This is a genomic window from Sphingobium boeckii (genome assembly GCF_014199215.1).
Classification (GTDB): domain Bacteria; phylum Pseudomonadota; class Alphaproteobacteria; order Sphingomonadales; family Sphingomonadaceae; genus Sphingobium_A; species Sphingobium_A boeckii.
In genome coordinates this window covers 1-114,156 of the sequence record NZ_JACIJC010000003.1, presented here as the reverse complement: position 1 = coordinate 114,156, position 114,156 = coordinate 1, and the positions used below count along the sequence as shown (strand labels likewise).

The following is a 114,156-nucleotide window of genomic DNA, read 5'->3' as shown; positions in this document are numbered from 1 at the left end:
ATGTGGCGGGCTATGCGATCGCGCCATCGGGCGACCGGATCGCGATCTGGGCCGATCGCAACCTTGGCTGCCAGGATTTCGAATGCTCCAGCGTGCGGCTGGGCAATATCGCGATCGGAAGCGGGCGGACCTATGATCAATTGTTCGTGCGTCATTGGGACGAATGGGAAAAGCCCAACGAACGCTCGCGCCTCTATGTATTTCCGCTCGAAGACGGCAAGGCGGCGGGCAGCGGCACCTCGGTGGTCGGCGCACTGGTGGGCGATACGCCGTCCAAGCCCTTTGGCGGGGCGGAAGAGATCGCCTGGGCACGCGATGGCAAGACGATCTTCTTCACGCTGCGCGAAGCCGGGCGGATCGAATCCACCTCCACCAATCTCGATATCTTCGCCAGCCCGGCCGATGGCAGCGCGCCGCCGGTCAATCTGACCGACGCGAACGATGCGACCGATACGATGCCCATCGTCTCGCCCGATGGCCGATGGCTGGCCTATGCCGCGATGAAGCGGCCGGGCTATGAGGCGGACCGTCTGGTGGTGCAGCTTCGCAATATCGCGAGCGGCGAGACGCGCGCGCTGACCGAGGGCTGGGATCGCTCGGTGGCGTCGATGGTCTGGGCGCAGGACGGCAAAAGCCTGATCGTGACCGCGGACGATACGCTGGATCATCCGGCCTTCCGGGTCGATGTGGCGAGCGGCAAGGTCACGCGGCTGACCAAGGATGGCTATGCGGGCAATCTCGTCCCGCTGCGCGACGGCGGCGCGGTGCTGACGATGAACAGCATCCAGGCACCCGATGATTTCTACCGGATGGACAAGACGGGCAAGCTCGCCCGGCTGACTGCGGTCAACGCCGCGGCGCTGGCGGAGATTGATCCGGTGACGATCGACCGCTTCAGCTTCGTCGGCGCGCAAGGCGACACAGTCTGGGGCCAGATCGTGAAGACCAAGGGGCAAACTGGCAAATTGCCGGTGGCGTTCCTCGTCCATGGCGGACCGCAGGGATCATTCAACAATAGCTGGTCCTATCGCTGGAACCCCAAAGTGTTCGCAGCCCCCGGCTATGCCGCGGTGAGCGTCGATTTCCACGGATCCACCGGCTATGGTCAGGCCTTTACCGATGCGATCAACAAGGATTGGGGCGGCAAGCCGCTCGAGGATCTGAAGCTCGGCCTGGCCGCCGCCGGCGCGAAGGATGCGCAGGTGGACATCACCAATGCCTGCGCGCTCGGTGGCTCCTATGGCGGCTATATGATGAACTGGATTGAGGGCAATTGGCCCGATGCGTTCAAGTGCATCGTCCAGCATGACGGCGTGTTCGATGCGCGCGCCATGGCCTATGAAACCGAGGAACTCTGGTTCGACGAATGGGAACATGGCGGGCCTTATTTCGAAAATCCGGAAGAATATGAGAAATGGAACCCGGTCAATCACGTGACCGCGTGGAAGACCCCCATGCTGGTGATCCACGGCGCGAACGATTTCCGCATTCCCGATACGCAGGGGCTGGCCGCGTTCACCGCGCTGCAACGCCGCGGAATCCCGTCGCGGCTGCTGCATTTTCCCGACGAGAATCACTGGGTGCTGAAACCCAGAAACTCGATGCAATGGTATCATGAGGTGTTCGCCTGGCTGGGGCAGTGGACGGGGAAGGACTAAACGTCCTGCTGTCATCCCCGCGAAAGCGGGGATCCCGCTTCCTCTCCGAATCGGAGCAATCGGGGACTTCCTTTCCAGCGTCCGATTTCCTATCTTAAAACTGAAGAGGTGAGCATGACCAAAGTCGTCCTGGCCAAGATTGAACACAATGCGCCGGATGCTGCCAAGGCGCAGACGGTGCGCGACTCCCGTGGCAAGGCGCATCGGGTGCGTGTGGTCGATGTGAATAGCGACCGTTTCGGGGATGATCTTCTCTCGGTCTTCCGCGCCAATGTATCGCGCGCGCGCAAACAGAATAGGCAGCTTCCGGTCGCTGCTGAATAGTGGCGAAGCCGTTCGACCGGCCGACGTTGTGGATCTTCTGCGGACCCAATGGCTGCGGCAAGAGCACCGTCTATTCCGATGCCTTCCTGCATGATTTCGACGGCTCGATCTGGATCATCAATCCTGATCTGCTGACCGCCGAGATACGGAATCATGACGGGATTTCGCAACAGGCGGCCAATCTGGCGGCCGTGGAGCGGATCGAGCTGTGGCTCCATGCCTCGCTGAAAGTGCGCCGGAGTATCGGCGTCGAAACCGTTCTATCCACCGGGAAATATCGCGCCCTGGTCGAAGCGGCGCAGGCGCAGGGCTTTGCGATACGCCTTGTTTAGTGATCGTGCGCGATACCGCGCTTCAACTGGAGCGGATCGCTTTTCGGGTGGCCAAGGGCGGTCATGATGTGCCGACGGATAAGGTGATTGCTCGGCGCGCGCGATCGCTGGCACAACTGCCCTGGTTTCTCGATCATGCCGATCTGGCCGATATTTTCGACAATAGCGGTGCCCGGCCAAAGCATATTGGGCGCAAGCTGGCGGACGGCACGGTGATCATCGATCCTTCCGCGCCGAAGGATTTGATCGCATCATTGTCCGCCGGGGCCGACTGACCGGCTTTCCCCCAGGCGCTGCGCTTGCTAAGCGCCGCTCATCATGACTGAACTTGCAAAGACTTTCGATCCCGCCGCGATAGAGTCGCGCTGGGCCGCCTATTGGGAAGAGAAGGGGCTGTTTCGCCCCGATCGGCCCGGTGCCGCGCCCTTCACGATCGTCAATCCGCCGCCCAACGTCACGGGCGCGCTGCATATCGGCCATGCGCTGGACAATACGCTGCAGGACATTCTGGTTCGACATGCGCGGTTGCAGGGCAAGGATGCCTTGTGGGTGGTCGGCACCGATCATGCGGGCATCGCGACGCAGATGGTGGTCGAGCGGCAGATGAATGCGGCGGGCCAGAAGCGCACCGATCTCACGCGCGAGGAATTCGTGTCCAAGGTCTGGGCATGGAAGGAAGAAAGCGGGGGTGAGATCACCCAGCAGCTCCGTCGCCTCGGCTGCTCGATGGACTGGAAAAACGAGCGCTTCACGATGGATCCGGGCTTTTCCAAGGCCGTCCTCAAGGTGTTCGTGGACCTGCACAAGCAGGGTCTGATCTACCGCGACAAGCGGCTGGTGAATTGGGATCCGGGCCTTGGCACTGCGATTTCGGATCTCGAGGTGGAAACGCGCGAGATTAAAGGGAGTTTCTGGCATCTGCGCTATCCGCTGGAAGATGGCAGCGGGTTCATCCAGGTGGCGACCACGCGGCCGGAGACGATGCTGGCCGATATGGCGGTGGCGGTGAATGCCAGCGACGAACGCTATGCGGCGCTGGTCGGCAAGAATGTGCGGCTGCCAATCACCGGGCGACTGATCCCGATCATCACCGACGACCATGCCGATCCCGAATTGGGGTCGGGCGCGGTGAAGATCACGCCGGGGCATGATTTCAACGATTTCGAGGTCGGCCGCCGCGCCGGGATCGAGGCGCGTGACATGCTCAACATGCTGGATGGCAAGGCGAATGTCACCCAGACCAGCGACGGCCTGATCCCCGAGGCGTTTCTCGGCATGGAGCGGTTTGCGGCGCGCAAGGCGGTGGTCCAGCAATTGAAGGACGCGGGTTTCCTCGTGCCGCATGTCGACAAGGACGGCGAAGAACACGACGCCGAGCCGCGCACGATCCAGACGCCTTATGGCGATCGTTCGGGCGTGGTGATCGAGCCGTGGCTGACCGATCAATGGTATGTCGATGCGGAGACGTTGGCCAAGCCCGCGATCGACGCGGTCCGCTCCGGCGCGACGAAGATCGTGCCCAAGAGCTGGGAAAAGACCTATTTCAACTGGATGGAGAATATCCAGCCGTGGTGCGTGTCACGGCAATTGTGGTGGGGACATCGGATTCCCGCTTGGTTCGGGCCGGAATTGCGCGACGGAAAGCTAATAATTGAAATTTCGCGCCAGCAAACTGGCCGAAACAACAAAGATGTACAATTTTCCGGCACTAAGGTTTTTGTTGCGGAAACCGAGGAAGAGGCCGTCAGCTTGGCCCAACAATATTATGGTCCGGATGAAAAAGTCATCATCGGGAATACTGCGGCGGTTATTCCACAGCAGACCGAAGATGGCTTGCCAAATTACCAAGCTATTTCGATCGCGCGCGACCCCGACGTGCTCGACACCTGGTTCTCCTCCGCGCTGTGGCCGTTCGCGACGATGGGCTGGCCGGAAGACGAACACACCACGCCGTTTGTCCCGAGCGACGTCGAGGGACGTGGGGACACGACCAGCGGTGTCTCGACTGCGCTCGACACGAACGGGGCGGGGGAGGTGCCGTCGGTATCGGGCAAATCGCTCCTCGGCGGCCGTTATCCCAATGATGTGCTGATTTCCGGCTTCGATATCCTGTTTTTCTGGGATGCGCGGATGATGATGCAGGGTTTGCACTTCATGAAGGATGTGCCGTTCAAGACGCTGTATCTCCACGGTCTTGTCCGCGCCGGGGACGGGGCGAAGATGTCCAAGTCCAAGGGCAATGTCGTCAATCCTTTGGGCCTGATCGATCAATATGGTGCCGATGCTTTGCGCTTTTTCATGGCGGCGATGGAAAGCCAGGGGCGGGACATCAAGATGGATGAGCGCCGGATCGAGGGCTATCGCAATTTCGCGACCAAGCTGTGGAATGCCGCGCGCTTCTGCCAGTCCAACGGGATCGGTGCGTCTACCACGCTGGAGCCGCCGGCGGCGGACCTCGCGGTGAATCGCTGGGTGATCGCCGAGACGGTCAAGACGGTGCAGACGCTCGATCTCGCACTGGCCGATCTGCGCTTCGACGAGGCGGCGAACACGCTGTATCACTTCGTCTGGAGCCGCTTTTGCGACTGGTATCTGGAGCTGATCAAGCCCGTGATCCAGGGCGAGGGCGGCGTGCCTGCAACCGGCGATGCGGCGGACGAAACCCGCGCTGTCGCTGGCTGGGTGCTCGATCAGATCCTCGTGATGCTCCATCCGTTCATGCCCTTCATCACGGAGGAATTGTGGACCGAAATGGGTGCACGCGAGAGCGAGTTGATCGTCGCGAAATGGCCGATGGCCGATGCGCGGGCGCTTGATCCGGCAGCCGCGCAGGAGATTGACTGGCTGATCCGTGTGGTCAGCGAAATCCGCGCGGCGCGGACCGAATTGAATATGTCACCTGCAACCAAATTGAACCTCATCGTCCGCGATGCGGCGGCGGAGACGCAAGATCGGATCGCGCGCAACACCAGCGCCCTGAACCGTCTGGCGCGATTGAGCACGATCGAAATCGTCAGCAGCCATGATGGCGGGGCGGCGGCTCAGGTCGTGGTCGATGAAGCGACCTTCGTCCTGCCGCTGGATGGCGTGATCGATCTCGACGCCGAACGCGCGCGCCTAACCAAGGGCATAGAGGCTGCGGCCAAGGAACGCGATGCGCTCGCCGGTCGACTGAACAATCCAAGCTTCGTCGAGCGCGCCAAGCCCGAGGCGGTGGAGAAGGCGCGGGCGGATCATGCGGACAAGGCGGCCGAGGCGGAGCGGCTCCAGGCGGCTCTGTCGCGATTGGGGTGATCGTCCCCTCGGCCTTGTTGGCCATGATCCCTTGGGCAAGGGACGAAATCATCCCTCCCCGGCCCGGGGAGGTGGCAGCCGCAGGCTGACGGAGGGGCAGTCGCCGCGCTGAACTCTGAGAATATGGCGCATTGGCACTGCCCCTCCACCGCAAGCGGTCTCCCTCCCCCAAGGGGGAGGAATGCGACAGTGCAGCTTGTTGCTAGGCGGACCAGTGGATGCTGAAACGCGTTCAGCATGACGGCTGTGCATGTGTGATGATCGCGATCCTGCGGTCTTTCTTTCGTGCGGGCGAAAGCGAGAAGAGCCACCCCCAGCCCCTCCACGAAGGCGTGGAGGGGAGTCAGAAGAAAGCGGCAGCTTGACCGGGGTGTGGACACAAACGGCGTCACCCCCTTCCCTTCGATGGCGGGGTGAGTAAAGAAAGCCATGGCCAGCGCAGCAGACACCAAATCCGGTCCCAGGGATCTCACCACCGGGCCGATCAGCCGCACCTTGCTGGTGTTTGCGCTGCCGACGCTCGGCTCCAACATCCTCCAGTCGCTCAATGGCTCGATCAACACGATCTGGGTGGGGCGCTTTCTGGGCGAGGGGGCGCTGGCGGCCACGTCCAACGCCAATCTCGTCATGTTCCTGATGTTTTCGGGCGTGTTCGGTTTCGGCATGGCGGCCACGATCATGATCGGGCAGAGCATGGGCCGCCGCGATGTGGACGGGGTCCGCCGCGCCCTGGGCAGCGCGATCGGCCTGTTCGTGCTGATGTCCGCCGTGATCGCGACGCTGGGCTGGATCTTCGCGCCCGCGCTGCTCCGGCTGCTGGCGACGCCGGCAGACGCCTTTCCGCTGGCTCTGGCCTATCTGCGCGTGATCTTCCTCAGTATGCCGCCTTCCTTCCTCATGGTGTTGCTCACCATGGGGCTGCGCGGCACGGGGGATTCCATGTCGCCCTTCTGGGCCATGCTGCTGACGGTGGTGCTCGATTCGGCGCTCAATCCGGTGTTCATCCTCGGGCTTGGACCCGCGCCGCAAATGGGGATCGCCGGATCGGCCATGGCCACGCTGATCGCCAATGTCGTCAGCCTGATCGCGCTGGTCGTCTATATCTATCGCCGCGATCTGCTGGTGCGGCTGCGCGGCGCTGAATGGGGCTATCTGTGGCCCGATCCCGCGCTCATCCGCGTGATCCTCAGCAAGGGTCTGCCGATGGGCCTGCAGATGATCGTGATGTCCGCCTCGGCGCTGGTGCTGATCGGGCTGGTCAACCGTCAGGGCGTGGTGACCACCGCGGCTTATGGCGTCACCTCGCAGATATGGACCTATATCCAGATGCCCGCGCTCGCGGTGGGCGCGGCGGTGAGCGCCATGGCGGCGCAGAATATCGGCGCCGGTCGCTGGGATCGGGTGGACCGGATCGCGCGGGCCGGGGTGATCCTCAATCTGGTGATCACCGGCGCGATGGTGGTGCTGATCACGCTGATCGACCGGCAGGTGCTGGGGCTGTTCCTCTCGTCGGCAAGCCCGGCGATCCCCATCGCGCAGCATATCCATATCGTCGTGAGCTGGAGCTTCACATTGTTCGGCGTGGCGCTCGTGCTGTCCGCCATGATGCGCGCCAATGGCATCGTGATCGCGCCGCTGGTGATCCTGTTCATCTCTTCTTTTCCGGTGCGGATCGGCTTTGCCCTGCTCGGCCTGCCGCATCTGGGCGCGGACGCAATCTGGTGGAGTTTCCCCGCCGGCTCGATCGCCTCGATGATCCTGACCTGGGCCTATTACCGGCGCGGGACATGGCGCGAGGCCAAATTGATGGTGCAGCCGAGCGCGGACGAATGCCTGGAGAGCGTAAGCGCCGAAACCGAGCCAGCCGGGCGGATGACGCCGACGGGGTGAAGTCACTCTCAGGCACCGGTTGTCCCGAGCCCTTCGACTGCCTGCAAGGCAGGCGCTCAGGATAAACTTCGGCAAGGCCGCCCTTCGACCGCCTGCAAGGCAGGTGGTCAGGATAAACTTCGACAAGGCCGAAGTCGAGGGACGTTGGGCTTGGTCCAACGTCCCTCGACTTCGCTCGGGACGAACGGGCTTGGGGGCAGTTCTCTTGGGGGGCGAAGTTACGGCCCGGGTGCCGCCACCTCGATCACGCCGGCTGAAATCTTCGCGGTCACCGGGGTTTTCGCCAGCACCTCGCCGTCGATCGAGATGGCAAGCGGCGGTTCGGTGGTCACGCGCAGGCTCTTGCCGCTGAAGCTCTCCACCGTCCCGTGCCGCGCCTCCAGACGGAAGAAGCTGGCGAACCAGTTCCACACCAGACGCCGCTTGAAATGGCCGGTGACCGCCTGAACGACGATCTCGCCGCTATCCACCGTGGCACCGTCCACCAATTCGGTGCCGCCATGATAGGGGCCGTTGGAGATGCGCACCTCCACCACCTTCAGCCGCGTTTCGTTTTCGCCTTCGCCCACGATCAGCGTGAAGGGCTTGAAGCGCATGAATTTCCACGTCGCCCAGATCAGATAGCCGAAGCGGCCGAGCCAGGCCTTCAGAGTGTGCGGCACGGTTTCAGCGATCAGCGGGGAAATGCCGATCGCGGCGCAATTGGCGAAATAATCGCCATCGATCATGCCCAGATCGATCCGGCGATAATGGCCGTCCGCAATCACCTGCATCGCGCCGGGCAGATCGAGCGGGATGCCCAATGTGCGCGCAAAGCTGTTCGCGGTACCCAGCGGGAGCACGCCGAGCGCCACCTTCTCGCCCACCAGCATATCGACCAGGCCGCTCATCGTGCCATCGCCGCCGCCCAAGATCACCAGATCGGGCTTGTCCTCCAGCGCGCGCTTTACCGTGGTTTCCAACATGCTGGGCTTGCGCACCGCATGGGCTTTCACCGGGAAGGGCAGGGTCTTGGACAGCGCCCGCGCCTGTTTGAACAGCTTGCGCCCGCGGCGCGATTGGGCGTTGACGATCAGCGCGGCGGATTGGATGGTTCTCATCTGCGCTCAAACGCACGGAAACCGTTTCGGGCGCAATATCATTTCCGGCACTTGCGCGTTTTCGGGCATTGGCCGAAAGCGGCTTCATCATGACCGCTTCATTCCCCGCGCTTCGCCTTCGTCGCACCCGTTCCGCCCCGTGGAGCCGCGCGCTTCATGCAGAGACGCTGCTGACCCCGGCCGATCTGATATGGCCCCTGTTCATCAGCGAAGGGAAGGGTGTGGAAGAGCCGATCGCCAGCCTGCCCGGCGTCTCGCGCTGGTCGGTGGATGGCATCGTGGCGCGCGCGAAGGAAGCGCGCGATCTGGGGATTACCTGCATCGCGCTCTTCCCCAATACCCCACCCGCCTTGCGCACCGAGCGGGGGGAAGAGGCGCTCAATCCCGATAACCTCATGTGCCGCGCGATCCGCGCGCTGAAGGATCATGTGCCGGAGGTGGGCGTGCTCACCGATGTGGCGCTCGATCCCTATACCGCGCATGGGCATGACGGGCTGGTGGACGATGCCGGTTATGTGGTGAACGATACGACGTCGGACTTGCTCGTGGCGCAGGCGCTCAACCAGGCGCAGGCGGGGGCGGACATCATCGCGCCGTCGGACATGATGGACGGCCGCGTCGGCGCGATCCGGGCCGCGCTGGAAGGCGATGGCCATGTGAACGTGCAGATCATGGCCTATGCCGCCAAATATGCCTCGGCCTTTTATGGCCCGTTCCGCGATGCGGTGGGGTCTCGCGGGCTGCTGAAGGGCGACAAGAAGACCTATCAGATGGACTATGCCAATGCCGAGGAAGCGCTGCGCGAAGTCGCCGCCGATCTGTCGGAGGGGGCGGACAGCGTGATGGTGAAGCCGGGCCTGCCCTATCTCGATATCGTCCGCCGGGTGAAGGAACGGTTCGAAGTCCCGGTGTTCGCTTATCAGGTGTCGGGCGAATATGCGATGATCGAGGCGGCCGCCGCGGCGGGAGCGGGGGACCGCGATGCGCTGGTGCTGGAAACGCTGATGGCGTTCAAGCGGGCGGGCTGCACGGGTGTGCTCACCTATCATGCGGTCCACGCGGCGCGGTTGCTCCATGGCTGATTTTTCGATCATCCCGTTCAATGGAAAGACGCCGCGGATCGATCCCAGCGCCTTTATCGCGCCGGGGTGCCGGATCATCGGCGATGTGGAGATCGGGCCTGAGGCGAGCATCTGGTATAATTGCGTGCTGCGCGGCGATGTGAATTTCATCCGCGTCGGCGCGCGCACCAATATTCAGGATGGCAGCGTGATCCATTGCGATTCCGGCCATGGCACAGGCGGCGGCTATCCCACGATCATCGGCGATGACGTGTTGATCGGCCATCTGGCGATGGTGCATGGCACCTTGCTGAAAGACCGCAGCTTCGTCGGCCTCGGCGCGATCACGATGGACGGCACGGTGATCGAATCGGGCGGCATGATCGCGGCGGGCGGGATGCTCACGCCGGGCAAGACGATCGGCGCGAACGAACTCTGGACCGGGCGGCCCGCCAAATTGATGCGTGTGCTGACCGACGAACAGGTCGCGGGAAACATGATGGGCGTGGAAGGCTATCGTATCCTCGCCAGGGCGCACAAGGCAGAGAATGCGGCGCGCCTAGGCTAACGCAGTCTTAACCATAAGTGCTTAGGCCGTCGTCCATCTTGGGGGACGAATGGCAATGGCGACGATGGCGCAACCACTGGGCGCGATGCGAAACTGGCACGGGCCGGCCTTCGTACTGACCATATTGACCGGCTCATTCCTGCTCTTCCTGGTCCAGCCGATGATCGCGCGCATGGCCCTGCCGCGTCTTGGCGGCGCGCCTGCAGTGTGGAACAGCGCGATGCTGGTGTATCAGGCGCTGCTGCTGGGTGGCTATGCCTATGCCCATGCGATCAGTCGGCTCGCGCCGCGCCGGCAGGTCTTCATCCATCTCGCCCTGTTTGGCCTGGCTTCATTCTGGCTGCCGATCGGCCTAATCGCGGGCGATCCGCCCGCCGATGCGGCGCCGCTGATCTGGGTGCCGTGGCTGCTCGTGCTTTCGATCGGGCCATTGTTCTTCGTGGTGGCGGCGCAAGCACCGCTCATGCAACGCTGGTACAGCCTGTCCAGCGGCGGACGGGATCCCTATGCGCTTTATGCCGCGTCCAATCTGGGCAGCTTCGGCGGCCTGATCGCTTATCCATTGCTGGTCGAACCGCGAATGCCGATCCTGGCGCAAAGCGCACTCTGGACCGGGGGCTATGTCGTGCTGGCGTTGCTGGTGGCCACATGCGCGTTTCTGCTGCCGCGTCAGGGCATAGCCGAAGCACCGGTGGCGCAAGCCCCGGCCATCAGTCTGCCGCGCTTGCTTCAACTCCACTGGATCCTGTTGGCCGCCGTGCCCTCCGGCCTGATGCTGTCGACGACAACCTATCTCACCACCGATATCGTGGCGATGCCGCTTTTGTGGGTGATCCCGCTGGGATTGTATCTGCTCAGTTTCAGCGCCGCCTTTGCAGTCAATCGCACCATGGCCGACGCTGTGACAAAGGCGGCACCGGTATCGATCCTCCTGCTGGGCGGCTTTGCCCTGATCGGGGATCAGGATCAGCCGATCTTCCGTGCGGGATTAAGTGTGCTGCTGCTGCTGGTTGTCTCGATCGCGCTGCACACGAAAATGTATCGCCTGCGCCCCGAAGCAGAGCATCTCACGAATTTCTATCTCTTCATGTCGATCGGCGGCGTCATCGGCGGGCTTTTCGCGGCGCTCATCGCGCCCATGGCGTTCGACTGGACCTATGAACATCCGCTGATGATCATGGCCGCGGCTTTGCTGGTTCCCCATGCGATGGCCTTCGCGCCTTTGCGTCGATTGTGGGGGACGGGGCAGCGTGCCCGGATCATGACGCTGACCGTAGCGCTTTTCGTGCTGCTTCTGTTCGTTCAGGCGGTTTCCCTCGCCCTTCCGCGCGCGTTATGCGGCGCACTCATCCTCGCATTGGGCGTGCTGAGCCTTGGCCGCGCCATCCCGTTGACGATCGCGCTCACCGGATTGTTGCTTACTTTCGGGGGGTGGGAATCGATCGCGGCATCGCTCACGGACAATGCGCGCACCCGGAGCTATTTCGGCATCTATACCATCGTCACTGACAAGAATGCGCAGGCCCGCAAACTGGTGCATGGCACGACCGTGCATGGCATCCAGATATTGAAGCCCGGTCGCGAGACTGAACCCACCAGCTATTACGTCCGAAAATCGGGCGTCGGGCGCGTCATGGCGGCGCTGGATGCCCATGCAAGGGTCGGCATCGTCGGATTGGGAGCGGGCACACTGGCCTGTTACCGCAAACCGGGACAATCGTGGCGTTTTTACGAGATCGACCCGGCGGTTGCGCATATCGCGCGCGATTCGGGGCAGTTCAGCCTGCTGGCGCGTTGCGCACCAGGCGTTCCGATCGATATCGGCGATGCGCGACTGACCTTGCGCGATGCGCAACCGGCGAGCCTCGATTTTCTGGCGCTCGATGCCTTTTCTTCCGATTCGGTTCCGATGCATCTGCTGACCCGCGAAGCATTCGATATTTATGGCCGCACGCTCGCACCCAAGGGAATGCTCCTCGTGCACATTTCAAACCGCTATCTGGAGCTCGAGCCGGTCGTCGCAGCAGCGGCCGCGGCGGGCGGATGGCATGGTGCGATCATGCTCTATGACATCGGCAAGGATAAGAGCGCGGCGCCCTATGCTTCCAGTTCGCTCTGGGTTGCCTTGTCCCGGGATGCTGGCACTGTTGCCGGATTGAACGATATGAGGGGCGATCCGTCCGGGTCGTGGCGTCCGTTGCAGCAAAGGCCGGGCTTCACCGCCTGGACCGATGATTTCTCCAGCATCCTGCCTCTATTGAGGGGCTGGGCGCAATAGTTCAGGGTTGGCGAAGCGCTGACTGCAAGGACAAAAGCTTGGCGGCCTGCCGATCGTAAAGCGTCTGGACTTCGCTGTGCGCGGCTTCGGTTTCGATGAGCCCGCCGGCCTTGGCGTCGGTCACGGCCTTTCCCGCAATCTCGATATAGAGCGAATCGAGCGTGGCCATGGCCGTGGCCGTCGGTGTGCGGGCTGCGTCGAGCACGGAAAGTTGCTGTTGCGCCGTGATCCAGGCCTCTCCGCTCACTGCACCACCGCGCGCGGCGGCAATCGCGCGCTCGGCAGCCGGCAGTGCCGCCGTAAACGCAGCATCACCACCACGCGCCTGGTTCAGCAGCGATTCGAGCTGCCGGCTGACAGCGGCGTCTGCAGGGGCAGGCGGCGGCAGGGGGGTGGATTTGGGCTCCTCGCCGCGCTGCTCGATCGCGCGGGGGGCGAGCGAGGGGTAATTCGAGGCGGTTCTCGCACAGGCCGAAGCAGCGAAAAGGCAGAGCAGAGCGGCGGCAGCGGGAATTTTCATGAAATCGCTCTAGGCGTGGTTGAAAATCACCGCAACGGGGTTGCGTGCTCCGTTCGATCCATCTATGCGCAGCCCTCCAATGCGCCCGTAGCTCAGCTGGATAGAGCATCAGACTACGAATCTGAGGGCCGGGCGTTCGAATCGCTCCGGGCGCACCATTACCCCTCCTCACGCGCATCGCGGCCATCGGCCGGGTGCATCAGGGCGTCAGCGGCGGCTGCCACAATTCGATCGCAAGGCCTTCGGGATCGTGGATTCGTGCGAAGCGGCCGGTGAGCGGATCATCCCATTCGGGCTTGGTGATCACCGCGATGCCCGCGGCTTCCAGACTGGCGATCAGACCATCGAGATCGCTCACGCGGAGGTTGATCATGAAGGCCTTGTCCGCGGCGAAATAATCGCTGTCTTGCCTGAAGGGGGTAAAGACGGTGGGGCCGCCCTGAGCCATCCACAGCCATTCATTGGGCTGGGCCTGCGGATCGGAGACGCAGCCCGCGCCGACGCCCAAATGGTCGCGATACCAGCGCGTGAGCGCATCGGGATCGCGCGCGCGGAAAAACAGGCCACCCATTCCCAAGACCGGCATGAAGATCCTCCCATGATCTGCGCCTCTCGCAACGCAGATATAGCAGATTGCGCGCGGGAGCGCACATCCCCTTGCCCCGCCTCCCGGAATTTGGCATGGGCCTGCTTCCGCGCGAGCGCGGGCGCTTAGCTCAGTTGGTAGAGCATCTCGTTTACACCGAGAGGGTCGGCGGTTCGAGCCCGTCAGCGCCCACCATCGGCCTTCGGCTCAGGCCAGAAAGGCCCGGATCCGTTCGATCACCAATTCCATCGCGGGCTCATGTGAACGCAGGATATGATTGTCCGTATCCAGCGTGACGAGCGATGCGCCGCGGATCGACGCGGCGAGTTCCATTGCCTGATCGATCCCGATGCGCTGATCGCCGCGCGCGTGCAGCACCAGAGTGGGCACATCGAGCGCGGTCAGCCGGTGGCGCACGTCGATATCACCGAACAGATCGAGGAAGGCCGCCGCGTTGGCGGGGGAGACCGTGCGGCGCTGGAAATCGTTGAACCAGTCCAACTCCGCGGGCGTGGCGGAGGGGGTGAAGCTCTGCGAGAAGATCTGGCGATAGGCGGGGGAATCCTTGCCCCAGCCATGTTTGACCAGCGTGATGATCGCCTCGCGCTCGGCGGCGTCGCCCGCGTCCAGGCGGTGCCGCCAGCCGGTGCTGTAGCCGCCCAGGAGGATGAGATGGGAGACGCGGTGGGGATGGCGCGCGGCATATTCGATCGAGACCGCACATCCCTGAGACAGGCCGAACAGCGGGAAGCGCTCGAGCCCGAGCGCGTCGACCACCGTTTCCAGATCGGTGACCAGCGATTCGAAGGTGAGCGGTCCGATCTCCCAATCCGAAAGGCCATTGCCGCGCTCGTCATAGCGGACCAGCCGGAAATGCTCGGATAGCCCCTCCACCATGCGGCCCCACAGCGGGCTGCCCCAATCCAGCTCGAGATGATTGAGCCAGTTGGCGGTCTTGACCAGCATCGGCCCTGCGCCCGTGACGGAATAAGCGATGCGCACGCCATCGGGCGCGCGGCAATAATGCACGTCCTGATGCTTTGGCGGCGGAGAGGGGGCGGGATCGGTCGCGTCGACCAGGCCGTCGCGCGCGGCGGACAGGCGCAGGCGGACCGCCTCAGGCTGCGCCGGATCCACCGCGGCGGTGGCCAGCCATGCGGCGCGACGGTGATCGAGCGCCATGCGCTCGGCCCGCAGCCACAGCGCATAATCATCGAGACCCGAGAGATCGAGGCCGGGCAGCGGGGCTTCCAGCGCGCGCGCAGCGTCGAGCCGCGCGATTGTGAAACCCGCGGCGTGGAGCGCGACGCGTTCGCGGTCCGCCACCAGCAATGCTGAATCGGGGCCGAGCATCGTGCGGATCTTGGTAAGCGACCAGCGCAGCGCCGCGCGCGGATCATCGGGCAGATCGAAGAATAATTCGCACAGCCGATCGCGGCGCACGGCTTTGCCATGCAGCAGGAGATAGACGAACAAAGCGCGGGTCTTGCGCGAGGCAGGCAGCGCGAGCGGCGCGCCGGCGCGGACCAGCGCCAGTTCGCCGAACACCTCCACCTCTATCGTGTCACCGACGCGCTCCATGGCGGCCTGCTCCCTTGCGTGATCGGCATGGTTTCAACGCCTGCGTAACAAATTTCAACGCTGGTTCAAACGCTGCGCCCAACGCGCCGGGATCAGGACGGCCTCCAGCAAACACAGGAGCGGAGCGATGTTGAAACATTTGAGCAGCCGGAGCGAGGTGCTGGCCAGTTGGGCGGTGCTGATGAGCGTGTGGATATTGATCCCGCAGATCGTGCTGATCTGAGCGGGCGGAACGGGTTTTCAAACAAGAAGAGGATTTCAGAGATGTGCAATAGCATGACGATCGATGCGCCGCAGGCGGACGCCCTGACTCCGGCCGAAACGGCGTTCACAGGAAAGCTGATCGAGATGATCAATCATGGCGCGACGGGGCTGATGCTTTCCGTGGGGCATCGCACCGGGCTGTTCGAGGCAATGCGCGACGGGCGCGGCATGACGAGCGAGCAACTGGCGCATCGCGCCGGGCTGAATGAACGCTATGTGCGCGAATGGCTGGGCGCGATGACCACGGCGGGCATCGTATCGTTCGACCGGGATGCCAGACTCTATACGCTGCCCGAGGCGCACAGACCGTTTTTGGGGCGCGGGGCGGCCAAGGGTTCGATGTCCAGCATGTTCCAGTTTCTCGCAGTGCTCGGCGGAGTGGAAAGCCGGATCGTGGAATGCTTCCACAAGGGCGGTGGGGTTTCCTATGCGGAATTTGAACGGTTTCACGAGTGCATGGCCGAGGAGAGCGAACAGACCGTGGTGGTGGCGCTGGACGATGCGATCCTGCCGCTGGCACCGGGGCTGATTGCGCGGCTTGAGGCGGGGATCGCCGTGGCGGATATCGGCTGCGGGATCGGCAAGGCGATGAACCATCTGGCCGCGCGCTTTCCCAACAGCCATTTCACCGGATTCGACCTGTGCGAGGAGACCATCCTGCTGGCGCAGCTCGATGCGCGCGAACAGGGGCTGGAGAATGTGCGCTTCGCGGCAGTGGACGCCACGGGGCTGGCGGGCGACGCGCAGTTCGATCTGATCTTCACCTTCGACGCGGTGCATGATCAGGCCGAGCCGGCCGCGGTGCTGGCGCATATCCGGCGGCTGCTGAAGCCCGGCGGCGTCTATCTGATGCAGGATATCGACGCCGCGAGCGATGTGGCGGACAATATGGACAATCTGCTGGCACCCTTCACCTATACGATTTCCTGTATGCACTGCATGACCGTATCGCTGGCGCAGGGCGGGCAGGGTCTGGGCGCGGCCTGGGGCGAGCAACTCGCGCTGGCGATGCTCAAGGGCGCTGGCTTTGCCGATGTGACGACGCACCGGCTGCCGCACGATATCCAGAATCTCTATTATGTGTGTCGGTAATGTACGTCACTCATCGTCATGCTGAACTTGTTTCAGCATCCATTGGTCCGTCCGGCCCATGTTCGTGACTTTGGAATGGACCCTGAAACAAGTTCAGGGTGACGGTTGCTTTGCGACTCAAAGCCCCCGCACGAGCCGCACGGCCATGGCGATCCAGGGGGGATCGGCGATGACATGCTGGCGCGCGCCGGATTCGAGCGGGAGGAGATGGAGCTTGCCGCCTTCGGACGCCGGCGCTTCACGGCCGATGAGGCGGCCGAAGACGAAACGGCCGGCGGGGCGGGGGATGAGCACGTCGCGATTGAGCGCGAGGCCAAAGGCTCCGGGCGCGAGCTTGCGGCACCAGATTTCGTCTCCGGCGCGGTAATCGCCCGTGCCGGTCTCGACGAGGATCGCGACCAGATCGGGCGCGGCGAGCGGCGGGGTGACGACCTGTTCATGGCGCGGCGCGTGCGGGCCTTCCGCCCCGAGGATCGCGGCCACCGGAAGATCGGCGCGATCCGGCAATTTCACCAGATCGGCGGCGGTGACGCCCAGCGCATCGGCGATGCGATTGAGCCAGCCGACCGACACGGTGCGCGTGCCGGTTTCGAGCCGTCCGATGGTCTGCGCGGTGGTCGGTGGTCGGCAGAGTGCGGCGACATCGGCCAGCGTAAGCTTCTTCGCGCGGCGCACCTCGCGGATTGCGGTGATCATCTTTGCCCCCAAAGCGTTCGTGTAACCGATACGGTTTGTTTCTTTCCTACAATATTGCCTTCGTGGCAAGAGGGGGCGATTCGGACGCGGAGGTTGCTATGCAGGAATTGATCGAATGCGGCTTTGAAGATGGCGTGATCGTGCCGCGGCGGCGCGGCCGCAGCGTGACGGTCAACATGGCTGAATCGCCCTTGTCATGGCTGCGCGCGCGGGGGATGGTTTCGGCGCGGCAATATGAAGCGGGGGAGCGACTGCGCGCGGATTACGAGATGGCGTCGCTCGGCCCGCGGGTGACGATGGGCTGGAATGCGGCACCCGTGGCGAAGGGCCGGCGCGGTGCGCCCGATGCGATCGATCCCACGCTGGCGCAGATTGCGGCGAAGCGGCGGTTCGACGCGGCGGCGGGTGCGGCGGGGCCGGGGCTGAACGATGTGCTGTGGCGGGTGGTGTGCGCGGGTGAGGGGCTGGCCCATGCGGAAAAGGCGCTGGGATGGCCGGTGCGCGCGGGGAAATTGGTGCTCGGTTTGGCGCTGGACCGGCTGGCGGATCATTATGGGCTGGGGTGATCCCAGGCACCGTTTGGGCTGAGGGCTATTGGGATTTGGCCGATTTATCCTGGGCGGGTGGCTCCTCACACGACCGGGGCGGCGTGGGTGCGCGGGGCGTTCGCGTCTTCACACCCGCGGCCTGCAGCATTTCGGCCAGTTCGGGATCGGCGACGTAGCGCGCGAAGGGGTGGGGATGCTCTTTGCGCAGGCAATAAGGAAAGAGCGGCCAGCGCTGGGCGAGCGCCAGGCCCAATGCGGGTCTGAAACCGAAATCGGTGGGGTTGAGCGCCTTGGAGGGCAGGAAATATTTGCCCAGCACCGGATCACCGGGATTGAGGGTGTAGCGGATCTCGACAAGGCCTGGCGGCACGGGGCGGAGATTCTTGCACTCTTGCGGGGCGAGACCGTCATCGGGGAGATCGGCATAGCCGGGCATTCGGAAATCCACGCAGCCGATCGCGCCGGCCATGAAGATCAGCCGGTAGCGATTGCGATGATCGGGCAAGGGCGGGGGGTTGAGGAAGCCGGGATTGCCCGCCACGCCATCATCGGGATCGAAATCCAGCGCCTCTATGCCTCGCATGAAACCCGCATCCTGGGGCAGATCAGCGAGCGCGGCGAGGACGACTGCGGCACCGCGGCTGTGCGAGATGAGGTGCACGTCCTTATCCTTCACGCGGGCGAGGATGCGACGGAGACCGCGCGCGCCCGCGACCTTGCTATAGGCGGCGGCATCGAACCAGAAGCGTGCCGGGGCGATGCTCATGCTGGTCTTGGGCGGATTGGTGACCAGACCATCCCAATAGAATTCCACGATCCCGTCCCCGGCCCGCGGCGCGATCGTCTGGCGGATCACGCGATAGGCGTCGCGCGCCTCCTCCTCGTCATTGTTGATGCCATGGACCAGAATGAAGAGGCGCTTGCGCCCGGCCATGAAGCGTTCGAGTTCGTCGAGCTGACGCGCTTCATCGGATTTGATCAGGGCGTAGAGCGCGGGCTTCGGCTTTGCCGGATCGAGACTTTCGGCGAGCAGCGATCCGGCGTGCCATTTCTTGTGCGGCGGGGTGAAGGCGCGATCCCAGCGGCTGGGATAGAAGGTGCCGTTGCTATCGGTGAACACGCGGCGCACCTCGGCCACCGGGCTGGCGGTGAAGCTGTGCGTATAGGGGAAATTATGCCGATAGGCGCAGCCGCCCGTCAGCAGGAGCAATGCTGCAAACCCCAAGCGGACCCAGTGCATCTAGGGGTTGGCTCCCATGTCGATTTTGGCTTCGGTTTCGGCCGCGGCTTCGGCGGGCTTCATGAACTTGCCATAGGCCCAGCCGATTGCGATCAGCGCGAGGCCAAGACCAAGGAAGGAGAGGATGCGCAAAATGCCCTCCAGCGCGGCGGCGTCGACGAGAAACACCTTCAATGTGACCGCGGTGAGCAAGCCGAGGCCGGCCAGGCGGATGCCCCGCGTGCCGGTCATCAGGCCGCGTGCCAGCCAGAGCAGGGCGAGGCCGAGCAGGATGGCGGAATAGAGATAATTTTCTCCGGTGTGGATCGTGAAACCGTTGATCAGCGTGCCGTGGGTCAATTGGCGGACCGCGCCGAGGGTGGCGAGGATCACGAGCAGGAGCGCCGCGCCATGGGCGAGCTTTGCGATCTGGGCGCGCGCGATGTGCGGCACCGACAGGCGCAGCCAGAGCGCGGCGAGACCGGTGTGGATCACGGCGAGGTTGAGGATCGGGAGGCTGCCCACCTGCTGCGCGATCAGAAGCGGCGACAGGAACAGCAGATCGAACCAGAGGAAGCGGAAGAGGGCGAGGCCGATCAGCACATAGCCTGCCGGTTTCAATCGGGGGATCCGGGCGAGCGCGGCCCAGCCTGCGGCGAACAGCGCCTGGGTGATCAGCGCGCGTTCGAGCAGGCCCAGGCTGAGGAATTGCGCGTTGGTGGCGATGGCGAGCGGCTGCTTGGCGAGCGCATAGAGCATGGCGGTGAGCGCGACGCCGGTGGCCAGCAGGATCGGCGGGCGGGCGCGGGGATCGATCAGCGCCGGGCGCATCCAGAAGAGACCAGCCAGGATCGCAGCCGGGGCACCGGCCTCGCGCAGCAGCGTGAAGATCGGTGGGATGAACGGATAGGGGACCGTCTCCCCGATGAGCGAGCGCAGCAGAAGAGCGGCCATGGGGGCGAGCGCGGGCAGCATGGCGATAAAGGCGGCGATGATCGAGGCGAGCGCGCCATTCTTCGGGAGCAGGCGGGGTGCGGCGGGCGCGGCGCAGGCAGTGGCGATCAGCGCGAGCGCGATCGCGTGCCAGGGCGCGGGGATGATCGCGAGCGGCACGCTGATCGCGAGCAGCCAGGCGGCCCAGTGAATGAAGGGCTGCGCATGGCGGCCGCGCAGGCACCATGCGGCGAGCCCGAGGAATATTGCCGGGAGCAGCCCGAATTGCAGGACGATCTTGATCGCAGGGATTGCGCCGCCGCCGAAGACGGACTCGGCATAAGCGGTGGCGCGCAGGCCGTAATAGCCAAGCACCGCAAGGGGCGTGGGGATGAGCGCGGCGCGCGCGGTCCAGCGGTCTCCGGTGGTGCGCGACCAGGCGGCGAGCGCGGCGGCGGAGGCGAGCAGGACGGCGGCGAACCAGTCCGGCGCGGCGACCTGCGCGATCGCGATGATCGCGAGCAAAGCGGCGGTGGCCGCGCTGGTGGCGAGGCCGAGAATGGCTGTGAGGTTGATGGGAAATGTTGAAGTGCCCACCCCCAGCCCCTCCCGGGAGGCCGGGAGGGGAGTTTGATCGAGCGCTTCTCCCCCCTTCCCGCTCTTGCGGGAGGGGCTGGGGGTGGGCACTTCTTCTAGCTCTCCGACATCCGCCATATCGCGATAGCGCCAGCTCAGCGACGCGCACGCCGCCGCTGCCAGTGCGGCCAGAATGAAGCGCACCCCATCGCCGGGCAGGTCCGTCCCGAGCGCATAGGTCAGGATGAGCGGCGTGGCGGTCGCACCTAGCGCGATGGCGGTCCATTGGCGCTGATCGGGCCGGCGGCGCGCGAGCGTATGGCCGGCCACGCCGAACAGCAGGGTGAAGCCGAGTGCGGCCAGCGGGGCGTTGGCCGGGTCGGCGTTTAGGAAAGCGATGACGAGCAGCACCAGCATCAGGCAAAGCGCGGCACCCGCGCCGGGGGTTAGTCTGGGATCGCGCCAGGCCAGGAACAGGGCCGCGGCGGCGAGCAGGCCGTAAAGCCCCCAGGCGAGCGGGCTGAACTGAAGCTGGGGCGCGAGCAGGACGAGCTGGATCAGCCCGACGACGAGCGGCGCGAGCCGGACGGGGGTGCGCTGCGTGCCCGCCTTGGGCAGCGCCAGCGTGGCGGCGAAGGCCAGCACGATGACGAACAGGCCAAGCCATTGCAGCTCTTCGGGGGCCGCCAGGGCCATCAGCACCAAGGGCCAGGCCAGGCCGCCGCCGGTGGCCGCGAGCGCGAGCCACATCCAGCCGCGATGGATGGCGAGCGCGAACAGCCCCGCGGTGAACAAGGCGAGATAGACGAGCAGGGGCGCGATGCTGTGTGGATCGATCCCGGTGACGAAGGGCGCGAGGAAGCCGCCGAGCAGCCCCATGATCGCGGTGGGCGGGCCATGGCGGAGCGAGAGGCCGAGTGCGGCGAGCGTGATCGCGATCATCGCGACAAAGGCTGATCCCGCGCCGACGAGGCCGTAAAGCTCGGCCGCCATATAGAGCGTGCCATAAAGGCTGGCGATGCCTGCGCCGGCCAATGCCTGGGCGACGCGGGGATCGTCCCGCGTGGCGTTCAGGCGGCGCGTGACTTCGCTGCCGGCAAGCAAGGCAAGGCCGAACAATGCGCCGATGATGGAGCGGACGCCGGGGCCGAGCAGGCCACTTTCGATGGAGAAGCGCACGAGGAAGAAGGCCGAGAGGATCAGCGCGACGCCGCCGATCCAGATCGGGAGCTTGCCGCCGATGAGATTTTCGAGGCCGCCGGATTGGGATCTGGCCGGCCTGATCGGGGCGGGCTCTTCTGCGGGGAGCGGGATTTCAGATACGGGTTCAGGCGGCGGCGCGGTGATCGTCTCCACCGAAGGTGCGGCGATATGCGCCGCGCGGCGGACGATACGCGCGGGCGTGACGACGGGGAGCGCTGAATCGGCGATCGTTACGGCTGGCGATTCGGGAATGGGCAATACGGCGACATCGGCATCATCGCGCGCGGCCAATTGCCGTTCAAGCAGGGTTACCCGCGCGGCGAGGCGCAACAGCATGACGAAAAGGGCGATGACGGCGATCGTCAGGAGGAACATGCGCGGGTCCGTCTGGTTGGCGGGCCGGGCGACCATGACATGGCCGCGCGACAATGTCGCCCCTTGGCTAGCGGGCGGCGTTGGGCGCGGCGGCGCGCCTGACCGCGCGGGCGAAGGCCAGACCGCGATCGGGCGCCAGTTCGAAAAAGAGCTGCGGCTCGATCAGTTCAAGCTCCATCAGGAGATAGCCGCCCGCGCCATCGGCCACCAGATCGACCCGGGCATAGAGCGGCGGCGCGCCGATCAGCGCGAGCACGGACTGCGCAGCGGCCAGCGCGGCGGGCGGCGCTTCTGTGGCGACATTGCGGCCGCCATATTGGATCTGGACGCGAAAATCACCGGACTGCGGCACTTTGAGCACGGCATGGCTGAACGCGCCGCCGAAATAGAAAAGCGAATATTCGCCCTCGCTTGAGATGGCGGGGAGCATGGGCTGGATCAGCGTGGGGCCGCCGAGCGCGCTTTCTGGCAAGGGATTGCCCGGTTGGACCGGAATCACGCCATGCGCGCCCGCCGAGATGGTTGGCTTGGCGATGAGCGCGATATCGCCGAAAACCGCGCGGGCCTCATCCAGCAACGCCGGTGTTGCGGCTTCTGCAAAAACCGAGGGCACGACGGGCGCGCCGCGATCCGCGAAATCGAGCAGATAGGTCTTTTCGCCATTCCAGCGCAGCATGGCGGGGGGATTGGCCATGCGAATATTGGCGGCTTCCCAATCATCCAGCTTTGCACGCCACAGCGCGGGCGCGTCATGATAGCCCCAGACGAGCAAGGGCAGGACGAGATCGTAACGCGCGAGATCCGCCCCGGATGTCCATGGCACGAAATCCGGCACGATCCCGTCCAGCGCCAGAGCGGCGGTGAGGATTCCGCGCTGGATCGGCAGCATCGGCGCATAAGCGGTATGGTCGGGATCGGGGACGAGAATGGCGATCTTGGGCATCGCGCGGGAATAGGGGCTGGATGGGCGGGGTGGCAAGGGCTCGCCACTCTTCTGTCATCCTCGCGAACGCGGGGATCCCGCTTTTATGTGAAGCATCCGAAGAAGAAGCGGGATCCCCGCGTTCACGGGGATGACGGGAGGAAAGAGCGGCGCTAGGCTGTGGCAGAATAGGACATGAGGGGCTGCGTGATGATGATACTCTATGGCAATTCGATATCGCCTTATGTGCGCAAGGTCTTGGCCTATGGCGCTGAAAAGGGGCTGGAATTCGATCTGCGCATGGCGGGCATGGGCGTGGGCGACGCGGACTTCGTGGAGGCCAGCCCGTTTCGCAAGATGCCGGGTTTCCGCGACGTGGGCGGTGGCGAGGATGGCGGGGATTTCACCATCTGCGATTCCACCGCGATCATCGCCTATCTGGAGGCCAAATATCCCGAACCCAATCTGATCCCGAAAAGCCCGGCAGCCCATGCGCGGACGATCTGGTATGAGGAATTCGGCGACACCATTTTGATGGGAACGGGGCGCAAGATGTTCTTCAACCGGCTGGTCTCGCCGCGCTTCCTGAAAATACCGGGCAATCTGGAAGAGGCGGATCTGGCGGAGCGCGACGAATTGCCGCCAATCCTGGACTATCTGGAAAGCGTGATCCCGGACTCCGGATTTCTGGTGGAGGACCGGCTGACCCTGGCCGATCTGGCGGTGGCCAGCCCGTTTGCCAATCTGGGGCATATCAACGTCACCGTGGACCCCGCCACCTATCCACGCACCGCGGCCTATGTCGACGCCATCCTCGCCCGGCCGAGCTTCGCCCATATCGTGGCGGGGGAGCGGGCGTTTCTGGCGCGGTGATCTCGAGACGGGATATTCTGGCGGGGAGCGCGATTTCGGCGGCGCTGTTTGCCGGGCGTGCTGGCGCGGCGGTGCCGGTTCCTGTGGATGCGGCGTCGGCGCATGGGTTCATCCTGTCGCTGGGCTATGCCGGGACGGTCCGTCCCTTGGCCAATACGCATAATGACGGCGCGCTGATCGCGGCGCGGCTGGGGGCGCTGCAATTCGGGACGGTGGATCATCTGCGCGATCCCGACGAGACGGTGTTCACCCAGCGGCTGCAGGCGTTCATGGAGCGGGTGAAGCCCGGCGATCTGGCGTTCCTTTATTATGCCGGGCATGGCGTTCAGATCCGCGGCGTCAACTATCTGCTGATGGAGAACGGGCGGACCTTCATCTCCATGCAATCGCTGATCGAGACCCTGCGCGGCGCGACGGATACGATCGTATTGCTGCTCGACGCCTGCCGCACCGCGCTGGACGGCGCGATCCCCGCGCGCGAGGGGCGCGGGCTGAGCGTGGTGAGCGCGACCGAAGCGGAATTGCTGCTAATGCCGAAGGGGGACGGGCGTGATGAACTGGGGTTCGAGCTGAAGGCGATCGCGGGGGGCGCGCCGGCGCGGCGGATCGGATCGTTCGAATTGCGCGGCACAGGGATCAAGATCGTGTTCGCCACCGACCCCCAGAATGTGGCGGCGGACGCGGCCGAATTGGGCGACCGCAACAGCCCGTTCGCCTTCGCCATCGCGCGACGGCTGGGGGAGCGGCGGAGCCTGGACGATGTGATCTCGCTGGCGACCGGTGACGTTGTGACCGCAACCGGCGGCGCGCAATCGCCCTGGGCGCAAGGCTCGATCGGCCGCCCGATCTTCCTGGCGGGGCCACCGCTCAACAGGAACCCGGCGAAGGTGCCGTTTCAGGTGCCGGGGTGATTTCAGCCCTCTCCCGCGGAAAGCGGGAAAGGGCTTAGAAGGTGGAGGCGCTCGTTCTGTCCTAGAACCGCATCGACATGTTCAGTTCCGGGGCGATGGCGAAGATGGGGTAGGCACCCTTGGTCTGGACATAGAAGACATAGCCGCGGCCGCGGGTGCCGATGGTGAGGCGGTCGGTAAGGAAATAATTATAGCCGAGCGCGATGTCTCCGATATAGCCGATCCCCTGTGTGTCACGCTGCGAGACGCGCGTGACGCCGGCGAATGTGGCGGTCTCGTCTTCCTTATAGTGGCCGAGACCTAGGCCGAAGCTGAATTGCGCGGAGACCGCGTGGCGGCTTTGTGCGCCCAGGCGGCTGGCGAGGCGCAGGCCGATCTCCGCAGCGTCAATCGAGAAATCATAATCATTATCCTCGACATCCGCGCCGCCATCGATCAGCGTTTCGCGCGCCTTGGCGGAAAAACGATGATAGCCGCCGATGATGGTGACGTTGGTTTCGGATGGGGTATATTCGGCGAGCAATGCCAGTTCGCGACGGTTGCCGCGATAAGCGTAACGCGCGCGGCGGGCGCTGTCATCAAAGACATAGGTGCCATTGCCCTTGCCATAAAGATAGGTGGCGGTGACGCCGAAGCGGCCATCGGGATTGCGCAGGCTGACCGAAGCGCCCGCGCTGATCAGCGTTTCGAGACCATCCGCATCGGCATCGGGCAGAAAGAAGACATTCTGGACGCGGGGCGTGACTGTGACGCTCCATTTTGGCGGCACCTCCTCGGCTTCATCCTGCGCGATGGCGGGCGCGACGGCGTTCAGCGCCAGCACGCCAGCCAGAATGAAGCGATATCCCATCATGGCAGCCCCCCACCCAACGGCGTGATCGCCGTCTCCGCGCAAGCATGGCATCAGCGTCGAGCTTGCACAATATCAATTGTCGGGTGATGGAAATGGTATTCTATAACCAAATAGGAGATTTATATTGACATCGTGACGCTCATATGGCAAAGATTTGGACGCTGAAGAATTGCGAGTCGGGGGCTTCGGGCTCTCATCGATGACGGGATAAGGGCCGGAGCGGTGATGCCGCTTTCCGGCCCTTATGCTGTGTGGAGTATGCGGGATGGGCAAGCGCGGGGATGGATGGACCAGGGCGAAAGAGGATCTGTTCTTTGCGCTGCTGGCGGAGACCTGCAACGTGAGCGCGGCGCTGCGGGGCGCGGAGATGAGTTCTGGCTCGGCCTATCGGCGGCGCTTGAAATGCGCGGCGTTTCGCGCGCGCTGGGCCGAGGCGGTGCGCGAGGGGTATGCGGTGTTCGAAGATTTCCAGCTTGCCGATTATGGCAACAGGATCCCCTCGCTGACGTTCGAGATCGAGGCGGATGACGGGGCGGTGACATTGAGTGCGATCGCTTCAGCGCTGAGCGATGGTACCGTGTCCGGCGGCACGCTGGCGCTGGGCGGTTATGCGGCGTCGGGCGACAGCGTGCGCGGGGCGATCGAGGCGCTGGCGGACGCGGCGGGTCTTTCCCTGGCCGATGACGGGCTTGCGTTGATGCTGACCAATCGTGGCGCGGCGGAGGCAAGCGTTCCACGCGGCGACTGGCTGCCGGACGCAGAGAGCGAGCGGGGGGCCGCGCTGACGATCCCCGACGCGCTGGCGCTGGCTTATTATGAACCGGCGCGTGACTATCAGGCCGGGCTGCAACGCGCGACGCGGGGCGGGGCCGGGCGCAAGACCGAACGAGTCGAATTGCCCGTGGCGATCCGACCGGGGCAGGCCAAGGCGATGGCCGAGGCGAAACTGGCGCGGGATTGGGCGGCGCGCGAGCGGCGGCGGATCGGGTTGTCCTGGCGCTGGATGACGATGCGGCCGGGCGCGGTGATCACGCTGGAGGGCGAGGCCGGTCTGTGGCGGATTGCCGAATGGGCGCTGGAGGGCATGGCGGTGAAACTCTCGCTGGTCCGCGTGCGTGGCGGGAGCGACGGCGCGATGCCTGAGGCCGAGCCGGGCCGCGGGGTGGGTTCGCTCGATGCGCCGCATGGGCCGACGATCCTGCATCTGCTCGATCTGCCTGATCCGGGCGAGCCCCCTGCGACGGCGCCGCGGCTTTATGCGGCGGCGGCGGGCGCAAGCGCCGGCTGGCGGCGCGCGGCCATGGCGCTGAGCCTGGACGAGGGGGCGAGCTGGAGCGCGATCGGCAATAGCGCGCCGGCGGCGGTGATCGGCACGGCGATGGGCGCGCTGCAGCATGGCTCTCCCCATCTTTTCGATGATATCGGCGCGGTGGACATTGCGCTGGCGCATGACGGCATGACGCTGGCGGAGGCCGATGACGCGCGGCTGATCGCCGGAGCCAATCTGGCGCTGCTGGGGGACGAGCTGATCCAGTTCGGCCGGGCGGAGCCGCTGGGCGAGGCGCGTTATCGGCTGTCGCGGCTGCTGCGCGGACGGCGCGGGACGGAAACTGCGATGAGCAGTCATATGTCGGGCGAGCGCTTCGTGCTGATCGAGGCAGACGCGCTGGTGCCGATCGATTTCCCGCCGTCCAGCCTGGGCGGCGTCGCGCGGCTGATGGCGACGGGGCTCGGCGACGGCGCGCCCGTCATCGCCATGACGACGGGGATCGGCGCATCGGTGCGACCGCCATCACCCGTGGGCGTGACGATTGCGCCGCATCCAGACGGCGGCTTTGCTTTGGGGTGGACGCGGCGCAGCCGGCAGGGCTGGCGCTGGGTGGACGGGGTCGATGCCCCGATCGGCGAGGAGCGGGAGGCCTATGCGCTTCGGATCGTGACCGGCCATGGCACAATCCGAATCGCCGAAACCGGTGCGCCGGGCTTTCACTATGATGCGGCGATGATCGCGGAGGATGGCGGCACCGGGGATTCGATTGCGCTATCCATCACGCAGACGGGCGCGCTGGCCGTGTCCCTGCCTGCGAACGCGACATTTTCACTGATCTGAGGAGATGAGCATGGCTGTAACGCCGAGATTGCGCCTTCCGATGCTGGCCGCCGGGCAGGCGCAAAAGGAGATCGTCCACAATGAGGCGCTCGCGCTGGCGGAGATGCTGATCCAGCCGTGCGCGCAATCGCTGGGCGAGAATGATCCGCCGGCTGCGCCCGAGCCGGGGCGGAACTGGATCGTGGGCGATGTGCCAACGGGTGTGTGGATTGGACACGCTCATGCCATTGCCGGCTGGAGCGAGGGCGGATGGCGCTTTGTCGAGCCGGTGGAGGGAGCGCATTTCTTTATCGCGGGCGATGGGCGGTGGGCGCGCTTTCGCGATGGCGGCTGGGAAGCGGGCATGATCGACGGGGCCGTGGTCAGGATCGATGGAATTCAGGTGGTGGGGGCGCAGGAAGCGCCGATTTCCGCGCCATCGGGCGGGGTTACGATCGATTCAGAAGCGCGTGCGGCGATCGCCGCTCTGCTGGTGGCGATGCGCACGCACGGATTAATTTCGACCTGACAACCATTTTTTGGGAACTATCTCCTTACTGCGCGGTTTGGGCGGCATACTCGGTGATTTGCGGGTGCGACTTTTTAGCCACACATGGCCGAATTGTTCGCTTGCGCGGAGTGAATCCATTGAGTAGTGAGACAATTGCTGTCCTGTTGTGACAAATGAGAAAGGGGAATACTATGCGGAAGCTTGCCATCACCTTGGCACTCGCCTCCACCGCCATCGCCTCGCCTGCACTGGCGAAAGATGGAGCCTGGTACATCGGCGTAGAAGGCGGCGCGATGCTGGTCGAAGATTTCGACCTGGACATCAGCACTGCAACCACCACCGGATCCGGCACCGTCGATAGCGATTATGGCTATGATTTCGATGGCATCATCGGTTACGACTTCGGTGGTTTCCGCGCTGAAGCTGAAGTGGGCTACAAGAGCGCTGCTGTTGACGGTTATTCGTCGACGGTCGGCACGCCTTTCGGTCCGCTGCCTTCGACGGCAGTCGCTGGCAATTATGACTATGCTGGCGGCAAGACCACGGCGCTGAGCTTCATGATCAACGGTCTGCTCGATTTCGGCGACGATGATGGCCTTCAGGGTTTCATCGGCGGCGGTGCCGGTGTGGCCCGCGTCAAGGCGGACGATTACGCCCTGACGACCACGGGTGGCTTCCTGAACGATTCCGACACCGGTTTCGCCTGGCAGGCTCTGGCGGGCATTCGTGCGCCGCTGACCGACAACATCGATGTCGGCCTGAAGTATCGCTTTTTCAACGCACCGAATGTCGACCTGGTCGACCGTATCGGTCGCGATGTGGAAACGCGCTTCCGTTCGCACAGCATCCTCGGCAGCCTGATCTTCAACTTCGGCGCGCCTGAGCCCGTCGAAGAAGTCGTCGCGCCGCCGCCGCCGGTTTACACGCCGCCGCCCGCACCCGTCGTTCAGCCTCCGGTTGAGCCCGTCGTTCAGTGCGAGCCCGGACCGTATATCGTGTTCTTCGACTGGGATAAGTCGAACATCACGCCGGAAGCTGCTGGTACGCTTGATGCTGCCGTCACCGAATATGGCGATTGCGGCCAGGCCAAGGTCATGATCGCAGGTCACGCCGACCGTTCGGGTTCCGACAAGTATAACGTCGGTCTCTCGCAGCGTCGTAACAAGGCGGTCCAGGATTATCTGGTCAGCAAGAGCATCCCTGCGAGCGTTATCGCTGCCGAAGCATTCGGCGAGAGCGTTCCCAAGGTTCCTACCGCAGACGGCGTGCGCGAAGCGCAGAACCGTCGCGTGGAAATCACTTACGGTCCCGGTTCGGGCATGTAAGTGGCGGATGGTCCGCAAGGACCATCGCTTATGAACAAAAGGGAGGCCGGAGCAATCCGGCCTCTTTTTTTGTGCCATGATCCTGCCCGATCAGCGCTTCGTCTGATCGATATTTTAAGAATTTTCGCATAGTCGTGATTGGCTTGGAGCGGATCAGGGTTTAACTGGTTGCACTGCAGCATAACGAGGGCATTTATGAAAATCACGATGATCGGCGCGGGCTATGTGGGCCTCGTGTCAGGCGCCTGTTTTTCGGATTTCGGTCATGTCGTCACCTGCGTGGACAAGGATCCCGCGAAGATCACCGCGCTCGAAAATGGCAAGATGCCAATCTTCGAACCCGGGCTGGAAGCCTTGGTCGCCAAGAATGTCGCGGCGGGCCGCCTGTCTTTCACCACTGAATTAGCGTCCGCCGTCGCCGGCGCTGACGCGATCTTCATCGCCGTGGGCACCCCTTCGCGCCGGGGCGATGGTCATGCCGATCTGACCTATGTCTATGCCGCGACCCGAGAGATCGCCGCCTCGATTTCCGGACCCGTGGTGATCGTGACCAAATCGACGGTGCCGGTGGGCACGGGCGACCGCGTGGAGGATATCATCCGGGAGCTTTGCCCCGATATCCGCATCGAAGTGGTGTCCAATCCGGAATTTCTGCGCGAAGGCGCCGCGATCGGCGATTTCAAGCGGCCCGACCGGATCGTGGTCGGTACTGAGGATGAATGGGCGCAGGGCGTGATGCGTGACATCTATCGTCCGCTCTTCCTGAATGAAGCGCCCGTGGTGTTCACCAGTCGCCGCACATCGGAGCTGATCAAATATGCAGCGAATGCGTTTCTCGCGACCAAGATCACTTTCATCAATGAAATTGCCGACCTCTGCGAAGCCGTGGGTGCCAATGTGCAGGACGTCTCGCGCGGGATCGGGCTCGATAACCGCATCGGATCCAAATTCCTTCATGCCGGCCCCGGCTATGGCGGTTCCTGCTTTCCAAAGGATACGCTGGCGCTGTTGAAGACGGCGGAAGATTTCAACACGCCAATGCGGATCGTGGAAGCCGTCACCCAAGTGAATGACAGCCGCAAACGCGCGATGGGGCGCAAGATCATCCAGGCGCTGGGCGACGACCATCGCGGCAAGACCGTTGCTTTGCTGGGCCTGACCTTCAAGCCGAATACGGACGATATGCGCGATGCGCCGTCTCTGGCGATCATCCAGAGCCTGAAGGATGCGGGAATCCAGATCCGGGCGTTCGATCCCGAGGGCATGGAAATTGCCGGACCTCTGATGGAAGGCGTCACATTCGCGACCGATGCCTATGATGCGGCGCAGGGCGCGGACGCCGTAGCGCTGGTGACCGAATGGGACGTGTTTCGCGCGCTCGATCTGCCGCGGCTGGCGGCAGGCATGAATGCGCCGGTGATGGTGGATTTGCGCAATATCTATTCGGCGCAGGAAGCGGGCCGGGCCGGCTTTACCTACACCTCCGTGGGGCGCGGCACACTGCCAAGCTGACGGCCGGATCGTATTCGGGTGTCTTCGGAGGCGGGCGCTGATGCGATGCGCATCGGTGTCGATTCGGAAATCGGGCAGCTGCCCCTGCGGGCGCGGGGGTCCGCTACCCGAATCTCAAAACCATATCGTATTGCCGAAAACCTGCCGCGTCACAGCTAAAAAAATGGCGACCCGAAGGCCGCCATTTCTCTATAGCTTGATCCGTGAGATCAGGGGCTAGCAGGTTCGTCATCGCTATCCGTAGCGATGATGATGCCGCCAACCACGGCTGCTGCTGCGAGCAGAGCCAGGATCAGGCTGCCGCCAGCCAATTCGCTGCGATCTTCGACGGTCGCACCGGTGCGAGCCGAAGCCTGTGCCAGCACAGGCGCGCTGGCCATGCTGAGGGCGGCTGCAGCCACCATTGAAATCTTTGCAAAACTCATAAAACTCGCTCCCTGATGATAGGCGCTTCTACATTAACGCATTTTCTATGACGAACTCCCAGCGTGATGACAACCCATAAACACGCCGTGCCGCAACATTTTTTACCAACAAATCGTTAAAATGCCACCCTTTGGCGATGAACGGATAGTTAGTTTCAACTCGAACCCAAGGGCTCATCTTCTTTATAGCAGTATTTCCATAGATCGACACGGAATCGCAACATGAAATCGCATGGGGGCAAACCCTGATTTGCCGGCTCTAGGACATTTGGTTGCGCGAGCGGCCGACAAGGCATATCTGGGGCTGTTCACACGGTTCGCCTCGCACGCAGCGGCGATCCGGAAATCATTGCGTTGAAGAAATGATGATTGCCAATCTGTTCAGGTTCAAGAAAAAGGCGGCTGCGCCTTCCGCTGCGACACCGGATGATCAACGCATTTATGCCATTGGCGACATCCACGGCCGGCTCGATCTGTTCGACGCCCTGCTGCAGCAGATCGACGAGGATCTGAAATCGCGGCCACGCAAGAAGACCTCGATCATTTTGCTGGGTGATCTGATCGACCGCGGACCGGAGTCGCGTGGCGTGGTGGAACGCGCGATGGCGTTGAAATGCGGATCGTCCAGCATCCGCTTTCTCAAGGGCAATCATGAGGAGGTGTTCCTGCGTGCGCTAAAGGGCGACAGCCAGGTCATGCGCTTCCTCATCCGCATCGGCGGGAAATCCACGGTGATGAGCTATGGCGTCTCCGAAGAGGAGTATAATGCGCTGGATTATGAGGATCTGACCGCATTGCTGATGGCGCGCGTGCCGCAATCGCATGTGGATTTCCTCGAATCCTTCGACGACATGATCGAAATGGGCGATTATGTGTTTGTTCATGCCGGGATCAGGCCCGATGTGGAACTGGATGCGCAGACGTCCAGTGACATGCGGTGGATTCGCGACGAATTTCTGGATTGTCAGGACAGTTTCGGGAAGATGATCGTGCACGGGCACACGATCACGGAGGATATCGAATATCGCTCCAACCGGATCGGGATCGATACCGGTGCCTACGCCAGCGGCAAGCTGACCGCGATCGGGCTTGAAGGCACGGACGTCTGGTCTTTGCAGACGGGCTGAAGACCCCCTCTACCGCTTTGGGCGGGCGGGGCGACTTCCTTTTGGATCAGCCCCGAAACAAGGCCACCCCCGGCCCCTCCAAGAAGGCTTGGAGGGGGGCAGATCAAACCGCGATCTTCAGTGGCGTGAGCGCCTCTGCGCGTTTTGGCTGGTCGGGCCAGATTCCGCGGGTGTCATAGACCCATTTGTCTGCGCGCTCGTCTACCGGCACCGATTTGAAGACGTCGTGATCGACCAGAACGATGAAGATCGCGCAACGCTCGATCGCGCTGTCGATATCGAGCAGGGTGGCACCCGTGCCGTTGAAATCGGCGGGCAAGGCGCGTGCGTGCGGCTCCACGATATGCACGCGCCTGCCATGACGCGCGGCAAGGGCGCTGGCGACCTTCACGGCCGGACTCTCCCGAAAATCATCGATATTGGCTTTGAAGGCGAGGCCGAGACAGGCGATGTCGGCTTGGGGATGCCGGTCGATCAGCGCGCACGCCCTGGCGATGACATGATCGGTCTTGCCGTCATTCACATCGCGCGCGGTGCGGATGAGGGGTGTGTTCTCCGGATCACCATGGACGATGAACCAAGGATCGACCGCGATGCAATGGCCGCCGACGCCGGGGCCGGGCTGAAGTATCTTCACGCGCGGGTGGCGATTGGCAAGGCGGATCACCTCCCATACATCGAGATCCATCGTATCAGAGACAATTGAAAGCTCGTTGGCGAAGGCGATGTTGACGTCACGATAGGCGTTTTCGGTGAGCTTCACCATTTCGGCGGTCCGCGCGTTGGTGGTGACGCATTCGCCGCGCACGAAGCGGCGATAGAAAGTGAGCGCCTTGCGCGCGCAGCGCGGCGTGATGCCGCCGATGCAGCGATCATTGTTGATCAGCTCGACGAGGATGCGACCGGGCAGGACGCGTTCGGGGCAATAGGCGATCGCGATATCGGCCGCGTCGCCGGTCTTGCCGGGGACGCGCAGATCGGGGCGGAGCCGGGCGAGAAGGTCGCGAACCTTTTCCGTGGTGCCAACAGGCGAGGTGGATTCGAGGATCACGGTGTCGCCCGCCTTGAGCACCGCGGCGATGGTGGCGGCCGCCTGCAGCACATAGCCGATATCGGGCGCATGATCGGCATCGAAGGGGGTGGGTACGGCGATGACGAACACGTCAGCCGGCTCGATCTGGGTGGAGGCGCGCAACGTGCCGCGGGCGACGACGCCCTGCACCAGGCCGTCGAGATCGACCTCCTCGATATGCACGCGGCCCGACGCCACAGTCTCCACCACACTTTCGCTGACATCGACACCCAGCACGGCGCAGCCCGAACGCGCGATGACGGCCGCGGTGGGCAGGCCGATATAGCCGAGCCCGAGAATGACGACTTTAGGCGTTTGCCCCGAGAGCATCGGCGACGATCCTTGCTATGCGCTGGCTGCTTTTTCCGTCCCCAAAGGGATTATGGGCGCGCGCCATCGCGGTGTAGGCGGCAGCATCGTCGAGCAGCGTAAAGATTTCGGAAACGATGCGGTCTTCGGATGTGCCGATGAGCTTTGCCGTGCCCGCGATCACGCCCTCGGGGCGCTCGGTGGTCTCGCGCATGACGAGCACCGGCTTGCCGAGCGCAGGGGCTTCCTCCTGCACGCCGCCGCTGTCCGTGAGTGCGATATGGCACAATCCCAGCAGGCGGACGAAATGGGGATAGTCGAGCGGATCGATCATGGCGACATTGGCGCGGTCCGCCAGCAGCCCGTCCATCGCCGCGCGAACATGCGGATTGGGATGGACCGGAAAGACGATCGCCACATCCGGACGCGCGGCGATCCGGGCCACGGCGCGAGCGATATTGGCCATGCCGTCGCCGAAATTCTCGCGCCGGTGCGTGGTGACGGCGATGATGCGCTTGCCGGCGAAGCGCCCGGCAATTTCATCGAGACCGGCGGCGAGCGCCGGTTCCGCTTCGATCTTGGCCAGTGTCGCGTGGAGCGCGTCGATCACGGTGTTCCCCGTGATATGCACCGTCCCTGCGGCGACATTCTCCTTCAGCAACGCATCGGCTGAAATCTGTGTGGGCGCGAAGCTCTGATCGGCGATGGCGGCGACGATCTTGCGGTTCACCTCTTCGGGCCAGGGATGATAGATGTCATGGCTGCGCAGGCCCGCCTCGACATGGCTGACCGGAATTTGCCGGTAATAGGCGGCGAGCGCGCCGATCATGGCGGTGGCGGTGTCCCCCTGCACGATCACGCGATCGGGCTTTTCCGCATCGTAGATCGCGCCCAGGCCGGTAAGCAGCCGCGCGCTGAGCGCATCCAGCGACTGCCCCGCCTGCATCAGATCGAGATCCACATCGGGGACAATGCCGCTGATCGCCAGCACCTGATCGAGCAGTCCGCGATGCTGCGCGGTGACGCAGACACGCGTCTCCACGCCGGGGATCGCGCGCAGCGCGTGCACCACCGGAAACAGCTTGATCGCCTCCGGCCGCGTGCCGAACACGACGATCACCTTGGGTTTGGACCCGCTCATGGAGAGCGGCTTTAGCGATCGGAATTTAAGAAGCGTCTAACGATGAGCTTGCTCATGAATTGACGTTACGCCGGGCAGGCGGTCGAAAAGCGCGATCCCTCTGGATGAGCGGATTGCGTATCAAATGCCGTGATAATTCCGGAACCACGCCACAAACCTCGGTAGTCCCTCGTCGATCGTTGTAGTGGGTGCATAGCCCAGATCGCGTTCGATCGCGCTGATGTCGGCGAAGGTGTCCTTCACGTCGCCGGGCTGGATCGGTTCGGGGCGGATATCCGCTTTCCTGCCGCAAGCCTGCTCGATCACCGCGATGAAGCGCGGCAATTCCTCCGAGCGGTTGTTGCCGATATTGTAGAGCCGGTGCGGTGCCTTGCTGCCACCGGCCTTCACGGCGCCATCGTCGGGCGGGGGATTGTCGAGGCAGGCGATGATGCCGCTCACGATATCGTCCACATAAGTGAAATCGCGGCGCATATCGCCATGGTTGAACATCTGGATCGGCTCGCCCGCCAGGATCTTGCGCGTGAAGATCCAGGGGGCCATGTCCGGCCGGCCCCAGGGGCCATAGACCGTGAAGAAGCGCAGGCCGGTCATCGGGATGCGATAGAGATGCGCGTAGGTTTCGCTCATCAATTCATCGGATTTCTTGGTGGCGGCGTAGAGCGAGACGGGGTGATCCACCCGGTCGTCGACCGAAAAGGGCAATTTCTCATTCTGGCCATAGACCGAGGAGGATGAGGCATAGACGAAATGTCGCGTGGCGCGGTGGCGCGCGATCTCCATCATGTTGAGATGGCCGACCAGGTTGGACTGGATATAGGCGCGCGGATTTTCAAGCGAATAGCGCACGCCGGGCTGCGCGCCGAGATGGACAATGGCCTCAAAATCCAAGCCCGAAAGCGTGTGTTCAAGCGCTTCGTGATCCGCGAAATCGAGTTGCTCGAAGCGAAACTGTCCGCTGGGCTGCGCCTGCAGATCCGCGATGCGATCGCGCTTCAACTGCGGATCATAATAATCGTTGATCGAATCGATTCCGATCACGCTTTCGCCCCGCGCCATCAGCCGTTTGATCACATGATAGCCGATAAATCCGGCAGCGCCGGTGACGAGCGTCGGCATGGCAAGGCATCTCCCTTTGCGGAGAGGGCGGGCTAAACGCGGAGCGCGCAGGATGCAATGATTCTGCGTCTTGCATCGCAGGTGGAACCTTGTAGCGGCTTGAGGGCTTATCAGGACTATCCATCAATCCAGCCAAGGGGTTTATCCATGCAGCGTCTCCGTCTTTTCCAGGGTGCAGCGATCGCCAGCCTGGCCCTGCTCGGCGCGTGCGCCGGTTCCGCCGACATGGATGACAGCGCCGACGCGCCCGCCGCCGCGGCGACGGCGCGTGCTTCGCTTTACAGCCCATCGGGCATCGCGATGGGGAATGCGATGATCGTGGAGATGGCCGGCGGGCTGCGGCTCACGGTGAACGGCATGGCGCTGCCCCAGGGCGGGCATGGCACGCATATCCACACCACCGGCAAATGCGACGCGCCTGATTTCACGACTGCGGGCGGCCATTGGAACCCCGCCGCCAAGCAGCATGGGCTGAACAATCCCATGGGTCCCCATGCGGGCGATCTGCCCAATATGATCATCGGCACCGATGGCGCGGGATCGATCACGATCAACCTGCCGGGCGCGACGATGGCCGGCCTGCTCGATGCGGATGGCGCGGCGCTGGTGGTGCACGCGCAGCCCGATGACAATCACACCGATCCCTCGGGCAATAGCGGCGGGCGGATTGCCTGCGGGGTGTTTGCGGCGGGGTGATTTCACCCCGTCAACGTCACCCTGAACTCGTTTCAGGGTCCATTTTGAAGTCACGACCATATTGCGGGCGGACGAATGGATGCTGAAACAAGTTCAGCATGACGGTTTGTTAGGGGGGTGGAACTAGCCCAACTCCCCTGCTTCCGTTGCCCGTTCCGCCACGCTGGCCTCCAGCGCGGGGAGATTGCGGCTGGCGCGGTAAAACAGCGTCAGCGTCACGGGCAGGACGAACAGCACGGACAGCATGGCAAAGCGCAGGTCGCCGCTGGCGTCGCTGATCAGGCCGACCATATAGGGGCCAAGGCCAAGGCCGATGATATTCACGCCGAGGAAGAACACCGCAGTGGCCGCGCCGCGCATCCGCGGCAGCACGAGATCCTGGCAACTGGCGGCGACGGGCGCGAGCCACATGATCTGCAGGAAATTGGACGCGCCGAGCAGCGCATAGAACAGCGTGAGATTGCTGGTATGGAATTGGCACCAGACGATGATGCCGCTCAGGACCAGCGCGACCATGACCATGCGCAGGCGGCCGGCGGGATGGAAGATCTTCGCCTTGTCCGCCACCCAGCCACCGAAGATCGTGCCGAGGCCGCCCGAGACGGCCAGCACCCAGCCCAAAGCATAGCCCGCCTCCGGGCCGACGCCGAACGTCTGGCTGGCATAGAGGAAGAGGAAGGGCGACAGGCCGTAACTGGCATAAGAGCAGAGGCCGCCGCCGATCGAGAGCATCGCGAAGGTGCGATTGCCGATCAGCGCTGCGGCCGGCCGATCGCGCACGCGGATCGATTGCAGCCAGGAAAAGCTGCAATAGCCGCCAATCGCAATCGCGATCCACTGCACGACATTGGTGGTGATGACGAAGCCGCCGATGGTTGCGATCGGCAGGCGTTTGGCGGGGGCGAGCAGGCTGTTGGTCCACAGCGTCGCCAGCGCGGCGAACAGGATGACCGCGGCGAACATCGCGAGATTGGCGATCAGCGGTTTCCTGCTGGCGTGGCGCGCCAGCGTCATCATGCTGAACGGGGGGAACATGGTGCCAAATTCCTGCGCCACGGCGCGGAACGGGCGCGGATCGACGGGGCTGGCATGGCCGTCGATCGCGCCGCGCACGGGTTCGCGCACCGTGAAGCGCATCAGCAGCGCGAGGATCAGGCCGGGGATGCCGAAGGCCAGGAAGGTCGCCTGCCAGCCGGCCAGCCCGAAGGGGGCGGTGGCGGCGGTATAATGCGTATCCCAATAGGCGATCACCGCGCCGCCGAAGATGAGCGATGCGCCGACGCCGATGTAGATCCCGCTGGAATAGAAAGCGAGCGCGGTGGCGCGCATCTGTTTGGGGAAATAATCCTGGATCAGCGAATAGGCCGCAGGCGAGGCGCTCGCCTCGCCGATGCCGACGCCCACGCGCGCTGCGCCCAATTGCGCGAAATTGGCGGTGAAGCCGCTCACCGCGGTCATGGCCGACCAGAATCCGAGGCCGAGCGAAATCGTCTTCACCCGGTGCCAGCCATCGGCCAGCTTGGCGAGCGGAATGCCGAACAATGCGTAGAAAAGCGCGAAGGCCGTGCCGAACAACAGCCCGAGCTGCGCGTCCGTGAGGCCCAGATCGGCCTTGAGCGATGGGGCGAGAATGGTGATGATCTGGCGATCGAGGAAATTGAACGCATAGATGACCATGAGCAGGCCGAGCACGTAATAACGATAGATGCGGCCTGTCATCCCCTGCCTCTCCCGATGGCATTTTATTTTCGGTGAAGCTGGCAGGATGCCGGGGAAAGGCAAGGGGGGAATTGGTTTTCAATCAAGCTGAACCAGAAGGTCATCCCGGATTTGATCCGCGGTCTTTTCGCGCAGCACTTTCCTGACCGGCGCTGCGGCGCAATGGATCCCGGATCAAGTCCGGGATGACGGCGCGTTGAGATCGTTCGTTTCACCCGAGCGCATAACGCTCCACCAATTCATACCTTGCCCCCTCACCCCCCAGCGTGCTTTCGAACAGGCCGAAATGGGTGACCGGGAACGGCGCGCTGGAGAGGCCGCCATGCGATGCGGCGAAGGCCTCGATCCCGCCGCCCGTGCGGCCGAAGCGGGCAAGCGTGATATGCGGCAGATAGGCGCGGGTTTCAGGCGCGATGCCGATGCGGACCAGCGCCTGATCGATGCGGTTATGCAGCGCCGTCAAAGCATCATGCGGGGTAACGCCGGCCCAGAGCGCATCGCGCCGGCCCTTGCGATCGAATTCACCGATCCCTGACAGCGCGATATCGAAGGATGGCTGATGCACGCTGCCAAGCGCCGCCGCGCTGTCTGCGGCAAGGTGCCGATCGACTTCGCCGATGAAGCGCAAGGTGAGATGAAGTTGATCGTCATCCTGCCAGCGCGCACCCGCAATCCCGCCCATGAGGCCGAGAAGTTGCGCGCGAATGGCCGCGGGCGGGCGGATGGCGATGAAGAGCCTGTGCATAGCAATGATTTGTTACAAAAGAGGGGCGCGGGATTATGTCCGGTTTTCCTTGAAAACGCCGCGGTTTCAACCGATATTGCGCTTATCCGGTTTTTCGCCGGGCAAAGGAGTGAATTTACAATGGCTGATTGGTCTGATCCTCGGGCGACCGCCGCACGCTATGGCGCGCAGGCAGGCACGCAGGATGCCGCGTTCGACGCCGGGCTGCGGTCCTACATGCTGTCCGTCTACAACTATATGGCGTCTGGCGTGCTGCTCACCGGCATCGTCGCGATGCTGTTTTCGCGCGGCGGGATCGAATCCCCCGCTGCCACTATCCTCATGGCGGGCGGCCCGCTCGCCTGGCTCATCATGCTCGCCCCGCTGGGCTTCGTGATGGTGCTAAGCTTTGGCATCAACAAGCTCTCGACCGGTGCCGCACAGGCGCTGTTCTGGGCGTTTGCAGTGGTGATGGGCCTCTCCATGTCCACCATCTTCCTGCGCTTCACGGGCGCTTCGATCGCGACGACCTTCTTCGCGACGACCGCGGCCTATGTCGGTCTGAGCCTCTATGGCTACACCACGAAAAAGGATCTGAGCGGCTTCGGCACGTTCCTGATCATGGGCGTGGTCGGCCTGCTGGTGGCTTCGGTGCTGAACATCTTCCTGCAGTCTTCGGGTCTGAACTTCGCGATCAGCGCGATCGGCGTGCTGCTGTTCGCGGGTCTGACGGCCTATGACACGCAGCGGATCAAGAGCATGTATGCCTATGTTGCGGGCACGGACATGATGGGCAAGACCGTGATCATGGGCGCGCTGTCGCTCTATCTCGACTTCGTCAACATGTTCACTTTCCTGCTGAACTTCATGGGCAGCCGCGAATAGTTTTTCGCGAAAGCGCTGACATAGAAAAACCCGGCGGAGCGATCCGCCGGGTTTTTTATTTGTTTGTGCCAGGGACACGATGTGTCTCCCCCCCAAGTCTTCTTGGAGGGGAGACAGAAGCTCATCCCTCCTGCTTGGGCATCAGTCCGTTGTCGATTTCCTTGCCGCGCAGATAGGCGGGGCGTTCGCAGATGCCGGCCCAATAGGATTCGAACGCCGGACGCTTCTCGATCGAGCCGAAGGCCAGACCCCAGCCGATCTGCGAGCCGACATAGACGTCCGCGGCGCTGAACCGGTTGCCCGCGATGTAGGTCTTGCCAGACACCGCAGCCTCCAGCCCGTCCATCGCGGCCTCGAAGCTGCCATAGCCCGCCATCATCGTCTTGTCGGCGGGCACGGTGAAGCCGAGAGATTTGTTCGTCACCGCCTGCTCCAGCGGGCCGGCCGCGAAGAACAGCCAACGATAATAATCCGCGCGATGCGCCGGATCGGGCGCGAGACCGGCTTGTGGAAAGGCATCGGCGAGATAGGCGCAGATCGCCGCACATTCGGTCACCACGGCGTTGCCATGCTTGATCGCGGGCACCTTGCCCATCGGGTTGATCGCCAGATAGTCCGGCGCCTTCATCGTCGTGCCGTAATCGAGGATCACGGTTTCATACGGCGCGCCGGTTTCCTCCAGCATCCAGCGGGCGATCTGCCCGCGTGACATGGGATTGGTGTAAAAGGTCAGGGTTTCGGTCATGGCATCCTCTTTTCTGTTTCATCCTTTTTCTGTCATTCCCGCGAAGGCGGGAATCCCGCTTCTTCTTTCTTCGAGTGTTTCATGGAAAAGCGGGATCCCCGCGTTCGCGAGGATGACGGGAAGGGTAGGACCGGGTTACTTCAGATACTTCCTGAAATGCGCGATCGTGCGGCTCCAGGCGAGGTTGGCGGCGGCTTTGTTGTAGCGTTCCACCGATGTGTCGTTGTTGAACGCGTGCTGCGTGCCTGGATAGAAATAGGCCTCCACCGGCACGTTCGCGGCTTTGAGCGCATCGATCCAGGGCTGCGCGGTCTTGTTCACGCGATCGTCGGTTTCGGCGAATTGGAGCAGCATCGCCGCCTTCACCTTCGCGGCTTGCGCGGGATCGGGGGCAGGGCCGTAATAGGGCACGGCGGCGGCGAGCGCGCTGCCGGCGCTGACCGCGATATTCTCCGTCATCGCGCCGCCCCAGCAAAAGCCGGTAACGCCCACCTTGCCATTGGTGCGCGTATCGCCCTTCAGCCAGGTCACGGTCGCCGCGCCGTCGGCAATGGACTCCGCCAGCACGAGCGCCCCGATCATCGTGCGCGCCTTGTCTTCATCGGTGGGCGTGCCGCCGGCAGGGGAGAGGAAATCGGGCGCCACCGCGATGAAGCCTTCCAGCGCCATGCGGCGCGTGACATCGCGAATGTGTTCGGTCAGGCCGCGATTTTCGTGGATGACGATCACCGCGGGCAGTTTGCCCTTCGCGCCCGCGGGGCTGGCCCAATAGCCCTTCATCGTCCGGCCACCCGCCACCGGCCATTCGATGTCCTGCGCCTTGAGTCTGGCGTCATCGGCAGGGACGATCGCGGCGGCGGCGGGATTGCCGGCGATCGCCATCAGCAGCGCATTGGCGGCCGTGGCCGACCCCGCCAGCTTCGTGAGATCGGCCATGAACGCGCGGCGATCCATGCCGATATGCGTAAAATGATCGTAGAGCGCGATCGCCTTCTGGCGAAGATTTTGGTCGGTCATCTTCTCTCTCCCTCAATCCGCAGCAGCGGGCTTGGATTTATATCTATCGAACCAGGCCAGGATCGCCGAAGCCTTTGCGGCGGATTGGGACGGGCGTGCGGCGATCCCGCCATGACTGGCGCCGGTGATCTTCACGAGCATCGTCGGCACGCCGCGGAGTTGCAAGGCGCTGTAATATTGCTCCGCCTCGCTGACGGGCGTGCGATAATCCTCGCTGCCTACGACGACGAGCGTCGGCGTCTTCACATTGCCGACGAGCGAGAGCGGCGATCGGTTCCAATAGGCCATGGGATCCTCCCACGGCATCTTGCCAAACCAATATTTGGCGAAGAAGGGCGTGTTGTCCGCGGTCAGCGTGAAGCTGGTCCAGTCGATCACCGGCTTTTGTGTGGCCGCGGCCTTGAACCGGTCATTCTTGCCGACGATCCAGGCGGTCAACACGCCGCCGCCCGATCCGCCGGTGACGAACAGATTGTCCGGATCGGCCACGCCCGAGGCGATGGCGGAATCCACTGCGGCCATCAGATCACCATAATCGTCGCCTGGATATTTATGATGGATCTGATTGGCGAAATCCGCGCCATAAGAGGTGGAGCCGCGTGGATTGGTATAAAGCACGGCGTAGCCCGATGCGGCATAAAGCTGCGCATCAGTCGAGAAACTGGGGCCATAAGCGGTGTGCGGGCCGCCATGGATCTCCAGGATCAGCGGTACGCGCTTGCCCTTGGCATAGTTTGGCGGGGTGACAAGCCAGGCGGGAATAGTGCGGCCATCGGGCGCGGTGACGCTGAGCGTGCGGACGGCACCGAGCGCCTTGCCGCTCAAGGCTTCGTCATTGAGGCGGGTAAGCTGGCGCTGCTTGCCGCCGCTCCAGACCGAGATATCGGCCGGGCGCGCGGTCGTGCCGGTGGTGATGGCCAGCGTGCCATTTTTCGAGACGCTAAAATCGCCGCCGCTATAGGGGCGATCAAGACCGCTGCCCGAGAGGCCGGTGGCGAGCGTCGTCATCCGGCCGTCGAGCGTCACGCGCGCGACGCGGTTCATGCCTTCATCGTCATAGAGCGCGTAAAGCGATTTGCCGTCGGCGGCCCATTCCACCTTGTCGACGCTGCGATCAAGGCTCTTGGTGAGCGAGCGGATGTTCGATCCATCGCGGTTCATCACGTAAAGCTGCGCATTTTCATAGCCGCGCAATTGATCGTCGAAACCCAGATAGGCGATGGTGCGGCCATCCGGCGAGATGACGGGCGCGGCATCGGGGCCGTTGCGCGATGTGAGCGCCGCAATCGCACCGGTGCGCACGTCGAGCGTGTAGATTTCGCTATTGACCGGTTCGCGCTCCCAATTGGTCGTGCGGACCGCGCTGAACAGTATGCTGTTGCCGTCCGGCGTCCAGGCGAGCGGGCCGCCATCATGGAACGGGCCGTAGCTCAATTGCCGCGGCGCGCCGCCATCGGCCGAGACCATGAAGATGTGATCGAAGCCGGGCTTCACATAACCGCCGCCGTCGGCGCGATAGACCACTTTGTCGATCACCTCGAGCGCGGGTGCCCAATTCGCGCCTTCGGGCTTGGCGGGTGCCTTGCCCAGCTTCGCGCCTTCATCGGGCACATTGAGGACATAAGCGATGCGCGTGCCATCGGGGGACCAGGCGATGCTGCTCGGGCTATCGGGCAGGCCGGTGACCTTGGCGGTCGCGCCGCTCTCCATCCAGCGCACGAACAATTGAGGCGCGCCGCCTTCCGCCGACGATACATAGGCCAGGCGCTTGCCATCCGGAGACCATCGTGGCTGGCTGTGCGCGCCGGGGCCGGCGACGAGCGGGGTCTGTGCGCCCGATTTGGGATCCACCAGCCAGATCGTGGGACGCGCGCGATCGGTCATCACATCGTTCGAGCGGCGGACATAGGCGATGCGGCTGCCATCCGGGCTGATCTGCGGATCGCTGGCGACCTCCAGATTGAACAGATCCTCGCCCTGCAGGATCGGGTTCGGCCCGGCGGCGGGCGCTGCGAGCGCGGGAAGCGGCGATGCGGCCAAGAGCAGTGAACAAGTAAAGGCACGGCGCGGCATCGGCAGTCTCCGGGAATAGTGTGATGATGCGCAGAATGAGGGTTTTCTAGCCAAGCGCAAGGGGGTGAACCGCCGCATTTTCTTCGCAGATGCGGCAAAACACTTGTCAGCGCGGGACGTGTGCGGGATAGTTGCGGGAACACCGGAAACACGCGCGGGGGGAAAACGGCATGTCATGGCGTTCGAATGCACAATCGGCTCTGGCCACCGTCTTATTGGGGCTGAGCGCGTGCGGATCGGGCGGTGCCGGGGATGATGACGCTTCCAACGCGCAGCCCATCGCGCATCCCAAGACAGTGTTCATCGGCTTGCCCAATGGCGCGACCATCTCGGTGGAGCCGGGTTCGGCGGGGGAGCAGATCGCGACCTATCTCGCGTCGACCGATCCAGCGCCGCGCAGCTTCCAGATCGGCGGCGACCAATATGCCGACTGGTCGGTGACGACGCGCCCCGCCATCCGCGCTCTGGTGCCCAGCATGGTGGCACTGCTCAAATCCTATCCGGACGTGAAGCTCAAGATCATCGGGCATACCGATAATGTCGGCGGGGTCGCGGAGAATCTGAAGCTGTCGCAGGACCGTGCCGAGACGGCGAAGCAGGCGCTGGTGGAAGCCGGGATCAGCGCGGGGCGGATCCAGGCCGAGGGCAAGGGCTTGAGCCAGCCGATCGGCGATAACGGAACCGCGGAAGGCCGCGCGAAGAACCGGCGGATCGAGCTGGTGGTGGTGGAGAAATAGGGGCGTCGAAGCTGCGTTGTAAAATTCTCTCGATTGGATATAGTTTTGCCCATGACTGAGCTTTCTCCGATTGTTTCAGAGTTCGAAACCACAGAGCAAGCTGACGCTTATGACCGTTGGTTGCGCGAAAAAGTGGCCGCTTCTCTGGCCGATACCAGTCCGGTGATACCGCATGATGCAGCGATGGCGCGCGTTCGTGCCATCATCGAAAAGAGGCGTGATGCTACGTCTCGTCTGGCGTGATCGGGCTCTTGCGGATTTAGAAGCCGCGATCTCTTATATATCTGACAGAAATATCGCTGCAGCCGAGCGTTTGCAGATGTTGATCGAGCATTGTGCGGAAGGATTGCCAGCACACCCATTTTTATACCGACCGGGCAGGGTGGAAGGCACGCGCGAGGCCGTGGTGCACCCCAATTACATTGTCATCTATCGCGTCACGACCGAGGCAATCGAAATTACCTCGGTCGTACATGCAAGGCGGCAATACCCTTAATTCACTTCGCCTGCTCTGGCTCCGCTTTCGTCTTGCCACCCTTTTTGGGCTTCTTCGGTGCCGCCGCCGTCACCTCGAAGGCGAGCGCATCGTCTTTCAGATGGACGCGCACCTCGCCGCCATGGACGAGCTTGCCGAACAGCAGTTCCTCCGCCAGCGGCTGCTTGATCTTCTCCTGGATGAGGCGGCCCATCGGGCGCGCGCCATAGAGCTTGTCATAGCCGCGATTGGTGAGCCAGGTCTTGGCATCGTCATCCAGCGTGATGTGAACATTGCGGTCGGCGAGCTGGAGCTCGAGCTGGAGCACGAATTTCTCCACGACGCGCGACACCACTTCGGTCGGCAGATAGCCGAACGGGACGATCGCATCGAGACGGTTGCGGAATTCCGGCGTGAACATCCGCTTCACAGCCTCTTCGCTGGCATCCTCGCGGCTGATATTGCCGAAGCCGATGCCCTCGCTCGCCATGTCCGACGCGCCCGCATTGGTGGTCATGATGAGGACCACATTGCGGAAATCGACAGTCTTGCCGTGATGATCGGTCAAGCGACCATTATCCATCACCTGCAGCAGGATGCCGAATAGATCGGGATGCGCCTTTTCGATTTCGTCTAGCAGCAGCACGCAATGCGGCTGCTGATCGATCGCATCGGTGAGCAGCCCGCCCTGATCATAGCCGACATAGCCCGGCGGCGCACCGATCAGGCGCGAGACGCTGTGACGCTCCATATATTCGGACATGTCGAAGCGCTGGAGCGGGATGCCCATGATCGACGCCAATTGGCGCGCAACCTCGGTCTTGCCAACGCCGGTGGGGCCGGAGAAGAGATAATTGCCGATCGGCTTGTCCGGATCGCGCAAGCCTGCACGGCTGAGCTTGATCGCGGAGGAGAGCTTCTCGATCGCATCATTCTGGCCAAAGACCACGCGCTTGAGATCGGTCTCCAGGCTGGCGAGCGTGGCCTTGTCGTCGGTGGATACCGATTTGGGCGGGATGCGCGCCATGGTGGCAACCACGGCCTCGATCTCCTTGGGCGTGATCGTCTTCTTGCGCTTGGAGGGGATCACCAGCATCTGCATTGCGCCGACCTCATCGATCACGTCGATCGCCTTGTCCGGCAATTTGCGATCGTTGATGTAGCGCGAGCTGAGTTCCACCGCCGCCTTGATCGCGTCGGGCGTGTATTTCACATTGTGATGCGCCTCGAACGCCGAACGCAGACCGGTGAGGATCTTGATCGTATCCTCCACAGTGGGCTCGTTGACATCGATCTTCTGGAAGCGCCGCAGCAGTGCGCGGTCCTTCTCGAAGTGATTGCGGAACTCCTTGTAGGTGGTGGAGCCGATGCAGCGGATCGTGCCCCCCGACAATGCGGGCTTGAGCAGATTGGACGCATCCATCGCGCCGCCGCTGGTGGCACCAGCGCCGATCACCGTATGGATCTCATCGATGAACAGGATCGCGTGCGGCAGCTTTTCAAGCTCGTTCACGACCTGCTTCAAGCGCTCCTCGAAATCGCCGCGATAGCGCGTGCCGGCGAGCAAAGCGCCCATGTCGAGCGAATAGATCACCGCAGGCAGCAGCACTTCGGGCACATCGCCCTCGACGATCTTGCGCGCCAGTCCTTCGGCGATCGCGGTCTTGCCCACGCCGGGATCGCCCACATAGAGCGGGTTGTTCTTCGAGCGGCGGCAGAGGATCTGCACGGTGCGATCGACTTCGGGACCGCGGCCGATCAGCGGATCAACCTTGCCGGCCTTGGCCTTTTCATTGAGATCGACGCAGAATTGCTTGAGCGCGCTTTCGCCCTTCTGCTTGTTATTGCCTTCGGGCTTTTGCGTCTTTTCCTCTTCCGCCCCCTTCACTTCGCGGGGTTCCGGGGAGGCGACACCCTTGCCGACGCCGTGGCTGATGAAGCTGACGGCATCGAGACGGCTCATATCCTGCTGCTGGAGGAAATAGACGGCATAGCTTTCGCGCTCGGAAAAGAGCGCGACCAGCACATTGGCACCGGTCACTTCGTCGCGGCCCGAAGACTGGACGTGGAGGATGGCGCGCTGGACGACACGCTGGAAGCCGCTGGTGGGCGAGGGATCGGTATCGGCCTCCACCTTCAACGCCTCGAGTTCGTTATCGAGATAGGTCTTCACCGCATCCTTCAATTCGCCAATGTCCACGCCGCAGGCAGCCATCACCTGGCTGGCATGGTCATCGTCGATCAGCGCGAGCAGCAGATGCTCCAGCGTCGCATATTCATGACGACGGCTGGAGGCGGCCTCGAGCGCCTTGTGCAGTGTTTTTTCCAGTGCGTTGGCAAAGGACGGCATGTTCTTTTACTCCAGAGGGGCGGTGGGGAATGCCCGCCCCGATTGACCCTATGTCGGTAGTCTTGAGCCATTCATCAAGAACGGCTCGACGGCACCGGACTTAAAAGCGTCATTTGCGCCATCCGGTGCGCCCGCCGTCATCGCTTGAACAGCGAGTCGGCGCTGGCGCGGTGGCTGACCGCGGTTGAAATCTTGGCTTTGGCGCGGGCGATCTCGGCGTGCAGCGCATCGATCCGCGCCCGCAATTCCTCGACGGAAAAGGGATCCAGATCCTGCTTCACCAGCAAAGCAAGCGGATCGCCGGGCCGTCCGGGAAAAAGATCGTCCACATCCATGAGGGAAATGTTGACCGAATGGACGCGGCTGTCAATAAACCCGGCGACTGACGCGACAATCGGGGGATGAATGTCTGCGATGCCGAAAATGATGCCAGAGACGATGACGGCGATTGACCCGGAGCAGCCCGGCGGACCGGAGGTTTTGCAGCCCGTATCGCGCGCCGTGCCGCAGCCCGCGGCGGGCGAGGTGCTGATCCGCGTGGCGGCCGCGGGGGTGAATCGCCCCGATGTGCTGCAGCGGCGCGGGCTCTATCCCCCGCCGCCGGGTGCGCCGTCGATCCTGGGCCTTGAAGTGGCGGGCAAGATCGTGGCGCTGGGCGAAGGCGTGAGCGCGGATATGATCAACCAGCCCGTATGTGCGCTGATCGCGGGCGGCGGCTATGCGGAATATGCGGTGGCGCCCGTGGGCCAGTGTCTGCCGGTGCCGCCTGCGCTCAGCATGATCGAGGCTGCGGCGCTGCCCGAAACGCTGTTCACCGTGTGGACCAATCTGTTCGAGCGCGCCTATGCGGTGGAGGGCGACACCGTGCTGGTGCATGGCGGCACCAGCGGCATTGGCACGATGGCGATCACGCTGGGCAAACTCTTCGGCCTGACGATGATCGTGACCTGCGGATCGGATGAAAAATGCGCGCAGGCCAAGGGGTTGGGCGCGGATCATGCGATTAATTACAAGACGGCCGATTTCGTTGATGCGGTCAAGGAGATCACCGGTGGCAAGGGTTGCCAGGCGGTGATCGACATGGTGGGCGGCGATTATGTGCCGCGCAATCTGAAATGCCTGGCCGAGGATGGCCGCCATGTCTCGATCGCGACGCAGGGGGGAGTGTCGGCCGAGATCAATATCGGGCTGGTGATGGTCAAACGGCTGACGCTGACGGGATCGACGCTGCGCGCCCGGCCGGTGGCGTTCAAGACATTGGTGGCCGACGAGATTGCCCGCAGCGTCTGGCCATTGGCGGGCGAGGGCAGATTGAAGCCCGTGATCGACATGACCTTCCCGCTGGCAGAGGCCGCCAAGGCCCATGCGCGGATGGAGGCGGGGGATCACATGGGCAAGATCGTGCTGGTGATCGGGGATTAGCGATGCGCTGGAGGGGGATGATATTGGCGCTCGCGCTGGCGATGCCCGTCACGGCATGGACCGAAACGCGGCGTTCGGCCATGTCCAACACGCCCGAAGTGGTGCTGGTGGCCGAACTGCCCGATGATCCGCGGTTCGAGGCCTATGGCGCGGATGGCCGGTCGGTCGCGCTCGATCTCGGCTGGTCCTATCGCGAATTCAGCGCTTTCTGGATGCCCTTTGCGGCGTGGAAGGAAGCCGGCTTCGTCTTTTACGCGCGGACGCCCGAAGGCGATCTCCATATCGCCCCCGCCACGCGCCGCGAACTGGCCTCGATCAAGGCGCTGACCGGCAGGAATTATGAGACGGAATACCGTTTTCCCTATTGGCGCCATTATTGGGGCTGGATTTCGGTCGCGGTTCTGCTCGGCTACGTCCTCTGGCTCCGCCGCCGGGAAAAGGCACGCCGGGATGCCGACGGGATGATGTGATCGTGAACGGGGAGTTTAATCTTGGATCTCAACGAAAAGCTGATCCTTCATGAGGATTCCGTGTCGGGCAATTGCTACAAGATTCGGCTGACCGCGGCGCTGCTGGGGCGGCGGATGGAATTGATCGCTTATGACATCCTGAAGGGCGAAACGCGGACGCCGGAGTTTCTGGCGACGATCAATCCGCTCGGTCGGATTCCGGTGCTTCAGGTGGGACAGCGTTTTCTGCCTGAAAGCAACGCCGCCTGCTTCTATCTGGCGGATGGATCGCCGCTGATCCCCGCGGAGCGTTTCGCGCGTGCAGACATGCTGCGCTGGATGTTTTTCGAGCAATATCATCACGAGCCCAATGTGGCGACTTTGCGCTTCTGGCTGGAATTCGTCGGCGTGGATTCGCTGAGCGAAATGCAGCGCAACCAGATTCCGGGCAAAAGGATCGCGGGGGAGGCGGCGCTGCAGCAGATGGACGATCATCTGGCGCTGCGAAACTGGTTCGTGGGCGAAAGCGTCACGCTCGCGGACATCAGCCTGTTTGCCTATACGCATGTGGCCGAGGGCGGCGGCTTTGCCCTGTCCGATTATCCGCATGTGCAGGCGTGGATCGCGCGGATGCGGGCGCTGCCGAAATTCGTGGCGATGGCGGGCTGATCCCCGTTCATCCTGCGCACGCGGAGATACAGCTTCTTCTTTCTGAGGCTTCACGGAAAAGCGGGATCCCCGCATTCGCGAGGATGACGGGAGGGATCGGTGGTGTCACCGTTCCGTCATCGCCTGGTGATTCTAACTGTCACACAAAATCGCGATTGATCCTGGGCAAGGCCATTGTCCGGGGGAAAATTGATGGACGCGATCACCCGCTTTGCAAAGGAGGCCGAGATCTTCGGCTTTCATGCTTCCGAACCGCAGATACCAGAGGCGCAATCCCGCCGGCGGCGCTTTCGCACGATCTGGATTTCGGACATTCATCTGGGCACGCGCGGCTGCAATGCCGACATGCTGATCGATTTCCTCGACAGCACCGATAGCGAGACGCTGTATCTGGTGGGCGACATCATCGACGGCTGGCGGCTGCGCAAGCGCTTCTACTGGCCCGCCTCGCACAATGATATCGTGTGGCGCATCCTGAAACGAGCCAAGCGCGGCACGCGGATCATCTACATTCCGGGCAATCATGACGAGATGCTGCGCCCCTATGCCGGGCTGCATTTCGGCGGCGTGGAGATCCAGCGCAACGCGATCCACGAGACGGCGGACGGTCGCCGTCTGCTCGTGATGCACGGCGACGAATTCGACGCGATCATGCTCGCGCACCGCTGGCTCGCCCATGTGGGCGACGCGGCTTATGAGACGCTGATGCGGCTCAATTATGTGGTCAACAAGGTCCGCACCTGGATGAAGCTGCCTTATTGGTCGCTGTCGAAACACGCCAAGCACAAGGTGAAGAATGCCGTGGCCTTCATCTCCCAATTCGAGGAGATCGTGGCGCATGAAGCGGGCCAGCGCGGCGTGGACGGCGTGGTCTGCGGGCATATCCACAATGCCGAGATGCGCGATGTGGCGGGCGTGGAATATTATAATGACGGCGATTGGGTTGAAGGCTGCACCGCCTTGGTCGAGCATTTCGACGGGCGGATGGAAGTGCTCCACTGGGCCGACGAGATCGCCGTGCGCAACGCCGGAGATATCGCGCGGATCGCGGCGTGAATTTTCACCCCGTTCATCCCGAGCGAAGTCGAGGGGCTCCGCCGAGCGAAGCCGAGGTCCCGGTTCTCGGCTGCGCTCGAACTAGTCCCTCGACTTCGTTCGGGATGAACGGTGAGGGGGCGGTTGCCATGCGCATGAGGAGTGTCTCCCCATGAAAATCTGCATCGTCACCGACGCCTGGGCGCCGCAGGTGAATGGTGTGGTGCGCACGCTCCACGCCGTGCGCGCGGAGCTGGAAGGGCAGGGGCATGAGGTGAAGGTGATCTCGCCCGATCTGTTCCTCTCCGTGCCATGCCCCACCTATCCCGAAATCCGGCTGGCGATGGCGCGCACCGCCACGGTCGGCTCGATGATCGCCGATTTCGCGCCCGATGCGATCCATCTGGCGACCGAAGGGCCGCTGTGCATCGCCGCGCGGCGCTGGTGCCTGGTGCGCGCCTTTCCCTTTACCACCGCCTATCACACGCAATTTCCCGATTATGCCGCCAAGCGCACGGGGATGCCGGCCGAATGGTTCTGGCGCTATATCCGCTGGTTTCACGGGCCGGCGCGCGCCGTTCTGGCCTCCACGCCCTCGATCCGCGAGACGCTGCAGGCGCAGGGCATCACCCGGCTGAAACATTGGGGGCGCGGCGTCGATCTGGCCTGTTTCAGCGCGGACGCGCCGCCGCCCGCCGCTTATGCCGGGCTGGCACGGCCGATCCAGCTCTATGTGGGCCGGATCGCGATCGAGAAGAATATCGCGGCGTTTCTGGAGACTGATGAACCCGGCACCAAGGTGATCGTAGGCGATGGCCCGGCGCGCGCCGTTCTGGAGGCGCGCTATCCCGATGCGGTGTTTCTGGGATCGCTTTCGGGACGGGCGCTGGCGGGTGCCTATGCGAGGGCGGATGTATTCGTCTTTCCCAGCCGGACCGATACGTTCGGGCTGGTGATGATCGAGGCGCTGGCGTGCGGCACGCCGGTGGCGGCGTATCCGGTGACCGGCCCGGTGGATATATTGACGCCGGAAACGGGCTGCATGGCGGAGGATCTGGGCGCTGCGATCCGCGGCGCGCTGACGCGGGAACCTGCCGCCTGCGCCGCGCACGGCCGCGCTTTCACCTGGGCCGAGAGCGCGCGGCAGTTCCTCGAGGCGCTGGCCCCGGTGCACGATCGGGCGCTGCTCAGCGCCGCCTGACCAAAGGAACCTTGCCCTGAAGGGCGTTCGGCATTAGATCGGGTCCATCATTCCGGCCGCTCCGCAAGGGGCGGCCCTTATTTTATCCGGAGAATTCCCCGTGGCCCAGCCGCTCATGCCCCATGCGACCGCTTCCTGGCTGGTCGACAACACCGCGCTCAGCTTTGAGCAGATCGCCGACTTTTGCGGCCTGCACATCCTGGAAATCCAGGCGATCGCCGATGATACCGCGGCGACCAAGCTTACCGGGCGCGATCCCGTCCGCGCGCATGAGCTGACGCTGGAAGAGATTGAAAAGGGCCAGGACGACGCGGACTATCGTCTGGTGATGCTGAAAGGCCCCGAGCAGGTGCGCCGCACCAAGGGGCCGCGCTACACGCCGGTCTCCAAGCGGCAGGACAAGCCCGACGGCATCGCCTGGATCATCCGCAACCATCCCGAAATCTCCGATGGGGCGATCGGCAAGCTGATCGGCACCACGCGCACCACGATCCAGGCGATCCGCGAGCGCAGCCATTGGAACATCGCCAACATCGTGCCCAAGGATCCCGTGACTTTGGGCCTTTGCTCGCAGCGCGAACTGGATGCCCTGGTGGTGAAGGCCGCCAAGAAGGCCGGCATCGAAGCCCCGACCGACGTTCGTTTCGACGGTGATCGCGCGGCGCTGATCGAAGAACTGCGCGCCGAACGCACCGCCAATGCGCTGGCCGCCGAAGCCGCGCTGAACGAGGATGAAGCGCCCGCCGCGCCGGTCGAGCATACGCGTGACTCGCTCTTCAAGAGCTGACGAGATAACGCCCCTCCACGCCTTCGTGGAGGGGTTGGGGGTGGCTTCTTTTGCCCTTCAATGAGAAAGAAGCGCCACCCCCGGCCCCTCCAGCAAGGGCTGGAGGGGAGAAGAAGGGCGTTGGATATCTCCAAAAATTCCGACATCACGCCCGATGCCTCGCTGACGCAGGACGATAGTTTCGTCGCGACCAGCCATAAGGGGCTGACCTATCCGCTGGGAGCATTCGCGCCCGCGCCGGGGACTTTGCACCGGCTGGCCGATGGCGTGCGCTGGGCGCGGATCGAGATGCCCGGCGCGCTGGCCCATATCAATTGCTGGGTGCTGGACGACGCCGGCGGGGTCACCATCTGTGATACGGGCCTGAATCTCCCCGAATGCCGCGGCAATTGGGACGCCATTTTCGCCGGCGAACTGGCGGATGTGCCGGTCACCCGCATTATCGGCACGCATCTCCACCCCGATCATATCGGCCTGGCCGGCTGGCTGGCGCACCGCTTCGATGCGCCGGTGTGGATGACCCGCGGTGAATGGCTGACGATCCGGATGCTGTGGGCCGATGCGCGTGACGCCGTACCCGATGACGTGATTGCCTTCCGCCGCGCGGCAGGCTGGAACGGCGCGCAGATCGCGGCGGGCAATGAGGAAGGCTGGAGCCGCATCCGCGATATCATCACGCCTTTGCCCATGGGATATCGGCGGATGCAGGATGGCGACGTGCTGGATCTGGGCGCGCATCGCTGGCGCGTGGTGACCGGATCTGGGCACAGCCCGGAACATGCCTGCCTGATCAACGAGGCAGCGGGCGTGATGATCGCCGGTGATCAGGTGTTGCCGCGGATCAGCTCCAACGTGTCACTCGGCGTCACCGAACCGGAGGCCGATCCTTTGGGCGACTGGCTGGCCTCGATCGAAAAATTGCTGCTATTGCCGGATGATCTGCTGGTGCTGCCCGCGCATGGCCAGCCCTTTCGCGGGCTTCACGCGCGGCTCAAGTCGCTCAGGGACGAACATCATGCCAGCTTGGACAAATTGGCGTCCTTTGCAGTTGAGCCCAAGCGCGCGGTCGATTGCTTCGGGCGGCTGTTCCGCCGTGCGATCGATCAATCTATTCTCGGCATGGCGACCGGCGAGGCGCTGGCGCATCTTCGGCATCTGGAAGTGACAGGCCGGGTGGGCCGCGAAGTCCGCGACGGCGTGTGGTGGTATAAAGCGCATTGACGGGGCACGCCCTTTGCTTACATTCGAGTCAGTGAGCGAAGAGAGCATCTGGACCCGGCATTATAACCATCCTTGCCCATGGGATCAGCGCTTTGCGCCGCTGTCCCTGCCCGATATGCTCGAAGCCAGCGCCGCGCGCGATCCGAATGCGGTGCTGATCGATTTTCTGGGGCGGCATTATTCCTATGGCGAAACGCTGGACGGCGTGAACCGCGTCGCCTGCGGGCTCAAGGCGCTGGGGATCGCGCGCGGAGACCGGATCGGCCTCTTCCTCCCCAATGTGCCGCACTATGTCGCGGCTTATTATGGCGCGCTGAAGCTGGGCGCGACGGTCGTCAATTTCTCGCCGCTCTACACCGTGGACGAACTGGCGCATCAGGTGGCGGATTCGGGCACCAAATTGCTCTTCACGCTGTCAGCCACGGCCTTGCTGCCCACCGCGCTCAAGGTGCTGGAGGCCAGCAGCCTGGAACGGATCGTGGTCGGATCGGTCGCGGGCGCACTGCCCGTGGGCAAATCGCTCCTCTATCGCATGTTCAAGGGCAAGGAGGTCGCCGCGCGGCCGGATGATCCGCGGATCACCAGCTTTTCCGCGCTGATCGCCAACGATGGCCGCTGCGCCGCCGCGCCGATCGATCCGCTAAACGATGTGGCGCTGATCCAATATACCGGCGGCACCACGGGCACGCCCAAGGGCGCGATGCTGACGCACCAGAATCTCACCGCCAATGCCCGCCAGATCGACATGATCGATCCGCATCATGACGCGCCGGACCGCATCCTCGCGGTGTTGCCCTTCTTCCATGTGTTCGCCAACACCTGCGTGCTCAATCGCACGGTGCATCGCGGCGGCATGATCGCGATGCTGCCGCGCTTCGATGCGACGCAGGCGCTGGCGACGATCGGCCGCGTGAAGGCGACGGCTTTGCCCGGCGTGCCCACGATGTATCAGGCTTTGCTCGATCATCCGCAGATCGGCAAAACCGATTTTTCCAGCCTGCGCGTGTGCATTTCGGGCGGCGCGCCTTTGCCTGCCGAGGTGAAGGCGAAATTCGAGGCGGTGACGGGATCCAAGGTGGTGGAAGGCTATGGCCTCACCGAGAGCGCGGGCGTGGTCAGCACCAATCCCTATGAGGGGCTGAACAAGAGCGGCACGATCGGCCAGCCCATTCCGGGCACGCGCGTCAAGCTGGCGGATCGCGAGGATCCCACGCGCCCGCCGCCACCCGGCGAACCCGGCGAGATATTGTTCGCGGGGCCACAGGTGATGAAGGGCTATTGGCAGCGGCCCGATGCGGACGCGAAGGTGTTTGTGGGCGAGTGGCTGCGCACCGGCGATGTCGGCGTGATCGACGAAGATGGCTATATCCGCATCGTCGATCGGCTGAAGGACATGATCGCGGTCGGCGGGTTCAAGGTGTTTCCCAGCCAGATCGAAGCGGTGCTTTATCGTAATCCGGCGGTGAAGGAGGCGCTCGTGATCGGCGTGCCCGATGTCTATCACGGCGAAATGCCCAAGGCGTTCGTGACGCTCAATCCGGAGGTCGAGGCCGTGGATGGCGAGGCGCTGAAGGCCTGGCTCAATCCGCAGGTTGGCAAGCATGAGCGTGTCATCGCGGTGGAGGTGCGGCTGAATCTGCCCAAGACGCTGGTGGGGAAATTGAGCCGCAAGGAATTGGTGGCGGAGGAGCGGGCGAAGGCGGGCGGCTAATCGTGCGTCAGAGTAGCGGCGGCCACAGGCGCATCGCATGGATCACTGTCAATATCCATACGCTGTCATCGTCGATTTGATAGACGAGTCGATAGCTCCGATGCGGATTCAGTTCGCGCGTTCCTGGGATTTCGCCTGGATGGCCAAGCAGGGGATAATCCGCCAGTCGGGCCACTGCTTCGCTGAAAAGGCAATCGATCCGATCCGCCGCGTCGGGATTGCGCTCGTAAAGATAATTCCAGATATCGGCACGATCCTGGCGAGCGCCGGGCGTCCAGATGATTTTCATTCGGTCACGGCGGATTGCGAACGCTTTGCAGCGAACTCAGCCTCGATGTCCTCGTTGCTATAGCCATGCCCGGCACGCATCGAAACGCGCGCAGCTTGCACCTTTTTCTGCAGAAATGCGCTATGTTCCCGCTTCTCACGCTGACGCTCAACGAATTCCCGCATGAGTTCGCGAACAACTTGGGAGGCGGGGCGATGCAGCGCCTTCGTCTCGGCGATGAAATCCGCGCGAAGATCGGATTCGAGCTTCATGGTGAAAACAGCTTCCTTTGGCATAAGGTCTCCATCAATAATGACAACGTATATACGTTGTCATTACCTTGTGGCAATTGAAGAAATTCTAAATCAGGCAAAGTCGATATCAGGGGGCGGTGCAGCGCATCAATCCCCACCTTCGCTTGACCCGCGCGCGCTGCGCGGTCAAAACGCCAGCTTCATGGCTGACCAACCCGATTTCTCCACCCTTTCGTTCGAAGACGCGCTCAAGCGGCTGGAAACGATCGTCTCGCGGCTGGAAAGCGGCGAGGCGTCGCTCGACGACTCGATCACGCTCTATTCGGAGGGCGATCTGCTGCGCAAGCAATGCGAGACCCGTCTCGCCGATGCGCAGGCGCGGATCGAGAAGATCAGCCTGGGCGCGGATGGCCGCCCCGCGGGCGTGACCGCCTTCGATGCGGGCTGATAACGACGTGGCGGGGGCGTCACTGATCCTGAAACCGGCGCTTGACCGGATTTCGACCGAGATCGACCGGCAGTTCGATCTGCTGCTGAAGGTGCCAAAGGATCCGCGCGGGCCGCTGTATGAGGCGATGCGCCATGCCGCGATCGGCGGGGGCAAGAGGCTCCGGCCTTTGCTGACGGTGGCGACTGCCGAGCTCTTCAACGTGGACCGTGATCGCGCGCTGCGCGTGGCGACGGCGATCGAGTGCATCCATGTCTATTCGCTGATCCATGACGATCTGCCCGCCATGGACGATGACGATCTGCGCCGCGGCAAGCCCACGGTGCACAAGGCCTTTGACGAGGCGACCGCGATCCTCGCGGGGGATTCGCTCCATGCCATGGCGTTCGAGATATTGGCGGACGAGGCGACCAGCCCCGATCCGTTCGTGCGCGCCGAACTGATGCTGGAACTGGCACGGGCCAGCGGCCCCAGCGGCATGGCGGGCGGGCAGATGATGGATCTGGCCGCGGAACATCATGTGTTCGATCTGCCCACCGTGACGCGTCTGCAGCAATTGAAGACCGGTGCGCTCATCGCCGTCAGCGTGGAGGCGGGCGCGATCCTGGGCCGGATTCAGCCCGAGGGTCGTACTGCGCTGCGCGGCTATGCGCGCGATATCGGCCTGGCCTTCCAGATCGCCGACGACATTATCGACGAGGAAGGCGATGAGGTGCTGGCCGGCAAGGCGCTGCACAAGGATGCGAAAGCCGGCAAGGCCACTTTCGTCTCGTTGCTGGGCATCGAGCGTGCGCGCGATCAGGCCGCGGCGCTGGTGGAGCAGGCGGTCTCGCATCTCCATGGCTATGGCCGCGAGGCCGATGTGCTGCGTGCCGTGGCGCGCTATGTGATCGAAAGGGACCGGTAATGGGCAGGATCGGCGTCTATCCGGGGACATTCGATCCGGTGACTTTGGGGCATATGGATATCATCCGCCGCGGCGCGAAGCTGGTGGATCAATTGGTGATCGGCGTGACCACCAATCCGTCCAAATCGCCGATGTTCACGGTGGAAGAGCGGCTGGCGATGGTTCAGCGCGAGGTGGATTCGATCGGCGGCAATATCAGCGTGGTCTCGTTCGATCTGCTGCTGATGGATTTCGCCGAGCGTGAACATGCGTCGGTCATCATCCGCGGCCTGCGCGCGGTGGCGGATTTCGAATATGAATATCAGATGGCGGGGATGAACCAGCAGTTGAACGACCGGATCGAGACGGCCTTCCTGATGGCGGATGTCTCGCTCCAGCCGATCGCCTCCAAGCTGGTGAAGGAAATTGCGCTTTACGGCGGCAATATTTCGCGCTTCGTGCCGCCCGCCGTGGAGATCGAAGTCAAGGCGCGGGTCGAGCAGATCGGGCGCAAGGGAAGCTGATCGTTCAGCCGCCGCTCAGCAAAAGAGCTTATGCGGCACATAGATATTTTTGGATCAAGGACATGCGGGTGATCAAGCAAGTGAAGTTCATATGCGCGGCGGTGACCGGGCTCCTGATGGCCGGGGCGGCCGCGGCGCAGACGCCTGTGCCTGCGCCCGAGCCGGTGGACCCGAGCGACCCCGCCGGGATGAAGCTGCCCGCGCCCTCCAAGCCGATCGCCGAGGATCAGGAAAATCTGCTCAACCTCGATCTGTCGACCGGTGGGCGCGTCACCATCCAGCTTCGCCCCGATGTTGCGCCGCTGCACATCGCGCGGATCAAGACTCTGGTGCGCGAAGGCTTTTACAATGGCGTGACTTTCCACCGCGTGATCGATGGCTTCATGGCGCAGACGGGCGATCCCAAGGGCACGGGCGAGGGCGGTTCGAACCTGCCGGATCTGACCCAGGAGTTTAATCTGCTGCCGCATTTGCGCGGTGCGGTCTCCATGGCGCGGACCAACGATCCCAATTCCGCCAACAGCCAGTTTTTCATCATGTTCATGCCGCGCCCCTCGCTCGACCGGAAATATACCGTGTTCGGCCGCGTGGTTTCGGGGATGCAGTTTGTCGATGCGATTGAGCGCGGTGAACCGCCCGCCACGCCTTCGAAGGTCGTGAAGGCCTGGCTGCAGACCGATGGCGAGAATGCGGCATTGCTGCCCGCTGCGCCGCCCCCGCCGGTCGCAGTGCCCGTTGTGGAAGCCACGCCGGTTCCCGCCCCGGAGACCGCGACGCCGCAATAATGCGTGTCGATCTGTTCGATTTCGCGCTGCCGCCCGAGCGGATCGCGCTGCGCCCCGTCAGCCCGCGGGACAGCGCGCGGATGCTGGTGGCTGACGGATCGGGGTTGAGCGACCGGATCGTGCGCGATCTGCCTGCCATGCTGCGCGCGGGCGACATGCTGGTGTTCAACGATACGCGCGTGATCCCGGCCCAGCTCGAGGGACGGCGCGGCGATGCGAAGATCGGCGCGACGCTGCACAAGCGCGAGGGGCTGCGGCAATGGCGCGCCTTCATCCGCAATGCCAAGCGACTGAAGGATGGCGATAGCGTGGATTTCGGGCAGGGCGTGAGCGCTATCGCGCGGGACCGTGCGGTGGATGGCAGCTTTATCCTCGATTTCGCGGGCGAAGAGCCGGTGGAGGTGTTGCTGGAGCGCGCGGGCACGATGCCGCTGCCGCCCTATATCGCAGGCAAGCGTCCGACCGATGCGCGCGACCACGAAGATTATCAGACCATGTTCGCGCGGGAAAAAGGTGCTGTCGCCGCACCCACCGCCGCGCTGCATTTCACGCCGGCGTTGATGGCCGGGCTCGCGGCGGCAGGCGTCGAGACGGCGACGCTGACGCTGCATGTGGGGGCCGGCACGTTCCTGCCGGTGAAGGCGGACGATACCGACGATCACGCCATGCACGCCGAATGGGGCCGGATTGACGCCGATACGGCCGCACGGCTGAATGCGGTGCGCGCACGCGGCGGGCGGCTGATCGCGGTGGGAACCACCTCGCTCCGCCTGATCGAAAGTGCGGCGGGCGAGGATCATGTGGTGCGGCCGTTCGAGGGCGACACCGCGATCTTCATCACGCCAGGCTATAAATTTCGCGCGATCGACGGTCTGATGACGAATTTCCATCTCCCCAAATCCACCCTGTTCATGCTGGTGAGCGCGCTGATGGGGCGGGAGCGGATGCAGGCGGTCTATGCCCATGCGATCGCCGACGACTATCGCTTTTATTCCTATGGTGACGCGAGCCTGTTGCTGCCCTGAGAGGATTTTCGATGCGCAAGACCCTGATCTTCGCGAGCCTCATCGCCCTTGGCGCGCCCGCGATCGCCAAGAAGCCGCCCGTGCCGATGCTCAGCCAGGCGACGATTTCCGCCAGCCCCGTCTCCCAGATGATCGCGGGCTTCGATAGCGATGGCGACGCCGTGGTGAGCCAGGTGGAGTTCGACGCGGGTGTAGCGCGCAGTTTCGTCGATGGCGACGAGAATAAGGACGGCCGCATCACGCTGATCGAGCTTAGCCGTTGGGCTGCGAAATGGCTTGGCAATGCGGGCGCGCTGCCGGGCCAATATGATTTCGACCGCGATCTGGACGATGCGGTATCCAGGGCGGAATATGAGGCGGAATTCGCCAAGCGATTGGCCGGATTCGATATGAATAAGGACGGCGCACTGGCCCGCAGCGAGTTGATCTCGTTCAAGCCACAACCCCCGATCCCGATGCCGCCGGGCATGGGAATGCCGGGTGAGGCACCGCCAAAGCCGCCGCGTTAGTATCCACTCCCCTCCCGGAAGCCCGGGAGGGGAGAGAGCAACATGACAGCGCCCCGCCGCCCCGCTATAGGCGCGCGACCATGACAGAGCGTTTCACATTCTCCATCGCCGCGACCGACGGCAAGGCCCGCACGGGTGCCATCCGGATGCAGCGCGGCGAGATCCGTACCCCGGCGTTCATGCCCGTGGGCACCGCCGCCACGGTGAAGGCGATGAAGCCCGCCGATGTGCGGGCTGGCGGGGCGGATATTATTCTCGGCAACACCTATCATCTGATGCTGCGTCCGGGCGCGGAGCGGATGGCGAAGCTGGGCGGGTTGCATGGCTTCATGGGATGGGACCGGCCGATCCTGACCGATAGCGGCGGCTATCAGGTGATGAGCCTATCCGATCTGGCGAAGGTGACCGAAGAGGGTGTGAGCTTCAGGAGCCATCTGGACGGATCCAAGCACATGATCTCGCCCGAGCGATCGATGGAGATCCAGCGGCTGCTGGGTTCGGACATTGTGATGGCGTTCGACGAACTGGTGAAAACCACGTCTTCGCGCGATGATCAGGCGCGGGCGATGGAGCGCTCGATGCGCTGGGCGCGGCGCTCGCGCGAAGGGTTCGATGCGGGCGGCGATCATGCCGCGCGCGCGGCACTGTTCGGCATACAGCAGGGCGCGCTCGACGAATCGCTGCGCAAGGCTTCGGCGGATGCGCTGATCGATATTGGCTTCGACGGTTATGCGGTGGGCGGTCTCGCGGTGGGCGAGGGGCAGGAAGCGATGTTCGCCTGCCTCGATTATGCGCCGGGGCAATTGCCGGTGGACAAGCCGCGCTATTTGATGGGCGTCGGCAAGCCGACCGATATCGTGGGCGCTGTGGAGCGCGGGATCGACATGTTCGATTGCGTGCTGCCCACGCGCAGCGGGCGGACCGGCCAGGCCTTTACCTGGGATGGCCCGATCAACATCCGCAATGCGAAATTCGCAGAGGATCTGACCCCGCTCGATCCCGAGTCACCCACGGCATCCTGGTCGAAAGCCTATCTGCACCATCTGGTCCGCTCGGGCGAAATCCTGGGCGCGATGCTGATGACCGAACATAATCTGTGGTTTTACCAGCACCTGATGCACAATCTCCGCACCGCGATTGCGGAGGGGCGGCTGACGGCGTGGGCCGATGGGTTCAGGGTGCGTTATGGGGCGGCGCGCGCGGATTGAAGGGGCGTTGACTCGCCCGCGAGACTGATGGCGATCAGAAATGTGAGGATCATCATGGGATAGATGAAAAAGGCGATGCCATCGATCATCGAATAGAATAGCAGTGTGTTGATCGCCAAAAAGGCCGGAACGATGTGACTGCCTTGAGATTTTGCAGTGGCGAGGAGTTTCAGCCAGAGCGGAATGGCAAGAACGGCCACAAGCCCAAATCCGATGGCGCCCCATTGAAGCAATATTTGCAAAATCGCGTCATGGGGATGATGAAACATCGAATTCGCACCCGGAACCACCAAGATGAACTGACTCTCGCCCACGCCGAACCACGGGTGCTGAAAAAAGGTCTCGATCGATGATTTCCACAAGGCGAGCCGCCCGCTAGAGATGTCCGCACCCTCGACCGTCGCTGACGAAAAGATGCGAAAAACGCCGTAATTTCCATCCGGTGGAAGGTGGATAAGCGACAGCACCGCCCCAAGCACCAAGCCGAGACATAATGCAGTTAAAAATCGAGCGGTTCTAAGCTCTGGGAGCAGAACGGCCGTCAAGCCACAGGCTGCGATGAGAGCAATGACTGGTGCACGTGACCCAGCCCAGAAATTCAGCGCAAAGCATGTTGTGATCACCACGAGACCGGCCGTGTAGAAAAGTGGGCGGCGCTCATAGGCGATCAGACCCAGCGCTATGGCCGTGCCGGGAATGATATAGAAGCCGGTATGACGAATGTTGACAACGCCCAAGCCGAATTGCAGCCAGTCATAATGGAGCGGGTCACCAATCGAGGCCGTGTAGACGATCATCAACAGGCAATAAGCGAAGCTGGTGAGGGCCATGATGGCCCATAAGGCGCGTGGCTGAGCGAAGCGGTTGATTTTTGCCAGGAAGAAAATGCTCATGCCAAAGAGCAAGTGGCACGATGTGATCATGCCGCGAAGCACGGCGGTTGCCGGGTCAGGTGCCACGAACACCGCGGTTGCCGACGCAATCACGACGATTCCGCCGAGCGCGATCGCCTGCGAACGCGAGAAATCCGCGATCGTTGCAAATGGCCTGAAGCCGGCCGTCATGGCCAATCCGATCGCGAGCATTTCGATCAGCAGGACCGGCGGTGCGTAAAAGCGGATCCAGTAAAGCCAGATCGAATAATGATTATCCGGCGTCCAACTGACGGCGGCCATGATGGCGGGAGACGCAGCGACCAACATGATGGTCACCCATATGGCGTTCGATCTGGACGCGCCGGAATTGCGGGAGATACTCTGCGATGAAGCGTGTATTTTGGCGATATCGATATGCAGCACGCTGCTCGGCCCCCGCTTGGTGCGGCAAGGCTAACCCGGCCGCCAGAATATGCTTTCCGGCGTCTTTACCCTTGATATCCTAAATTTCCCTTATGCGGGCGTTCAATCGCCCAGCTTTACGCTCAGGAAGCTCGGCATCGGGCCGTTCCAGCCGTCATCCGGTTCGTTATCGTGCTGCGGCGTGGGGCGTGGGGCTGGGGCGGGGCGGGGATCGGCGCGCGGCGGCCTTGGTTCTTCAGGGGCAATCTTGGCCTCGGCCGGTGCGGCCTTGGGCGCCCTGCCGGGTTTTTCGGCCTTGGGACGCGGGGCGCGCTCCGCGCGTTCGGGCTTCTTTTCGCGCTCGGGCTTGGCTTCCGGCGTGGACTTGGCTTCCGGCGCTGGCTTGGTCTCCGCTTCGGCGCGCTTGGGCTTGCCGACGCGCTCGATCTTCATGCCGGTGAGCTTCTCGATATTTTCGATCGCTTCGGCGTCGGACGATGTGGCGAAGGTGTAAGCGATGCCGGTGGCGCCGCCACGACCGGTGCGGCCGATACGGTGGATATAATCGTCCGGATGCCAGGGCGCGTCATAGTTGAAGACGTGGCTCACCCCCTTCACGTCGAGGCCGCGCGCGGCGACGTCGGAGGCGACGAGGATGTTGATCGTGCCCGCCTTGAAGCGGTCGAGCTCGGCAATGCGGTCGCGCTGTTCCATGTCGCCATGGATTTCGCCGGCCGAAAAGCCGTCGCGCTTCAGGCTGGTGGCGAGTTCGCGCACCGTGGTCTTGCGATTGCAGAAGATGATCGCGGTGGAGACCGCCTCGGTGTGCAGCAGATCGCGCAGCGTCTCGCGCTTGCGGCGGCTGTCGCATTCGACCAGCCACTGCCTGATCTGGGTGTTCGCCGTGGCGGGACGGGAGACTTCGACCGATTTGGGATTGTCGAGAAATTTGTCAGCCAGCTTCTTGATCGGCGGCGGCATGGTCGCCGAGAACAGAAGCGTCTGGCGCTGCTTGGGCAGCTTGGAGCAGATTTCCTCGATGTCGGGGATAAAGCCCATATCGAGCATCCGATCCGCCTCGTCGATCACGAGCAGGTCGCAACCGGTGAGCAAGATCTTGCCGCGGCCGAACAGATCCATCAGGCGGCCGGGCGTGGCGATCAGGACATCGACGCCCTTTTCCAGCGCCTTTTGCTGATCGCCCATCGATACGCCGCCGATGAGCAACGCCATGGAGAGCTTGTGATTCTTGCCATATTTGTCAAAATTCTCGGCCACCTGCGCAGCGAGCTCGCGTGTCGGCTCAAGGATGAGCGAGCGCGGCATCCGGGCACGGCTGCGGCCTTCGCCCAGGATATCGATCATCGGCAGCACGAAGGCTGCGGTCTTGCCCGTGCCGGTCTGTGCGATGCCGATCAGATCCCGACCCATGAGAACGGACGGGATCGCCTGCTTCTGGATCGGGGTCGGCTCGGTATAGCCGGATTCCTCGACGGCACGCAGCAGGTCATCTGAAAGGCCGAGATCGGCAAAGCTCATCAAGTGGTTCCGGGTGATAAAGGGGCAGCCCTGCGGGTTGCCGGGTGTCGCTGCGGGTGGCTGAAACTGCCGCGAATGTCAAGTTTTTCAGCGTTCGGGGACCAAGGAGCGAAAGGCGGTGATCTCGCATTGGCCGCCCGAGCGCGAAAAGATCATGTCCCTGTCCGCGCAGATCTTTCCATCGGGATTGGGCTTGAGATAAAAGCCGGAATAGAAATCGAGCGCTGGGCAATCCGATTCCAGCTTGGCGCGCAGCCTGTCTCCGCTGCGCAAAACCAGATCGACGCTATTACGGTCATTCACCGAGGCCGTGGCGAGCGTGCTGACCGCGACGCAGCGCTTGGCCTTGCGCTCTTTCCACTTGATCGGCTTGATCTTGCGCGGGGCGGGGGCAAGGCGCGGTGCCAGGGTCTGCACCCGGATGATCACGCGTTCTCGGATCGTGACCTGCGCCAGTTCCAGCGATTCCGGGAAAGCGGACTCGGGAGTCGGGTCCGCAGGCTGCAGCGCAGCGCCGCTTCCCGCCAACAACAATGTGGCGAGCATGAACCCGCTCATGACCCCTTTTCCATCTGCCCGTTTAAGCGCCCCATGCTTGAACGGCGGATTAACTCCCCAGCCGCCGCATTTTTGTCTAGGGATTTCCCTCATGACTGCAATCGATCTTCCATCGCTGACCCGTTTCGCCGATCTGCTCGGCCCCAAGGGCTTCACCACCGATCCCGATGCGATGGCACCGTGGCTGAAGGATTGGCGCGGGCGCTATGAAGGCGCGGCAGCGGCACTGCTTTCGCCAGCGGATGCCGATCAGGTGGCGGCGGTCGTGCGGCTGGCCGGAGCGCTTGGCATCGCGCTGGTGCCTCAGGGTGGCAACACCTCGATGGTGGGCGGCGCGACCCCGCCTGCCACCGGGAATGCAATGATTCTCTCATTACGCAGGATGAATGCGATCCGGTCGATTGCGGCAGAGGATGGCGTCGTTGTGGCGGAAGCCGGCGTGATCCTCGCGCATCTGCACGATGCCGTGCTGGAGCATGGGATGCGCTTTCCGCTGACGCTCGGTGGCAAGGGATCCGCCACTGTCGGCGGGCTGGTTTCCACCAATGCCGGCGGCACGCAGGTGCTGCGTTTCGGGACGATGCGCGCGCTGACCCTGGGGATCGAGGCGGTGCTGCCCGATGGATCGCGCTTTGATGGGCTGAGCCCGCTCAAGAAGGACAATCGCGGCTATGATCTGAAACATCTTCTGATCGGCGCCGAGGGAACGCTGGGGATCATCACCGCCGCCAGCCTGAAGCTGGTGCCCGCCATCCTGGATCGCGCCGTGGGCTGGATCGGCGTGGAAACCCCGCATCAGGCACTGGCCTTGCTGCGCTTCATGGAGGCGCGCGCCGCCGATGCGCAGGAGGGGTTCGAGATCGTACCGGCGGATTCGCTCGCGCTGGTGCTCAAGCATATTCCGGGCACGCGCGCGCCGCTGCAGGGCACGCATCCTTGGCATGTGCTGGTGGAGATGGTGCGCAGCGATGCGCGCGCCGAGGCGTCGGGCGCTGTGCTCGAACAGATTCTGGGCGACGCGCTGACCGCAGGGCTATGCCGCGACGCCACGATCGCAGCGAGCGAGGCGCAGGCCGAGGCCTTTTGGAAGCTGCGCGATTCGCTGTCCGAAGCCGAGCGCGCCAGTGGTCCGGCGGTTCAGCATGATATCTCCGTGCCGGTGTCCGGAATGCCCGATTTCATGATTTCGGCGGCGCGCGATGTGGAAGCGCGCTTTGTCGGAACGCGGGCCAGCGCATTCGGGCATCTGGGGGATGGCAATGTGCATTTCCATGTCCGCGCGCCCGAGGATGCGGCCCTGGACTGGGCGAAAACGGCCGGGAAAGCGGTGAGCGCTTATGTCCATGATCTGGTCGTTGCGGCGGGGGGATCGATCTCGGCCGAACATGGCATCGGCCAGATGAAATTAGAGGAGAATGCACGGCTTTCCGATCCAGCGCGGTTGATGGCGCTCAGCGCGATCAAGGCCGCGTTCGACCCCAAGGGGCTGATGAACCCCGGAAAGCTGGTCCTGCCAGGCGGTCTGGCTCAGGAGAGCCTTGCAACGCGCGCGCCTGCGCCATAAACGGCGCGGCAACGGTATTTTTCAATCGGGCCTTGGAAACGGCCCGTCCCACGATTTCCAGGAGACATGTCAATGGCCAGCGCGCCGCAGCAATCCAATCTGCCGATCCTTTACAACGATCTGATTCCGCTTTCGAGCGTCGATCACAAGGATTGGAAGGCCCGCACTGTCGAAGCCGCGCCCTGGCTGGTCAATACCCATGCCGTGCCCATCACCAGCGACGAATTTCCGCTGGCGCAGCGCTTTTTCCCGATCGTGTTTTCGGCCGGCCCCGATCCCGTGCCTCTGGCGCTGATGGGCCTGAACGAAGGCGTGAACGTCTATGTCGATGAAGCAGGCAAGCTGATCAACCAGACCTATGTGCCCGCTTATGTGCGCCGCTATCCCTTCATGCTGGCGCGCCTGCGCCCGGATAATGACGAGCTTTCGCTGTGCTTCGATCCCGGCGCCAATGTGATCGGCCCCGATTTCGACGATGGCCGCGCGCTGTTCGAAGACGACAAGCCCTCTGAAGTGGTAACCGGTATTCTCGGATTCTGCGAGCAATGGGAACAGAGCTGGCAGCGCACGCAGGCGTTCATGAAGGAAATTACCGACGCCAAGCTGCTGATCGATGGCGAAGTCTCGATCCAGCCCGAAGGCGCGGACAAGCCCTTCATCTATCGCGGTTTCCAGATGGTGTCCGAAGACAAGTTGCGCGAATTGCGCGGCGATCAGACACGCAAGCTGGTGCAGAACGGCATATTGCCGCTGCTTTATGCGCATCTGTTTTCGCTCAATCTGATGAGCGACGTGTTCAACAAGCAGTTCGCCGCAGGCAAGGTAATGCCCAACGAATCGATCTGATTGCCCGCTTCAACGCTGCCGGCATGATGTCGGCAGTGTTGATCGAGCGTATCGATCATGGAAACTTTGAATATCGATCAACGATTGGTCCGTTTCGCCTTGAAACGGTAATACACTCAGCCTATCTTGTTTGGTGAGACGGTGATTGTGTTTCCCCCTTTCACAATCCCTGATCGGCACACCTTCGGGTGTGTTCCTCCCTGAACCTTGGCCACCCCGCCTTCTTTTGAAAGCGGGGTGGCTTTTTATTCAGCGGCGATCGCGGTGTCGCGTCCCGCGATATCGGCGCACAGCGACTCGGCGATGCGAGTTATCAGCCGATCCAGCCCCCCGATATCGGGCCGAAGCGTGCTCATGTCCGGCTGCAGATACAGCGCACGATCAAATTCGATCTGGATGGCATGGATCCCCCGCGCAGGCTGGCCGTGCGTGGACAGGATATGCCCCCCCGCATAGGGCACGTTCATCGCAACGCTGAAACCGCGCGCTTTCGTCAAGGCGTGCACCAGGCCCGAATGTCGCGAACCGGCGCTACGCCCGAACAGATCGCCGATCACGATCCCCGCCCCGCTGGCGACGGGCGGCATCGAATGGATATCGAGCAGGATCGCGAGGCCGAAACGATCGCGTGTCGCCTTGAGCATCTCCGAAAGCCGGCGGTGATAGGGCCGATGATCTATTTCGATCCGTGCTTCGAGGCAGGCAGCGGGCACGCGCCGGCTGAGAATATCGCCGCTGCCGCGTAAGCGACGCGGCATCAGGCCCAATCCGCCGGTGACTTTCGAGGACCGGATCAGGCCATCGCCCGAGGGGCGCGGATCGATCATCTCGGGATCGATCTCGCGCTCGTGTCGATTAAGGTCGATCCAGGCGCGCGCACGCTGCGCGACGATCGCGCTATAGCCGCGCGCGATGGCGTGTGCAGCGATGCGGTCTGCATGGCGATCCTCCAGCAATTCAAGCTGCTTGGGCGTGATCCGGCTCGCGCGCAGCAGCGGTTCCGGATAATCGCGCCCGGCATGGGGCACGGACAGAATTACGGGTCGATCGGGGAGGGCGGGGCCATGAATAACAAAGGGCGGGATAGGGGCTTCGGACACGCGAAAACGCTAGTCCAGCAATTCATCGGACACAATCGCGTCTGCGCTGGAAAATATTAAGGCATGGGCGCATAAGGGTAGCTCTGTAAGGGATCGCAGCGGCGGTTCCGCGCCAGTTTTTCAAGCCCGGCTCGTGGGGCCGGATATTTTTTGGGGATGACGATGATCCGGGTGCTGCTCGCCGAAGACGATGCGGTGATGCGCGAATATCTCGCGCGCGCTCTGGAAAAGGCGGGCTATGACGTGCGCTCGGTCGATCGCGGAACCGCGGCGATCCCGCTGCTCGAATCGGAGCGCTTCGATCTGCTGCTCACCGATATCGTGATGCCCGAGATGGACGGGATCGAGCTGGCGCAGAAGGCGGCGGTGATGGCACCCGAGATGCAGGTGATGTTCATCACCGGTTTTGCCGCGGTCACGCTGAAGGCGGGCGAAGCGATGCCCCAGGCCAAGGTTCTCTCCAAGCCGTTTCACCTGCGCGATCTGGTGAATGAAGTGGATCGCATGTTCGAAAAGAGCAGCGCGACCGAGCGAAGCTGATTATTCGGTGCAGCGGGGTTGCGCCGGGCGGAATGCCTCGTTAGAGACCCCGCTTCGTGTGGGCGTATAGCTCAGTGGTAGAGCACTGTGTTGACATCGCAGGGGTCGCAAGTTCAATCCTTGCTACGCCCACCATTTTCCCCCTTAATCAGCGATGTCGGCACGCCGAAACCGGCGCAGCAGCGCGTGGATCGGCCGCCTGGGCTTGGGAATGCCCTGCCCGGTGACATCCAACAGATATTGCGCCAGCAGCAACGCCTGATTGCGGGTCATCACCAGATCGTGGCTCACCAACTGGTCGTTTTCAAGCGCGATGTTGGAGCGCGTGCTCTGGATGCGCAGATGGATGCCGTTGGGCATGGCATTGTGCGTCCAGCCGACCAGCGCATGAAATTGATAGGCCTCAACCGGCCTGTCGGGATGAGCGCGGGGTCCAGCGGCCATGGCGCATACCTCTCGTTACCGCAGGGCAGCACAGCCCGGCCTGCTGACATGGTTAACAAGACTCACTGACTTCTTCATTTCGCCTGCGCGGTCAAGCGGCGCGCGCCAATTCGCCTGCTTCCGACTATGGTTTAAGCCAAAAGCGGATCACCATCGCGACCGCGCCGACCACGGCGATGCTTCCCAGCCAGATCAGCGCCATCCAGCCGAGCCGTCGCCATAACGGGGCAAGGAGGGGGACAGGGGCGGGGGGCGGGGCTTCAGCCATGATCAGTGATAGCCGTCATGGCCCACCTTCCCGCGGAAGACCCAATAGGAAAAGCCCGTGTAGATCAGGATGATCGGCACCATGATCCCAGCGCCGATCAACATGAAGACCTGGCTGCGTTCCGGCGCTGCGGCATCCCAGATGGTGATCTGATCGGGCACGACATAAGGAAACATGCTGATGCCGAGGCCGGCGAAACAGAGCAGGAAGATGAAGAGCGCGATCAGGAACGGCGCGCGTTCATGCCTGAGCTTCAGCGCGCGCCAGAAGAGGAACGACGCCAGGGAGACCAGCAAGGGCACCTGCGCGCTCAGCAGCACCCAGGGCATGGCGAACCAGCGCTGGAAATAGGTGGCGTCCAGAAAGGGCGTGGCGAGGCTCACAGCGACGATTGCCGCCAGGGTGGCGGGGCCGATGATCCGCGCCAGCCTCCAGGCATGATCCTGCGGCGCGCCTTCGGTTTTCCAGATCAGCCAGGTCGCCCCGAGCAGCGCGTAGGCGATCACGGTGCTGATGCCGGTCAGGATCGTGAACGGGGTCAGCCAATCGAGCCAGCCCCCGCCATAGGCACGGCCGGACACCGCGATCCCCTGCAGCAGTGCGCCGAGCGCAATGCCTTGGGTGAAGGCGGCCATGAAGGAGCCGCCGGTAAAGGCCAGATCCCAGAAGGCGCGATGCTTGGGATCGCGCCAGCGGAATTCAAAGGCGACGCCGCGGAAGATCAAAGCGAGCAGCATGGCGATGATCGGCGGATAGAGCGCGGGCAACACGATCGCATAGGCCAGGGGAAAGGCCGCCATCAGCCCGCCGCCGCCCAGCACCAGCCAAGTCTCATTGCCATCCCACACCGGCGCGATCGCGTTCATCGCGGTATCGCGCTCCTCGCCCACGCCAAAGGCCGGGAAGAGGATGCCGATGCCCAGATCGAAACCGTCCATCACGACATAAGCGAAGACCGCAAAGGCGATGATGAACGCCCAGATGGTGGCGAGATCGAAATTGATGGTCATGACGCTGCCCCGATCCCATTTGTCATACTCGCGAATGCGGGGACCCCGCTTTTATTTGAGGCGTCCGAAAGAGGAAGAAGCGGGGTCCCCGCATTCGCGAGGATGATGGTAGAGCGTATATTCATCGTCCGCCCTCCACGGCCTGCGCGGGCGTGATCCCGGCGGTGCGGATCGGGGCGTCACTGATATCTTCCTCGCCACTGTGCGGCGATTTGCCCATGAGTTTGAGGATATACCAGGTGCCGAAACCGAATACGGCGAAATAGACCAGCACAAACGCGACCAGAGACGCGCCGACCGCGGGCGCGGCGAGGGGAGACGCCGAATCTGCGGTGCGCAACAGGCCATAGATGGTGAAGGGCTGGCGGCCGACCTCCGTCGTGACCCAGCCCGCGATCACAGCCACGAAGCCCGCCGGCCCCATCACCAAAGCGAAACGGTGCAGCAGCGGCCAGTCATAGAGGCGATGGCGCACACGCGCGAACAGGCTGAACAGGCCGAGGCCGAGCATCAGCATCCCGAGCCCGACCATGATCCGGAACGACCAGAACACCACGCCCACAGGCGGCTGGCGGTCCGCAGGGATCGTGTCGAGCCCGGCGAGCGGCGCATCGGGATCGTGCTTGAGGATCAGCGAAGAGGCCTTGGGAATCTGGATCGCATAATCGACGCGCTTTTCCGCGCTGTTGGGGATGCCGAACAGGATCAGCGGCGCGCCATCGGGATGGCTGTCATAATGGCCCTCCATCGCCATCACCTTGGCCGGCTGGTGCTCGAGCGTGTTCAAACCGTGCATATCGCCGACGAAGATCTGCACCGGCGCGACAAGCGCGGCCATCCACATCGCCATGGAAAACATTTTGCGCGCATGAAGGTTTTTGCGATCCTTCAGCAGATGCCAGGCACCGACCGCACCCACCACTAGCGCTGTCGTCAGATAGGCGGCGATCACGGTGTGCACCAGGCGATAAGGGAAGCTGGGATTGAAAACGATCGCCCACCAACTCGGACCCGGCACGAACTGGCCCGCCGCGTTGATCTCATAGCCCGTTGGTGTCTGCATCCAGCTATTCACCGAAAGGATCCAGAAAGCGGAGATGAACGTGCCGATCGCGACCATCAGCGTGGCGGTATAATGCAGCCTTGGCCCGACCTTCTTCATGCCGAACAGCATCACGCCGAGAAACCCGGCCTCAAGGAAGAAGGCGGTGAGCACTTCATAAGCCATCAGCGGCCCGATCACCGGGCCGGCCTTGTCCGAAAAGACCGACCAGTTGGTGCCGAATTGATACGACATCACGATGCCCGAGACGACGCCCATCGCAAAGGCGATCGCGAAGATCTTCAGCCAATATTTGAAGAGATCGAGATAGAGCGGTTTGCCCGTCTTGAGCCACAGCCCTTCGAGCACCGCGAGATAGCTCGCCAGGCCGATCGAGAAGGACGGGAAGATGAAATGAAAGCTGACGGTGAAGGCGAACTGGATGCGGGCGAGGAGCAGCGCATCGGCATTGTCGAACATCGAACCATCCCCAGGAAAGGACGGTCCCCGGTCAGATCGGGGATCGGAAAGCCAGCGGCCTTCGCTTGGAGGCCATGCGCTTTTGGTTCGCGCTGTTCAAGATCAAAAACGGGCCGCGAGCCCGGTTCGGGCTGCATGTCTCAACGCTACAGATGCAATATTTGCATCTATGTTTCAGGCGCGAAGGCCAAGCCCGCGAGGGTTCAGGCCGCGAGTTCCTTCAACGGCACATTCGTGTCCGCCAGGCGAGCCTTGTCGGGGCTCAATCCTTCCGTCACCAACTTGCGCCCCTGGACATAATCCTTGGTGGCGTTGACGCAATCGAGCGCGATCACCTTGCCGCCCTTCAGATAGATAACCGAAAAGGAGCGGTTGGCGGTGTCGCCGCGCACCACGAGATCGTCGTGATCGGTCGAGAGGCCCACGGTCTGCAGTTTCAGATCATATTGATTGGACCAGAACCACGGCACCGCATGATAGGGATGGGCCTCGCCGGCAATCGCCTTGGCGACGACCGCTGCCTGGTCATTGGCATTCTGCACCGATTCCAGCCGGATGCGCTGCCCGCCGCAAAAACCGTTTTCATGCGCGGCGCAATCGCCGATCGCATAGATGTCGGGCAGCGAGGTGCGGCACAATTGATCGACATCCACGCCATTGCCGCCCGTGGCACCCGCCGCGATCAGCGGGCCGACCGCCGGGATGATGCCGATGCCGACGATCACCATCTCAGCCGGCAATATCTCACCATCCGCCATACGCACGCCTGTCACCTGCCCGTTTGCGCCGACGAAGCAATCGAGCTTGGCCTCCAGCCGCACGTCCACGCCATGCGCGCGATGCTCGGCTTCGTAGAAGCGCGACAGCGGCTCGCCGGCGACGCGCGCGAGCACGCGGGGCAAAGCCTCCAACACGGTGACCTGCTTGCCGAATTTGCTGAGCACCGCCGCGGCCTCGAGCCCGATATAGCCGCCGCCGACCACCACGACATGGGTGGTGCCGTCCAGCGCCTCCATCATCGCATCGGCGTCTGCGCGGGTGCGCACCACATGCACACCTTTCAGATCGCTGCCTTCCACCGGCACCATCCGCGGGCTGCCGCCGGTCGCCCAGATCAGATGCCCATAGCCGATCGTTTCGTCGCCCGCGATCGTGACGGTCTTGGCTACGGGATCGACGGCGGTCACGCGTTTGCCCGTCAGCATGGGGATAGCGCGCTCGCTCCAGAAACTGGCCGGGCGGATCAGGATCCGCTCGAAGCTCTTGTCGCCGGCGAGATATTCCTTGGAGAGGGGCGGGCGCTCATAAGGAATCTCAGGCTCGTCGCCCACGACGGCGATCGTGCCTTCAAAACCCTGCTGCCGCAAAACAAGAGCCGCCTGCGCCCCCCCATGACCGGCACCGACAATCAGGACATCGTAATGGGACATGGGGGCTCCGCGACAGTTTCAGTAACGCAGCGCTTAGCGGGTCGGCGGAATGTTTTCGACCGATTTTTCAGGAGATCATCGCGGCGGCAAATGGCAGGCTCAAACATTCAGCCCTTATTTTTCGCAGAAATTTCGCGCAATTCCACTGCTCTTTCCTGAATTTCCGATCCTGATTTCGCAAATAGCTGAATGACATCGCGCTCATCGACCGGGCGGATATCGGATTCCCCACGGGCGCAAGAGGGCGATCCGTCCAAATTCTGACCTTGCAAAGATTGCGGGCACCGCAAAAGGACGCCGCGATCGCCGGGAATGACGCTGCATCGACGTCGCTATCAGCCAGAATCGCGATCCCTTCCGCATTTTGAAACAGGATTTCGACCTGCCCTGCGCCGGGATCTGCTGCATCCGTGCTGTTTGGTTTCGCCATAGCCACAAGATGCGCATCCGCCGCCAAGGGCGCGCCAGCGCGATGCGCCTCCGAAATTTCCGCGATCTTCTCCTCCAGCGGTTCCACGCTCAGCGCCTTGCCCGCAAAGGCGCGCGGGGTGCCCCACCAGCCTTTCCAGCGGAAGAAGATGTGCGTTTCCACCGCCGCGATCTTGTCGAGCGATCCGCTCCAATAAGGCGTGACCCAGTCGGTATGATAATGGGTGGCGTGGCCCACGGGGGCGAAGACTGCGCCGGCGAGTGCGGCCGCCGCGGTGTTCCGGGCGGCATCCCATAAGGCGGGTGCAGGCGGACGAGCCAGCGCGCCGTCGCAGGTGAAGGTGAATTGGCAGCCGGTTGCGCGCTCGGCCCCCTGGAAAACGACGCCGCACACCGTCTTGGGAAAGGCGGGGTGGCGCAAGCGGTTGAGGATGACCTGCGCCACCGCCCGCCGGCCTTTGGAATCCGCCCCGGCCTCAAAATAGGCGGCGGCGGCGAGGCAATCGGTGGCGCGCGGCAGATCGGCCGGCGCTCCGGTAAAAAGGAATGGGGCTGCGGCGGGATTGGGCTCGGTGGAAAACGGGATCGCGGCATTGATCTGAAGCGCCGTTTCGGGGCTGACCGGTTTGAACTTGAGCGGCTCTACCACGGGCGGCCCGGTGACCCGCGGGGCGGACAGCGGCATGGCCATTTCCTGCGGCTCGGGCGCGGACAAGGGCGGTGGCGCGATCGACGCCCAGACCGACACCGCCGCCACGACAGCAACGATCAACGCGGCCGCGAGTCCAAGACGGATGCGCGTGCGCTCTAACATGACCATCCGGCGCGTGCGTTCATCGGAACTCCCTTGAATCACTGTGCATACGCAGCATCGGGAAAAGCGTTCCCCGCTCCAGCAATGCCTTTGCCGTGCCGTGGTGTTTCAGAGCCGAATGAAGGGACAGCAAGCGTTGCGTGGCAGTGCCCCCCAAGCCTCTTTCCATCCGGCGCTTTTTGCGCACGGAAGCGGGGCTTCTCCGCAGCCCATGCTTGTATTCGCATCTGCAACATGAAACATGCGGCTATGATCTTGAGGGGCGGTGCCATCCTGAATTCTGAACCAGGTCGCCGACAGCGGCAGAGACGATTGCCGGGATGAAGCGCGATCCGTTCGAAGCGCCCAGCGCCGCATTGCGCGGGCGCGTGGCGCGCGGGATCGCCGTATCGGGATTGGCGCAGATCGTGCGCGTCCTAGCCCAAATCTGCTCGGTGATCCTGCTGGCACGTCTGCTGCCGCCCGCGCAATTCGGGCTGGCGGCGATGGCGGCCCCGGTGCTCGCGATCGCCGTGATGTTTCAGGAATTCGGCATTTCCCAGGCGATCGTCCAGAAACCGCATCTGAACGCGCGCGAGGCGAGCATGTTGTTCTGGATCGGCTTCGGGCTGAGCGTCGCACTCGCGATCGCATTGCTGCTGATCGCGCCCCTCGTCGGCACATTCTACCGCGAGCCCGATGTGGCGCATCTGACCGCGGCCATGGCGCTCACGCTGGCAGTCTATGGGGCCGGGGCGCAGCATATCGCGCTGCTCAATCGCGGGATGCGGTTCGAAATCCTGGCGTCGCTGGACGCGGCCGGGGCGGTGCTCGGTCTGGTCGCGGCGCTGATCTGGGCGTGGTTCGATCCGACCTTCTGGGCGCTTTATGCGGGCAGCCTGATCACGGCCCTGGTGCCGGCGCTGGGCGCATGGGTGTTCGTCGGATGGCTGCCGGCATGGCCCAGGCGTCAATCCGGCGCGGGCGGGGCGATCAAATTCGGTGCGGGCGTGACGGGATCGAATATCGCGCTCTTCTTTTCGCGCAATATGGACAATGTTCTGATCGGACGGCGCTGGGGCGAAGTGCCGCTGGGCCTGTATGATCGCGCGTATAAATTGATGCTGATGCCGCTGCAGCAGGTGAATGCGCCGCTGGCCCGTGTGATGCTGCCCACGCTGGCGCGGATGCTCGACGAACCCAACCGCTATCGCCATGCCTATCTGCGCACCGTCAACCAGCTCCTGCTCGTACTCTTTCCCGGCATTGCGTTCATGACCGCGACGTCGGATCTGATCGTGCCCTTCCTGCTGGGGGACAATTGGATCGAGGCCGCGCCGATCTTCGCATTTCTGGGTCTGGCGGGGCTGGTTCAATCCTTGAACAACACCTGCGCCTGGCTGTTTCTGAGCCAGGCGCGTACTTGGGAATTGATGCGCTGGGGCATATTCAACGCCGTGTTCTGCGTTATCGGCTTCGTGATCGGCCTGCCTTATGGCCCGGTCGGCGTGGCGGCGGTGTTCGCGATCGGCGAATATATCCGCACGCCCTTGCTCTGGGGCTATGCCACCCGCACTGGCCCCTTGCGCTGGCGCGACGCTTTCGGACTTGCCGTGCCGCATCTTCTGGGCGCGTTCGCCGCGCTGGGGCTGGTGCGGCTGATCAGCCACGGGATCACGGCCAAGCCGCTGGTGATCTTCGCGATCACGCTGCCGGTTTCCTATATCGTGTCCTATGCGGTGGTCGCGGCCTTCCCCCAGGGCAGGGTGGCTTTGCGCGAGGCGCTGACGCTGCTCGGGCAGGCCGGCCGCAAGGTCGCGCGACGGCGCTAAGCGGGCGTGCGGACCAGCAGGTGCATCTCGACCAGTTCGATCACGGGCACCTCCCAGGGATGGAGCGCCATGATCCGGTCCAGCGCGTCAGCGAGCTGCGGCTCGGGCGCACCCGCCGCAATATAGGTGGTGAGTATGACGGTCGGGGATATGGCCGGCGCATCGGCCGTGCCTTTCGCAGGGCGAGCCTCCGGCAAGGGCGTGAAGCATTCCCAGCCCGGCGTGATTTCGACCACGCCCTGATACAGCGTGAAATCCCCCAGAGGATTGTCGTCCTCGATGATGCGCAACATGCCGGCCAGCAGCGGATCGGCGCGCATCACATTCATGTCCCCGTCGAGCAAGGCCTGCAAGGTCGCTGCGTCAACCGGGCAATGGATACGCAGCGCCCGAGCCGGCCGCATTGAATGAATGTTCTGCATGGCGCATCTCGCTCCGGTTTCGACGGCGGACGCTACGCGATGCGCGGCAATGCGGGCAAGCGCGCGATCAGGGCCCGAAGGCGGCGCGGAAGGCGGCTGCGCTTTTGGGCGCATTGCCGCCCGAAATCTCCGCATTGTAATCAGTGGCGGGATAATCCCAATAGCCGGTGAAGGCGACGTTGTTGGCCGCGATCCATTCCGCCATATGCGTGATGAAGATGGGATCATCGCCCATGCCCTGCCCGTTGGACGAGGAGCCCGTGCCCCATTCGGGCAAAGCCACCGGCTTGCCATGCTGGGCGGCAAAGGTGCGCAACCAGCCCAGACTGTAAGGCTGGACGACATGATTGCGCCAGCGCACCTCGGGATCGGCCTTGTCTTCCGGACGCCATGACTGATTGTAGAGATCGAGCGCGATCACATCCACCGCCTCGTCGCCCGGATAGACCAGATCGGGCGCGATCTGCTGCTTGCCGCGCGCGGGATTCCACACGATCTTGAACTTCGCGCCCGGCGTATTGCGGAAGATACCGGCGATGCGCTTGAAATAGGCCTTGAAGGCTGGTGGATCCTTGGCTGCGGCCCAGGGATACCAGCTCCCGTTAAACTCCCAGCCGATGCGCAGATAGGCGTCTTCCCGGCCTGCGGCGACAAGGATGCGGGCGAATTCCTCAAAATGCCTGTCGTAAGCGCCGGCAGCGCCCTCCGCCAGCGTGGTGCCTTGGTCGAGCAGCATGGGGACGGATTGGGCGATCCGGTAATCCTTGCCCTTCCAGCAATTCATGCTCCACCGCACCGATCCCAACATGCCGGGCCAGGTGTCGCGCTGAGCGAAGGCGACCACGCCTTGGGGTTCGCGGCCCAGCATCGTGATAAACGCCGGCAGTTTGTCGCGTCCGGTGCACCCTCCGCCCCGATAGACGAACAGATCGGCGGTGGGGCGGGGGGGCTCGTTGACCTGCGCTTGCGCTTGGGGTGCTTGTCCGCACCCCGCAAAACCCGCACAAATCAGGGCTGCCGCGCAGGCGAACAGAGGGTTTCGATACCGCATGATGGTCCTTTCGGCGCAGGAGCGCTTGGCCGGGGGCAACTCGACAATTTGTGCACCGCAATATAGCAATGTCGAGGGCAGAACGGCGAACCGTGGCGAGGCAAGGATGAGCGAAACCAAAGTGACCGAACGCGACCTCAGAATCGATTTTCTTAGGGGTTTCTTCATTGTTAGCCTGTCGGCCACGCATTATACGTGGTTTGCTTCGGTGGCCGGCTATGGCTCGATCGCGCGTTTCTATGACATGCAGCCATTCGGCTTTTCCAGCCCGGCCGAATTCTTCGTTTTCTTTTCGGGCTATGTCCTCACGCTGGTGCTGGGGCGCAATTATGACAAGGTGGGGTTCTGGCTCACCCAGGCGCGCACGCTGGATCGCGCGTGGAGCCTCTATGTGCTGAACGTGTTCACGCTGGCGATCATCGCCGGCAGCGCGGCCTTCCTGTTCGCCAATGCGCCGGGTTTGGCGGCGGTCAGCAAGACGGACCGATTTCTGGCGGACCCGGCGGGCTTCCTGTTCCAGTTTCTGACCTTCCAGACCAATTTCGCCTTTTTCGAGATTTTGCGGAATTATATCTTCTTCATTCCGCTGGTCGCGATCTTCCTGAAGCTGTCACGCATTCATGCGGCGCTCCCGCTGGGGATCAGCTTTGCGGTCTGGGCGGTGTATCAACTCGGGCTGATCCCCGGCTTTCATTATGTGACGTTCAACCCGCTGGGCTGGCAGTTCCTGTTTTTCCTCGGCGGTGGCGTGGCGCTGATCAAGCCGTTGACCCAATGGACGTTTCCGCGACGCGGGTTGCAGATCGCAGCCTGCCTTGGGCTCATCGCATTGGCCTTCGCATTCAAGATGCTCGTCTTTCCGGGCATTCAGGCAGAAAGCATTCCCCATGCGCAAAAGGTGAGCGTCGGCCCGTTGCGCGTGCTGCATTTCCTGCTGATCCTGTGGACCGCGATGCTGATCACGCCCGCGTCCAATGTTCTGCGCCGCAGTCGCATCGTGATGTCCGTGGTGGCCGTGGGGCAAAATTCGCTGGAATGTTTCTGTCTGACCAACATCCTGGTCTATTTCGGCGCGCATCTGCTGTCGGAGGATCCGGCGTCAGTGCCGCGCTATTTCGCGATCCTGCTGGGTGTTGTCACGCTGGTGCTGCTCGGCGGGCGGATGTTCGGCTGGTTCAAAAGCGCGCCGTGGGTGAAGCGTGCGAAAGCCGCTGCATGATCAGAGGGCGGTCTGGGGCTTTTTGGACCAGATACACAGCATCGCCATCAGCACGAGAAGGGGCGTGAACAACAGGCTCCCGCCGCCAAGCTGAAACTGGACAATGGCCAGAACGGGAATGAGTGCCATTTCGCGTCGCCAGATCGCGCTGATCAGGAAAGTCCAGAACAGGCCAAGGCCGATCAGGCCATAATCGAAATAGAGTTTGAGCGAGGGATTGCTGCTGCCCGGCACGAAGCCGTCCGCCCGCTCCAGCGCGCCCGGTCCCCAGCCGATCAGCCCGCGCATTTCGCTGCCATAACGCCCGATCAGATCGAATTGCGCGAAATAACGGCTGTAGCCGCTGGAGCGGTTGGAATTCACTTCGTCTGCGCGACCGGCAAAGGCGTCGATCTGATCAGGCATCACATAGGATGCCGCGAATGCCAGAGCCGCGCCCGCCACGATCGCGCCCGTCACGCGGCCCAGATAGCGCCAGTCGATCATGGCATAGACGACCATCCCCACGCTCAGGACCAGAAATCCGGTGCCCGAATTGGTGAGGAGATAGGCGATCCCGTAAAGCGGCAGATAGAGTTTGCGGCGAAACAGGAAGAAATCAATGGCGATGGCAAGCGCCAGGAGCTGGGAGAAGATGCTGGGTTCGACCAGGAAAAATCCGTTCGATCGCATCAGGGTGGAGCCGTAGGAAACGATGGGCGCATAGTTGAACATGCGCTCCACCAGCACGGGCTCCAGAAACGGAAAGGAGACCATGAACGAGAAAAGCTTCACGCCCACGAATTGCGCGAGATATTGAATGATGCCGAGCACGGCGCAGAGCCGGGCATAGAAGAGGAAAGCGGGCAGCACCTGCGATCGATCGAACCGGCGGCTGGGTCCGATGGTCAGCAGCGTGTAGCTGATCAAGATCGCCATCAGCGATGTGAGGCTTACGCCGAACCGCGCATCGGGAATGAGCAGCGCGACGAGCGTGCAGAACAGACCCCATGCGGCGAAGGTCACATAAAGCAGCCCGACGCGCGGCCGCAATTCGCCATAGCCGGAGAGGTAGGCCCAGAAGATCATCGCTGCGAATGCGGGCAGGCTGAGGAAGATCGCGCTGTCCCCCAGGATCAGGCCAAAGCGCTGCAGGCAGATCGCCGTGATGAAGGCGGCGTGGATGAACAGGCGGCTGGCCTGCGCATCTGCCGATATCGCATTCGGTTCCATGGCGTGTCCGCCCGTCATGCGATGTCGCGTTCCCCCGCCACGGCGGCTGGCGCACCGGCGAGCGGCGGCGATGGGCGCTTGTGGCCCAGCTTGCGGAGCCAGCGTGTCACACGCTGCTCAAGCACGATCTGGCTGACATGGGAGACGACGAGGGAAGGGCCGAGCGCGAGGATGAAAAACACGATCTGGGACCATGGCCCGATCATCTCGACCAGCCCGGATTTGTGCATGGCCAGTTTCACGATCGCCATGCAGGCCGGATGCCAGAGATAGAAACTGTAGCTGATCGTGCCGAGCCACTGCATGAGGCGCATTCTCAGGATGTGGCTCGTGAAGCCGCGCCCCTGTTCGACACCCAGCAACCCGATACCGCCGATGACGCCCGTGATGTAGATCAGCGGTGCCAGATTGAGCCATTCGAGGAAATCGGCGTGAAGCGGACTCATCAGCCGCATCTTGCCATGCGCCGCCATATCGAGCGCGCGCCAGGCCATAAGGAAGATCAGGAGCATCACCCCGGGATAGCGCGCCAGACGACCCATCCATGCCGGCCGCGGCAGCTTGGCCGCGATGATCACGCCGGCGGCCATCAAGATGCCGCGCGGAAACAGGATCACGAGCAATGTGCCGGTGATCACGGCGATCCACCGCCAGGATCGGACGTTCGGCCCGCGCACCGCCCATAACAGTGCGCACAGCATGTAGAATGTGAATTCATAGCCCAGCGACCACGCGGCCGGATGCACCATCGGCACGCTGAAAAAAGGCGGCGGGGCCAGGAAATTGGCCGCCCAGAGCCCGAAGGATGGCAGAGGGAGTCCGCCCCAATAGCGCATGGCTGTAAACACCAAGAGCGAAGCCCAGAGCGCGGGGAAAATGCGCGCGATCCTGTCCCAGGCGAAGGCCGCTGCCGATGGCGCGCGCGTGAGCGCGCCGACGATGACGAGGCCGCTGATCCCGAAAAATAGCTCGACGCCGAATTTCATCGAATCGAGCAGCCAGATTTCAAGCAGCGATCCCTGAACCGCGGCAAACGTCGGCAGTTTGGAGTGATAGACGTGATAAACGAACACCATTGCGGAAAAGAGTCCGCGGGCACCGTGCACATTGGGATTAAAAACAGCGCCCGGCTTCATCGCGCGGACATCCGTCGATCGAGCACCGCGTCATAATAACGCCGTGCGGAATCATTGCGCCCGGATCGCCACTGCACTAGCGTCCTCATTGACGTTCGGGGGGCTGTGACGTCTTGAAGTCCGGTTGCGACGGCCATGTCTATTTTACCCCGAATGTTCATTGTTGCGTCGAAATGCCGAATGGTGGCGTTATACCTTTGTTAATGGTCGTGATTTTAAGCTCAGGGCATCGTGATGACTGATATCCAGCCTCCCATTCGCAACGACCGCAGCGCCAGCGCGCCACGGATGGGCGCGCCGTCCGTGCAGCCAGCCGAGTCGGTTCCTTCGATGGCTCAGGGGCAGGCGCGGATCGTCTATGGTTATTGGGTCGGCGCGGTCGTGCTGGGCCTTGCGATATGGGCGGCGATCTTCTTCCTCGCGCTCTGATCGGATCGCTTGCGGCGGCATTGTTCCTCCCCCGCCTGGTCATTGGGTATAAGCCTCGTAGCTGCGATAATTGAAATCCACATCGCCATAGCCATAGGCCGCGACCGCCTTCATGTTGACCTGGGTCAGCACCACGCCGGCGGGCATGATATGCAGCGGCCGCATCTTCTGGAGCGCCGCCTTGATCAGCGGCAGCAGCGTCTTTTTCCAGCGCACCACCATCGCTACCTTGTCGAGATGCTCCAGCATCGCGCGCGTGTCTGAAGCCGCGAGAGCGGGCGCGGTATCGACGATGATGATGTCGAACTGTTTGCGCAACTGATCGAACAGCAGGTCCATCGCCTGGCCACGGAAGATTTCCTTGGGCGAAAAGGCGCGGACGGGCGTGGCAAGCACCATCAGGTCCGTCAGCGGATCCTTCACCGCAGTATCCTCAAAGCTGACCTTGCCTGAAAGCACGTCGATAAAGCCGTTTTCGGGCACGAAGCCCAGCATCCGCGCGATGCTGGGGCGCCGGATATCGCCATCGATGAGCAGCGCCCTGTCACCGGCCAGCGCCGCCGTGCGCGCCAGGCTGAGCGCGAGCGTGGATTTGCCTTCGCCGGGGCAGGAGGATGTGATCCCGATCAGTTTCACGGGCCGGCCCGTCTCGGACTGGATCAGGCTGAGGCGCAGGCCGCGCAAAGATTCCGCATAAAGCGACAAGGGCCGCTCCACCACGAAATCCTCGGCCGCGATCTGCCGGTCCGCCCCGCGCGCGATCGAGTTGATCGAGGGGATATTGGCCAGATGCGGCAGGCCCAGCCGCGCCTCGGCATCGCTCGACGTGATGATGCCGCGATCGAACAGATGAAGCAGCCATAGCACCAGGCTGGCGAGCACCAGCCCGAACAGACCACCGATCACCAGATTGAGCGGCTTGTTGGGCGAACTGGGGAAGCGCGGTTCGCTCGCGGGGGAGAAGATGCGCGCATCCTCGTCCGCGATCGTCGCCTGCGTGCTGATCGCATTCTGGCGCTCCAGCATGGCGGCATAATTGGAGCGATAGGCTTCGGCGCGGCGCTCCAATTCGTTCAGCCGCACCGAGGCGGCGTTGTTGGACGCAAGCGTGCCCGTGGCGCTGGAAGCGGTGCCACTGGCGGCGGCGGCGCGCTGACTGGCGACTTCGGTGCGCGCCTCCAGATTGGAGACCACGCGCCGGATTTCCGCCGCGATATCGCCGTCGATATCATCCAACTGGCGCTGCGCCTTGATCACATCGGGATGTTCGGGGCGGTAACGGACTTTCAACTCGGCCAGCTTGGTGCTGATCTGGCTGCGTTGGTTGCGCAATTGCTCGATCACCTGGCTATTCAGCGCCTCGCCGACATCATCGCCCTTCGATCCACGCCGCATCTGCGCCTTGGCCGTGTTAAGACGCGCGCGTTCTTCGGCCAGCGTGGCGCGCGCGGAGGCGACCTGCTGCTTGTAGATCGAGATTTCCTGCTCGGTGAGCGTCACGCCTTCGGAACTGAGCAGATTGTTGGCGGCCTTATATTGCGCCACATCCTGCTCGGCTACCTGGACCTGACCGCGCAGGATCTCGAGTTGCTTGGAAAGCCCCTGATCCACGGTGTTGGCCGCACCCAGCCGGGTGTCGGTCTTCACCTGGAGATATTGCTTGCCTACTTCGTCCGCCACGGCCTTGGCGATCGCGGGGGTGGGGGAGGTGTAGGAGATGGTGACTACATTGGTGACGCCGGGGCGGACGACTGCCAGATTGTCCTTCACGATCGATGCGGCGGCGCTGACGCGATTGGCCGCAGGCACGGACGCCAGAGCGGCGACGAACTCGCCCTTGTCGATCAGCCCCAGACTGCGCACCGTGCGCTCCAGCACTTCGCGCGAGCGCAGGATCTGCACCTCGGTATCCACCGCTCCATCCTGCGTGGGCACGGTCGGGATGATATCCTGATCCTTGGACGACACGTTCAGCAGGCGCGAATTGACCACCAGATTAGCAGTGGCTGTAAACAGCGGCGTCTGCCGCCAGGTCAAGAAGGCGGTGGCGGCCACCACGAACAGAAAGATCGCGACGAAGACCAGCCAGCGCCGCCTGAGCACCGAAAGCACGCGACGCAGACCGTCGATGCGCTGACGCGGCATGATATCGCCGCCGCGCGGCGGGGCCGGTTCCGCCACGGATTGAGGGACGGCGGAAAATAGATCTGGATGCGCGTTGCGCAGATCGTTCATGCAATCATCTCCTGATGGAAATCCCGGCCATGAACCGGTTTTCCGAAAAATTGCGGTAGCGATCGAGCCCGTCGGACGTGACGTTCAGATGCGATGCGCTGGCGCTGAAGGACAGCACGCGATTGGCCTGATATTCGGCGCGCAGCCCAAGCGCGTAACGATCGTCGTCGCGATCCACATCGTTGAACCGGTCTGCCTGATAATCGGCGCTCGCAGTGACGATCAGCGTGCGCAGCAGCGCATGTTCGGCCTTGATCGACAGCGATGTGGACAGATAGGCCCCCGACAGGGGCGTGCCGCTATCTTCCACCCGACGGTCCGCCTCCAGCGTGATCGTGGTCAGCCGTGTGGGATAATATTGCAACCGGCCGCGCACGCCCAGATTGCCGTAATCGTGAAAAAACGGGTCTTTGAAATTCTGAGCGAGATAGCCGATCCCGATCTCCCCGCGCATCAGCGCCGACGGCTCGAAACTGACCCCGGCCAGCACTTCATAGCCGGTGGAATCGCGCTGGGGCGTCGCGCTGAGCGACGGGCGGAAGTCGCGATCATTATAGGTGCCCTGCAGGAAATAACTCAGCCCCGGCATTTGCGCATATTCGATCCGGCCACGCAGCGTGAGCGCCGTGCTGTCCCGCCCGCGGGTGTCCAGCGCGGTGCCGTCCTGCAGGCGACCGTTGAAATAATTGGTCTTGATCGCGGCGGCTTCGCCGGTGAGCCGGATGCGGTTCAGATCGTGCGACAGGCCGATCGCCGAACTCGTCATATCATAGCGGATCGGTTCCAGCGTCTGGACAAAGGCATTCTGGGAGCTGCGCGGCTCCTGCAATCGTTGCCAGCGCAAGCGAGATCGCACGATCGTGTCGCTGCTCAATTCCAGCAAGGTGGTGACATCGGCATCGAAGCGCTCGGCATTTTCGCGCTTGAGTGTGGAGAAACGATCGAATTGCCCGGTCAGATTGACCGCGACCTTGTTCACGGGCCAGATCGACTGCAGTTTCACCGAAGGCGCGATGCGGAGCGCCACATCGTCCGTCGCATTCGCCTCCTGTGCATAGATATTATCCGAGTAGAGCGCTGAGGCGGCAAGGCTGGGGGTCATGATGAACGGCCCCAGCGGCACGCCTGGCGCTTCATAGCCAGGCACCAGGGTGTCCACATTGCGATCGCGCGGGAAGCGCGATGGCAGCGGATCCAGATATTGGGCGAGCGCGGGCGTGGCGGGTGCCAGGAGGCACATCGCCGACGCCATGCGCGCGGCGATCCCGCCAGCCCTCGAGCGGCGGGATCTCAATGATCGAGGGCAGGGGGGCATCGTCAGAAATAACGCTCCAAAACCCGGATCGTATCGCCCGGCTGGACCAGCGTCTGGGAGGTGATTGGCACGATCCGCTCCACGCCATCCTCACCCTGAATCGCCACCTTCTTCTTGTTGGCGCGGAAGGTGAACCCCTCTGCCGTCGCCACCGCGCGCATCACGGTCATCCCGATGCGATAGGGATATTGCCCGGATTTATTGACCTCGCCCAGAATATAGAAAGGCCGATGCTCGATCACGTCGATGCTGATCTTCGGATCGGCGACGTAGGTCGTAGCATAGGCTTCGGTGACCTTGACCTGCGCCTCCGCCGGGGTGAGCCCGGCCACCTTTACTGCGCCGATCAGCGGCGGCGAGATGGTGCCTTCGCTGCCCACGATATATTCGCCGCTCAACTGCTCTTCGCCATAGACGACCATGCGCAATTTGTCGTCGGTGCCCAGGCGATAGACGGGCGGGGTTTGTGCGGCGGGCGCGGTCTGCGCCATGCTTTCCGCACAGCCCGAAAGCCCCAGAAAGATCGCGACGATGAGCGATATGATGCGGGTCATAATCCATTCCCTCGATATGTGGTGGGCGCATTCGCCATCATTTTTTCATGACCATGGTTGTGATGAAGCCAGCGCCCCAGCACAGGTGCATGGCCCAGAGCGCGGGTGCCGCCAGCATCACGCAGATCGATCGCGCGCGCAGAGCGAGCCAGAGGGCCGCCGCACAGCAGCCCGCCGCATAGAGCAGGGGCAGGGCCAGCGCATAGGGCTGAACCAGCGAAACCGCGGTGGATGCGGCCAGCATCACGACGAGCAGCGGCGCGACCAACTGCCGCGCCCGCAATTTTTCCCGATGCTTCAGGAAATTCTGCGCGCGGCCGCGGCCATAGCGCCAATATTGACGCGCCAGCGCCCCCAGAGTGGATCGCGGGAAATAATCCACCTCGATATCAGCGGCCAGCCAGATCCGTCCGCCTGCGCGCCGGAGCCGATAATCGAATTCGGCATCCTCATTGGCGATGAAATGCACGTCGTAGCCGCCCGAACTCTGAAAGGCGTCGCGCCTGAACGCGGCATGATGGCCATGATCGATCAGCCGGGATTGCCCCCCGATCCGATGCGCCGCGCCGCCCGTGCCGAAAATACTGTTGGATACCGCGGCAATCGCCTTTTCCATGCAGGTGCGGCCCACGGTGCGCAGGCGGACCACCACGCTTTCGGTGTCGCGCTCCTGCAGCGTGCGGATCAGCCGCGCGACATAATCGTCGGCATAGCCCGAATGGGCATCCATGCGCACCAATATGCCATGGGCCGGATCGGCCGCAGCCGCGGCGCGGTTGATCCCGGCGGACTGAAGCCGATCGGGATTGTCGATCAGATGCACGCGATCATTGGCCGCGGCGATCTGCGCGACGATGGCGCGCGTCGCATCCTGGCTGCGGCCGTCCGCCACCAGAATTTGGCCGACTACATCGCGCTTCTGGCGCAGCAATTGCTCCAGCAGGCCGCCGATATGCGCTGCCTCATTGAAGGTGGGAATGATGACGGCCGCGCCGCTTGCGATGGTCATACGGCCTTGGCCCCCGGCACAAGCGCCTCGGCAAACTGCGCCCGCGCCCGCGCGATGCGGTGCGCATCCTGATCGACCGCGGCACCGCGCCCTGCCGCAAAAAGCGCGTCAAGCTGCGCGGCGAGGTTGACGGTTCCGAAATTCACGCACCGTTCTGCAGGCAGATACTCACGGAACACGTCGATTTCCGAGGCCAGGATAGGCAAGCCGCACAGCATCGCCTCCAGCATCACCAGCGGCACGCCTTCATAGCGCGAGGGCATCAGCATGACGTCGCTGCCCAGCAGGAAATCATGCGGCCGGTCCGTCCAGGGGATGATCCGGATATCCAGCGCGCCGCCCTTGAGCGCTTCGATCGCGGCGAGGCCCGGCCCATCGCCCACGAACAGGAAGGTCCATGCGTCGAGCGCGGCGGCACTGCGCTGCATCGCCGCGATCAGCAGATCGAGACCCTTTTGCTGCGGATCGAACCGGCCCAGGAAAAGCGCGATCCTGCGATCGTGGGGCAGGCCGAAGGCGCTGCGTATATCGGGGCTGGTGGAGCGCACCGGCGGCTTCACGATATTCTCGATCACCGTGGCTGGCGCGCGTGCGCCGACCCGCGTCAATTGCCCGGCCACGGCGTGTGAGGGCACGATGAACCGGTCTGGCCGCCGATAGAGCCTGCGCCGCACGCTGTCTCCCAGGCTGTTGCGGTCCATATCCCGCATCGAATGCGCCATGGGGATGTAGCTCACGGTGAACTGGTCCTTGGGCATGGACAGCATCGGCACGGCGAGATTCTCGATCCGTCCCTGCAACAGCAGCACGGTCTGCGGCCGTTCATGCAAAATCGTCTCACGCACCGCAGCGCCATAATCGCGGCGGAAGCCCGCCAGATACGGTTCCGCCGGGCGTTTGGCATAGCGCCAGGGCGCGATCCGCAGCCGTGGCGATCCGAGATCGCGTAGCCGCTGCTGAAAGATCGCATTGCCCTCCGGCATACGCACCACGATCTCGTCAAACGCCTCGGACGGGAGCGCGCCGGGAAGGAGGTTGAGAAACATGATCTCATGGCCGCCAAATTGGAGACTGTCCTGCAGGATGAGCAATTTTCCGGCCATCAGGCGGCGACCCTGTGTTGAACGGCGCGGGGGGTCAGCACTTTTTCATAGACCACGCGGGTGCGTCGTCCGATCTCGTCCCAGCCGGGAACGCCGTCGTCCAGCCGGCCCGCCGGGATACGGCCGATCGACTGCGCCAGCGCCTGCGCCAACGCCGCCGCGTCGCCCGGCGACGTCAATGCGCCGCAGCGTCCATCATGCCCGATCATATCCCGAAACACGCCGAGATCGCTTGCGATGATCCATTTTTCCAGTCCCGCGACGAGATGCAGCACGCCGCTGGCCTCGATCGCAGAATAGGGAAATACAAAGGCGTCAGCGCTGCCCAGCAGCGTGGCCATAGCGCTTTCGCTGAAGCGGCGATCGTCCAGCGTGATCGTATTCTGCAGGCCAAGCGCGGTGATGCGGCGGCGGATTTCGTCCAGCGGGATCATCGCTTCGCCGGCGATGATGATGTGCAATCCGGCGCGCAATTGCGGGTCGAGCCGCCCGGCAGCCTCCACCAGCACGTCCAGCCCCTTATAGGCCTGCAGCCGCCCGAACAGGATGACGCGCCAGCGCCTGTCGGTGCGCTCGGCGGCGCTGCCTGCCGATTTCAGCGGCAGCAGGCCGTGCGGGATCACGCTGATCGCGCCGTGATCCACGCCGCGCCCGGCCAGGGTGGTGCGCGCGCCATCGGTATGCACGATGATGTGATCGACGGCGCGCAGCACGGCATCGAAGCCGCGGCGCTGGAGTTGGTTCACATCCTTGCCGTTGAAGGGCACGAGATCGTGCACCGTAAGCACAACGGGCCGTTCGGCGCGGATGCGCGCGATCGCCCGCAGATCGATCGATGGCAGCACGCTCCATTGAAAATGGACCAGATCGGCGACACGATTGCGCGCGAGTTTCTGGACGGTGCCAAGCCCCATCATATGTTCGAAGCCCTTGAGCATCTTGCGCAGCGCGCCATTGCCGCCCCGCCGCGGGCCGTCGCTCATCCGATAGAAGACCGGGGAGACCTGGCCGGCCTCGAGATCGGGCTCCTCCTGAGGGCGCAGCGCGCGCGTGGCCCAATGCACCGCCACCCCATTCGCCTTCAGCCCGCGTGACAGCGCCGCATCATAGGGCGCGGTGAAGAGCACGGGATCGACGAGCAAGACTGATGGCCCGGGCGCGGGGCCGGCGGCATGGGTTACTTCAACAGGCGCCAAAGGCACGCGCGGATCCTTCCGCTCAATAGCAGCCCTTGCTGGTCAGCAAGGCGGGAATGGTCTGGCCCATGATCCAGAAATCGAACGCGACGGTCTTCTGACGGCTGTAGACCGTGTCGATCGCGACGCGGCGGCGATAACTCGTGTTATTGCGGCCGCTGATCTGCCACAGACCGGTGATGCCGGGGCGCACGCTGCAATAATAACCGAAATACCGGCCATAACGCGGCACTTCGGCCTCCACGATCGGGCGCGGCCCGACCACGCTCATATGGCCGACCATCACATTGATAAGCTGGGGCAATTCATCGAGACTGGATTTGCGCAGGAACTGGCCGAGCGGCGTGATCCGCGGATCGGAACGCAACTTCTGGTCGCGCGCCCATTCCTCTGCCGCCTGGGGGTCGCTCTCAAGCAGATGACGCAGACGGTCATCGGCGTTCATCACCATCGTGCGCAGTTTGAGGCACGGGAAGGTGCGCCCGTTGCGGCCGATCCGTCGATGCGCGAAAATCGGGCTGCCGCCATCCTGCGCCCAGATCGCGAGGCAGATCAGCACGAGCACGGGGAGGGCGGCGATCAATATGACGCCGGCCAAGGCAAGGTCTGCGCTGCGCCCGTAATCGAACGGGCTTTTGCCGCGGCCGGTTTCGCCCGCTGCGTCCGTCGGCGCGCTCTCGGCCTGAAAATTCAGATCGATCGCGTCTGGATAAGCCGGACCGCCGTTCACGAAGGCGCTTTTCGATGCGAACATACCAACATCCCTTTTTTGATCTTCGCAGTGATTAACATTCTGCGGCGCACCATTTCTCATATTGCGGTGCACTCATTCGATCCTCTCCGGTCTCGCTGGCAAACTCTCCTGTTTATTGAAACCATGATGCGATCACTTGATCCGGTTTCGGGTTGAATGCGATCCGGACGTTGAAATAAAATGTCATTTTATATCGGCACGGATCGTCGTAAAAGTGCTATTTCCTGCCGCGCACGTATTGCCCATCTCTTGCTGAGCGACAGAGACATGAAATCTTTCATTGTCCGAGTCTTGCGAAATAGCGCTTGATGACCCGCAGTCACTTTCTTCCGGTTCCTGGAAATGCGCACATTACTATCGGTATCTTGATAGGTCAGAATCTCCGGAACGCCGATGATGGGCGTTTGTTCCAGGATGCGGATAAAAAGCTCCCAATCCTGACAGCTTGGCATGGATGCGTCGAAATGGCCGACATCATCCAGCAAAGCGCGTGAAATCAAGATGTTGGATGTTGGTCCGATCAAATTATGGACAAGTACCGTCTCAAGATTGATCAGGGCGGGTGGGAGAAAGCGACTGCCACCATTGTCGCCAAACTGTTCATGGCCACAGGTGACACAGAATTTATCGGTCAGTCCGGCGTCCTGGGCGGCCTGCAACTGAAGGTCGATCTTGTCGGGCCGCCAATAATCGTCGGAATCGAGAAAGGCCAGTACGTCGCCCGTCGCCTGTCGGATGCCGCGGTTGCGGCTGGCCTGCGACCCCAGATTTTGCGCGTTCACCAGATAGGTGATGCGCTCATCGGCCAGGATCGGCAGATCCGCTGAGCCATCCGTCGAGCCGTCATCGACGATGATGATCTCGGAAACGGCGTAATCCTGCGCCTGAACGCTCGCGATCGCCCGCGCCAGCGTCTCTTTGCGGTTGTAGGTTGGTATGACGACAGAGACTGAGATCACGTCAGCATCACTCCCACGATCTGAACTGTTGTGCAGTGCATCATAAAACCATTCGCGGTGCAATCGCGTTCCGGAGGCTTCGGCAGCACTCGACGCGCATTTCAAACATACTGTCCCATTTGGTGAAGAAAAAATTAACTTCTCTTAACAATGTGGAACAAAGACTTGGTTAATAGTCCCCTTAAACGGCTCGAATGCGTTAAAAATGCCTTTTTCGGTGAACAGGTCAAATTTGAAGACCGATCCGGATGGGACGACTGATCGCGCTCAGCCAAGGTTGTTTGCGATCCGTATCGCGCCCTTCTTCCTCGCCCGTGGTCCGGACGCGATTGGCCCGCACCCAGGTGCCCGCATTTTTCAGCCCGGCGCGTTCGATCGCGAATTTCAAAAGATGTTCGCTTTGGAAATGCGTATGCGTGGCGGCATAGTCGTCCAGCAGATCGATCCGGTTCAGATACGCCGCCGCCGCCTGGGGCGTGGCGATGGCGATGCGGTCGTTCAAGCCGTTCCATTGATGCCAATCGGGGGTGATCAGATCCACCGGCCCCCGTAGGCCGCGCCGCAGCGCCTGACCAAGCGGGTGCATTTTTCCGGTGGACAGGCGCACCGAGGGGTCGATCTGCGCCATGAATTTACGGATCGGCAGGGGGTCGATATAGCGCAGATCGGGCCGCAGCAGGATGATCGCGTTGAAGGATTGCGGATCCATGCCGGATAGCAATGTGTAAAGGCCCTTCAGGCTGTTCATTTGATGAATGACGTTGCGGCGCATATTGCCGTCTTCATCGGCCTCCCAATATTGCGGGATTTTCATGATGCGCGCGATATAATCGGCGACCCTTTCATCCGATTGCTCCTCCAGCGTGAGCGCGTCCAGCTTCAGCCGGGACAGATCGGGGCGGGTATAGCGGACCATGGTCTCGCCGCTGCGCGGGGCGTGAACCACGCTGGGGCAGTTCAGATGCGCGGCGCGCACGATCTCGATATTCTCGGCGAGCAGGGGAGCAAAGACATGCTGCTCGATGCTGTCGATCGTGCGGTCAAGCGCACGGGCCAGGCCGAAAAAGCCGACAAAAACACGAACCGTCATACGCGCCCCTCTTAAAAGCGTCCGGTCCTCTCCGCATCACCGTGATAGGCGGTTCATCCTGTCGTGGGAACCAACGGGCGCGTTATGGTGATTGGCGAAGGTCTGACAATGGCGCGTCGATGGACAAATGATCGTGGCGATCGGCGATTGCGACGGTGGTACGTTCGCGATCGCAATGAAATCGGTCATTGAGAGTCGCCAATCCAAAGGCGAGGTCTTCTTTGTCATTGCTTGCTGATTTGATGGGCTATAATGCCCGAGCGTGATCCGAGTACGGGTTAGCGCTGGCAGGTGCCAACGGGTGTATTTCCGAAAGAGAATGTGTGTAACTCTGCCATGTCTCGACAGCAGTCCTTAGATTTGCGGGTTTTATCGTTAGTTGTGGTGGTCCTGCGTCGGTTGGCCGGGTTGCCGCGTTCTACGCGAAGATTTATTGCTTTCGCGATGGATCTGGCGCTTTGCGTCATGTCCGTTTGGCTTGCTTTCTCCATACGTGTCGGCGCGTGGGATTTGTTCAGTCCTGCCGTCGGCCTGGTGATTGCAGTTGCGATACCATCCTGGTTGATTGCAGCGCGCTGGTGCGGGGTTCATCGCTCCATCATCCGATATGCCGGAGGGCGGGCGATGATAGATCTCGCCATGGCATGTCTGCTGTTATCGCTGCCGATGATGACCATTTTCATGTTTGTCGGAATATTGAATGTGCCGCGCACCATTGGCGTTCTGCAGCCGATGTTGTTCATGTTGCTGCTCGGGCTCAGCCGGATTGCGATCCGCTATGCGCTGGTGGAAGTGCTGCACGTCGCCCAGCAAAAGCGCGGCTCGCGCGTTGCGATCTTCGGGGCCGGCAAGGCCGGCCAACAACTTGGATTTGCCATTCGTCACGATGGCAATGAATCGCTCGTCTGCTATCTGGACGACGATGTCGGTTTGGAAGGTCACCGCATCGACGGGGTCCCCATCTATGACGCGCGGGATGTGGGTGATCTCATCGTCAATCTCGAACTGCATGAGATATTGCTTGCATTGCCCAGCGTGCCACGCTGGCGACGGCTTGAAATCGTCGCGCAACTTCAAACTCATGCGATCAAGGTGCGCTCGTTGCCGAGCATTGCCAATATCATGGATGGTCAAGTTTCCACCCGCGATTTGCGTGATGTTCAAGTCGAAGAACTTCTTGGGCGTGATCCGGTGCCGCCCAATGAACAACTTCTCAGCGGGGCGATAACGGGCAAAATCGTCATGGTATCTGGCGCGGGCGGTTCTATCGGATCTGAACTGTGCCGGCAGATAGTGGCGCGTCATCCGAGCCGGTTGATCCTGGTCGAGCATTCCGAATTCGGGCTTTATAGCATCCTGACCGAATTGGAGGAGCATCTGGGGAAGGATGGCCTGACACAGATCGTGCCGGAACTCGCCAATGTTTCGGAAGCTGCAGTCATCGCACGGGTCATGGAGCGGCATCGCCCCCAGACGGTTTTCCACGCGGCGGCCTACAAGCATGTGCCGCTGGTTGAAGCAAATCCGATCGCGGGCCTCAAGAACAACATATTGGGAACATATCACTGCTGCCTCGAAGCGGAGCGGGTGGGGGCGTCGCGCTTCATTCTTGTGAGCACAGACAAGGCGGTGCGGCCTACCAATGTGATGGGCGCGTCGAAGCGTGTGTGCGAACTGATCCTTCAAGCGCGTGCCATGGGAAAGAGCGGCACGGTTTTTTCGATGGTCCGGTTCGGCAATGTTCTCGGATCGAGCGGATCGGTTGTGCCGCGGTTTCGCGCGCAAATCGCGGCCGGTGGTCCGGTTACGCTCACGCATCGCGACGTGACGCGCTTCTTCATGACGATACCAGAGGCGGCCCAGCTGGTCATGCAAGCCGGGGCAATGGCGAAGGGTGGAGAGGTTTTCGTGCTCGACATGGGGCAATCCATCAAGATTTTCGATTTGGCCTGCTCTATGATCCAGCTTTCGGGCTGCTCGGTCCGCAGCGAGGCCAATCCTGATGGCGATATTGCCATCGAGGAAGTTGGTCTGCGCCCCGGCGAGAAAATGTATGAGGAATTGCTGCTGGGTAATAATCCGCAGCCAACCGACCACAGCCGGATTATGCGGGCTCAGGAGGTCAGGCTGGACTGGCGTGAATTGTCGCAGATGCTTGCTAAGCTGTTTCGAGCGCTCGATGCGGGCGATTTCGATTCTGCAATGGCAGTTGTTCGAACGCTCGTTCCTGACTATGCGCTCCACAGCCCCTCGGGGGATGCGATTCTGGAACAGAATTTGCGTGCAACTGGCAGCTAATCGAGTGTATTTTCCATGAAAAGATATTCCATTCGCCGGATATTTTCTTTTGCGTCAACCAGCACGCCTGATCGCATGCCTTTCGCCGTTGCGCTGATCCTGATCATTTCGGCGTTTTTCATGGTTGGCGGTGGCCGGGACGATTTGTCTTCGCTTCTTATTTGGCGGCCTTTATCAGCCTTTCTTTTGATGCTGGCAATCGCGCAATATGGGTTGGAAGCCTGGCGAAATGGAAGGGCGCTTTTGCTATTCTGCGCCGCCGTACTCGGGCTTGTCGCGCTTCACCTAGTGCCGCTGCCGCCCGCCATATGGACGGCGCTGCCGGGTCGCGATTTCTTGGTGAATATCTATGAAAGCGCAGGGATGGCGTTGCCTTGGCAGCCCCTGTCGATGGCGCAGGCCCGCACTTGGAATGCGCTCTTTTCTCTGGCTGGTCCGCTGGCGGTCATCGTCGTCGTGCTTGTCCTTGAAAAACGCAGGCATCAACAACTGTTGCTTCTGTTGCTTGGCGTGGGATTTTTGAGCGGCGTGATCGGAATGATCCAGGCGATCGGTCCGTCGAACGGGTTGCTCTATTTCTATCGGATAACCAATATCGGAACCAGCGTCGGTTTTTTTGCCAATCGCAATCATCAGGCCATCCTCCTGGCTACGATGTATCCCTTATTGGCAGCTAATCTGTCTTTGTTCAAAGGGCGGCCGGACCGGCTGTTCTTTTATCGTTCGATCACGATCGCCGGGGGCGGTCTGCTGATTCCGCTCATATTGATGACGGGATCGCGCGGCGGATTGGTCTTGATGGTTGTCGGCCTGGCTGCGGCCTGGTGGGTGTATAAAGCGCCTGTGGCGACCGGGAGGGTTGTCGGGATACGCAGCGAACATCGTTCACGTCTGATAGGCGTCGGTCTGGCCGTGGTGTTGTCTCTGGCCAGCATCATTGTTCTGGTCAGCACCCCAGCGTTGCAGCGTCTTCTGGAGACCGATGCCGCTTCCGAATTGCGTGTGCAGGCGCTGCCATCGATATTGGAGGCGACGCAGAGATTCTTTCCGTTTGGAAGCGGAATAGGCACCTTCGTCGAAACCTATCAGATTTTCGAGCCAGATGCCCTGATTTCGACCAGCTATTTCAATCACGCGCACAATGATCTGGCTGAAATTGTCATGACTGGGGGTATTCCCGCGCTCGTGCTTGCAACTTGGGCTGTCGTCCTCGGTGTTTTGACATTCATTGCGTTGATGCGGCGACGTGCAGTGCGGCCGAGCGATGCGGATTTTCTTTTTCACATTATGGGGCGTGCAGGACTTGCGGTGTTGGCCATGCTTGCTCTGGCGAGTTTCGCTGATTATCCGCTGCGTGTTCCATCATTGATGCTTTATGCGGCTGTTGCCGCCGCATGGTGCTCGAATGCGTATCGATTGGGCCGGAAATGACAGAGATTATGCAGGATAGAAATGTGAGACAGGCCGTAATCAAACCATATCGCATGGGTGCCTTTGCGCTGGCGTTGGTTCTGTGCACCAGTGGATGTTCGTCGGGCCTGAAAATTGACCGGTTGGGCGGGCCTTCGGTTACGCGCATCGATGCGAATGAACTGCCGGGTCCGGACGGGCAGGTCGGTGATCAGCAGATTTATAAATATGTCATTGGACCACTCGATAAACTTGTGATCGATGTTTTCGGTTTCGAGCAGATTTCAGACCGTCGGGTCACTGTCGACGGAACAGGCAATATCGTTCTTCCCATGGCCGGCGTCATCCATGTTGGTGGTCTTTCACTCGGCGACGCCAGTGCTCTCATCGCAAGCCAGATGCGCGAGAATTATGTGCGCGACCCGCAGGTGGCTGTAAATCTCGAGGAAGCGCTCAGCAATTACGTCACCGTGGATGGTGAGGTGAAGCAACCCGGCAATTATCCCGTTGTTGCGGGCCTCACTCTGATGCGATCGGTGGCTGGGGCGAAGGGTACTACCGATTTTGCACAATTGCGTGAAGTGGTCGTGCACAGGACAGTCAATGGGCGCCAGATGATAGCGCTTTATGACCTGGCGGCTATCCGTCGCGGCGCCTATGCAGATCCAATCATTTACCCTCGTGATGTCGTTGTGGTCGGTGACTCTCCAGGGCGAAGACTGTTCCAGCAAATCATCGCCGTTTCGCCGCTATTCATTTCGCCATTGATCGCGGTTTTGGATAATCGATAATTAGAATTTATTTATTCAAGATTTTGCGAGAATTTTTTGATGACCGATCTCATTAACGCAGCGTCAAATGAAGAATTTGATAGTCAAAAAGCAGATGGCGGAAGGTCAATTCCTATTCTGCTGGAATATTGGAATGCGCTGAAGCGGCATATTTGGCTTGTTGTTGCGATTATTGCTATCATTACGATAGCGGGATTGGTCATTACTTTGTTGATGACGCCGCAATACACGGCCACGTCGCGCATCGAAATTGCGCGGGAGCAGGCCAATGTAACGAACGTGGAAGGGCTGCAGCGGGATAAAAGTGGTGCGCCGGATCAGGAGTTTTACCTCACGCAATATTCGCTTCTCAATGCGCGGTCACTTGCGCATCGCGTGGAGCGCAAATTGCGTCTGGCACGGAAACTGGAGTTTTTTGCGGCGCATGGCGAGACGCCAGAAGGCGAAGGCATGCTTTCTGCGTCCAAATCAGGCCCGGTTTCGGCCGGAGAAATGCGCGAACGCGAGCGGCAGGCAGTTGAGCTGCTCCTCGATCATATCGTCATTTCTCCTTTGCGTGGCTCGGCGCTCGTAGACGTCAATTACACGAGCGCTTCGCCGGAACTGTCTCTCCAGATCGCCAATGCGTGGGTGAGCGAATTTATTCAGCAAAGCATGGATCGCCGATTGTCTTCGACGGCCGACGCGCGCGTCTATCTCGAATCCCGATTGCAAGGCCTACGCGATCGTCTCGAGCAGTCGGAACGGGATCTTGTGAATTATGCGGCGCGGCAGGGGATCGTGCGCCTGTCCGAAACACAAAGCGCCGATGGTCGAACGCGGACGACGCAAACGCTTGCATCAAGCGATCTTGAGCAACTCAACCGGCTGTTGGTGCAGGCAACGTCAGCGCGAACCGACGCGGAGTCGCGGCTAGACGCCGCGCGGGCGCCGGGAAGCACGCAATTGGCGCTCGCCAATCAGTCTCTGAACCTGCTTCGGCAGCGCCGGGCTGAGGCCAATGCGGAATATCAGGAGCTTCTGGTGCAGTTCGAGCCCCAATATCCGTCGGTGCGGGCAAGCCAGCAGAAAGTTGCAGCGCTGGATCGGGCCATTACCGTGGAGGAGGGCCGTATCCGCAATGCCTATTCAAGTGAGTATGATGCGGCCCGACAGAATGAGGACACGCTTCGCGCGCGCGTGGATAAGTTGTTGGGCCGCCTCGATACTGAAAACCGGTCAAGCATTCAGTATAATATCTATCAGCGCGAGGTGGACACCAATCGCCAGCTCTATGATGGCCTTTTGCAGCGCTATAAGGAAATTGGTGTTGCTGGCGTAGGCACCAACAATATTTCAACAGTCGATGATGCCTTCTCTCCCGACAAACCATCTTCGCCACGGCTCATATTGAACATGGGCCTCGCTCTTTTGCTTGGCATGGCCTTGGCCGGTCTCGCCATCGTGATTCTTGAGAATCTCGATGAAAGCGTGCGCGAACCTCATCAGATTGCAGAGCGGCTAAACGTCGCTCTGCTAGGGGCTGTGCCGGCTGTAGACGATGAGACGCTCGCGGAAATCGACGATCCCAAATCGATCATGTCCGAAGCCTATATGACGGTCCGAACGAATCTCAGCTTCTCGACCAATCATGGTGTTCCCAAGACAATGGCGCTGACAAGCACCTCGCCGTCGGAGGGGAAATCGACCTCGGCCTATTCGCTGGCCCGTGTGCTCGGTCGAACTTCCGGATCAGTCGTGCTGGTCGATGTCGATATGCGACGCCCCGTGGTCGCGAGCCGTCTTGGATTGGACAATAGCAAAGGTGTTTCGAATTATCTGGCCGGCGATGACAATTGGGAATCGCTTATCCAGGCTATCAGTGGTTCAAATGTAAGCTTTGTGGCGGCCGGGCCTACGCCGCCAAGTGCTTCGGAACTGCTCAGCGGTGACCGGCTGGAGTTGTTGGTACAAAAACTCTCCGGGAAATTTGATCACGTCATTCTTGATAGCCCGCCCATGCTCGGCCTGTCCGATGCCGCTTTGATAGCCAATGCTGTTGAAGGCGTGATTTATGTGATCGAAGCCGATCGTACCGCAGTCAGAGCATCGCAGGCTGCGATTTCGAGATTGCGTGAATCACGCGCGCATATCCTTGGTGCACTGCTCACGAAATATCGGGCCAAGCAGTCGGGCTATGGCTATGGCTATGGGTACGGCTATGGCTATGGCAAGGACCATGTCGTGCAAAAGGCGTCCTAAGGCGGTGCGGGAGGCTATTGCGCCATGAATGGTCAAGGTAGATTGACCCCGTCGTTATTCGCGGGGCTCGTGGCGGGACTTTTCCTGGCTGTGCTTGCCTTTTCACAAGCAGCAGCATCGATCGGGCTGCCGATTGACGGCTTCAGGCCGCTGGGCGGCAGCTTCTTTTCGTGGCGCGGCGGGCAGACCAGCATGGCGCTTAAGCTGGTAGGCAAAGGCACGCGGGTTAATTCCAGGGCCGTCTCGATCATGGGGCGCACCGTGCTGACCCATGCACCGCTGAACCCCAGGTCGCTCTGGCTGGTCGGCACGAGCATGGAAATTCAGGGCAAGACCGGCGACGCCCGTCGTGCGATGCAGCAGGCCGAACGCATCTCCCGTCGAGATTCCGCGGTGCAAATGTGGCTGGGTTCCGATAATCTTCGCCGCGGAGACATAGTAGGCGGACTGCGTCATTTTGATTTGATGATCAGGGCGAATGGCGAGGCTGCAGACCTCGTCATTCCGCGCATGGCACTCATAATCCCATTGGCTGAAGGGCGGCGGCATCTCGCGCCCTATATTCGCGATGATAACCCTTGGATGCTGCGCCTTTTTCAGACCGCGATCACCCAATTGCCGCGCGCGGCTCCCATTGCCGAGCTTCTGGTGGAGCGCCGGAAGAATGCACCGAATGTTGGTGATATCCGATCGGTTTATGGGCCTCTCATGGCCCGGCTGGTCAATGAGGGATCTTACGCCATAGCGCTGCGGCTCTACCCCTTGCTGCCGGACGCCGATTCCGCAAGCCTTCGGAATGTAAGCGGCGCTATCAACGGCAAGATCGATGAAGGCTATCCACCCTTCGTCTGGAACTTCCCGAACGATAATGCACAGGGTGCGGAATTCGTCAGCCTGGAAAATGGCGAAACCGGCCTGGATGTATTTGGCGCGCCTGGTACCATCGGCATTGCCGCAACAAAGATCGTTGCTGCGCGGGCGGGCGATACCCTTTACTGGCAAATCGCCGACAGAATGGGCAATTTGGAAAGCAGCGCGAATTGGATCGCGACTTGTCTGGCGGGAAAATCGGTCGGCAGAGCAACAAGATCCTCCAACATGCTGGACTCGTCCACGCCGCAAAAGCGCATTCTGAAAATAATGCTGCCGGTGGATTGTGGTTTGGTGCGCCTCGACATGCGTGTTGCCGGTGGGATCGGCCGCGATCCCGTGAATTTGGTGATTGGGTCAATGAAGCTCGCGCCTGGATCGAAGGCACAGTGATTGCATGTTGAAACGTGGATTTGATCTGATTGTTTCGATGGTTGCTCTTGTTTTGCTTTTGCCGCTGATCGTGGCTCTCGGCTTGGCTGTGCGTTTGCTTCTGGGGTCACCTGTCCTGTTTCGCCAGCAGCGCCCAGGCCTTCGTGACAAGCCTTTCCATATAATGAAATTTCGGACCATGACTGATCAGCGGACTGCCGATGGCGCGCTGTTGCCCGATGCGGAGCGCTTGCCTCTGTTTGGCCGCTGGTTGCGTTCGACAAGCCTTGATGAGCTCCCGGAGCTTTGGAATGTTTTTCGCGGTGACATGAGCCTGGTCGGGCCGCGTCCGCTTCATATGAGCTATCTGGAGCGATACTCGCCGTTCCAAGCCCGCCGCCATGAAATCAGGCCGGGGCTTACGGGGTGGGCCCAAGTCAATGGTCGAAATTCGATCAGCTGGGACGAGAAATTTGCTCTGGATGTCTGGTATGTCGATAATCGTAATATGGTTCTCGATCTCAAGATCTTGATGATGACCTTTTGGAAAATAATAAACCGAGAGGGTATCAGCGGTGACGGCGAAGCTACTATGCAGGAGTTCATGGGCTCCATTACGTGCATTGAAGCGGATTCGAAATTGCACCGTCAGGATCGTTCATGATTATGCCTACGATCCCCGAGAGAGATTGACATTTCGAAGCAATAATATTGTGACTGAAGCATGAATTTTCAGAATAACAATCGGAATTTTCTGGAATACAGCAACCTTCATGGCCGCCTTGTCACCTCTGAAAGTGAGCCGATTTCTTTAATAGTTTGTGTTCATGGCGGAGGATGCAATGGTCGGTATTTTGATCTACCCTCTTTTTCATTTGTCAACGAGGCTGTAGCGACTGGCCATGCGGTGCTAATTGTCGATCGGCCGGGCCATGGGGTGTCGCCCGCAATCGATGCTGCCGCGCCGATACGAAGTGCAGCAGCCCTCTTGTCGGGTCTGGCCAAAAGGGCTGGAAAGGCGCTGGGAAATGCGGACTTACCGGTTTCCGTATTCGGGCATTCCATTGGCGGGGCTGTCGCCATGCACTGGGCGGCGGAGCCACACTCAACGCTGAAATGCGTGGTGACGTCGGGAATCGGTGCTCGTCCGTCGATCACGGCAATGGCGTGGCATGGCTGCTTGAATGCTGAAAATGACATCGTGCTGCCGCGCGCCTTTTTCTTCGGACCCGATGGGAGTTTTGACTGGCGTGCTCCGATTGCTCTTCGGAGATCAGCAGAGCCGTGGCGCAGGCAGGACGTGGATGAAGTGCTGTTGCAATGGCCCGAGCAATATTCGTCTGTAGCAGCGCGCATTTCCTGCCCGACGTTGAGCATTCTCAGCGAACATGAACGTATATGGGAAACAGACGATGCTACTTTGGAGTTCATGCGCGGAAGTTTGGCGAACGTGCATTCAATTGTGGAAATTGCGGCTGGTGGCGGGCATTTGCATGAAGTACACAGGAATTGGTCCGTGCACGCCAAGCGGGTTATCAATTTTATAGAAGGACATATCTGATGGGTTGGCGCCGGACCTTTGCACGCAGCGATGTTGATTGATGACAACGAACGTGCAAAATGCAGTGTCTGGGGTGGTGAATGCGCATATCGCTGCCATCGCTACGCATGTGCCGGAAGCAGTGCTGGACAATGCGACCCTCGCTGCGCTGTATCCCGAATGGCCAGCTGAAAAGATATTTGACAAGACTGGGATCGCGACCCGCCATATTGCCGGGCCAGCCGAAACCGCTCTGGATTTGGGGGTTGCAGCGTCGGAAAAATTGTTCACGCAGGCAGCGATAAGTCGGGACGACATCGACTTTCTGATTTTCTGCACCCAGGCGCCCGATTACGTTCTTCCAACGTCCGCGTGCGTCATGCAGGACAGGTTGAAGCTAAACAACGGTATTGGCGCGCTCGACATCAATTTGGGCTGTTCAGGTTTCGTATATGGCTTGTCACTGGCAGCCGGGCTGATCGCGGCAGGTTTGGCATCTGCAGTCTTGCTGGTGACGGCGGACACATATTCGAAATATATACACTTGCAGGACAAGAGCGTGCGCACCCTGTTCGGCGATGGCGCTGCGGCTACCTTGATCAGACGGAATGACGCTGGCGACACCGGGAGCATTGGTCCGTTCGAATTTGGTACCGATGGCGGTGGTGCTCATCAGTTGATCGTCGAAGGTGGCGGATTTCGGACGCCACGCAGTGCGGAGACAGCAACGGAGACGATCGACAAAAGTGGTAATGTACGGTCGCGCGATCATTTGTATATGAATGGCGGGGCGGTGCTCAACTTCACGCTCAAGCGGGTGCCGGAAGTGGTTGCGCGCCTCACAGGCAAAATGAACCTCCAGCTTGAGGCGTTCGACAAGGTCATCCTGCATCAAGCCAATAAGTTCCTGCTGGATTCGCTCCAAAAGAAACTTGGACTTGGCGATGACGCGATGCCGCGTCGTTATGCCGATATCGGGAACACTGTTTCGTCGTCGATACCATTCGTTTTGGAGGATATTGCGGAACAAAGGCGTTTTCCGCCAGGGCGCCATATGTTAGTTGGTTTCGGGGTTGGCCTTTCTTGGGCGGCATGTTCAGTAAGTTTTTAAAAACAAGGAGTTATTATGTCTGAGTTCCGTAGCGGGCTGGCTGAAATTTTGGAAGTGGACGCCAGCGAGCTCGAAGATGGTTTCGAACTCGGCGAATTATGGGATTCGCTTGCGGTTGTTTCTACTCTGGCACTCATAGACGAAGTACATGATGTTTCCGTCGGCGCCGAAGATCTCGCTGAATGCAAGACTGTAGGCGATATTCGGAAATTGATCGACGCGGCGGTGGCGTGATCGTCGAGGGTCTTTTGAAAAGCGGGCAGGCAGCCAATGTGCATTCTGCTGCGATAGTTGGATTGACCGCGTGCGTGCCACCACGCATCGTTGGTAACGACTATTTTGTCGGCCAGTTTGGCGAAGGCGTTGCCGATGTCACCAAGATGACTGGTGTGCGTACCCGCCATTGGGTCGACGAAAAGACGACGACTGCTGACTTGTGTGTTGCGGCCGGCGAAAAACTGCTGGTTGACCTTGGCTGGGAACCTGGCTCGGTCGATGCTTTGATTTTCATTTCCCAGACTCCCGATTATCGCCTTCCGGCGACGGCTGCGGTTATGCAACCTCGACTGAACCTTCGCCCGGGCATTATTGCGTTCGATGTTAATTTAGGCTGTTCCGCCTATCCCTATGGCCTGTGGTTGGCGATGAGCATCGTTCAAACGGGCGCAGCAAGGCGTGTTTTGCTGGCAGTCGGCGATACAAGCAGCCGCGTGGTGGACCCTACGGACCGGGCGACTGCCATGTTGTTTGGCGACGCAGGCACGGTGACCGCCATTGAATATGACGAGAATGCCGCACCAGCCCATTTCGTACTCGGAACTGATGGACGCGGCGCCAATAATCTGATCATTCCATGCGGTGCTTCGCGCCAGAAAACACATGACAAAACGCCGAATGATCAAACCAAATTGTTCATGGACGGGGGTGAGATATTTACATTTACTCTGAAAGCCGTGCCCACATTGGTTTCGGAAACCATGCAGATTGCGGATAGATCGGCTGAAGATTATGATTATTTCCTGTTTCACCAGGCGAATACCTTCATGATCAATCATCTGGCTAAAAAAGCCAAATTGCCTAGTGAAAAGGTTCCGATCAATATCGATGCGTTCGGCAACACAAGCAGCGCTACCATTCCCTTGTTGATGTGTGACAAGCTGAAAGAGGCTCTTTCAGTTCGCACGGTCCGGGTCGGCATGTTCGGTTTCGGTGTCGGTTATTCATGGGGCGGTGCCTCGATCGACGTGGGCGCTCTGAAATCGGTTGATCTCATAACATTATGATTTTTGCGTCGGAAAGCCTGACTGGCAAGCATATCGTTGTTACCGGGGCATCTTCTGGCTTGGGGCAGGCAGCGGCAAATTATATGGCCGCGCTTGGTGCAAATCTCTCGCTCATCGGACGAGACCAAGCACGGCTGGACGAGACTGAGACCATGCTGGCAGGAAGCGGATCCCACGCGACCTATGCCGCAGATGTCGGTGATTTTACTCAGGCGGATGCACTTGTGCAGAAACTGGTTCTCGAAAGAGGGGCGGTGGACGGTCTCTTTCATTCGGCCGGCACCAGCCTGGTGATGCCCATGCGATTGACCAAGAAGTCCCAGGTTGACGATCTTTTTGGCGCCGCAGTGATGGGTGCGCTGGGGATGGCCAAGGCGCTTTCTCGCAAGAATGCGATGAATGACGGCGGATCTCTGGTCTTTATGTCGTCGGTATCGGCGGTGCGAGGGCGCCGGGGGATGGTCGCCTATTCCGCAGCAAAAGCTGCGACCAGCGGTTTGGTTCGTGCTCTCGCGATCGAACTCGCCGAACGGAAAATACGGGTCAATTCGATCACTGCAGGCGCGGTAGAGACAGCCATGCATCGCAATTTTGTTGAAAGCGTGAGCGAAGAACTCGTCGACGGCTATCGAAGCCTGCATCCACTCGGATTTGGGCAGCCCGAGGATGTTGGAGGCGCGGTGGCTTTCCTGTTGAGCGATGCGTCACGCTGGATCACCGGAATCGACTTGCCGGTGGATGGCGGTTACGCAGCAAAGTGAAATAACGCGCCTGACCGGCGTCAGCGACAGGATTGTCGAACTGTGATTCCGATTTCCAACTATCTCGATCCCGCTTGTCTGCTGAAAGAAATGCCGTCCCTTTTTCAAAAAGGATGGCAATTTGTCTCGATGACAGACGAGTTGGCGAACGATCAGGATTTCGTGACTCTGGATCTGCCGGGAACGGCCGTGGTTGTGCAGAATTTTGCCGGCGCGCTGCGTGCGTTTCGCAACGTATGCCCACATCGACTAAATCTCGTTCAAACCGAAGAGCGGGGTAACCGCCCGCTCATCTGTCGCTATCATGGCTGGGCGTTTGATAGCGGCGGACGCCCGAAAACCTTGCCTCCACGACAAGAGTTTCCTTCAGGCGGCGATGATGAGCGCTTGTGCCTGCAGCGCTTTCACGTTGAGATCTGCGGGCGCTTCGTTTTCGTTTCCATGGAGGAATCGCCGCCTTCTCTGACGGAATTTCTGGGTGAATTCGCACTTGTTCTCGATCAGTTAAGCCGGGTGATCGGTCCTCTGACGAATCAGGGCACGATTGCTCACGCATGCAATTGGAAGCTGTTGGTCGAGAATGTGCTCGAATGTTATCATTGCGGCTTCGTCCATCCCGAGACCTTTGTAAAAGGATTGGGAATTGGAAAGAAGGCCATCGCCGATGTCCGAATTGCACTCGGACATAGCTCGTCCCATTTTCCGAAATCTCCCACGGCGCGCGATGCGCTGAAGGCCCGGGCGGTGGCGCATCTCATCGATCGGGAATATGTGCATGAGTCTTTCTTCCATGTGCATATTTTTCCGAACCTGTTCATCTCGTCGAGCGAGGGCGCTGCGTTTTATGTGGGGCACGCCGTCCCGATATCTGCGGGCGAGACAAATTTGCGGACACGTTTTTTTGCGCCAAAAATCGACCTTGATGATCGTGCCCAGGCGCGCCAGGATCTGATCAACCGGCAGGCAGTTACCCTGGGGAAACAGGTGATCGGCGAGGACAAAACCATATTGGAAAACGTGCAGCGAGGTATGGGTGCCGCAAATCGTCTGCCCGTTCTGGGCGCAGACGAAATCAGGATCAAGGCCTTTGCATCAGCCTATGAGGCCGCGATGAACGGATGATCACTTGTCCGAAGATGGCATTTTGAGCGACTTGGCTGGCGCGGCGAAAAGCGTCAAACCCGCACTGACATTGCGCTGAACGACGACGTTTGCGCCTATGCGCGCGTCATCGCCCACCTTCACACCCGGCATCACGCGAGCGCCGGACCCGATGAAAACGCCTTCTCCGACGGTCGCATGTCCCATGATGTCCACATGTGAACTGACAATCGAAAACGCTCCCAGACGCGCGTCATGACCGAGGCCCGAAAAGCTGAGAAGCGTTGAAAAAGAAGCCATATGCGTATTCGCGGTGTTCATGGCCAGCGGGCATATGATGACACCTTCATCATGCTGGCAGTTTGATCCGATAATTGCGCTTGGATGGATCAATTTGGCAAAGCGGGCGCCTCGCGAGCGAAGAAGGTCAACGATCTGGCGTTTGGTGCGGGGCGCGCCGACAGCGATGAGCAATTCGTCGCCAGCTTGGGGCGAATAGTCAGCGACGCTGCCAATGCGTTGGAGGCGCCCGCCCAATGCTCCTCGCTCGACATCATCCAGATATCCGCTAAGCGGCGGCAGGGTGCCGGCAGCGTGACAGTCCGCTGCCCAGGCCATGACCTCATGGCCAAAGCCGCCGCCGCCAACCACCATCAATCGGTTCATGACGCAGCAGCTGCCATCACTTCGCCAATCGCAACGACATGGCGCCTGATCTCTTCGTCGGTGATCGTCGGATGCGTCAGAAACATCAGGCTGGTTTCACCGAGTTCGCGCGCGACGGGCAGGCGCTCTTTTGGTCGCCACGGTGTGCCATCGAACGCTTTTTCCAGATAGATTTCCGAGCAGCTGCCCTGCATTACCGGCACGCCGCGCGTATTGCATTCGGCGATGATCCTGTCGCGCGACCAGCCGGCTTTTAGTCCGTCCGGCCTGACATAGCCATATTGACGATAATAAGCGTGTGTCATCCCATCTGCCGGCACGGGTACTCGAACGGCGTGGGAGAAGGGGGCCAGCGCTGATGCCAGCGCCTGCGCAACTATGGTCCGGCGTGCATTCCATTCAACCATTCGGGTCAGTTGGATCCGGCCGATTGCGGCCTGAACTTCCAGCATTCGCCAATTCGTTCCGAAGCTCTCATGGACCCAGCGGAAGCCAGGAGCATGTTCGCGATTATAGACCGCGTCGAAGCTTTTGCCATGGTCCTTGAACGACCACATCGTCGACCAGAGTGCCTCATCGTCGGTTGTGACCATCCCGCCTTCGCCGCCGGTGGTCATGATCTTGTCCTGACAGAAGGACCAGGCCCCAACATGACCGATGCTGCCGACGCTCTGTCCCCCGATCTTCGCGCCATGCGCCTGCGCGCAATCTTCTATCACCCATATGTCGCGTTGGGCGGCCAGCGCCATGATGCCGTCCATGTCACACGGCCAGCCGGCAAGATGAACCGGGATGATTGCCCTTGTACGATCTGTCATGACGGCGGTGATGGTGGACGGCGTTATATTGCCGCTATCAAGGTCAACGTCGGCGAAGACGGGTGTCGCCCCCGCATTGATGACGGCCGATGCGGAGGCAATAAAACTTCGGGGCGTCACGATCACTTCGTTGCCCGGACCGATGTCCATCGCCTTCAGCGCCAGATCGAGCGCGAGCGTTCCATTGGTGACCGCGATGGCTTGTGCGCTGCCGGTCCAGGCTGCGAATTCGCGCTCGAACGCGCGGCCTTCCTGCCCGGTCCAATAATTGACCTTGTTGGATGTGATCACGGCTGCAACGGCGGTGGCTTCTTCTTCTGTGAAGCTGGGCCACGGGGCGGGGGGGGCGTTCTGCATAGTGGCAGCGATATCCATAGGGGGCAGTCATTTCTAGTGCGAAATGCCTGGAATAGGTTCAATTATATGGTGGACTTTTTGATTTAAGAAATTAAGCCGCAACATCCGTGCGCGCTTCGGTGCTCACGCCCCGCTGATTGCTTGAGTATCAACGATGCCGAATGTTCAGGGGATGTATTGGTTAAGTGGTTTACTTGTAATCACTCCTCTGTCTCAAGCGATTGCTTTTTTGATAGAAACATCGTCGTGGCTTGTCCGTGCCCAATCGTCATCGACGGATGTCGGATTATATGTGGGTCGATCAAATATTTATCTTTATTCCGCTCGAATGTTTACGCTAATTTTTACTGCATCTCTCGCGTTTTGCGTGGAGATTGGCTATCCTGTCCAAATAATTTTTCAAATAATATATTCAACATTTTTTTTATCTGCGTTGTTTCATATAGTTTTTATATATAGATCTATAAGGTCTATAGCAATGAAGGTTATCTCGGGCGCTTTGATGCTTCCAAGCCGTAGGGAAGTTGGAAATTCTTTAAATATATCGAATTTCTCGGACAAGCTATTTTTTATGACATTGTTCACATCTGTCATTTTTAGTATTTCTCTGGCGGCTCCGATATTGGGCGCGCTTATTGTTCCCGATTTCCGACTTTCGATATCTTATATAGGGCAAATCATCAATTTTTTCGGGACAATCGTCATATTGCTCTTCGTGGATCAAATATTGTTCAAGGCGATCGATCTTCAGAAAATCAATGACGTAATCATGTCATATGTTGCGGGACGAGCAGTCGGATTTTTGCTGGTGGGCATCGGTTTTTTCTGCGTCAGATATAATTTATGATGTGCTGCAATGTTATTGTTCTTTTTCGTCCTGATGACGAGACATTGGATTTCATCCGTTGTTATGCGTCTTTGGCGAATCCGGTCGTTGTGGTTTGGAATGAATTCTCCCGTGATAATGGTCGAATATTGAGTGGTGTGTGCGGATTAACCGTTTGCGCGATTCCGACTAACATCGGTTTGGCTGCAGCGCTCAATATCGGGATAGAGAAGGCCTTTGATAGCGGTGCCGAGAGGGTCCTGTTGCTGGATCAAGATAGTCGACCGACGCCGGAAATGCTGGGAAGGCTCTCTTCGGTTTTTGATGCTGCGGTTTTACAGGGGGTGAATGTGGCTCTGGCTGGTCCGACCCTTCGGGATCGCAAGGCTCACGGAGTGGTAAACAGAGTCAAAGATAGAAATAAAGCATTCGAAATTGTTCCGCGCCTAAGTACATCGGGGAGCTTGATCGATCGCGAGGCATTTGAAAAAGTACGGGGCATGTGGGCTGATTTGTTCATTGACTGCATCGATCATGAATGGTGCTACAGGGCCCAGAGCATGGGATTTTCCATTGTGCAGGCCGTTGACGTCGACATGAATCACGATATGGGCGATTCTGGGATAAATTTTTTAGGTCATTATAAGCCTATCCACCGTTCTCCGGTGCGGCATTATTATATCACAAGAAATGTAATATGGATGGCCCGGCAAGCCTACGTTCCTAAAATGTTTACGGTAATGGAACTTCTGAAGCTCTTATATAGAATTCCGGTTTATTTTATTGTAAGCTCGTCAAAATCTAAGACGGCTGTGGGAATTGTTAACGGTATTCGTGACGGATTGTTTGCTCTTCCTGCGAAGAGGCGGTTGGATGTTTGAAATGGAAAAATTGAACGCCCGACGATCTTTTTTTGATCGTAATTTGATTGATGTTAATAAAATTTATCTTTTGACTGCTGCGACAGTTTTGTTTGTTTGTCTAAATTTAATTAAGAGTCAGCGGGATTTTTCAGATACGGATACATATCTCTTCTATATTGACTCGATTTATTTTTTTCGAACCTCGGATTGGTGGCGATTTGAATCCTTATCCAAGGCACTGATGATCGTATTTCGAGATCTGACTGCGGACTCCGAAAAGGCTGTTTATTTTTTAAGATATCTTTTAATTTATGCTTTTCCGTTTTCTATTTATTATGTTTACCGAAAATCCTCGTGGAGGGCCTTGGCAATAGCGATGGCACTTTATGGGCCGCTCCTTGGGCTCATTACGATCCGGGCTACGCCTGCCTATATATTGGCTGCCATTGCTGCAATATCAGCGATCGAGGGCAGGTGGCGCTCTATTCCTATACTTCTGGCTGGGTTCCTGTTTCATGTTTCGACTGCGCTGGCGGTGCCCGCCATTTTAGTTACGTTGGCATTCAAGAAATTTGGACTGGTTAATATCAAGTCACGCTACATATTTGCGACGTTCTTCATTTTGACATCGCTTTATGCAGTTTTAGGTAGTCTTGGAATTCAATCAGCTGTCGATTTTATAGGATCATTTTCCTATTTATCAAAATATACTGTCTATATACCAGAAGCAAATTCTGCCAATGTTGCTGAGGAAAGTGGAAGTGTTGTTATACACTATGTTTTCATGGGAGCAACGGTCGGTTTGGGGTTGTTTTTGATATATATGGCAAATGAAAATCAGGGTGTAGATAAGATTTTTATAGCAATTTCATTATTTTTATATGTAATTCTATTTTTATTGTCGAGTCCTGTGGTTTCGTTAAGATATTCCCCTTTCTTTGTTATTCCGGCGCTCGCTAGGATTGATTTTTCATTTAAAGGTGGATGGTCGTATTTTACTGGATTTCTAATATTTATATTAAGTTTGATCGTATTTTCTATAAATGTAAATTTGGCAATTCTGTAATTGGCAGCGTTTAGGAATGGCGACCCTTTGAATTCTCTTGCCCAAAATGCCCATGCGGGGCCTTTGCCGTCAGTGGGCGTGATTCTGGCGACTTATAACGGCGAGAAATTCATCGAAGATCAAATAAATAGCATTATATCTCAACGTGATATATCTGTATTTTTGTATGTTCGGGATGACCGGTCGAGCGATATCACGCTCAACATTATACGGGCGTTTGCCGCAGCTCATCCGGGAAAGATCATTTTGCTTGATAATGCGAAAGATCGTTTTGGTGCTGCTTGCGAAAATTTTCTGAGCATCCTTTTGGATGTACCGCATCACAAGCATGACTATTTCGCCTTTGCCGACCAAGACGACATCTGGCTGCCCTACAAACTGAAGCGGGCAGTTCAGATGCTGCGCGAAAATGAAGCGTCTGGATATGCGTCGAACTTGATCGCTTTTTCGGAGGCACGCGGAGAGGCGTGGGTCATCGACAAAGCTGGCCGCCAGCGCGCTTATGATCACCTTTTCCAATCGGCCTCCGCAGGCTGCACCTATGTGCTTGATCGGCGCGCAGCCGGATTGATCGCCGAAAAAATCGAGCGGCTCGACGGCCATGACTGGAAAGGTATGTCCCACGATTGGCTGTGTTATGCGATTTGCCGCTCGCACGGCCTTCGATGGGTCATCGACGAGCGTCCAGGCATCAGATACCGGCAGCACGATCAAAACCTCTTCGGCGCGATGCCGGGCGTGGGGGGGATGATCAAACGGCTCTCGCTGATGCGCGAGGGTTGGTATCGGTCAGTCCTGCTTCGCAACCGGGCGTTTTTGAACCCTGAGAACAGGCAGGAGCAGGCGATCTTGGACAGGGTCGCAAGGCTGAGTGTGACTGATCGACTCTGGCTGGCAAGCCGGGTGGGCAAACTGAGGCGTGAGTTCAAATCCCGCCTGGCGTTGGCGTTGGCGTTCTTGCTGGGCCTGATTTGAGTCTATCAAAGTGCCCGGTCACTGATCCACCTCATGCCGGTGCTTCGCTGAGGTGCTCGAAGCGCGATAGCTCAAGGATCCGAAAAAGGGCGCTGATTCTACCTTGAAACACGGTGTTTCACTGGCGAAGATCAAGGATAAAGATAGCCTCGTGACATAGTAGTTACATCTCCCGTCTCCGCACTAGCCCTGCTAGGCCCGACATAAACTAATGCCAAATCGAAGCCAGGATCGGACGATGCCTTACCCTCGACGTAGTTTTTTAGCTCTTTCGCAGGCCGCGCTGCTGCCCCTGATAGCCGGTGAAGCGCAGGCGGCTCCGACGGGAAAGGGGCGACCGCTATCGATGCTTTCGTTTGATAGTTTCAACGAACTAAGAATGTTTGCCCCGAAAAATGCCGAAACGCGGGTTATGGCGGTGGTCCTTGGCGCAAAGGTTCCCTTCGATGGCGGCGGCGGGACTTTTCTGTTCGACAGCCAATCATCTGACGCAGATGACGGTGTGTCCATAATCGGGTGGGCGAAGCCGGATCAGGGGCGCTGGCGTCGATTTGGGGAGCCGACATTTGCGGATCGGGCCGAGCGCCTTGACGCGCGGTGGTTCGGAGCGAAAGGGGATATTCGGTCAGACGATACGAAAGCGATCCGCGACCTGATCAAAGCGTCGGGCGTATATGACGGTGTTCATGGCAAGGCCGGCTTTGTCCAAAGCGGACTGTACAGGTTGACCGGTTCGCTCACGCCGCAGAGCTTTTCCCGCCTGCACGGCGATGGAGTCACTGAGTCGGTACTCTATAATTTCGAGCACAAGCTCCCGGATATTCCCGTATTTTTCACATCAGAACCTTTGATTTTTGCATCATTCGAAAATTTCGGAATGATGTCTCAGCGCGCGGGCTTCGACATCGGTGGAGAAACCGACCACAATAGTTTCATCAATGTCGGTGCCTATGAGATGGCCGACGCGGTGTTTCGGTTTCGCGGCCCGCTGCAGACATCGCTGTTCGACCGGATCCTGTGCGACACCTCGACCTATGGGATCGTGTGTGAGCACCCAGTTGTCAATCGCAACACCTTTCGCGAACCCGAATTCAAGAATCTCCTTAATTCTGCAATGAAGCTTGCGGGTGCTGAGGATGTACTCGTGATCGGTGGTCGTTTCGAGGGCGGGGGATATTTGGGCAAGGCAATTCTGGATTTGTCGAATGTCCGCCTGATGACCTTCCTCGGTGGCTATTTCGAAGGGAGCCACGAATATATTCTCAAGGCGCGCAACACGATCGGCCTAATCGCATTCGAATCCGTCCACTTTACTTTTTTTCGGCCCGGAATTCCATATAAATGGGATGTCGATCCCCGAACCCCGCTTGTGTTCCGCAATTGTCATTCAACCATTCCCATGACGGTTCCGCGCGGCAGCGTACTGGAAGGGATCAACCACAATCTCAGCGTTGCAACCCGTTGAAGCATCGCCGGGAGCCGGACGTGGGCTCCGACTGGATTGTAATCTTGATTGGAAAAATGGTGAACCCTGCTGGGTTCGAACCAGCGACCTACTGATTAAAAGTTCGGTGCCTCGCTCTTCCAGTAATGTGTTGATTGCCGCTGAGAAGTGACCCGGGGAAGCCAGTAATTTCCACTGAGAAGTGACCCATGTTTGAACCCGTCCCTGGCTTTGATGAGCGGGGGACCATGGAGTGTTGAACATGGCATTATTGAGCGTCATCCGGCGCTGGCATTACCGGGATCATCTATCGATCCGGGAGATTGCGAAGCGCACTGGACTATCCCGCAACACCGTTCGTAAATATCTGCGATCGGACACGGTCGAGCCTCGGTTCAAGGTGCCGGAAAGGCCGAG

General features: G+C 61.4%; 109 protein-coding genes and 3 tRNA genes (1 of these 112 only partly in view). 64 read left to right on the top strand and 48 right to left on the bottom strand.

All coding sequences use genetic code 11. The features are described 5' to 3' along the window. The 6 genes from FHS49_RS09165 to FHS49_RS09145 all read left to right on the top strand — a co-directional run. Positions 1-1,658: the 3' portion of an alpha/beta hydrolase family protein gene (locus FHS49_RS09165; protein ID WP_184017683.1), read on the top strand. It extends 400 nt beyond the left edge of the window; the window shows 1,658 of its 2,058 coding nt (coding positions 401-2,058); the start codon falls outside the window, past its left edge; it ends in the stop codon at positions 1,656-1,658. Between the two features lie 114 nt (positions 1,659-1,772). After that, complete coding sequence (locus FHS49_RS09160) at positions 1,773-1,982, top strand: hypothetical protein (protein ID WP_184017681.1); 210 nt, start codon at positions 1,773-1,775, stop codon at positions 1,980-1,982. Next, on the top strand, positions 1,982-2,314 hold the full coding sequence (locus tag FHS49_RS19640; RefSeq protein ID WP_343052943.1) for an AAA family ATPase: 333 nt from the start codon (positions 1,982-1,984) through the stop codon (positions 2,312-2,314). Before FHS49_RS09160 ends, FHS49_RS19640 begins: the two co-directional genes overlap by 1 nt. After that, positions 2,314-2,589 carry a hypothetical protein gene (locus FHS49_RS19635; protein WP_246350538.1) on the top strand — a complete coding sequence of 92 codons (276 nt, stop codon included), beginning with the start codon at positions 2,314-2,316 and terminating at the stop codon, positions 2,587-2,589. Before FHS49_RS19640 ends, FHS49_RS19635 begins: the two co-directional genes overlap by 1 nt. 43 nt (positions 2,590-2,632) lie before the next feature. After that, complete coding sequence (locus tag FHS49_RS09150; protein ID WP_184017679.1) at positions 2,633-5,608, top strand: valine--tRNA ligase; 2,976 nt, start codon at positions 2,633-2,635, stop codon at positions 5,606-5,608. Positions 5,609-6,037: 429 nt separating this feature from the next. Then, entirely contained in the window at positions 6,038-7,498 is a 1,461-nt protein-coding gene (locus FHS49_RS09145) for an MATE family efflux transporter (RefSeq protein WP_184017670.1), read from the top strand. Between the two features lie 218 nt (positions 7,499-7,716). On the opposite strand, the gene FHS49_RS09140 is transcribed toward FHS49_RS09145, so the two are convergent. After that, positions 7,717-8,598 carry a diacylglycerol/lipid kinase family protein gene (locus FHS49_RS09140; protein ID WP_184017668.1) on the bottom strand — a complete coding sequence of 294 codons (882 nt, stop codon included), beginning with the start codon at positions 8,596-8,598 and terminating at the stop codon, positions 7,717-7,719. 89 nt (positions 8,599-8,687) lie between these two features. On the opposite strand from FHS49_RS09140, the gene hemB reads away from it, so the two are divergent. Genes hemB through FHS49_RS09125 form a run of 3 tightly spaced genes read left to right on the top strand, consistent with a single transcriptional unit; the run spans position 8,688 to position 12,505 of the window. Further along, positions 8,688-9,680: a porphobilinogen synthase gene (gene hemB / locus FHS49_RS09135; RefSeq protein WP_184017663.1), complete on the top strand. Its 993-nt coding sequence runs from the start codon at positions 8,688-8,690 to the stop codon at positions 9,678-9,680. Further along, a complete protein-coding gene (locus tag FHS49_RS09130) occupies positions 9,673-10,227 on the top strand; it encodes a gamma carbonic anhydrase family protein (RefSeq protein ID WP_184017661.1) in 555 nt (184 codons plus the stop codon). The genes hemB and FHS49_RS09130 overlap by 8 nt, the downstream gene beginning before the upstream one ends. A 55-nt stretch (positions 10,228-10,282) precedes the next feature. After that, a complete protein-coding gene (locus FHS49_RS09125) occupies positions 10,283-12,505 on the top strand; it encodes a fused MFS/spermidine synthase (RefSeq protein WP_425502685.1) in 2,223 nt (740 codons plus the stop codon). Position 12,506: 1 nt separating this feature from the next. Here FHS49_RS09125 and FHS49_RS09120 read toward each other — a convergent pair whose 3' ends face one another. Continuing rightward, on the bottom strand, positions 12,507-13,025 hold the full coding sequence (locus FHS49_RS09120) for a hypothetical protein (RefSeq protein ID WP_184017659.1): 519 nt from the start codon (positions 13,023-13,025) through the stop codon (positions 12,507-12,509). Between the two features lie 81 nt (positions 13,026-13,106). On the opposite strand from FHS49_RS09120, the gene FHS49_RS09115 reads away from it, so the two are divergent. After that, positions 13,107-13,183, top strand: a tRNA-Arg gene (locus tag FHS49_RS09115). 41 nt (positions 13,184-13,224) lie between these two features. On the opposite strand, the gene FHS49_RS09110 is transcribed toward FHS49_RS09115, so the two are convergent. Beyond that, positions 13,225-13,611, bottom strand: a complete 387-nt coding sequence (locus FHS49_RS09110) for a VOC family protein (RefSeq protein WP_184017657.1) — start codon at positions 13,609-13,611, stop codon at positions 13,225-13,227. A 119-nt stretch (positions 13,612-13,730) separates the two neighbouring features. On the opposite strand from FHS49_RS09110, the gene FHS49_RS09105 reads away from it, so the two are divergent. Next, positions 13,731-13,806 (top strand) — tRNA-Val (locus tag FHS49_RS09105). Between the two features lie 12 nt (positions 13,807-13,818). Here the strand turns inward: FHS49_RS09105 and FHS49_RS09100 are convergent. Beyond that, positions 13,819-15,192: a bifunctional AfsR/SARP family transcriptional regulator/alpha/beta hydrolase gene (locus FHS49_RS09100; protein ID WP_184017655.1), complete on the bottom strand. Its 1,374-nt coding sequence runs from the start codon at positions 15,190-15,192 to the stop codon at positions 13,819-13,821. Positions 15,193-15,468: 276 nt separating this feature from the next. Between FHS49_RS09100 and FHS49_RS09095 the strand changes: the two genes are divergently transcribed. Next, positions 15,469-16,548: a class I SAM-dependent methyltransferase gene (locus FHS49_RS09095; RefSeq protein WP_184017654.1), complete on the top strand. Its 1,080-nt coding sequence runs from the start codon at positions 15,469-15,471 to the stop codon at positions 16,546-16,548. A gap of 117 nt (positions 16,549-16,665) precedes the next feature. Here the strand turns inward: FHS49_RS09095 and FHS49_RS09090 are convergent, their stop codons facing one another. Then, a complete protein-coding gene (locus tag FHS49_RS09090) occupies positions 16,666-17,244 on the bottom strand; it encodes a helix-turn-helix domain-containing protein (protein WP_184017653.1) in 579 nt (192 codons plus the stop codon). A gap of 98 nt (positions 17,245-17,342) precedes the next feature. On the opposite strand from FHS49_RS09090, the gene FHS49_RS09085 reads away from it, so the two are divergent. After that, positions 17,343-17,810 (top strand): DUF6456 domain-containing protein, encoded by a 468-nt coding sequence (locus FHS49_RS09085; protein WP_184017650.1) that lies wholly within the window; start codon positions 17,343-17,345, stop codon positions 17,808-17,810. 25 nt (positions 17,811-17,835) lie between these two features. Here FHS49_RS09085 and FHS49_RS09080 read toward each other — a convergent pair whose 3' ends face one another. The 3 genes from FHS49_RS09080 to FHS49_RS09070 are packed head-to-tail and all read right to left on the bottom strand — an operon-like array spanning position 17,836 to position 23,041. Further along, on the bottom strand, positions 17,836-19,032 hold the full coding sequence (locus FHS49_RS09080; protein ID WP_184017648.1) for an alpha/beta hydrolase: 1,197 nt from the start codon (positions 19,030-19,032) through the stop codon (positions 17,836-17,838). Next, positions 19,033-22,152 (bottom strand): DUF2339 domain-containing protein, encoded by a 3,120-nt coding sequence (locus FHS49_RS09075; protein WP_184017647.1) that lies wholly within the window; start codon positions 22,150-22,152, stop codon positions 19,033-19,035. It lies immediately after the preceding gene. A gap of 13 nt (positions 22,153-22,165) precedes the next feature. Next, the gene (locus tag FHS49_RS09070) at positions 22,166-23,041 is read right to left on the bottom strand and encodes an ATP-grasp domain-containing protein (RefSeq protein ID WP_221240455.1); all 876 of its coding nucleotides are present in this window, start codon (positions 23,039-23,041) and stop codon (positions 22,166-22,168) included. A 189-nt stretch (positions 23,042-23,230) separates the two neighbouring features. On the opposite strand from FHS49_RS09070, the gene FHS49_RS09065 reads away from it, so the two are divergent. After that, entirely contained in the window at positions 23,231-23,893 is a 663-nt protein-coding gene (locus tag FHS49_RS09065; RefSeq protein ID WP_343052942.1) for a glutathione S-transferase family protein, read from the top strand. After that, on the top strand, positions 23,890-24,804 hold the full coding sequence (locus FHS49_RS09060; RefSeq protein ID WP_184017645.1) for a caspase family protein: 915 nt from the start codon (positions 23,890-23,892) through the stop codon (positions 24,802-24,804). The genes FHS49_RS09065 and FHS49_RS09060 overlap by 4 nt, the downstream gene beginning before the upstream one ends. Before the next feature lie 61 nt (positions 24,805-24,865). On the opposite strand, the gene FHS49_RS09055 is transcribed toward FHS49_RS09060, so the two are convergent. Beyond that, positions 24,866-25,657, bottom strand: a complete 792-nt coding sequence (locus tag FHS49_RS09055; protein ID WP_184017643.1) for a hypothetical protein — start codon at positions 25,655-25,657, stop codon at positions 24,866-24,868. Between the two features lie 265 nt (positions 25,658-25,922). Here FHS49_RS09055 and FHS49_RS09050 point away from each other — a divergent pair, with 265 nt between their 5' ends. From FHS49_RS09050 to FHS49_RS09035, 4 genes are all read left to right on the top strand, one after another. Beyond that, a complete protein-coding gene (locus FHS49_RS09050; RefSeq protein ID WP_184017641.1) occupies positions 25,923-27,767 on the top strand; it encodes a phage tail protein in 1,845 nt (614 codons plus the stop codon). Between the two features lie 10 nt (positions 27,768-27,777). Then, complete coding sequence (locus FHS49_RS09045) at positions 27,778-28,275, top strand: DUF2793 domain-containing protein (RefSeq protein WP_246350535.1); 498 nt, start codon at positions 27,778-27,780, stop codon at positions 28,273-28,275. A 173-nt stretch (positions 28,276-28,448) separates the two neighbouring features. Further along, positions 28,449-29,582 carry an OmpA family protein gene (locus FHS49_RS09040; RefSeq protein ID WP_184017637.1) on the top strand — a complete coding sequence of 378 codons (1,134 nt, stop codon included), beginning with the start codon at positions 28,449-28,451 and terminating at the stop codon, positions 29,580-29,582. 195 nt (positions 29,583-29,777) lie between these two features. Continuing rightward, positions 29,778-31,094, top strand: a complete 1,317-nt coding sequence (locus FHS49_RS09035; RefSeq protein WP_184017635.1) for a UDP-glucose dehydrogenase family protein — start codon at positions 29,778-29,780, stop codon at positions 31,092-31,094. A 209-nt stretch (positions 31,095-31,303) separates the two neighbouring features. On the opposite strand, the gene FHS49_RS09030 is transcribed toward FHS49_RS09035, so the two are convergent. Beyond that, entirely contained in the window at positions 31,304-31,519 is a 216-nt protein-coding gene (locus tag FHS49_RS09030; RefSeq protein WP_184017633.1) for a hypothetical protein, read from the bottom strand. 365 nt (positions 31,520-31,884) lie between these two features. Here FHS49_RS09030 and FHS49_RS09025 point away from each other — a divergent pair, with 365 nt between their 5' ends. Continuing rightward, positions 31,885-32,646, top strand: a complete 762-nt coding sequence (locus FHS49_RS09025) for a metallophosphoesterase family protein (protein WP_184018553.1) — start codon at positions 31,885-31,887, stop codon at positions 32,644-32,646. Between the two features lie 103 nt (positions 32,647-32,749). On the opposite strand, the gene wecC is transcribed toward FHS49_RS09025, so the two are convergent. The 3 genes from wecC to FHS49_RS09010 all read right to left on the bottom strand — a co-directional run bounded on the left by wecC (position 32,750) and on the right by FHS49_RS09010 (position 36,287). Continuing rightward, entirely contained in the window at positions 32,750-34,048 is a 1,299-nt protein-coding gene (gene wecC / locus FHS49_RS09020; RefSeq protein ID WP_184017631.1) for a UDP-N-acetyl-D-mannosamine dehydrogenase, read from the bottom strand. Further along, a complete protein-coding gene (wecB, locus tag FHS49_RS09015) occupies positions 34,026-35,168 on the bottom strand; it encodes a non-hydrolyzing UDP-N-acetylglucosamine 2-epimerase (RefSeq protein WP_184017629.1) in 1,143 nt (380 codons plus the stop codon). The genes wecC and wecB overlap by 23 nt, the downstream gene beginning before the upstream one ends. 120 nt (positions 35,169-35,288) lie before the next feature. Then, complete coding sequence (locus tag FHS49_RS09010) at positions 35,289-36,287, bottom strand: GDP-mannose 4,6-dehydratase (RefSeq protein ID WP_184017627.1); 999 nt, start codon at positions 36,285-36,287, stop codon at positions 35,289-35,291. Between the two features lie 147 nt (positions 36,288-36,434). Between FHS49_RS09010 and FHS49_RS09005 the strand changes: the two genes are divergently transcribed. Further along, positions 36,435-36,983: a superoxide dismutase family protein gene (locus FHS49_RS09005; RefSeq protein ID WP_246350532.1), complete on the top strand. Its 549-nt coding sequence runs from the start codon at positions 36,435-36,437 to the stop codon at positions 36,981-36,983. A gap of 123 nt (positions 36,984-37,106) precedes the next feature. On the opposite strand, the gene FHS49_RS09000 is transcribed toward FHS49_RS09005, so the two are convergent. Next, complete coding sequence (locus tag FHS49_RS09000) at positions 37,107-38,702, bottom strand: spinster family MFS transporter (RefSeq protein WP_184017625.1); 1,596 nt, start codon at positions 38,700-38,702, stop codon at positions 37,107-37,109. Positions 38,703-38,913: 211 nt separating this feature from the next. Then, a complete protein-coding gene (thpR, locus tag FHS49_RS08995; RefSeq protein WP_184017622.1) occupies positions 38,914-39,447 on the bottom strand; it encodes an RNA 2',3'-cyclic phosphodiesterase in 534 nt (177 codons plus the stop codon). Positions 39,448-39,567: 120 nt separating this feature from the next. On the opposite strand from thpR, the gene FHS49_RS08990 reads away from it, so the two are divergent. Then, positions 39,568-40,311 carry a Bax inhibitor-1/YccA family protein gene (locus tag FHS49_RS08990; protein WP_184017620.1) on the top strand — a complete coding sequence of 248 codons (744 nt, stop codon included), beginning with the start codon at positions 39,568-39,570 and terminating at the stop codon, positions 40,309-40,311. A 121-nt stretch (positions 40,312-40,432) separates the two neighbouring features. Here the strand turns inward: FHS49_RS08990 and FHS49_RS08985 are convergent, their stop codons facing one another. From FHS49_RS08985 to FHS49_RS08975, 3 genes are all read right to left on the bottom strand, one after another. Beyond that, positions 40,433-41,056, bottom strand: a complete 624-nt coding sequence (locus FHS49_RS08985; RefSeq protein ID WP_184017618.1) for a glutathione S-transferase family protein — start codon at positions 41,054-41,056, stop codon at positions 40,433-40,435. Between the two features lie 135 nt (positions 41,057-41,191). Continuing rightward, positions 41,192-42,073: a dienelactone hydrolase family protein gene (locus FHS49_RS08980; RefSeq protein WP_184017616.1), complete on the bottom strand. Its 882-nt coding sequence runs from the start codon at positions 42,071-42,073 to the stop codon at positions 41,192-41,194. A 12-nt stretch (positions 42,074-42,085) separates the two neighbouring features. Further along, positions 42,086-44,146, bottom strand: a complete 2,061-nt coding sequence (locus FHS49_RS08975) for a S9 family peptidase (protein ID WP_184017614.1) — start codon at positions 44,144-44,146, stop codon at positions 42,086-42,088. Positions 44,147-44,316: 170 nt separating this feature from the next. Here FHS49_RS08975 and FHS49_RS08970 point away from each other — a divergent pair, with 170 nt between their 5' ends. From FHS49_RS08970 to FHS49_RS08960, 3 genes are read left to right on the top strand one after another with little or no spacing between them, the layout of a single operon-like run. Beyond that, positions 44,317-44,883, top strand: a complete 567-nt coding sequence (locus FHS49_RS08970; protein ID WP_184017612.1) for an OmpA family protein — start codon at positions 44,317-44,319, stop codon at positions 44,881-44,883. A 51-nt stretch (positions 44,884-44,934) separates the two neighbouring features. Continuing rightward, a complete protein-coding gene (gene relB / locus FHS49_RS08965) occupies positions 44,935-45,126 on the top strand; it encodes a type II toxin-antitoxin system RelB family antitoxin (RefSeq protein WP_184017610.1) in 192 nt (63 codons plus the stop codon). Beyond that, positions 45,104-45,379, top strand: coding sequence for a type II toxin-antitoxin system RelE/ParE family toxin (locus FHS49_RS08960; RefSeq protein WP_184017608.1), 276 nt, complete (start codon positions 45,104-45,106; stop codon positions 45,377-45,379). The genes relB and FHS49_RS08960 overlap by 23 nt, the downstream gene beginning before the upstream one ends. A 1-nt stretch (position 45,380) precedes the next feature. On the opposite strand, the gene clpA is transcribed toward FHS49_RS08960, so the two are convergent. Beyond that, entirely contained in the window at positions 45,381-47,708 is a 2,328-nt protein-coding gene (gene clpA, locus FHS49_RS08955) for an ATP-dependent Clp protease ATP-binding subunit ClpA (RefSeq protein WP_184017606.1), read from the bottom strand. Positions 47,709-47,845: 137 nt separating this feature from the next. Then, entirely contained in the window at positions 47,846-48,043 is a 198-nt protein-coding gene (locus FHS49_RS08950) for a DUF1192 domain-containing protein (RefSeq protein ID WP_184017604.1), read from the bottom strand. 103 nt (positions 48,044-48,146) lie between these two features. Between FHS49_RS08950 and FHS49_RS08945 the strand changes: the two genes are divergently transcribed. From FHS49_RS08945 to FHS49_RS08910, 8 genes are all read left to right on the top strand, one after another. Beyond that, positions 48,147-49,130 (top strand): NAD(P)H-quinone oxidoreductase, encoded by a 984-nt coding sequence (locus FHS49_RS08945; RefSeq protein WP_184017602.1) that lies wholly within the window; start codon positions 48,147-48,149, stop codon positions 49,128-49,130. A 17-nt stretch (positions 49,131-49,147) separates the two neighbouring features. Beyond that, complete coding sequence (locus FHS49_RS08940; protein ID WP_184017600.1) at positions 49,148-49,600, top strand: hypothetical protein; 453 nt, start codon at positions 49,148-49,150, stop codon at positions 49,598-49,600. 21 nt (positions 49,601-49,621) lie between these two features. Continuing rightward, positions 49,622-50,248, top strand: coding sequence for a glutathione S-transferase family protein (locus tag FHS49_RS08935; protein WP_246350530.1), 627 nt, complete (start codon positions 49,622-49,624; stop codon positions 50,246-50,248). Positions 50,249-50,440: 192 nt separating this feature from the next. Continuing rightward, positions 50,441-51,304, top strand: coding sequence for a UDP-2,3-diacylglucosamine diphosphatase (locus FHS49_RS08930; protein WP_184017598.1), 864 nt, complete (start codon positions 50,441-50,443; stop codon positions 51,302-51,304). 151 nt (positions 51,305-51,455) lie between these two features. Next, positions 51,456-52,484, top strand: coding sequence for a glycosyltransferase family 4 protein (locus FHS49_RS08925; protein WP_184017596.1), 1,029 nt, complete (start codon positions 51,456-51,458; stop codon positions 52,482-52,484). 115 nt (positions 52,485-52,599) lie between these two features. Further along, positions 52,600-53,271: a DUF1013 domain-containing protein gene (locus FHS49_RS08920; RefSeq protein WP_184018549.1), complete on the top strand. Its 672-nt coding sequence runs from the start codon at positions 52,600-52,602 to the stop codon at positions 53,269-53,271. A 120-nt stretch (positions 53,272-53,391) separates the two neighbouring features. Then, a complete protein-coding gene (locus FHS49_RS08915; protein ID WP_246350528.1) occupies positions 53,392-54,492 on the top strand; it encodes an MBL fold metallo-hydrolase in 1,101 nt (366 codons plus the stop codon). A 115-nt stretch (positions 54,493-54,607) separates the two neighbouring features. Then, entirely contained in the window at positions 54,608-56,203 is a 1,596-nt protein-coding gene (locus FHS49_RS08910) for an AMP-binding protein (protein ID WP_184018547.1), read from the top strand. Positions 56,204-56,210: 7 nt separating this feature from the next. Here the strand turns inward: FHS49_RS08910 and FHS49_RS08905 are convergent, their stop codons facing one another. Together FHS49_RS08905 and FHS49_RS08900 are read right to left on the bottom strand one after the other, a co-directional pair. Continuing rightward, positions 56,211-56,492 (bottom strand): type II toxin-antitoxin system RelE/ParE family toxin, encoded by a 282-nt coding sequence (locus FHS49_RS08905; RefSeq protein WP_184017592.1) that lies wholly within the window; start codon positions 56,490-56,492, stop codon positions 56,211-56,213. Then, a complete protein-coding gene (locus FHS49_RS08900; protein WP_246350526.1) occupies positions 56,489-56,743 on the bottom strand; it encodes an antitoxin of toxin-antitoxin stability system in 255 nt (84 codons plus the stop codon). Before FHS49_RS08900 ends, FHS49_RS08905 begins: the two co-directional genes overlap by 4 nt. A 184-nt stretch (positions 56,744-56,927) precedes the next feature. On the opposite strand from FHS49_RS08900, the gene FHS49_RS08895 reads away from it, so the two are divergent. The 7 genes from FHS49_RS08895 (at position 56,928) to tgt (ending at position 62,110) form a co-directional block, all read left to right on the top strand. Beyond that, entirely contained in the window at positions 56,928-57,173 is a 246-nt protein-coding gene (locus tag FHS49_RS08895; protein ID WP_184017588.1) for an exodeoxyribonuclease VII small subunit, read from the top strand. Further along, entirely contained in the window at positions 57,163-58,080 is a 918-nt protein-coding gene (locus FHS49_RS08890; protein ID WP_184017587.1) for a polyprenyl synthetase family protein, read from the top strand. Before FHS49_RS08895 ends, FHS49_RS08890 begins: the two co-directional genes overlap by 11 nt. Beyond that, complete coding sequence (gene coaD / locus FHS49_RS08885; protein WP_184017585.1) at positions 58,080-58,583, top strand: pantetheine-phosphate adenylyltransferase; 504 nt, start codon at positions 58,080-58,082, stop codon at positions 58,581-58,583. The genes FHS49_RS08890 and coaD overlap by 1 nt, the downstream gene beginning before the upstream one ends. A gap of 62 nt (positions 58,584-58,645) precedes the next feature. Next, positions 58,646-59,368, top strand: coding sequence for a peptidylprolyl isomerase (locus FHS49_RS08880; RefSeq protein WP_246350525.1), 723 nt, complete (start codon positions 58,646-58,648; stop codon positions 59,366-59,368). After that, complete coding sequence (queA, locus tag FHS49_RS08875; RefSeq protein WP_184017583.1) at positions 59,368-60,393, top strand: tRNA preQ1(34) S-adenosylmethionine ribosyltransferase-isomerase QueA; 1,026 nt, start codon at positions 59,368-59,370, stop codon at positions 60,391-60,393. Before FHS49_RS08880 ends, queA begins: the two co-directional genes overlap by 1 nt. Before the next feature lie 11 nt (positions 60,394-60,404). Beyond that, positions 60,405-60,902, top strand: coding sequence for an EF-hand domain-containing protein (locus FHS49_RS08870; RefSeq protein ID WP_184017581.1), 498 nt, complete (start codon positions 60,405-60,407; stop codon positions 60,900-60,902). An 80-nt stretch (positions 60,903-60,982) separates the two neighbouring features. Then, positions 60,983-62,110, top strand: coding sequence for a tRNA guanosine(34) transglycosylase Tgt (gene tgt, locus FHS49_RS08865; protein ID WP_184017578.1), 1,128 nt, complete (start codon positions 60,983-60,985; stop codon positions 62,108-62,110). On the opposite strand, the gene FHS49_RS08860 is transcribed toward tgt, so the two are convergent. The 3 genes from FHS49_RS08860 to FHS49_RS08850 all read right to left on the bottom strand — a co-directional run bounded on the left by FHS49_RS08860 (position 62,086) and on the right by FHS49_RS08850 (position 65,484). After that, positions 62,086-63,408, bottom strand: coding sequence for an O-antigen ligase family protein (locus tag FHS49_RS08860; RefSeq protein WP_184017576.1), 1,323 nt, complete (start codon positions 63,406-63,408; stop codon positions 62,086-62,088). The two genes, tgt and FHS49_RS08860, sit on opposite strands and share 25 nt — an antisense overlap. Positions 63,409-63,510: 102 nt before the next feature. Continuing rightward, positions 63,511-64,926, bottom strand: coding sequence for a DEAD/DEAH box helicase (locus FHS49_RS08855; RefSeq protein ID WP_184017574.1), 1,416 nt, complete (start codon positions 64,924-64,926; stop codon positions 63,511-63,513). Positions 64,927-65,013: 87 nt separating this feature from the next. Further along, positions 65,014-65,484: a hypothetical protein gene (locus FHS49_RS08850; RefSeq protein WP_184017572.1), complete on the bottom strand. Its 471-nt coding sequence runs from the start codon at positions 65,482-65,484 to the stop codon at positions 65,014-65,016. A 91-nt stretch (positions 65,485-65,575) separates the two neighbouring features. On the opposite strand from FHS49_RS08850, the gene FHS49_RS08845 reads away from it, so the two are divergent. After that, positions 65,576-67,048 carry an FAD-binding oxidoreductase gene (locus tag FHS49_RS08845; protein ID WP_184017570.1) on the top strand — a complete coding sequence of 491 codons (1,473 nt, stop codon included), beginning with the start codon at positions 65,576-65,578 and terminating at the stop codon, positions 67,046-67,048. A 72-nt stretch (positions 67,049-67,120) separates the two neighbouring features. Next, positions 67,121-67,894 carry a SapC family protein gene (locus FHS49_RS08840; RefSeq protein ID WP_184017568.1) on the top strand — a complete coding sequence of 258 codons (774 nt, stop codon included), beginning with the start codon at positions 67,121-67,123 and terminating at the stop codon, positions 67,892-67,894. Between the two features lie 245 nt (positions 67,895-68,139). Here the strand turns inward: FHS49_RS08840 and FHS49_RS08835 are convergent, their stop codons facing one another. Then, complete coding sequence (locus FHS49_RS08835) at positions 68,140-68,994, bottom strand: N-formylglutamate amidohydrolase (protein ID WP_343052941.1); 855 nt, start codon at positions 68,992-68,994, stop codon at positions 68,140-68,142. Between the two features lie 162 nt (positions 68,995-69,156). On the opposite strand from FHS49_RS08835, the gene cpdR reads away from it, so the two are divergent. Both cpdR and FHS49_RS08825 read left to right on the top strand, forming a co-directional pair. After that, positions 69,157-69,534: a cell cycle two-component system response regulator CpdR gene (gene cpdR, locus FHS49_RS08830; protein ID WP_184018541.1), complete on the top strand. Its 378-nt coding sequence runs from the start codon at positions 69,157-69,159 to the stop codon at positions 69,532-69,534. A 60-nt stretch (positions 69,535-69,594) separates the two neighbouring features. Then, positions 69,595-69,669, top strand: a tRNA-Val gene (locus tag FHS49_RS08825). Positions 69,670-69,678: 9 nt separating this feature from the next. Here FHS49_RS08825 and FHS49_RS08820 read toward each other — a convergent pair. From FHS49_RS08820 to FHS49_RS08795, 6 genes are all read right to left on the bottom strand, one after another. Continuing rightward, the gene (locus FHS49_RS08820) at positions 69,679-69,978 is read right to left on the bottom strand and encodes a hypothetical protein (RefSeq protein ID WP_184017566.1); all 300 of its coding nucleotides are present in this window, start codon (positions 69,976-69,978) and stop codon (positions 69,679-69,681) included. 124 nt (positions 69,979-70,102) lie between these two features. Continuing rightward, the gene (locus tag FHS49_RS08815; protein WP_184017564.1) at positions 70,103-70,246 is read right to left on the bottom strand and encodes a DUF2474 family protein; all 144 of its coding nucleotides are present in this window, start codon (positions 70,244-70,246) and stop codon (positions 70,103-70,105) included. Between the two features lie 2 nt (positions 70,247-70,248). After that, entirely contained in the window at positions 70,249-71,256 is a 1,008-nt protein-coding gene (cydB, locus tag FHS49_RS08810; RefSeq protein ID WP_184017562.1) for a cytochrome d ubiquinol oxidase subunit II, read from the bottom strand. A 121-nt stretch (positions 71,257-71,377) separates the two neighbouring features. Then, positions 71,378-72,778: a cytochrome ubiquinol oxidase subunit I gene (locus FHS49_RS08805; protein ID WP_184017560.1), complete on the bottom strand. Its 1,401-nt coding sequence runs from the start codon at positions 72,776-72,778 to the stop codon at positions 71,378-71,380. Between the two features lie 203 nt (positions 72,779-72,981). After that, on the bottom strand, positions 72,982-74,208 hold the full coding sequence (locus FHS49_RS08800) for an NAD(P)/FAD-dependent oxidoreductase (protein WP_184017558.1): 1,227 nt from the start codon (positions 74,206-74,208) through the stop codon (positions 72,982-72,984). A 67-nt stretch (positions 74,209-74,275) separates the two neighbouring features. Then, positions 74,276-75,409, bottom strand: a complete 1,134-nt coding sequence (locus FHS49_RS08795) for a cell wall hydrolase (RefSeq protein WP_184017556.1) — start codon at positions 75,407-75,409, stop codon at positions 74,276-74,278. A 362-nt stretch (positions 75,410-75,771) separates the two neighbouring features. Here FHS49_RS08795 and FHS49_RS08790 point away from each other — a divergent pair, with 362 nt between their 5' ends. Continuing rightward, positions 75,772-77,262, top strand: coding sequence for a lipopolysaccharide biosynthesis protein (locus FHS49_RS08790; protein WP_221240453.1), 1,491 nt, complete (start codon positions 75,772-75,774; stop codon positions 77,260-77,262). On the opposite strand, the gene FHS49_RS08785 is transcribed toward FHS49_RS08790, so the two are convergent. Together FHS49_RS08785 and FHS49_RS08780 are read right to left on the bottom strand one after the other, a co-directional pair. After that, positions 77,259-77,666: a hypothetical protein gene (locus FHS49_RS08785; RefSeq protein ID WP_246350523.1), complete on the bottom strand. Its 408-nt coding sequence runs from the start codon at positions 77,664-77,666 to the stop codon at positions 77,259-77,261. The two genes, FHS49_RS08790 and FHS49_RS08785, sit on opposite strands and share 4 nt — an antisense overlap. An 85-nt stretch (positions 77,667-77,751) precedes the next feature. After that, on the bottom strand, positions 77,752-78,735 hold the full coding sequence (locus FHS49_RS08780; RefSeq protein ID WP_184017552.1) for a glycoside hydrolase family 26 protein: 984 nt from the start codon (positions 78,733-78,735) through the stop codon (positions 77,752-77,754). A 106-nt stretch (positions 78,736-78,841) separates the two neighbouring features. Here FHS49_RS08780 and opgC point away from each other — a divergent pair, with 106 nt between their 5' ends. Next, entirely contained in the window at positions 78,842-79,954 is a 1,113-nt protein-coding gene (gene opgC, locus FHS49_RS08775) for an OpgC domain-containing protein (RefSeq protein WP_184017550.1), read from the top strand. Here opgC and FHS49_RS08770 read toward each other — a convergent pair whose 3' ends face one another. Together FHS49_RS08770 and FHS49_RS08765 are read right to left on the bottom strand one after the other, a co-directional pair. Further along, the gene (locus tag FHS49_RS08770; RefSeq protein ID WP_184017548.1) at positions 79,955-81,166 is read right to left on the bottom strand and encodes a hypothetical protein; all 1,212 of its coding nucleotides are present in this window, start codon (positions 81,164-81,166) and stop codon (positions 79,955-79,957) included. A 14-nt stretch (positions 81,167-81,180) separates the two neighbouring features. After that, the gene (locus tag FHS49_RS08765; protein WP_184017546.1) at positions 81,181-82,302 is read right to left on the bottom strand and encodes an acyltransferase family protein; all 1,122 of its coding nucleotides are present in this window, start codon (positions 82,300-82,302) and stop codon (positions 81,181-81,183) included. 234 nt (positions 82,303-82,536) lie between these two features. On the opposite strand from FHS49_RS08765, the gene FHS49_RS08760 reads away from it, so the two are divergent. Then, complete coding sequence (locus tag FHS49_RS08760) at positions 82,537-82,731, top strand: hypothetical protein (RefSeq protein ID WP_184017544.1); 195 nt, start codon at positions 82,537-82,539, stop codon at positions 82,729-82,731. A gap of 39 nt (positions 82,732-82,770) precedes the next feature. Here the strand turns inward: FHS49_RS08760 and FHS49_RS08755 are convergent, their stop codons facing one another. The 9 genes from FHS49_RS08755 to FHS49_RS08715 all read right to left on the bottom strand — a co-directional run bounded on the left by FHS49_RS08755 (position 82,771) and on the right by FHS49_RS08715 (position 92,946). Then, positions 82,771-84,966: a GumC family protein gene (locus tag FHS49_RS08755; protein ID WP_184017542.1), complete on the bottom strand. Its 2,196-nt coding sequence runs from the start codon at positions 84,964-84,966 to the stop codon at positions 82,771-82,773. A gap of 4 nt (positions 84,967-84,970) precedes the next feature. Next, positions 84,971-86,218, bottom strand: coding sequence for an outer membrane beta-barrel protein (locus FHS49_RS08750; RefSeq protein WP_184017540.1), 1,248 nt, complete (start codon positions 86,216-86,218; stop codon positions 84,971-84,973). 65 nt (positions 86,219-86,283) lie between these two features. Beyond that, positions 86,284-86,835 (bottom strand): polysaccharide biosynthesis/export family protein, encoded by a 552-nt coding sequence (locus FHS49_RS08745; protein WP_184017538.1) that lies wholly within the window; start codon positions 86,833-86,835, stop codon positions 86,284-86,286. Positions 86,836-86,872: 37 nt separating this feature from the next. Then, on the bottom strand, positions 86,873-87,844 hold the full coding sequence (locus FHS49_RS08740; RefSeq protein WP_184017536.1) for a glycosyltransferase family 2 protein: 972 nt from the start codon (positions 87,842-87,844) through the stop codon (positions 86,873-86,875). After that, a complete protein-coding gene (locus FHS49_RS08735; RefSeq protein WP_184017534.1) occupies positions 87,841-88,947 on the bottom strand; it encodes a glycosyltransferase family 4 protein in 1,107 nt (368 codons plus the stop codon). The genes FHS49_RS08740 and FHS49_RS08735 overlap by 4 nt, the downstream gene beginning before the upstream one ends. After that, the gene (locus FHS49_RS08730) at positions 88,947-90,149 is read right to left on the bottom strand and encodes a glycosyltransferase (RefSeq protein WP_184017532.1); all 1,203 of its coding nucleotides are present in this window, start codon (positions 90,147-90,149) and stop codon (positions 88,947-88,949) included. The genes FHS49_RS08735 and FHS49_RS08730 overlap by 1 nt, the downstream gene beginning before the upstream one ends. Before the next feature lie 16 nt (positions 90,150-90,165). Continuing rightward, a complete protein-coding gene (locus tag FHS49_RS08725) occupies positions 90,166-90,897 on the bottom strand; it encodes a sugar transferase (RefSeq protein WP_184017530.1) in 732 nt (243 codons plus the stop codon). Between the two features lie 188 nt (positions 90,898-91,085). After that, positions 91,086-91,919 carry a glycosyltransferase family 2 protein gene (locus tag FHS49_RS08720; protein ID WP_184017528.1) on the bottom strand — a complete coding sequence of 278 codons (834 nt, stop codon included), beginning with the start codon at positions 91,917-91,919 and terminating at the stop codon, positions 91,086-91,088. A gap of 163 nt (positions 91,920-92,082) precedes the next feature. Continuing rightward, a complete protein-coding gene (locus tag FHS49_RS08715; protein ID WP_184017525.1) occupies positions 92,083-92,946 on the bottom strand; it encodes a hypothetical protein in 864 nt (287 codons plus the stop codon). A gap of 444 nt (positions 92,947-93,390) precedes the next feature. Here FHS49_RS08715 and FHS49_RS08710 point away from each other — a divergent pair, with 444 nt between their 5' ends. Genes FHS49_RS08710 through FHS49_RS08695 form a run of 4 tightly spaced genes read left to right on the top strand, consistent with a single transcriptional unit; the run spans position 93,391 to position 99,686 of the window. Further along, complete coding sequence (locus FHS49_RS08710) at positions 93,391-95,244, top strand: polysaccharide biosynthesis protein (protein WP_184017523.1); 1,854 nt, start codon at positions 93,391-93,393, stop codon at positions 95,242-95,244. Positions 95,245-95,259: 15 nt separating this feature from the next. Then, positions 95,260-96,675, top strand: coding sequence for an O-antigen ligase family protein (locus tag FHS49_RS08705; protein WP_184017521.1), 1,416 nt, complete (start codon positions 95,260-95,262; stop codon positions 96,673-96,675). Then, complete coding sequence (locus FHS49_RS08700) at positions 96,639-97,445, top strand: polysaccharide biosynthesis/export family protein (RefSeq protein ID WP_184017519.1); 807 nt, start codon at positions 96,639-96,641, stop codon at positions 97,443-97,445. The genes FHS49_RS08705 and FHS49_RS08700 overlap by 37 nt, the downstream gene beginning before the upstream one ends. Before the next feature lie 39 nt (positions 97,446-97,484). Then, positions 97,485-99,686, top strand: coding sequence for a GumC family protein (locus tag FHS49_RS08695; protein ID WP_184017517.1), 2,202 nt, complete (start codon positions 97,485-97,487; stop codon positions 99,684-99,686). Positions 99,687-99,718: 32 nt separating this feature from the next. Here the strand turns inward: FHS49_RS08695 and FHS49_RS08690 are convergent, their stop codons facing one another. Next, entirely contained in the window at positions 99,719-99,937 is a 219-nt protein-coding gene (locus FHS49_RS08690) for a hypothetical protein (protein ID WP_184017515.1), read from the bottom strand. Here FHS49_RS08690 and FHS49_RS08685 point away from each other — a divergent pair. The 8 genes from FHS49_RS08685 to FHS49_RS08650 are packed head-to-tail and all read left to right on the top strand — an operon-like array spanning position 99,936 to position 106,745. Next, complete coding sequence (locus FHS49_RS08685) at positions 99,936-100,949, top strand: hypothetical protein (protein WP_184017513.1); 1,014 nt, start codon at positions 99,936-99,938, stop codon at positions 100,947-100,949. The two genes, FHS49_RS08690 and FHS49_RS08685, sit on opposite strands and share 2 nt — an antisense overlap. A gap of 4 nt (positions 100,950-100,953) precedes the next feature. Further along, on the top strand, positions 100,954-101,592 hold the full coding sequence (locus FHS49_RS08680) for a sugar transferase (protein ID WP_184017511.1): 639 nt from the start codon (positions 100,954-100,956) through the stop codon (positions 101,590-101,592). 60 nt (positions 101,593-101,652) lie between these two features. After that, the gene (locus FHS49_RS08675; protein WP_184017509.1) at positions 101,653-102,489 is read left to right on the top strand and encodes an alpha/beta fold hydrolase; all 837 of its coding nucleotides are present in this window, start codon (positions 101,653-101,655) and stop codon (positions 102,487-102,489) included. 40 nt (positions 102,490-102,529) lie between these two features. After that, positions 102,530-103,579: a 3-oxoacyl-ACP synthase III family protein gene (locus tag FHS49_RS08670; RefSeq protein WP_184017507.1), complete on the top strand. Its 1,050-nt coding sequence runs from the start codon at positions 102,530-102,532 to the stop codon at positions 103,577-103,579. A 15-nt stretch (positions 103,580-103,594) separates the two neighbouring features. Next, complete coding sequence (locus FHS49_RS08665) at positions 103,595-103,813, top strand: acyl carrier protein (protein ID WP_184017506.1); 219 nt, start codon at positions 103,595-103,597, stop codon at positions 103,811-103,813. Beyond that, positions 103,810-104,862 carry a 3-oxoacyl-[acyl-carrier-protein] synthase III C-terminal domain-containing protein gene (locus tag FHS49_RS19630; RefSeq protein WP_221240452.1) on the top strand — a complete coding sequence of 351 codons (1,053 nt, stop codon included), beginning with the start codon at positions 103,810-103,812 and terminating at the stop codon, positions 104,860-104,862. Before FHS49_RS08665 ends, FHS49_RS19630 begins: the two co-directional genes overlap by 4 nt. Beyond that, positions 104,859-105,623, top strand: coding sequence for an SDR family NAD(P)-dependent oxidoreductase (locus tag FHS49_RS08655; protein ID WP_184017502.1), 765 nt, complete (start codon positions 104,859-104,861; stop codon positions 105,621-105,623). Before FHS49_RS19630 ends, FHS49_RS08655 begins: the two co-directional genes overlap by 4 nt. Before the next feature lie 42 nt (positions 105,624-105,665). Then, entirely contained in the window at positions 105,666-106,745 is a 1,080-nt protein-coding gene (locus tag FHS49_RS08650; RefSeq protein WP_184017500.1) for an SRPBCC family protein, read from the top strand. On the opposite strand, the gene FHS49_RS08645 is transcribed toward FHS49_RS08650, so the two are convergent. Beyond that, a complete protein-coding gene (locus FHS49_RS08645; RefSeq protein WP_184017498.1) occupies positions 106,746-107,390 on the bottom strand; it encodes a DapH/DapD/GlmU-related protein in 645 nt (214 codons plus the stop codon). Continuing rightward, positions 107,387-108,583 (bottom strand): DegT/DnrJ/EryC1/StrS family aminotransferase, encoded by a 1,197-nt coding sequence (locus FHS49_RS08640; RefSeq protein WP_246350521.1) that lies wholly within the window; start codon positions 108,581-108,583, stop codon positions 107,387-107,389. The genes FHS49_RS08645 and FHS49_RS08640 overlap by 4 nt, the downstream gene beginning before the upstream one ends. Positions 108,584-109,456: 873 nt before the next feature. Between FHS49_RS08640 and FHS49_RS08630 the strand changes: the two genes are divergently transcribed. The 5 genes from FHS49_RS08630 to FHS49_RS08610 all read left to right on the top strand — a co-directional run. Beyond that, positions 109,457-110,272, top strand: a complete 816-nt coding sequence (locus FHS49_RS08630; RefSeq protein WP_184017494.1) for a glycosyltransferase — start codon at positions 109,457-109,459, stop codon at positions 110,270-110,272. A 1-nt stretch (position 110,273) separates the two neighbouring features. Continuing rightward, positions 110,274-111,320, top strand: coding sequence for an EpsG family protein (locus FHS49_RS08625; RefSeq protein WP_184017492.1), 1,047 nt, complete (start codon positions 110,274-110,276; stop codon positions 111,318-111,320). A 72-nt stretch (positions 111,321-111,392) separates the two neighbouring features. After that, a complete protein-coding gene (locus FHS49_RS08620; RefSeq protein WP_184017490.1) occupies positions 111,393-112,295 on the top strand; it encodes a glycosyltransferase in 903 nt (300 codons plus the stop codon). Between the two features lie 238 nt (positions 112,296-112,533). Then, positions 112,534-113,760, top strand: coding sequence for a hypothetical protein (locus FHS49_RS08615; RefSeq protein ID WP_184017488.1), 1,227 nt, complete (start codon positions 112,534-112,536; stop codon positions 113,758-113,760). Between the two features lie 241 nt (positions 113,761-114,001). Further along, positions 114,002-114,156 (top strand): sigma factor-like helix-turn-helix DNA-binding protein (locus FHS49_RS08610; RefSeq protein ID WP_184017486.1); only part of this gene is annotated, 155 nt, incomplete at its 3' end.

Coding starts and splice junctions, on each gene's coding strand:
- FHS49_RS09145 (WP_184017670.1), top strand. CDS start 6,038: ATGGCCAGCGCAGCAGACACCAAATCCGGTCCCAGGGATCTCACCACC.
- FHS49_RS09025 (WP_184018553.1), top strand. CDS start 31,885: ATGATTGCCAATCTGTTCAGGTTCAAGAAAAAGGCGGCTGCGCCTTCC.
- cydB (WP_184017562.1), bottom strand. CDS start 71,256: ATGACCATCAATTTCGATCTCGCCACCATCTGGGCGTTCATCATCGCC.
- FHS49_RS08970 (WP_184017612.1), top strand. CDS start 44,317: ATGTCATGGCGTTCGAATGCACAATCGGCTCTGGCCACCGTCTTATTG.
- FHS49_RS09050 (WP_184017641.1), top strand. CDS start 25,923: ATGGGCAAGCGCGGGGATGGATGGACCAGGGCGAAAGAGGATCTGTTC.
- FHS49_RS08855 (WP_184017574.1), bottom strand. CDS start 64,926: ATGAGCTTTGCCGATCTCGGCCTTTCAGATGACCTGCTGCGTGCCGTC.
- FHS49_RS09085 (WP_184017650.1), top strand. CDS start 17,343: ATGCAGGAATTGATCGAATGCGGCTTTGAAGATGGCGTGATCGTGCCG.
- FHS49_RS08655 (WP_184017502.1), top strand. CDS start 104,859: ATGATTTTTGCGTCGGAAAGCCTGACTGGCAAGCATATCGTTGTTACC.
- FHS49_RS08645 (WP_184017498.1), bottom strand. CDS start 107,390: ATGAACCGATTGATGGTGGTTGGCGGCGGCGGCTTTGGCCATGAGGTC.
- FHS49_RS09120 (WP_184017659.1), bottom strand. CDS start 13,025: ATGAAAATTCCCGCTGCCGCCGCTCTGCTCTGCCTTTTCGCTGCTTCG.
- FHS49_RS09100 (WP_184017655.1), bottom strand. CDS start 15,192: ATGGAGCGCGTCGGTGACACGATAGAGGTGGAGGTGTTCGGCGAACTG.
- FHS49_RS09090 (WP_184017653.1), bottom strand. CDS start 17,244: ATGATCACCGCAATCCGCGAGGTGCGCCGCGCGAAGAAGCTTACGCTG.
- FHS49_RS08705 (WP_184017521.1), top strand. CDS start 95,260: ATGAAAAGATATTCCATTCGCCGGATATTTTCTTTTGCGTCAACCAGC.
- FHS49_RS09045 (WP_246350535.1), top strand. CDS start 27,778: ATGGCTGTAACGCCGAGATTGCGCCTTCCGATGCTGGCCGCCGGGCAG.
- FHS49_RS08690 (WP_184017515.1), bottom strand. CDS start 99,937: ATGATCGAGACGGCCCTGGAATTAACCCGCGTGCCTTTGCCTACCAGC.
- clpA (WP_184017606.1), bottom strand. CDS start 47,708: ATGCCGTCCTTTGCCAACGCACTGGAAAAAACACTGCACAAGGCGCTC.
- FHS49_RS08780 (WP_184017552.1), bottom strand. CDS start 78,735: ATGCGGTATCGAAACCCTCTGTTCGCCTGCGCGGCAGCCCTGATTTGT.
- FHS49_RS08675 (WP_184017509.1), top strand. CDS start 101,653: ATGAATTTTCAGAATAACAATCGGAATTTTCTGGAATACAGCAACCTT.
- FHS49_RS09070 (WP_221240455.1), bottom strand. CDS start 23,041: ATGCCCAAGATCGCCATTCTCGTCCCCGATCCCGACCATACCGCTTAT.
- FHS49_RS09140 (WP_184017668.1), bottom strand. CDS start 8,598: ATGAGAACCATCCAATCCGCCGCGCTGATCGTCAACGCCCAATCGCGC.
- FHS49_RS08985 (WP_184017618.1), bottom strand. CDS start 41,056: ATGACCGAAACCCTGACCTTTTACACCAATCCCATGTCACGCGGGCAG.
- FHS49_RS08755 (WP_184017542.1), bottom strand. CDS start 84,966: ATGAACGATCTGCGCAACGCGCATCCAGATCTATTTTCCGCCGTCCCT.
- FHS49_RS09000 (WP_184017625.1), bottom strand. CDS start 38,702: ATGACAGGCCGCATCTATCGTTATTACGTGCTCGGCCTGCTCATGGTC.
- FHS49_RS09110 (WP_184017657.1), bottom strand. CDS start 13,611: ATGCCGGTCTTGGGAATGGGTGGCCTGTTTTTCCGCGCGCGCGATCCC.
- wecB (WP_184017629.1), bottom strand. CDS start 35,168: ATGAGCGGGTCCAAACCCAAGGTGATCGTCGTGTTCGGCACGCGGCCG.
- FHS49_RS08880 (WP_246350525.1), top strand. CDS start 58,646: ATGCGGGTGATCAAGCAAGTGAAGTTCATATGCGCGGCGGTGACCGGG.
- FHS49_RS08760 (WP_184017544.1), top strand. CDS start 82,537: ATGACTGATATCCAGCCTCCCATTCGCAACGACCGCAGCGCCAGCGCG.
- FHS49_RS08840 (WP_184017568.1), top strand. CDS start 67,121: ATGGCCAGCGCGCCGCAGCAATCCAATCTGCCGATCCTTTACAACGAT.
- FHS49_RS08980 (WP_184017616.1), bottom strand. CDS start 42,073: ATGACCGACCAAAATCTTCGCCAGAAGGCGATCGCGCTCTACGATCAT.
- coaD (WP_184017585.1), top strand. CDS start 58,080: ATGGGCAGGATCGGCGTCTATCCGGGGACATTCGATCCGGTGACTTTG.
- FHS49_RS09095 (WP_184017654.1), top strand. CDS start 15,469: ATGACGATCGATGCGCCGCAGGCGGACGCCCTGACTCCGGCCGAAACG.
- FHS49_RS08685 (WP_184017513.1), top strand. CDS start 99,936: ATGGGGCGCACCGTGCTGACCCATGCACCGCTGAACCCCAGGTCGCTC.
- FHS49_RS08640 (WP_246350521.1), bottom strand. CDS start 108,583: ATGGATATCGCTGCCACTATGCAGAACGCCCCCCCCGCCCCGTGGCCC.
- FHS49_RS09125 (WP_425502685.1), top strand. CDS start 10,283: ATGGCGACGATGGCGCAACCACTGGGCGCGATGCGAAACTGGCACGGG.
- FHS49_RS08950 (WP_184017604.1), bottom strand. CDS start 48,043: ATGGATGTGGACGATCTTTTTCCCGGACGGCCCGGCGATCCGCTTGCT.
- FHS49_RS08745 (WP_184017538.1), bottom strand. CDS start 86,835: ATGACCCGCATCATATCGCTCATCGTCGCGATCTTTCTGGGGCTTTCG.
- FHS49_RS08700 (WP_184017519.1), top strand. CDS start 96,639: ATGGTGCTCGAATGCGTATCGATTGGGCCGGAAATGACAGAGATTATG.
- FHS49_RS08710 (WP_184017523.1), top strand. CDS start 93,391: ATGGATCTGGCGCTTTGCGTCATGTCCGTTTGGCTTGCTTTCTCCATA.
- FHS49_RS08930 (WP_184017598.1), top strand. CDS start 50,441: ATGGACGCGATCACCCGCTTTGCAAAGGAGGCCGAGATCTTCGGCTTT.
- FHS49_RS08695 (WP_184017517.1), top strand. CDS start 97,485: ATGACCGATCTCATTAACGCAGCGTCAAATGAAGAATTTGATAGTCAA.
- FHS49_RS08625 (WP_184017492.1), top strand. CDS start 110,274: ATGGAAAAATTGAACGCCCGACGATCTTTTTTTGATCGTAATTTGATT.
- FHS49_RS08815 (WP_184017564.1), bottom strand. CDS start 70,246: ATGGCTGAAGCCCCGCCCCCCGCCCCTGTCCCCCTCCTTGCCCCGTTA.
- wecC (WP_184017631.1), bottom strand. CDS start 34,048: ATGCTCTCGGGGCAAACGCCTAAAGTCGTCATTCTCGGGCTCGGCTAT.
- FHS49_RS08920 (WP_184018549.1), top strand. CDS start 52,600: ATGCCCCATGCGACCGCTTCCTGGCTGGTCGACAACACCGCGCTCAGC.
- FHS49_RS09055 (WP_184017643.1), bottom strand. CDS start 25,657: ATGATGGGATATCGCTTCATTCTGGCTGGCGTGCTGGCGCTGAACGCC.
- FHS49_RS09130 (WP_184017661.1), top strand. CDS start 9,673: ATGGCTGATTTTTCGATCATCCCGTTCAATGGAAAGACGCCGCGGATC.
- FHS49_RS08890 (WP_184017587.1), top strand. CDS start 57,163: ATGCGGGCTGATAACGACGTGGCGGGGGCGTCACTGATCCTGAAACCG.
- FHS49_RS08990 (WP_184017620.1), top strand. CDS start 39,568: ATGGCTGATTGGTCTGATCCTCGGGCGACCGCCGCACGCTATGGCGCG.
- FHS49_RS08750 (WP_184017540.1), bottom strand. CDS start 86,218: ATGGCGTCGGCGATGTGCCTCCTGGCACCCGCCACGCCCGCGCTCGCC.
- FHS49_RS08790 (WP_221240453.1), top strand. CDS start 75,772: ATGAAGCGCGATCCGTTCGAAGCGCCCAGCGCCGCATTGCGCGGGCGC.
- FHS49_RS08785 (WP_246350523.1), bottom strand. CDS start 77,666: ATGCGGCCGGCTCGGGCGCTGCGTATCCATTGCCCGGTTGACGCAGCG.
- FHS49_RS08615 (WP_184017488.1), top strand. CDS start 112,534: ATGCCTTACCCTCGACGTAGTTTTTTAGCTCTTTCGCAGGCCGCGCTG.
- FHS49_RS09035 (WP_184017635.1), top strand. CDS start 29,778: ATGAAAATCACGATGATCGGCGCGGGCTATGTGGGCCTCGTGTCAGGC.
- FHS49_RS08805 (WP_184017560.1), bottom strand. CDS start 72,778: ATGTTCGACAATGCCGATGCGCTGCTCCTCGCCCGCATCCAGTTCGCC.
- tgt (WP_184017578.1), top strand. CDS start 60,983: ATGACAGAGCGTTTCACATTCTCCATCGCCGCGACCGACGGCAAGGCC.
- FHS49_RS08940 (WP_184017600.1), top strand. CDS start 49,148: ATGATATTGGCGCTCGCGCTGGCGATGCCCGTCACGGCATGGACCGAA.
- FHS49_RS08850 (WP_184017572.1), bottom strand. CDS start 65,484: ATGAGCGGGTTCATGCTCGCCACATTGTTGTTGGCGGGAAGCGGCGCT.
- FHS49_RS08910 (WP_184018547.1), top strand. CDS start 54,608: ATGCTCGAAGCCAGCGCCGCGCGCGATCCGAATGCGGTGCTGATCGAT.
- FHS49_RS08715 (WP_184017525.1), bottom strand. CDS start 92,946: ATGACGGTTCGTGTTTTTGTCGGCTTTTTCGGCCTGGCCCGTGCGCTT.
- FHS49_RS08680 (WP_184017511.1), top strand. CDS start 100,954: ATGTTGAAACGTGGATTTGATCTGATTGTTTCGATGGTTGCTCTTGTT.
- FHS49_RS09040 (WP_184017637.1), top strand. CDS start 28,449: ATGCGGAAGCTTGCCATCACCTTGGCACTCGCCTCCACCGCCATCGCC.
- FHS49_RS08905 (WP_184017592.1), bottom strand. CDS start 56,492: ATGAAAATCATCTGGACGCCCGGCGCTCGCCAGGATCGTGCCGATATC.
- FHS49_RS08975 (WP_184017614.1), bottom strand. CDS start 44,146: ATGCCGCGCCGTGCCTTTACTTGTTCACTGCTCTTGGCCGCATCGCCG.
- FHS49_RS08945 (WP_184017602.1), top strand. CDS start 48,147: ATGACGGCGATTGACCCGGAGCAGCCCGGCGGACCGGAGGTTTTGCAG.
- thpR (WP_184017622.1), bottom strand. CDS start 39,447: ATGCACAGGCTCTTCATCGCCATCCGCCCGCCCGCGGCCATTCGCGCG.
- FHS49_RS08735 (WP_184017534.1), bottom strand. CDS start 88,947: ATGGCCGGAAAATTGCTCATCCTGCAGGACAGTCTCCAATTTGGCGGC.
- FHS49_RS08665 (WP_184017506.1), top strand. CDS start 103,595: ATGTCTGAGTTCCGTAGCGGGCTGGCTGAAATTTTGGAAGTGGACGCC.
- FHS49_RS09030 (WP_184017633.1), bottom strand. CDS start 31,519: ATGAGTTTTGCAAAGATTTCAATGGTGGCTGCAGCCGCCCTCAGCATG.
- FHS49_RS08895 (WP_184017588.1), top strand. CDS start 56,928: ATGGCTGACCAACCCGATTTCTCCACCCTTTCGTTCGAAGACGCGCTC.
- FHS49_RS09150 (WP_184017679.1), top strand. CDS start 2,633: ATGACTGAACTTGCAAAGACTTTCGATCCCGCCGCGATAGAGTCGCGC.
- FHS49_RS08670 (WP_184017507.1), top strand. CDS start 102,530: ATGACAACGAACGTGCAAAATGCAGTGTCTGGGGTGGTGAATGCGCAT.
- FHS49_RS09080 (WP_184017648.1), bottom strand. CDS start 19,032: ATGCACTGGGTCCGCTTGGGGTTTGCAGCATTGCTCCTGCTGACGGGC.
- FHS49_RS08960 (WP_184017608.1), top strand. CDS start 45,104: ATGCTACGTCTCGTCTGGCGTGATCGGGCTCTTGCGGATTTAGAAGCC.
- FHS49_RS08870 (WP_184017581.1), top strand. CDS start 60,405: ATGCGCAAGACCCTGATCTTCGCGAGCCTCATCGCCCTTGGCGCGCCC.
- relB (WP_184017610.1), top strand. CDS start 44,935: ATGACTGAGCTTTCTCCGATTGTTTCAGAGTTCGAAACCACAGAGCAA.
- FHS49_RS09160 (WP_184017681.1), top strand. CDS start 1,773: ATGACCAAAGTCGTCCTGGCCAAGATTGAACACAATGCGCCGGATGCT.
- FHS49_RS08900 (WP_246350526.1), bottom strand. CDS start 56,743: ATGAAGCTCGAATCCGATCTTCGCGCGGATTTCATCGCCGAGACGAAG.
- hemB (WP_184017663.1), top strand. CDS start 8,688: ATGACCGCTTCATTCCCCGCGCTTCGCCTTCGTCGCACCCGTTCCGCC.
- FHS49_RS08725 (WP_184017530.1), bottom strand. CDS start 90,897: ATGTTCGCATCGAAAAGCGCCTTCGTGAACGGCGGTCCGGCTTATCCA.
- FHS49_RS09010 (WP_184017627.1), bottom strand. CDS start 36,287: ATGCCGACGCTCGTCACCGGCGCTGCCGGATTTATCGGCTATCATGTG.
- FHS49_RS08845 (WP_184017570.1), top strand. CDS start 65,576: ATGACTGCAATCGATCTTCCATCGCTGACCCGTTTCGCCGATCTGCTC.
- cpdR (WP_184018541.1), top strand. CDS start 69,157: ATGATCCGGGTGCTGCTCGCCGAAGACGATGCGGTGATGCGCGAATAT.
- FHS49_RS08820 (WP_184017566.1), bottom strand. CDS start 69,978: ATGGCCGCTGGACCCCGCGCTCATCCCGACAGGCCGGTTGAGGCCTAT.
- FHS49_RS08770 (WP_184017548.1), bottom strand. CDS start 81,166: ATGGAACCGAATGCGATATCGGCAGATGCGCAGGCCAGCCGCCTGTTC.
- FHS49_RS08740 (WP_184017536.1), bottom strand. CDS start 87,844: ATGACCATCGCAAGCGGCGCGGCCGTCATCATTCCCACCTTCAATGAG.
- FHS49_RS08925 (WP_184017596.1), top strand. CDS start 51,456: ATGAAAATCTGCATCGTCACCGACGCCTGGGCGCCGCAGGTGAATGGT.
- queA (WP_184017583.1), top strand. CDS start 59,368: ATGCGTGTCGATCTGTTCGATTTCGCGCTGCCGCCCGAGCGGATCGCG.
- opgC (WP_184017550.1), top strand. CDS start 78,842: ATGAGCGAAACCAAAGTGACCGAACGCGACCTCAGAATCGATTTTCTT.
- FHS49_RS09005 (WP_246350532.1), top strand. CDS start 36,435: ATGCAGCGTCTCCGTCTTTTCCAGGGTGCAGCGATCGCCAGCCTGGCC.
- FHS49_RS08765 (WP_184017546.1), bottom strand. CDS start 82,302: ATGAAGCCGGGCGCTGTTTTTAATCCCAATGTGCACGGTGCCCGCGGA.
- FHS49_RS08800 (WP_184017558.1), bottom strand. CDS start 74,208: ATGTCCCATTACGATGTCCTGATTGTCGGTGCCGGTCATGGGGGGGCG.
- FHS49_RS09065 (WP_343052942.1), top strand. CDS start 23,231: ATGATGATACTCTATGGCAATTCGATATCGCCTTATGTGCGCAAGGTC.